General features: G+C 62.6%; 100 protein-coding genes and 3 pseudogenes (1 of these 103 running past the window's edge). 53 read left to right on the forward strand and 50 right to left on the reverse strand.

What is annotated here, in order from left to right:
• A pseudogene (locus S4A8_RS06890) lies at positions 1-785 on the reverse strand (IS3 family transposase); the annotation flags it as partial.
• A gap of 68 nt (positions 786-853) precedes the next feature.
• Positions 854-1,393, reverse strand: a pseudogene (locus S4A8_RS06895) (acyl-CoA dehydrogenase family protein); the annotation flags it as partial.
• Positions 1,394-1,576: 183 nt separating this feature from the next.
• Here S4A8_RS06895 and S4A8_RS06900 point away from each other — a divergent pair.
• Entirely contained in the window at positions 1,577-2,242 is a 666-nt protein-coding gene (locus S4A8_RS06900; protein WP_353219584.1) for a transposase, read from the forward strand.
• A 33-nt stretch (positions 2,243-2,275) separates the two neighbouring features.
• Here the strand turns inward: S4A8_RS06900 and S4A8_RS06905 are convergent, their stop codons facing one another.
• Entirely contained in the window at positions 2,276-2,815 is a 540-nt protein-coding gene (locus S4A8_RS06905) for a hypothetical protein (protein WP_353219585.1), read from the reverse strand.
• 428 nt (positions 2,816-3,243) lie between these two features.
• Between S4A8_RS06905 and S4A8_RS06910 the strand changes: the two genes are divergently transcribed.
• Entirely contained in the window at positions 3,244-4,155 is a 912-nt protein-coding gene (locus tag S4A8_RS06910; RefSeq protein ID WP_353219586.1) for a restriction endonuclease, read from the forward strand.
• A 434-nt stretch (positions 4,156-4,589) separates the two neighbouring features.
• Here S4A8_RS06910 and lpdA read toward each other — a convergent pair whose 3' ends face one another.
• The 3 genes from lpdA to aceE all read right to left on the reverse strand — a co-directional run bounded on the left by lpdA (position 4,590) and on the right by aceE (position 11,255).
• The gene (lpdA, locus tag S4A8_RS06915) at positions 4,590-6,482 is read right to left on the reverse strand and encodes a dihydrolipoyl dehydrogenase (protein WP_353219587.1); all 1,893 of its coding nucleotides are present in this window, start codon (positions 6,480-6,482) and stop codon (positions 4,590-4,592) included.
• A gap of 183 nt (positions 6,483-6,665) precedes the next feature.
• The gene (gene aceF, locus S4A8_RS06920; protein ID WP_353219588.1) at positions 6,666-8,483 is read right to left on the reverse strand and encodes a dihydrolipoyllysine-residue acetyltransferase; all 1,818 of its coding nucleotides are present in this window, start codon (positions 8,481-8,483) and stop codon (positions 6,666-6,668) included.
• A gap of 81 nt (positions 8,484-8,564) precedes the next feature.
• Positions 8,565-11,255 carry a pyruvate dehydrogenase (acetyl-transferring), homodimeric type gene (gene aceE, locus S4A8_RS06925; RefSeq protein ID WP_353219589.1) on the reverse strand — a complete coding sequence of 897 codons (2,691 nt, stop codon included), beginning with the start codon at positions 11,253-11,255 and terminating at the stop codon, positions 8,565-8,567.
• A gap of 141 nt (positions 11,256-11,396) precedes the next feature.
• On the opposite strand from aceE, the gene S4A8_RS06930 reads away from it, so the two are divergent.
• Both S4A8_RS06930 and S4A8_RS06935 read left to right on the forward strand, forming a co-directional pair.
• A complete protein-coding gene (locus S4A8_RS06930) occupies positions 11,397-12,404 on the forward strand; it encodes an amidoligase family protein (RefSeq protein WP_353180294.1) in 1,008 nt (335 codons plus the stop codon).
• A gap of 8 nt (positions 12,405-12,412) precedes the next feature.
• A complete protein-coding gene (locus tag S4A8_RS06935) occupies positions 12,413-13,084 on the forward strand; it encodes a gamma-glutamyl-gamma-aminobutyrate hydrolase family protein (RefSeq protein ID WP_353219590.1) in 672 nt (223 codons plus the stop codon).
• Between the two features lie 115 nt (positions 13,085-13,199).
• Here S4A8_RS06935 and S4A8_RS06940 read toward each other — a convergent pair whose 3' ends face one another.
• Positions 13,200-13,406 (reverse strand): CsbD family protein, encoded by a 207-nt coding sequence (locus tag S4A8_RS06940; protein WP_353180291.1) that lies wholly within the window; start codon positions 13,404-13,406, stop codon positions 13,200-13,202.
• A 75-nt stretch (positions 13,407-13,481) separates the two neighbouring features.
• Positions 13,482-14,342, reverse strand: coding sequence for a formate/nitrite transporter family protein (locus tag S4A8_RS06945; RefSeq protein ID WP_353180289.1), 861 nt, complete (start codon positions 14,340-14,342; stop codon positions 13,482-13,484).
• Between the two features lie 108 nt (positions 14,343-14,450).
• Between S4A8_RS06945 and S4A8_RS06950 the strand changes: the two genes are divergently transcribed.
• On the forward strand, positions 14,451-15,239 hold the full coding sequence (locus S4A8_RS06950) for a glutaminyl-peptide cyclotransferase (protein WP_353219591.1): 789 nt from the start codon (positions 14,451-14,453) through the stop codon (positions 15,237-15,239).
• A 6-nt stretch (positions 15,240-15,245) separates the two neighbouring features.
• Here the strand turns inward: S4A8_RS06950 and S4A8_RS06955 are convergent, their stop codons facing one another.
• The 6 genes from S4A8_RS06955 to rpmH form a co-directional block, all read right to left on the reverse strand.
• Complete coding sequence (locus tag S4A8_RS06955) at positions 15,246-15,647, reverse strand: ectoine synthase (RefSeq protein ID WP_353180286.1); 402 nt, start codon at positions 15,645-15,647, stop codon at positions 15,246-15,248.
• Between the two features lie 88 nt (positions 15,648-15,735).
• Complete coding sequence (locus tag S4A8_RS06960) at positions 15,736-17,319, reverse strand: FMN-binding glutamate synthase family protein (RefSeq protein ID WP_502950721.1); 1,584 nt, start codon at positions 17,317-17,319, stop codon at positions 15,736-15,738.
• Between the two features lie 70 nt (positions 17,320-17,389).
• Positions 17,390-18,748 (reverse strand): tRNA uridine-5-carboxymethylaminomethyl(34) synthesis GTPase MnmE, encoded by a 1,359-nt coding sequence (gene mnmE, locus S4A8_RS06965; RefSeq protein ID WP_353219593.1) that lies wholly within the window; start codon positions 18,746-18,748, stop codon positions 17,390-17,392.
• 10 nt (positions 18,749-18,758) lie between these two features.
• Entirely contained in the window at positions 18,759-20,507 is a 1,749-nt protein-coding gene (gene yidC, locus S4A8_RS06970) for a membrane protein insertase YidC (protein ID WP_353219594.1), read from the reverse strand.
• A gap of 62 nt (positions 20,508-20,569) precedes the next feature.
• Positions 20,570-20,917 carry a ribonuclease P protein component gene (rnpA, locus tag S4A8_RS06975; RefSeq protein ID WP_353180279.1) on the reverse strand — a complete coding sequence of 116 codons (348 nt, stop codon included), beginning with the start codon at positions 20,915-20,917 and terminating at the stop codon, positions 20,570-20,572.
• Positions 20,918-20,927: 10 nt separating this feature from the next.
• The gene (rpmH, locus tag S4A8_RS06980) at positions 20,928-21,062 is read right to left on the reverse strand and encodes a 50S ribosomal protein L34 (protein WP_006914433.1); all 135 of its coding nucleotides are present in this window, start codon (positions 21,060-21,062) and stop codon (positions 20,928-20,930) included.
• A gap of 177 nt (positions 21,063-21,239) precedes the next feature.
• On the opposite strand from rpmH, the gene dnaA reads away from it, so the two are divergent.
• From dnaA to gyrB, 4 genes are all read left to right on the forward strand, one after another.
• Positions 21,240-22,553, forward strand: a complete 1,314-nt coding sequence (dnaA, locus tag S4A8_RS06985; protein WP_353180313.1) for a chromosomal replication initiator protein DnaA — start codon at positions 21,240-21,242, stop codon at positions 22,551-22,553.
• 251 nt (positions 22,554-22,804) lie between these two features.
• Positions 22,805-23,905 (forward strand): DNA polymerase III subunit beta, encoded by a 1,101-nt coding sequence (dnaN, locus tag S4A8_RS06990; protein ID WP_353219595.1) that lies wholly within the window; start codon positions 22,805-22,807, stop codon positions 23,903-23,905.
• 15 nt (positions 23,906-23,920) lie between these two features.
• Positions 23,921-24,994: a DNA replication/repair protein RecF gene (recF, locus tag S4A8_RS06995; RefSeq protein WP_353219596.1), complete on the forward strand. Its 1,074-nt coding sequence runs from the start codon at positions 23,921-23,923 to the stop codon at positions 24,992-24,994.
• A 65-nt stretch (positions 24,995-25,059) separates the two neighbouring features.
• A complete protein-coding gene (gyrB, locus tag S4A8_RS07000; RefSeq protein WP_353180274.1) occupies positions 25,060-27,480 on the forward strand; it encodes a DNA topoisomerase (ATP-hydrolyzing) subunit B in 2,421 nt (806 codons plus the stop codon).
• A 51-nt stretch (positions 27,481-27,531) separates the two neighbouring features.
• Here the strand turns inward: gyrB and gmhB are convergent, their stop codons facing one another.
• From gmhB to glyQ, 3 genes are read right to left on the reverse strand one after another with little or no spacing between them, the layout of a single operon-like run.
• The gene (gene gmhB, locus S4A8_RS07005; protein ID WP_353219597.1) at positions 27,532-28,092 is read right to left on the reverse strand and encodes a D-glycero-beta-D-manno-heptose 1,7-bisphosphate 7-phosphatase; all 561 of its coding nucleotides are present in this window, start codon (positions 28,090-28,092) and stop codon (positions 27,532-27,534) included.
• A gap of 35 nt (positions 28,093-28,127) precedes the next feature.
• On the reverse strand, positions 28,128-30,206 hold the full coding sequence (glyS, locus tag S4A8_RS07010) for a glycine--tRNA ligase subunit beta (RefSeq protein ID WP_353219598.1): 2,079 nt from the start codon (positions 30,204-30,206) through the stop codon (positions 28,128-28,130).
• Positions 30,203-31,099, reverse strand: a complete 897-nt coding sequence (glyQ, locus tag S4A8_RS07015; protein ID WP_353180269.1) for a glycine--tRNA ligase subunit alpha — start codon at positions 31,097-31,099, stop codon at positions 30,203-30,205. Before glyQ ends, glyS begins: the two co-directional genes overlap by 4 nt.
• A gap of 259 nt (positions 31,100-31,358) precedes the next feature.
• On the opposite strand from glyQ, the gene glnA reads away from it, so the two are divergent.
• The 8 genes from glnA to S4A8_RS07055 all read left to right on the forward strand — a co-directional run bounded on the left by glnA (position 31,359) and on the right by S4A8_RS07055 (position 45,545).
• Entirely contained in the window at positions 31,359-32,768 is a 1,410-nt protein-coding gene (gene glnA, locus S4A8_RS07020; RefSeq protein WP_353180267.1) for a glutamate--ammonia ligase, read from the forward strand.
• 129 nt (positions 32,769-32,897) lie between these two features.
• A complete protein-coding gene (locus S4A8_RS07025) occupies positions 32,898-33,575 on the forward strand; it encodes a DUF4124 domain-containing protein (RefSeq protein WP_353219599.1) in 678 nt (225 codons plus the stop codon).
• Positions 33,576-33,958: 383 nt separating this feature from the next.
• Positions 33,959-35,035 (forward strand): nitrogen regulation protein NR(II), encoded by a 1,077-nt coding sequence (gene glnL, locus S4A8_RS07030; protein WP_353180265.1) that lies wholly within the window; start codon positions 33,959-33,961, stop codon positions 35,033-35,035.
• 75 nt (positions 35,036-35,110) lie between these two features.
• Positions 35,111-36,640, forward strand: a complete 1,530-nt coding sequence (gene ntrC / locus S4A8_RS07035; RefSeq protein ID WP_353219600.1) for a nitrogen regulation protein NR(I) — start codon at positions 35,111-35,113, stop codon at positions 36,638-36,640.
• A 237-nt stretch (positions 36,641-36,877) separates the two neighbouring features.
• Positions 36,878-37,642, forward strand: a complete 765-nt coding sequence (locus S4A8_RS07040) for an NRDE family protein (RefSeq protein ID WP_353219601.1) — start codon at positions 36,878-36,880, stop codon at positions 37,640-37,642.
• A 13-nt stretch (positions 37,643-37,655) separates the two neighbouring features.
• Entirely contained in the window at positions 37,656-39,623 is a 1,968-nt protein-coding gene (locus S4A8_RS07045) for a S9 family peptidase (RefSeq protein WP_353219602.1), read from the forward strand.
• Positions 39,624-39,831: 208 nt separating this feature from the next.
• Positions 39,832-41,655, forward strand: a complete 1,824-nt coding sequence (locus S4A8_RS07050; RefSeq protein WP_353219603.1) for an autotransporter assembly complex protein TamA — start codon at positions 39,832-39,834, stop codon at positions 41,653-41,655.
• Positions 41,652-45,545, forward strand: a complete 3,894-nt coding sequence (locus tag S4A8_RS07055) for a translocation/assembly module TamB domain-containing protein (RefSeq protein WP_353219604.1) — start codon at positions 41,652-41,654, stop codon at positions 45,543-45,545. The genes S4A8_RS07050 and S4A8_RS07055 overlap by 4 nt, the downstream gene beginning before the upstream one ends.
• 563 nt (positions 45,546-46,108) lie before the next feature.
• On the opposite strand, the gene S4A8_RS07060 is transcribed toward S4A8_RS07055, so the two are convergent.
• The gene (locus tag S4A8_RS07060) at positions 46,109-46,681 is read right to left on the reverse strand and encodes a DedA family protein (protein WP_353219605.1); all 573 of its coding nucleotides are present in this window, start codon (positions 46,679-46,681) and stop codon (positions 46,109-46,111) included.
• Positions 46,678-47,340, reverse strand: a complete 663-nt coding sequence (locus tag S4A8_RS07065) for an alpha/beta hydrolase (protein WP_353219606.1) — start codon at positions 47,338-47,340, stop codon at positions 46,678-46,680. Before S4A8_RS07065 ends, S4A8_RS07060 begins: the two co-directional genes overlap by 4 nt.
• A gap of 168 nt (positions 47,341-47,508) precedes the next feature.
• Between S4A8_RS07065 and S4A8_RS07070 the strand changes: the two genes are divergently transcribed.
• The 5 genes and pseudogenes from S4A8_RS07070 (at position 47,509) to polA (ending at position 54,840) form a co-directional block, all read left to right on the forward strand.
• On the forward strand, positions 47,509-48,618 hold the full coding sequence (locus tag S4A8_RS07070; protein ID WP_353180252.1) for an S-(hydroxymethyl)glutathione dehydrogenase/class III alcohol dehydrogenase: 1,110 nt from the start codon (positions 47,509-47,511) through the stop codon (positions 48,616-48,618).
• 98 nt (positions 48,619-48,716) lie between these two features.
• On the forward strand, positions 48,717-49,571 hold the full coding sequence (gene fghA / locus S4A8_RS07075) for an S-formylglutathione hydrolase (protein ID WP_353180311.1): 855 nt from the start codon (positions 48,717-48,719) through the stop codon (positions 49,569-49,571).
• Between the two features lie 137 nt (positions 49,572-49,708).
• Positions 49,709-49,816, forward strand: a pseudogene (lptM, locus tag S4A8_RS07080) (LPS translocon maturation chaperone LptM); the annotation flags it as partial.
• A 96-nt stretch (positions 49,817-49,912) separates the two neighbouring features.
• Complete coding sequence (gene lysA, locus S4A8_RS07085) at positions 49,913-51,175, forward strand: diaminopimelate decarboxylase (RefSeq protein WP_353219607.1); 1,263 nt, start codon at positions 49,913-49,915, stop codon at positions 51,173-51,175.
• A 932-nt stretch (positions 51,176-52,107) separates the two neighbouring features.
• Positions 52,108-54,840, forward strand: a complete 2,733-nt coding sequence (gene polA, locus S4A8_RS07090) for a DNA polymerase I (protein ID WP_353219608.1) — start codon at positions 52,108-52,110, stop codon at positions 54,838-54,840.
• A 787-nt stretch (positions 54,841-55,627) separates the two neighbouring features.
• Here the strand turns inward: polA and S4A8_RS07095 are convergent.
• Both S4A8_RS07095 and yihA read right to left on the reverse strand, forming a co-directional pair.
• Entirely contained in the window at positions 55,628-55,828 is a 201-nt protein-coding gene (locus tag S4A8_RS07095) for a hypothetical protein (RefSeq protein WP_353180246.1), read from the reverse strand.
• Between the two features lie 235 nt (positions 55,829-56,063).
• On the reverse strand, positions 56,064-56,678 hold the full coding sequence (gene yihA / locus S4A8_RS07100; protein ID WP_353219609.1) for a ribosome biogenesis GTP-binding protein YihA/YsxC: 615 nt from the start codon (positions 56,676-56,678) through the stop codon (positions 56,064-56,066).
• 174 nt (positions 56,679-56,852) lie between these two features.
• Here yihA and S4A8_RS07105 point away from each other — a divergent pair, with 174 nt between their 5' ends.
• Entirely contained in the window at positions 56,853-57,767 is a 915-nt protein-coding gene (locus S4A8_RS07105; protein WP_353219610.1) for a c-type cytochrome, read from the forward strand.
• A gap of 42 nt (positions 57,768-57,809) precedes the next feature.
• Complete coding sequence (locus tag S4A8_RS07110) at positions 57,810-58,454, forward strand: thiol:disulfide interchange protein DsbA/DsbL (RefSeq protein ID WP_353219611.1); 645 nt, start codon at positions 57,810-57,812, stop codon at positions 58,452-58,454.
• Positions 58,455-59,027: 573 nt separating this feature from the next.
• Here S4A8_RS07110 and S4A8_RS07115 read toward each other — a convergent pair.
• A complete protein-coding gene (locus S4A8_RS07115; RefSeq protein WP_353219612.1) occupies positions 59,028-60,245 on the reverse strand; it encodes a L,D-transpeptidase family protein in 1,218 nt (405 codons plus the stop codon).
• 5 nt (positions 60,246-60,250) lie between these two features.
• Entirely contained in the window at positions 60,251-61,195 is a 945-nt protein-coding gene (locus tag S4A8_RS07120) for a L,D-transpeptidase Cds6 family protein (RefSeq protein ID WP_353219613.1), read from the reverse strand.
• A 217-nt stretch (positions 61,196-61,412) separates the two neighbouring features.
• On the opposite strand from S4A8_RS07120, the gene S4A8_RS07125 reads away from it, so the two are divergent.
• Genes S4A8_RS07125 through mtnA form a run of 4 tightly spaced genes read left to right on the forward strand, consistent with a single transcriptional unit; the run spans position 61,413 to position 65,693 of the window.
• Positions 61,413-62,897: a mannose-1-phosphate guanylyltransferase/mannose-6-phosphate isomerase gene (locus tag S4A8_RS07125; protein WP_353219614.1), complete on the forward strand. Its 1,485-nt coding sequence runs from the start codon at positions 61,413-61,415 to the stop codon at positions 62,895-62,897.
• 4 nt (positions 62,898-62,901) lie between these two features.
• Positions 62,902-64,257, forward strand: coding sequence for a phosphohexomutase domain-containing protein (locus tag S4A8_RS07130; protein ID WP_353219615.1), 1,356 nt, complete (start codon positions 62,902-62,904; stop codon positions 64,255-64,257).
• Between the two features lie 60 nt (positions 64,258-64,317).
• Entirely contained in the window at positions 64,318-64,653 is a 336-nt protein-coding gene (locus tag S4A8_RS07135; protein ID WP_353219616.1) for an NIPSNAP family protein, read from the forward strand.
• Entirely contained in the window at positions 64,650-65,693 is a 1,044-nt protein-coding gene (mtnA, locus tag S4A8_RS07140) for an S-methyl-5-thioribose-1-phosphate isomerase (protein WP_353219617.1), read from the forward strand. Before S4A8_RS07135 ends, mtnA begins: the two co-directional genes overlap by 4 nt.
• A gap of 33 nt (positions 65,694-65,726) precedes the next feature.
• Here mtnA and S4A8_RS07145 read toward each other — a convergent pair whose 3' ends face one another.
• The 9 genes from S4A8_RS07145 to S4A8_RS07185 all read right to left on the reverse strand — a co-directional run bounded on the left by S4A8_RS07145 (position 65,727) and on the right by S4A8_RS07185 (position 72,337).
• The gene (locus S4A8_RS07145; protein WP_353219618.1) at positions 65,727-66,116 is read right to left on the reverse strand and encodes a carboxymuconolactone decarboxylase family protein; all 390 of its coding nucleotides are present in this window, start codon (positions 66,114-66,116) and stop codon (positions 65,727-65,729) included.
• A 70-nt stretch (positions 66,117-66,186) separates the two neighbouring features.
• Positions 66,187-66,543: a MerR family transcriptional regulator gene (locus tag S4A8_RS07150; RefSeq protein ID WP_353219619.1), complete on the reverse strand. Its 357-nt coding sequence runs from the start codon at positions 66,541-66,543 to the stop codon at positions 66,187-66,189.
• 24 nt (positions 66,544-66,567) lie between these two features.
• Positions 66,568-67,131: a 1,2-dihydroxy-3-keto-5-methylthiopentene dioxygenase gene (locus tag S4A8_RS07155; RefSeq protein WP_353180225.1), complete on the reverse strand. Its 564-nt coding sequence runs from the start codon at positions 67,129-67,131 to the stop codon at positions 66,568-66,570.
• A gap of 54 nt (positions 67,132-67,185) precedes the next feature.
• Positions 67,186-67,932: an acireductone synthase gene (gene mtnC, locus S4A8_RS07160; protein WP_353180223.1), complete on the reverse strand. Its 747-nt coding sequence runs from the start codon at positions 67,930-67,932 to the stop codon at positions 67,186-67,188.
• Positions 67,929-68,552, reverse strand: a complete 624-nt coding sequence (locus tag S4A8_RS07165) for a methylthioribulose 1-phosphate dehydratase (protein ID WP_353219620.1) — start codon at positions 68,550-68,552, stop codon at positions 67,929-67,931. The genes mtnC and S4A8_RS07165 overlap by 4 nt, the downstream gene beginning before the upstream one ends.
• A gap of 613 nt (positions 68,553-69,165) precedes the next feature.
• Positions 69,166-69,783 carry a glutathione S-transferase family protein gene (locus tag S4A8_RS07170; RefSeq protein ID WP_353180220.1) on the reverse strand — a complete coding sequence of 206 codons (618 nt, stop codon included), beginning with the start codon at positions 69,781-69,783 and terminating at the stop codon, positions 69,166-69,168.
• 41 nt (positions 69,784-69,824) lie between these two features.
• Positions 69,825-70,889, reverse strand: a complete 1,065-nt coding sequence (locus tag S4A8_RS07175) for a phosphotransferase family protein (RefSeq protein WP_353219621.1) — start codon at positions 70,887-70,889, stop codon at positions 69,825-69,827.
• A 10-nt stretch (positions 70,890-70,899) separates the two neighbouring features.
• A complete protein-coding gene (locus tag S4A8_RS07180; protein ID WP_353219622.1) occupies positions 70,900-71,619 on the reverse strand; it encodes a TetR/AcrR family transcriptional regulator in 720 nt (239 codons plus the stop codon).
• Positions 71,620-71,635: 16 nt separating this feature from the next.
• Positions 71,636-72,337, reverse strand: coding sequence for a histidine phosphatase family protein (locus tag S4A8_RS07185; protein ID WP_353219623.1), 702 nt, complete (start codon positions 72,335-72,337; stop codon positions 71,636-71,638).
• 328 nt (positions 72,338-72,665) lie between these two features.
• Here S4A8_RS07185 and S4A8_RS07190 point away from each other — a divergent pair, with 328 nt between their 5' ends.
• Both S4A8_RS07190 and S4A8_RS07195 read left to right on the forward strand, forming a co-directional pair.
• A complete protein-coding gene (locus tag S4A8_RS07190) occupies positions 72,666-73,487 on the forward strand; it encodes an SDR family oxidoreductase (RefSeq protein ID WP_353219624.1) in 822 nt (273 codons plus the stop codon).
• An 87-nt stretch (positions 73,488-73,574) separates the two neighbouring features.
• Positions 73,575-74,636, forward strand: coding sequence for a saccharopine dehydrogenase family protein (locus tag S4A8_RS07195; protein ID WP_353219625.1), 1,062 nt, complete (start codon positions 73,575-73,577; stop codon positions 74,634-74,636).
• Here the strand turns inward: S4A8_RS07195 and S4A8_RS07200 are convergent.
• Positions 74,628-75,443, reverse strand: coding sequence for a M90 family metallopeptidase (locus tag S4A8_RS07200; RefSeq protein ID WP_353219626.1), 816 nt, complete (start codon positions 75,441-75,443; stop codon positions 74,628-74,630). The two genes, S4A8_RS07195 and S4A8_RS07200, sit on opposite strands and share 9 nt — an antisense overlap.
• Positions 75,444-75,512: 69 nt before the next feature.
• Here S4A8_RS07200 and S4A8_RS07205 point away from each other — a divergent pair, with 69 nt between their 5' ends.
• Positions 75,513-76,112 carry a hypothetical protein gene (locus S4A8_RS07205; protein ID WP_353219627.1) on the forward strand — a complete coding sequence of 200 codons (600 nt, stop codon included), beginning with the start codon at positions 75,513-75,515 and terminating at the stop codon, positions 76,110-76,112.
• A gap of 5 nt (positions 76,113-76,117) precedes the next feature.
• Here the strand turns inward: S4A8_RS07205 and S4A8_RS07210 are convergent, their stop codons facing one another.
• Positions 76,118-77,008, reverse strand: a complete 891-nt coding sequence (locus S4A8_RS07210) for a 5'-nucleotidase (protein ID WP_353219628.1) — start codon at positions 77,006-77,008, stop codon at positions 76,118-76,120.
• Positions 77,009-77,384: 376 nt separating this feature from the next.
• Between S4A8_RS07210 and S4A8_RS07215 the strand changes: the two genes are divergently transcribed.
• From S4A8_RS07215 to S4A8_RS07245, 7 genes are all read left to right on the forward strand, one after another.
• Positions 77,385-78,788 (forward strand): DcaP family trimeric outer membrane transporter, encoded by a 1,404-nt coding sequence (locus tag S4A8_RS07215; RefSeq protein WP_353219629.1) that lies wholly within the window; start codon positions 77,385-77,387, stop codon positions 78,786-78,788.
• A 130-nt stretch (positions 78,789-78,918) separates the two neighbouring features.
• Complete coding sequence (locus S4A8_RS07220) at positions 78,919-80,721, forward strand: tetratricopeptide repeat-containing sulfotransferase family protein (RefSeq protein ID WP_353219630.1); 1,803 nt, start codon at positions 78,919-78,921, stop codon at positions 80,719-80,721.
• 347 nt (positions 80,722-81,068) lie between these two features.
• The gene (locus S4A8_RS07225; RefSeq protein WP_353219631.1) at positions 81,069-82,076 is read left to right on the forward strand and encodes a ligase-associated DNA damage response exonuclease; all 1,008 of its coding nucleotides are present in this window, start codon (positions 81,069-81,071) and stop codon (positions 82,074-82,076) included.
• A gap of 291 nt (positions 82,077-82,367) precedes the next feature.
• Positions 82,368-83,858: a patatin-like phospholipase family protein gene (locus S4A8_RS07230; RefSeq protein WP_353219632.1), complete on the forward strand. Its 1,491-nt coding sequence runs from the start codon at positions 82,368-82,370 to the stop codon at positions 83,856-83,858.
• Positions 83,855-84,904, forward strand: a complete 1,050-nt coding sequence (locus tag S4A8_RS07235; protein WP_353219633.1) for an ion transporter — start codon at positions 83,855-83,857, stop codon at positions 84,902-84,904. Before S4A8_RS07230 ends, S4A8_RS07235 begins: the two co-directional genes overlap by 4 nt.
• Before the next feature lie 31 nt (positions 84,905-84,935).
• A complete protein-coding gene (locus S4A8_RS07240) occupies positions 84,936-85,949 on the forward strand; it encodes a DUF302 domain-containing protein (protein ID WP_353219634.1) in 1,014 nt (337 codons plus the stop codon).
• A gap of 209 nt (positions 85,950-86,158) precedes the next feature.
• Positions 86,159-86,596: an acetyltransferase gene (locus S4A8_RS07245; RefSeq protein ID WP_353219635.1), complete on the forward strand. Its 438-nt coding sequence runs from the start codon at positions 86,159-86,161 to the stop codon at positions 86,594-86,596.
• A gap of 770 nt (positions 86,597-87,366) precedes the next feature.
• Here the strand turns inward: S4A8_RS07245 and S4A8_RS07250 are convergent.
• The 3 genes from S4A8_RS07250 to S4A8_RS07260 all read right to left on the reverse strand — a co-directional run bounded on the left by S4A8_RS07250 (position 87,367) and on the right by S4A8_RS07260 (position 90,899).
• Entirely contained in the window at positions 87,367-88,335 is a 969-nt protein-coding gene (locus S4A8_RS07250) for a D-Ala-D-Ala carboxypeptidase family metallohydrolase (protein ID WP_353219636.1), read from the reverse strand.
• A complete protein-coding gene (locus tag S4A8_RS07255; RefSeq protein ID WP_353219637.1) occupies positions 88,332-90,158 on the reverse strand; it encodes a L,D-transpeptidase family protein in 1,827 nt (608 codons plus the stop codon). The genes S4A8_RS07250 and S4A8_RS07255 overlap by 4 nt, the downstream gene beginning before the upstream one ends.
• A 150-nt stretch (positions 90,159-90,308) precedes the next feature.
• Positions 90,309-90,899, reverse strand: coding sequence for an LON peptidase substrate-binding domain-containing protein (locus tag S4A8_RS07260; protein WP_353219638.1), 591 nt, complete (start codon positions 90,897-90,899; stop codon positions 90,309-90,311).
• 131 nt (positions 90,900-91,030) lie between these two features.
• On the opposite strand from S4A8_RS07260, the gene S4A8_RS07265 reads away from it, so the two are divergent.
• From S4A8_RS07265 to S4A8_RS07295, 7 genes are all read left to right on the forward strand, one after another.
• On the forward strand, positions 91,031-91,489 hold the full coding sequence (locus tag S4A8_RS07265) for a PaaI family thioesterase (protein ID WP_353219639.1): 459 nt from the start codon (positions 91,031-91,033) through the stop codon (positions 91,487-91,489).
• Positions 91,486-91,935 carry a PaaI family thioesterase gene (locus tag S4A8_RS07270; protein WP_353219640.1) on the forward strand — a complete coding sequence of 150 codons (450 nt, stop codon included), beginning with the start codon at positions 91,486-91,488 and terminating at the stop codon, positions 91,933-91,935. Before S4A8_RS07265 ends, S4A8_RS07270 begins: the two co-directional genes overlap by 4 nt.
• A 131-nt stretch (positions 91,936-92,066) precedes the next feature.
• Positions 92,067-92,957, forward strand: a complete 891-nt coding sequence (gene tesB, locus S4A8_RS07275) for an acyl-CoA thioesterase II (protein WP_353219641.1) — start codon at positions 92,067-92,069, stop codon at positions 92,955-92,957.
• 151 nt (positions 92,958-93,108) lie between these two features.
• Positions 93,109-94,095, forward strand: a complete 987-nt coding sequence (gene glpQ, locus S4A8_RS07280; RefSeq protein ID WP_353219837.1) for a glycerophosphodiester phosphodiesterase — start codon at positions 93,109-93,111, stop codon at positions 94,093-94,095.
• A gap of 97 nt (positions 94,096-94,192) precedes the next feature.
• A complete protein-coding gene (locus S4A8_RS07285) occupies positions 94,193-95,356 on the forward strand; it encodes a YbfB/YjiJ family MFS transporter (protein ID WP_353219642.1) in 1,164 nt (387 codons plus the stop codon).
• Entirely contained in the window at positions 95,353-96,570 is a 1,218-nt protein-coding gene (locus tag S4A8_RS07290) for a YbfB/YjiJ family MFS transporter (RefSeq protein WP_353219643.1), read from the forward strand. Before S4A8_RS07285 ends, S4A8_RS07290 begins: the two co-directional genes overlap by 4 nt.
• A 20-nt stretch (positions 96,571-96,590) precedes the next feature.
• Entirely contained in the window at positions 96,591-97,226 is a 636-nt protein-coding gene (locus S4A8_RS07295) for a LysE family translocator (protein WP_353219838.1), read from the forward strand.
• Between the two features lie 5 nt (positions 97,227-97,231).
• Here S4A8_RS07295 and S4A8_RS07300 read toward each other — a convergent pair whose 3' ends face one another.
• The 6 genes from S4A8_RS07300 to S4A8_RS07325 form a co-directional block, all read right to left on the reverse strand.
• Positions 97,232-97,561: a hypothetical protein gene (locus tag S4A8_RS07300; protein WP_353219644.1), complete on the reverse strand. Its 330-nt coding sequence runs from the start codon at positions 97,559-97,561 to the stop codon at positions 97,232-97,234.
• On the reverse strand, positions 97,558-97,881 hold the full coding sequence (locus tag S4A8_RS07305) for a hypothetical protein (protein WP_353219645.1): 324 nt from the start codon (positions 97,879-97,881) through the stop codon (positions 97,558-97,560). Before S4A8_RS07305 ends, S4A8_RS07300 begins: the two co-directional genes overlap by 4 nt.
• A complete protein-coding gene (locus S4A8_RS07310) occupies positions 97,878-99,254 on the reverse strand; it encodes a WS/DGAT/MGAT family O-acyltransferase (protein WP_353219646.1) in 1,377 nt (458 codons plus the stop codon). Before S4A8_RS07310 ends, S4A8_RS07305 begins: the two co-directional genes overlap by 4 nt.
• Positions 99,255-99,362: 108 nt before the next feature.
• Positions 99,363-99,740: a DUF2237 family protein gene (locus S4A8_RS07315; protein ID WP_353219647.1), complete on the reverse strand. Its 378-nt coding sequence runs from the start codon at positions 99,738-99,740 to the stop codon at positions 99,363-99,365.
• On the reverse strand, positions 99,737-100,147 hold the full coding sequence (locus S4A8_RS07320) for a DUF4174 domain-containing protein (protein ID WP_353219648.1): 411 nt from the start codon (positions 100,145-100,147) through the stop codon (positions 99,737-99,739). The genes S4A8_RS07315 and S4A8_RS07320 overlap by 4 nt, the downstream gene beginning before the upstream one ends.
• On the reverse strand, positions 100,140-100,946 hold the full coding sequence (locus tag S4A8_RS07325; RefSeq protein ID WP_353219649.1) for a phytanoyl-CoA dioxygenase family protein: 807 nt from the start codon (positions 100,944-100,946) through the stop codon (positions 100,140-100,142). Before S4A8_RS07325 ends, S4A8_RS07320 begins: the two co-directional genes overlap by 8 nt.
• A 50-nt stretch (positions 100,947-100,996) precedes the next feature.
• Between S4A8_RS07325 and S4A8_RS07330 the strand changes: the two genes are divergently transcribed.
• Entirely contained in the window at positions 100,997-101,449 is a 453-nt protein-coding gene (locus S4A8_RS07330) for a DUF4442 domain-containing protein (protein WP_353219650.1), read from the forward strand.
• 64 nt (positions 101,450-101,513) lie between these two features.
• Positions 101,514-102,050 (forward strand): peptide-methionine (R)-S-oxide reductase MsrB, encoded by a 537-nt coding sequence (msrB, locus tag S4A8_RS07335; RefSeq protein ID WP_353219651.1) that lies wholly within the window; start codon positions 101,514-101,516, stop codon positions 102,048-102,050.
• Between the two features lie 173 nt (positions 102,051-102,223).
• Here msrB and S4A8_RS07340 read toward each other — a convergent pair whose 3' ends face one another.
• Complete coding sequence (locus S4A8_RS07340; protein WP_353219652.1) at positions 102,224-102,703, reverse strand: DUF2147 domain-containing protein; 480 nt, start codon at positions 102,701-102,703, stop codon at positions 102,224-102,226.
• Positions 102,704-102,854: 151 nt separating this feature from the next.
• On the opposite strand from S4A8_RS07340, the gene S4A8_RS07345 reads away from it, so the two are divergent.
• Positions 102,855-103,607, forward strand: coding sequence for an NYN domain-containing protein (locus S4A8_RS07345; protein WP_353180805.1), 753 nt, complete (start codon positions 102,855-102,857; stop codon positions 103,605-103,607).
• Between the two features lie 67 nt (positions 103,608-103,674).
• On the opposite strand, the gene S4A8_RS07350 is transcribed toward S4A8_RS07345, so the two are convergent.
• Positions 103,675-104,535 carry a superoxide dismutase family protein gene (locus S4A8_RS07350; protein ID WP_353219653.1) on the reverse strand — a complete coding sequence of 287 codons (861 nt, stop codon included), beginning with the start codon at positions 104,533-104,535 and terminating at the stop codon, positions 103,675-103,677.
• Positions 104,536-104,593: 58 nt separating this feature from the next.
• Positions 104,594-105,004, reverse strand: a complete 411-nt coding sequence (locus S4A8_RS07355) for a DUF3015 family protein (RefSeq protein WP_353180807.1) — start codon at positions 105,002-105,004, stop codon at positions 104,594-104,596.
• A 137-nt stretch (positions 105,005-105,141) separates the two neighbouring features.
• Here S4A8_RS07355 and S4A8_RS07360 point away from each other — a divergent pair, with 137 nt between their 5' ends.
• Positions 105,142-106,041, forward strand: coding sequence for a haloalkane dehalogenase (locus tag S4A8_RS07360; protein WP_353219654.1), 900 nt, complete (start codon positions 105,142-105,144; stop codon positions 106,039-106,041).
• Between the two features lie 12 nt (positions 106,042-106,053).
• Here S4A8_RS07360 and S4A8_RS07365 read toward each other — a convergent pair whose 3' ends face one another.
• Positions 106,054-106,785, reverse strand: a complete 732-nt coding sequence (locus tag S4A8_RS07365) for a ParA family protein (protein WP_353180809.1) — start codon at positions 106,783-106,785, stop codon at positions 106,054-106,056.
• Positions 106,786-106,888: 103 nt separating this feature from the next.
• Between S4A8_RS07365 and S4A8_RS07370 the strand changes: the two genes are divergently transcribed.
• Both S4A8_RS07370 and S4A8_RS07375 read left to right on the forward strand, forming a co-directional pair.
• Complete coding sequence (locus S4A8_RS07370) at positions 106,889-107,386, forward strand: metallophosphoesterase family protein (protein ID WP_353219655.1); 498 nt, start codon at positions 106,889-106,891, stop codon at positions 107,384-107,386.
• Positions 107,387-107,415: 29 nt separating this feature from the next.
• Positions 107,416-108,231, forward strand: coding sequence for a crotonase/enoyl-CoA hydratase family protein (locus tag S4A8_RS07375; protein ID WP_353219656.1), 816 nt, complete (start codon positions 107,416-107,418; stop codon positions 108,229-108,231).
• A 273-nt stretch (positions 108,232-108,504) separates the two neighbouring features.
• On the opposite strand, the gene S4A8_RS07380 is transcribed toward S4A8_RS07375, so the two are convergent.
• The 3 genes from S4A8_RS07380 to S4A8_RS07390 all read right to left on the reverse strand — a co-directional run bounded on the left by S4A8_RS07380 (position 108,505) and on the right by S4A8_RS07390 (position 112,940).
• Positions 108,505-109,137 (reverse strand): PEGA domain-containing protein, encoded by a 633-nt coding sequence (locus tag S4A8_RS07380; RefSeq protein ID WP_353219657.1) that lies wholly within the window; start codon positions 109,135-109,137, stop codon positions 108,505-108,507.
• Between the two features lie 199 nt (positions 109,138-109,336).
• A complete protein-coding gene (locus S4A8_RS07385) occupies positions 109,337-111,553 on the reverse strand; it encodes a S9 family peptidase (protein WP_353219658.1) in 2,217 nt (738 codons plus the stop codon).
• A gap of 55 nt (positions 111,554-111,608) precedes the next feature.
• Positions 111,609-112,940 carry a DUF2254 domain-containing protein gene (locus S4A8_RS07390; RefSeq protein ID WP_353219659.1) on the reverse strand — a complete coding sequence of 444 codons (1,332 nt, stop codon included), beginning with the start codon at positions 112,938-112,940 and terminating at the stop codon, positions 111,609-111,611.
• 64 nt (positions 112,941-113,004) lie between these two features.
• On the opposite strand from S4A8_RS07390, the gene S4A8_RS07395 reads away from it, so the two are divergent.
• Complete coding sequence (locus S4A8_RS07395) at positions 113,005-113,532, forward strand: O-acetyl-ADP-ribose deacetylase (protein WP_353219660.1); 528 nt, start codon at positions 113,005-113,007, stop codon at positions 113,530-113,532.
• Between the two features lie 163 nt (positions 113,533-113,695).
• Positions 113,696-115,343, forward strand: partial view of a PhoX family protein gene (locus tag S4A8_RS07400; protein WP_353219661.1) — the 5' portion only. It continues 581 nt past the right edge of the window; the window shows 1,648 of its 2,229 coding nt (coding positions 1-1,648); the start codon lies at positions 113,696-113,698; its stop codon lies off the right edge, out of view.

Below are 115,343 nucleotides of genomic sequence, written 5' to 3' on the forward strand. Positions count from 1 at the left end.
CGTCGGAAGACCGCGGGTGAGTGACAGTTCATCGAGTACACGGGCGACTTGCGTGCCGCTCATTGATCGACCGGGCACGAGTGCCACGCACTCGTGCGTGGCGTCGTCGACGATGCCCAAGCATTTGATGGCGCGACCGTCAGCTACACGGTCGAATACAAAATCCATCGACCAGACTTCGTTCGCTCGAGCGGGACGTATCAATGGCTGCCGGTCGGATATCGGCACCTTCTTTCGTCGTCTTCGTCGAACCTGCAGGCCTTGCTCGGCATAGAGTCGTTCGACGCGCTTGTGGTTCACGGCCCAGCCGGCCTGGCGAAGCTTGAGATAGATCATCGGCGCGCCATAGCGTCGATAACGCTGTGCCAGACGTAGAATCTCAGCCCGCAAGCGTTCGTTCTGATCCGGTGTCGGCTGATACCGGAATGCGCTAGCACTCATCGCCACCACGGCCAGCGAACGTCGTTCGCTCAAGCCGCGCTGACCCATGAACCGCACCAGCTCGCGCTTGGCTGCTGCGGTTACCATTTTTTTCGCAAGGCCTCGCGCGTGACTTCGTTTTCGAGCATCGACTCGGCTAATAGCCGCTTCAAGCGACTGTTCTCGGCCTCCAGCGCTTTCAGTCGCTTGGCATCCGAGACGTCCATGCCGCCGAACTTATTCCGCCAGGTGTAATAGCTCGCCTCGGAAAAGCCGTGCCGGCGGCCCAGCTCTTTAACGGGCGTACCGGCCTCGGCCTCCTTCAGAAAACCGATGATCTGCTCTTCGGTATAGCGCTTCTTCATGTCCAAGCTCCAGGCTTTGGGTGATTGGACTCCAGATCGACGTGCTACTCAATAGCGGGGGATGGTCGCTCGAGCACGCCTTCCAGAACGGTCAGATCCGCGACCCGGCTGCCGGTGGAAAAGCTCTTGCGACCGTTGAACACGAGCGTATAGCCCGTGTCCGTCACCTTGAGATCGTTATCACGCGGGTTCACCGCGCCGCCGAAGAACAGCTGCCCGGCCGCATAGCGGCGTTCGATGGCGTCGATCTGCTCAGGCGTGCCCACCAGACGGGCCGCCCAGGCCCAGAGATAGTGATACCCCAGCAGCTGCCCGATCGAGCCATCGCCCCGGGCCACCTCGCGAATCACCCGATAGGCGGTCGCCCAACGCTGGCCCCCGCCACCCAGGGCTTTCGGCGCCAGCAACGTCACCAGCCCGGCGTTCTTGAGCAGTTCCACCTCGGCATGCGGGCTGCGATTGGCGCGATCGCGCACCACCGCATCCTCGGCCAGCAGATCGCCCACGCTACGGGCCCGCTCGATCCAGCCTTGCGGCGTATCCGGCCAGGCATCCGGTTGCCAACCGAAGGCATCAACCCCTTCCTGCTTGATAGACACTGCACTCATCGCTGCTCTCCATCGAAAGACGTATCGGCGCGGCCCCATGCCGTCGCCACAGGCCGACAGTCTCTGCAACGAAGGGAGAGCCTCGCCAATCACAAATCCGCAAAAGCAAATCGCGCAGCATTTATTCGTTTATTCGGGGACAGTATACTTAACTGACATACCCAATCCCGCTAGAGCACCCGCATGGCCCGCCTCGCCCGTGTCGTCTTACCCGGCACACCGCACCACGTCACCCAGCGCGGCAACCGCCGCCAGACCGTGTTCTTTAATGACGATGACTACCGCTACTACCTGTCGCTGATCAACGAGTTCGCCGCGAAAGCGGATACCGCCGTGATCGCCTACTGCCTCATGCCCAACCACGTGCACTTCATCCTCACGCCCAGCCACTCGGACGGCCTACGTGCGGCCCTCGGCGAAGCCCATCGGCGCTATACGCGCTACATCAACTTCCGCGAAAACTGGCGCGGCCACCTCTGGCAGGAACGGTTTCATTCCTACCCCATGGACGATGCCCACCTCTGGGCCGCCGTACGCTACGTGGAACGCAATCCCGTAGCGGCCGACATGGTCGCCGATGCCACCGAATGGCCGTGGTCGAGCGCTAAAGCACACGTTTCGAACCGGGCCGACCCGCTGATCAAACTATCAAGCCGACCGAAGCTGGCCGACGACTGGCACGACTACCTGGCTGCGGGCGTGCCGGCCGATGAAGCCGAACAGGTCGAGCAACATCTACGCACCGGCCGCCCGCTGGGCAATGAGGTGTTCATTGACCGGGCCGAGAAGCGACTTGGGCGAACGCTCCACCGCCAACCGCCGGGGCCGAAGCCGAGCAAACAAGGCTGAGCTACGTATGCTGTCCGCGTATAGCGTCGCCGCTCAATCCCGGCGATCGCCAGGCTGATAACAAACCTGGTCCGGCGAGAGACCGCGTTCCTGAGTGGCGTCCAGAAACGCACGTGCAGCCGCCTTCTGCTTGATGATTGACCCCGTCATCAAGCCCAACCCCTCGTTCGCCGGCACCTCGTTGTAATCAGCCACCGCGGCGTTAATCGGGATCAGCGGCAACACCCAGAGCAGACCGTAAAACTTGTGAATTCGCGCCGCGTACTCGTATCTGGCGATCTCGTCACCCTGATGGTAGAAACGCGCCTCGGCGGTCACAGGTGTCAGCCAATAGGTCGGTACCAGCCCGAACGTCCAGCCGGAAACGCTTGCGGCCAGGTTGTCCTCCGACGACCCGTTTCGCACCGCGGTGTCGAGCGCGAAATAGTATGGCCTGGGGTCGTCATCAGCCTTGCAGACCGGCACCGAGACGCCTGTCTGATCAACCCGTGCGAGCTCCCCGCCGACAATGCCGGCGCAGCCCGTCAACGCCTGGACAACAAGCAGCGTGGCCACGCGTGCCCGTGCGTTCATCGCATCCCCTCGCAAAAGGCAAAGAACACTACACCGGCTAAAGAGTGCGAGCCACTCGGGCAGGGGCGATCCGTCAGGATCTCAGAGATACGTATACTGTCCCCGTATATGCTCTGTCCCCGTATATGCTCTGTCCCCGTATATGCTCTGTCCCCGTATATGCTGTCCCCGTATATAGCCGGATATGGCGACTTACCCAAAAGCCTTGCGATGTCGCACCTTTTCAGGGGTGTTGCGTTTGCAATCTGAATCCACCATCCCCGACCGATGTGAAAGTCGTTGGCAGTGAAAAATTGAAGCCGATTGATCCTCTCCACAGGACGATACTTGCACTGAAGCTTCGCGCTGTCCCTCTTGATAGGGTGACTGTGGATAACTCGATTTTGCGGTTAACCTTGACCCATCAGCTTCCTACGGGGTGAAAGATTGTGTCGAACAAGTTGAGCTTTGCTGCAAAAGAGGCGATTGTCGAACTCACAGGTGCCTGCTTTTGGTACTGGAACGCTTATTACAGCTTTCTAGACAGTTGCGGGGTATCTAAGCAACTGCAGCGGCGCCACTCGGGCGAAGGATTTAGCAAATACCAAAGTATGCGGGGCATTCTCGGTGATCTAGAAACGAGCAATCGATTCGATATAATCAACGAGATCGCTTCTAACTTTTATAAAATGCGTACCGCGGTGAACAAAGATGCGCTCGATACGGCGAAAGCCGAACGACTGCTATCGGAGTTTCGCGAACTACTAGGAAGTGACCCCATCGACCTAGAGATCGAACGCCGAGGGCGAGAGGCAGCGAAAGCCGCACATCAAGGTCGGATCGCTACAGCTGGATTGAAGCGCTCTAAGCTGGATGAGCTAAATCGCTCCTTTATGGCGTTACTAACGAACGCAAATGTGACGCCGCAGCAGCGCGGATTCGAGTTCGAACGCATATTTTTTGACCTGCTAGAACTATCCGAAATCGAGTGCAGGCGTCCTTTTCGAAATATATCCAACGAACAGATAGATGGGCATTTTCGATACGAAAAGTTCGATTACTTGGTTGAGGTGAAATGGACTTCAGAGCTAACGAAACAGCCAGACTTATCGATTTTCGACGGAAAAATACGCGGAAAGGTTCAAAGCACGCGCGGATTCTTCTTATCACAATCCGGTTTTGATGATTCCGCCATAGTAAAGTTCTCAGGCGATAGTCCTCGTATAGTATTAATGAGTGGCGAGGACATCGCACTGATTTTAGGTGGACAAATCCTGATCGAAGATGCAATGAAGGCAAAGATAGATGCTATCGTTCGCCACGGCACAATATTTTTTCCGCTCCGAACTATGGCTACATAACGTCGCGTTCCCTCCGGTCATTCGTGGCAGGTTATTGGGCTCATTCAACCCGTTCTGCCGGTGGGTTCTGTAAAGCGTGCGCGATGCGCTCGATGCCGGCGTTGATTATCTACTCATCGCCTACGGCTACGATCAATACTACGAAGCGATCGATTGAGCGTCCGGTTAGCTCAGGTCGAGTAGCGGTTACTTACGCTGGTAGATCGGCCAATCGGCATTGGTCGCGTCCGTCAGGCGAATAGTCGTAGAGATAAGTATTCTGTCACCTGATCACCGAACTCATTGCACGTCTAAAATGGATTGGCTCATATCGAACCTTCGGGCACGGCGAGACTTATATTAGCGCGACCGGCTGTACGAAAAGCGAAGACCGACAGGCATAAAAAGGCCGGCACAGTAGCCGGCCTTTTCAAATGGTTCCACGAGGAACAACGCTACTTCTTCTTCGGAATATACAAATCCGTCAGCGTCCCGGCTTCGGCCTCGGCAGCCATGCCAACCGTTTCCGCGAGGGTCGGGTGCGGATGGATTGTCAGGCCGATGTCGTCTGCGTTCGCGCCCATCTCGATGGCCAAGCAGGTTTCGGCGATGAGGTCGCCGGCGCCCGAACCCACCGCACCGGCACCGATGATGCGGCCGTCCGAGCCGAACAGCAGCTTGGTGTTGCCGTCGGTGGCGTCCAGGCCGATGGCGCGGCCGTTGGCGGCCCAGGGGAAGGCGCCCTTGGTGTATTCGATGCCTTCTTTCTTGGCCTGGGTCTCGGTCACACCCGTCCAGGCGACTTCCGGGTCGGTATAGACGACGGAGGGGATGACCTTGGCATCGAAGGCGGATTTTTCGCCGGCGCAGCATTCAGCGGCCACCTTGCCCTGGTGGGTGGCACGGTGGGCGAGCTGGGGTTCGCCGGAGACGTCGCCGATGGCGAAGATGTTGTCTACGTTGGTGCGGCATTGCTTGTCGATGGCGATGAAGCCGCGGTCGTCGACCTTCACGCCGGCGGCATCCGCCCCAATCTTGGCGCCGTTGGGCTTGCGGCCGATGGCGACCAGCACGCGGTCGTAGTCCTTGGACTTGGGTGCGTCGTCGCCTTCGAAGCTCGCTGTGAGCTTGTCGCCGGCTTCGAGGCCCGTGACCTTGGTGGACACCCAGATATTGCCGCAGCGCTTTTTCATGCGCTTGGTGAGCGGCTTGATGAGGTCCTTGTCGGCGCCGGGAATGAGACTGTCGGTCATTTCGACCACGTCAACATCGGTGCCGTGGGCGGCATAGACGTTGGCGATTTCGCAGCCGATGATGCCGCCGCCGACGACCAGCAGCGAGCCGGGGATTTCGTCGGGAGAGAGGGCTTCTTCCGAGGTCCAGATGCGCTCGTCCTCGGGCCAGCCGGGCAGCATGACCGGCTCGGAGCCGACGGCGATGATGGCGTTGTTGAAGGTGATCTGGTCGGTATCGTCGTTGCCCTCGATCTTGAGGGTATGGGCATCGGCGAAGGTGCCGGTGCCGTTAACGATATTCACCTTGCGCTTGGAGGCCATGGACTTGAGGCCGCCGGTGAGCTGGTCGATGACGGACTGCTTGTAGTCGAGCAGCTTGGCGAGGTCGATCTCGGGCTTGCCGAAGGTCACGCCATGGTTGGCCATGTTGGCGGCGTCTTCGATGACCTTGGCCGAGTGCAGCAGCGCCTTGGAGGGGATACAGCCGACGTTGAGGCACACACCGCCCAGCACGCTATGGCGTTCGACCAAGGTGACGCTCAGGCCCATATCCGCCGCGCGGAAGGCGGCCGTGTAGCCGCCGGGGCCGGAGCCGAGCACCAGCACGTCGCAATCGTAGTCGTGATCGCCGCTGGCGGGCTTTTTGGCCTTGTCTTTCGACTGCTTGGCGTCGGACGACTGTTTCTTGTCGGCCGATTTGTCCTTGGACGCGGACTGCTTATCGGATTTTGAAGACGATTTCTTGTCGTCGGACTTGTCGGATTTCTCCGCCTTGGCGTCCTCGTCCTTGTCGTCGTCGCTTTCGGATTCGTCGTTGCTGTCATCCGCCTCAGCGTCTTCCGAATCGTCTTCGCCTTCATCGTCGCCGCTGTCTTCGTCGGCGGCTTCGATGAGCGCGATCACATCGCCTTCGGAGACGGTATCGCCTTCCGAGACTTTCAGTTCGGTGATCTTGCCGGCGACCGTGGACGGCACTTCGAGGGTGGCCTTGTCGGATTCCAGCGTAATGAGCGGCTGTTCTTCCTCGACCGTGTCGCCCTCGGCGACGAGCACTTCGATGATCTCGACCGAGTCGAAATCGCCGATGTCCGGAACCTTGATTTCCTGCGCCATGGTTTAACTACCTTGACCGGCCCGCAGGCCGGATTGTGCGTTCAATAAGCGGGCGATCGAAGCGACAAAGCCACAGACCACCCGGCGCGAGTCATGACGCGGCAAGACAAGGCGCAGCGACCGCCGTGTAGCAACGCTACACAAGGAAGCTGCAACGCCGTATTGCCGCGTCATGGCCGCGGCCTAGAGCAACAACGTCCTCAAGTCCGACAACTTCTCGCTGATGAAGCCGGTAATCCGTGCCGCCTTGGCGCCGTCGATCACGCGGTGATCGTAGGAGAACGACAGCGGCAGGATCAGGCGCGGCTCGAATTCCGAACCGTTCCAGACCGGCTGCCAGCTGTGCTTGGACACGCCCAGAATGCCGACTTCCGGCGAGTTCACGATGGGCGTGAAGGCCGTACCGCCGACGCCGCCGAGACTGGAGATCGAGAAACAGGCGCCTTTCATGTCCTCGCCCTTGATCTTGCCTTCGCGAGCACGCCCGGAGACGTCGTCCAGGTCGCGGGCGATATCGTAGATGCCTTTCTTGTCGACGTCCTTGATCACCGGCATGAGCAGGCCGTTGGGTGTATCCACCGCGACGGCGATGTTCACGTACTTCTTGTGCACCAGCGACTCGCCGTCGGCCGTGAGCGAGCTGTTGAGGTCCGGGAAGGCCTTGAGGGCGGCCGCCGATGCCTTGAGCAGGAAGGCCAGCGGCGTGAGCTTGACGCCCTCGGCCTTGGCTTTTTCCTTGTTCGCCTGGCGGAATTCTTCCAGATCGGTGATATCGGCGTTGTCGAACTGGGTGACATGCGGAATGAGCAGCCAGTTCTTGTGGACGGCCTTGGCCGAGATCTTGCGGATACGCTCGAGCTCGACCGTTTCGACTTCGCCGAACTGGCTGAAGTCGATATCCGGCTGGGCGGGCACGCCGCCGCCACCGCCGCCCGGGGCCGCGGCTGACGCGCCGCTCTGGCTCTGCGACAGGGCCTGCTTCACATAGGACTGGACGTCCTCGAAGGTGATCCGGCCCTTGCGGCCCGAGCCTTCCACGCGGCCGAGATCGGCGCCGAGTTCACGCGCATATTTGCGCACGCTGGGCGAGGCATGAGCCTTGCCGAAGCGTTCTTCGTCGACCTTGTCCAGCTTGGAGGAATCGCCGCTGTCCTTGGGCATCTGCTTGTTCGATGCCGGCTCTTTCTTCGACGACTTGTCTTCGGCCTTTTTCTTGTCTGCCTTGTCGTCTTTTTTCTTCTCGGACTTGCTGTCCTTCTTCGCGCGGTCGTCGTCGCCGGATTGCTTGCTTGACGCCTTGTCCTGCTTGGACGACTTCTTCTTGTCGCCCCCGCCGGACTTGCCGCCTGCGCCTTGCAGCAGGGCGATCACGTCGCCTTCGGAGACGGTATCGCCTTCCGAGACCTTCATTTCGGTGATCTTGCCGGCCGCGGACGAGGGCACTTCCAGCGTGGCCTTGTCGGATTCCAGCGTAATGAGCGGCTGTTCCTCCTCGACCTCATCGCCCTCGGAGACCAGCACTTCGATGACTTCGACCGAGTCGAAATCGCCGATATCGGGGACTTTTACCTCGATGGTTTGACCGCCGGCGTCTTCCTCGTCGGCATCGTCTTCTTCACCGTCGTCCTCGTCGGCGTCTTCGCTGTCGTCGTCATCCGCCTCCGAGTCGTCCTCTTCGGCATCGGCATCGGCTTCGTCGTCGCTCTCGCCTTCGTCGGAGGCGTCGTCCTCGCCCTCGTCATCCGAGTCGTCGTCGCCTTCTTCAGCGGCTTCCACGAGCGCGATCACGTCGCCTTCGGAGACGGTATCGCCTTCCGAAACCTTCATTTCGGTGATCTTGCCGGCAATGGTGGAAGGCACCTCGAGGGTCGCCTTGTCGGATTCGAGAGTGATGATCGGCTCTTCCTGCTCGATCGTGTCGCCCTTGGATACCAGTACCTCGATGACTTCGACCGAGTCGAAGTCGCCGATATCCGGGACCTTGATTTCCTGCGCCGCCATAAAGCGTTTCCTTGGCTGCTGGCGCAGCGGCTTGCCGCTGCGCCGTGTCTATCGTTGCTGCCTACCCGGCCGTGAAACCGATCAGTGCGTGATCGGCTCCGGCTTGTCGGGGTCGATGCCGTACTTGCGGATGGCTTCGCCAACGACCTTGCGCTCGATCTTGCCTTCGTCGGCCAGGGCCTTGAGGGCACAGACGGTGATCCAGCGCCGGTCCACCTCGAAGAACTCGCGCAGCGCTTCGCGCGTATCCGAGCGGCCATACCCGTCGGTGCCGAGCGTGTGATACGCCACCGGCAGATAGGGGCGGATCATTTCCGGCAGGCCGCGGACATAGTCGGTGGCGGCGATGGCCGGGCCCTTGGCATCGGCAAACTTCTTCGCCACGAAGCTCTGCTTCGGCTCTTCCTCCGGATGCAGCATGTTCCAGCGCTCCACGGAGGCGCCGTCACGCTTGAGCTGGGTGAAGCTCGGCGCACTCCAGACCGTGGTGCCCACCTCGAACTCGTTTTCGAGCATTTCGGCGGCGGCAATCACTTCGTTGAGGATGGTGCCGGAACCGAGCAGATTGACCTGCAGCTCCTTGTCGGCGCCCGACTGCGAGAACTGGTACATGCCGGCAATGATGTCGTCTTCCACGCCTTCCGGCATCGCCGGATGCGCGTAGTTTTCGTTCATCATCGTGAGGTAGTAGTAGACGTCGCGCTGTTCTTCGAACATCTCTACCAGCCCGCGATGCATGATCACGGCCATCTCGTAGGAGAAGGTCGGATCATAGGCACGGCAGTTGGGCACGCAGTCGAACAGCACATGCGAATGGCCGTCCTGATGCTGCAGGCCTTCGCCGTTGATGGTGGTACGCCCGGCGGTGCCGCCCAGCAGGAACCCGCGGGCACGCATGTCGCCAGCCGCCCAGCAGAAGTCGCCCACGCGCTGGAAGCCGAACATCGAATAGAAGGCATAGAACGGAATCATCGTCTTGCCGTGATTCGAGTAGGCCGTGGCCGCCGCGATGAAAGACGACATGGCGCCGGCTTCGGTAATGCCTTCCTCGAGGATCTGACCCTTGACCGATTCCTTGTAGAAGGCGAGCTGGTCCGAATCCTCGGGCACGAACAGCTGGCCCACCGGCGAGTAGATACCCAGGCTGCGGAACATGCCTTCCATGCCGAAGGTGCGCGCCTCGTCCGGAATGATCGGGACGATGCGGTCCTTGATGTTCTTGTCGCGCGTGAGGATCTGCAGGATGCGCGTGAACACCATGGTGGTGGCCATTTCGCGATCGCCGGAGCCTTGCAGCAGCTTATCGAAGGCTTCGAGCTTGGGAATCTCGAGCGCATCGCCTTGCTTGCGTCGCTGCGGCAGATAACCGCCGAGTTCCTTGCGACGCGCCTGGAGATACTTCATCTCCTCGGAGTCTTCGTCCGGCTTGTAGAAGGGCGCATCGGCGATCTTGTCGTCGTCGACCGGAATTTCGAAGCGATCGCGGAATTCCTTGAGCGCGTCCTCGCCCATCTTCTTCTGCTGATGGGTGATGTTCTGGCCTTCGCCGGCCTCGCCCATGCCATAACCCTTGACCGTCTTGGCCAGGATCACGGTCGGGCGCCCGTTCTTCTGGTTCACCGCTGCGTGATAGGCGGCAAACACCTTGTGCGGGTCGTGGCCGCCGCGGTTGAGGCGGCGGATGTCCTCGTCGGACATGGAGGCGACCATTTCCTTGAGCTCCGGATACTTGCCGAAGAAGTTCTCGCGGGTGTAGTCGCCGCCATTGGCCTTGAAGGCCTGGTATTCACCGTCGACGGTTTCGTTCATCAGCTCGATGAGCTTGCCGTCGTGATCCTGGGCGAGCAGACCGTCCCAGAGCGCGCCCCAGATGACCTTGATCACGTTCCAGCCGGCGCCGCGGAAGGCGCCTTCGAGTTCGTTGATGATCTTGGAGTCGCCGCGTACCGGGCCGTCCAGGCGCTGCAGGTTGCAGTTGACCACGAAAATCAGGTTATCCAGGCCTTCGCGGGCGGCGATATCGATGGCGCCCATGGATTCGGGCTCGTCCATTTCGCCGTCGCCGCAGAAGCACCACACGTGGCGGCCTTCGTTGTCCTGTACGCCGCGGTTCTGCATGTAGCGCATGAAGCGCGCCTGGTAGATCGCGTTGATCGGGCCGATACCCATCGACACGGTCGCGAACTGCCAGTAATCCGGCATCAACCAGGCATGCGGATAGCTCGACAGGCCCTTGCCGGTGGATTCGGCACGGAAGTTGTAGAGCTGGTCTTCGTTGATGCGCCCTTCGAGATAGGAACGCGCATAGATGCCCGGCGCGGAATGGCCCTGGATATAGACCAGATCGCCGCCGTGATCTTCACTGGGCGCATGCCAGAAGTGGTTGAAGCCCACTTCATAGAGCGTGGCCGCCGAGGCATAGCTGGCGATATGCCCGCCCACGCCTTCGTGGTGGCGATTGGCCTGTACGACCATGGCCATCGCGTTCCAGCGGATGATCGAACGAATCCGCCACTCGATGGCGGGATCACCCGGCGAGCGCTCTTCCAGATGCGGCGGAATGGTATTGATATAGGCCGTATTCGGCGAATACGGAATATACGCGCCCGATCGGCGCGAACGCTCGATGAGCATTTCCAGCAGGTAGTGAGCCCGTTCGGGCCCTTCGATCTCGATGACGGCATCGAGCGCGTCACGCCACTCGGCGGATTCTTGCGGATCGACGTCTTCGACGTCGTCGGCGTGCTCGGGGTGCGGGCTCGCCTGGGCCATAAGGCGCTCCTTGAAACAGGTCGGTTGAATACTGTCTGCAAGCGATACTACGCCCGCATTTCGAGGCTAGACAACTGGCCGCGGCCACGCGTGAGTGGCATGCTTGGCCCCTATCTCGATTATGTTGCGTTGCACTATACAATGACCACTACCGACGCCGCTGCGGCCAAGGCCCCGTTGCGCCTGCCATCACGCCGCCATACGGTATCGAACGGTGAGCGTCGTGTCGGCGTGGAACTTGAATTTACCGGGCTTTCGATCGAGCGCATCGGCGAAATCGTGCGGCATGCGCTGGGCGGCGAAATCCGCCCGCATAGCGCGTATGAATATACCGTTGCGAACACGCCGCTGGGCGATTTCGCTATCGAACTCGACTATGCCTTTCTCAAGGAACGTGGCCGGCGCGAAAGCCAGCCCGGACTGCTCGACGAGATCGAGCGCGTTTCCGAAGATGTGCTGGGCGCGGTGGCCAAACGCGTGGTGCCTTTCGAAATCGTCGGCCCGCCCATTCCCATTAGCGAACTGCATGCAGTAAACCCGCTCATCGCGGCCCTGCGTGAAGCAGGCGCGCGCGGCACCAGCCAATCGGCGATCTACGCCTTCGGGCTGCATTTGAACCCGGAACTGCCGGATCTGGAAACCGACACGTTGCTGGGCTACATCCGCGCGTTCGCGGTCGCCTTCGACTGGCTCAAGCGGGTCAGCGAAATCGATATCAGCCGACGCGTATTTCCGTATATCCAGCCGTATACCAAGGCGTATGTCCGAAAGGTATGCGACCCGGCGTATGCGCCCACGCGCGATCAGCTCATCGATGACTATCTGGCCGAAAACGCCAGCCGCAATCGCGCCCTGGACATGCTGCCCGTATTCGCCCATCTCGACGAGGCGCGCGTACGCGCGGCCGTATCCGATGGCCTGATCAAGGCCCGGCCGACGCTGCACTACCGGCTACCCAACTGCGAAATCGAGCAACCCGGCTGGGATCTGCACCCGGCCTGGAATCACTGGCTGGTGATCGAGGAGCTCGCGGCCGAGCCCGAGCGGCTCAACGAAATCTGTCGTGACTACTGCGAAGCGCTCGACCGGCCCTTCGGCGACTGGTTCGGCCGCTGGAGCCATGTGTTCGAACAATACCTGCAGCGCTGAACGCCGGCATGGCGCGCGTTCGTCCGATCATCGCCGTCACCGGCAAGGCCAGCCGCTGGGCGCCTGGGTGGTGGGCTGCATGGATTGCCATCGCCCTGGCCGGCGGGCGGGCGGTGCGGGCGACGCCGCATCATGCCATGCCGGTGCCTATCGACGGCCTGCTGATCGGCGGCGGTGACGATATCGCCACCGACCTCTACGGCGCGAGCGCGGCCTACGACAATACGGCCGACCGTGCCCGCGACGCCTTCGAACTGACCGCGATCAAGCAAGCGCTGGCGCAAAACAAGCCCATACTCGGCATCTGCCGTGGCGCCCAGCTGATCAATGTGGCCGCGGGCGGCACGCTGTATAGCGATATTAGTGCGTTGCGGCGCTCGACATCGAATCGCGTGAATATCTTTGCGTGCAAGCCGGTTGCCATCAAACGCAGGAGTCGGCTGGCCACGATTTTTGGCCGGCCACGGCTGCGTGTGAACAGCCTGCACCATCAAGCGGTACTGACCCTGGGCGAGGGCATCGGCGCCACCGCACGCGATGCTGACGGCTTCGTGCAGGCAATCGAGGCAAGAACGCAGGGCTTTGTCATCGGCGTGCAGTGGCACCCGGAATATCTGTGCTACCAGAGCTCGCAGCGTCGGCTTTTTCGTGCCCTGGTTGCTGCCTGTCGGGGCAACTGATCGGGCCCGGCAGACGACGCGGCTATCACGTGACGTTCAACTGCGCTTTGGTTCACTCGGTCGCGCGATAAAAAAAAGCCGCCCGAGCGGGCGGCTTTTTCCTCATGCCATGACGCTAGAGATATTTGTGCTCGAATTCCTTGAGCATCTCTTCGGCCTTTTCCTTGGTTTCGCCGTACTTTTCCTGGATCTTGCCCAGCATGTTCTGGCGTTTACCCTTGGTTTCTTCGACCTCGTCGTCGGTCAGACGCCCGAAATGCTCGCGAGCCTTGCCCTTGACGCGATCCCAGCGGCCTTCCCATTTGTCGTCGGATTCTGCCATGACAGATTTTCCGTTTGAGTGGTGATCTGACTATACCGTATTGGAAAAACTTTGCCAGCCAACGCTGATAGCGTTTCAGTCGCCGCGATCGACATCGCTGTCATCGCGGTCGGAATCGCTATAAGCGACCTGGGCATAGTTGACCGCCGCCACCATGGCCACGCCGCCCAGTACGTTGCCGAGAATGGTGGGCACGAAGAAAACGCTGAAGAACTCCATCACCCCGTGCCCGCCGGTAAACACCCCGTAAAGGGCCGCGACCGAGCCGGCGATGATGTGCGGGAAATGGGCCAGGCCGATGACATAGGTCACAAGAATGATCACCGCCACGCGCGCGGTTTCGGCAAACGGCATCAGCCAGAGCATGAGCGCGACCAGCCACCCGGCGAAGATGGCGCGTACGAACATGGTGGCAAAACCGTTTTCGTACTCCTTGGCGGCGATCGATGCCAGGGCCCCGTTGATCTTGGGGTCGAGCACATCGAAGTGCGACATCATGAAGGCGAATATCGCGGTACCGACGATATTGGCGATCAATACCACGATCCAGAGATTGAACGTACGCAAGACGGTAGAAATACGCCGTACGCGCAAGACCTCGAGTACCGGCGTCAACGTATTCTCGGTAAACAGCTGCTGGCGCCCGAGGATGACGAACAGAAAACCGATGGAATAGCCGAAACTGGCGATGATCGGCCGCCAGGCGGATTCCGGCGTGTAGCTGTAAAGCAGCGCCTGGGCGATGAAGGAAAACCCCATGGACAGCCCGGCAGCCAGGCCAGAGAAAGCCAAGCCCGGCAACGGCCGGGTGAGTTCGGATTCGGCCTCGCGGCGGATCGCTTCATAGACCACCGCCGCGCTCGGCGCTTCGCGTCGGCGCGCATCCCGTTTCTGGCTGGAATCGAGATCATGTTCTGTATGTTGCTGTTCGGCCATACTTGGCGTGTTCCGTAGCGGTGATGATCGATGATGATATGCGCTAGCCTGCAACGACGCAGTCGAGACGGTTTCGCACGATTGAATTGTGCGCCATATCATCGAGGGTTGCGCCGCTTTTTTTCGCTTGTGGCCGCGGCATTACTGCTGCTGGGCTCCTGCGCCTGTGCCGAGCAGCCCACACCCCTTGCACAGATCACCGGCGAGCTGCCGCACGACGATTCTGCCTTTACCCAGGGCCTGCTCTACTACGACGGCGCACTGTTCGAGACCACCGGCAAGCGCGGCCATTCGCGTCTGCGGCGGGTGGATCCGACCAGCGGTGAAATCACCCGACAGATACAGCTGCCGCAGCGCTATTTCGGGGAAGGGCTGGCCCGTGTCGGCAATCGGCTGTTCTGGCTGACCTGGCAGGCACAGCAGGCGTTCGTATTCGATATCGACACGTTCGAGCGCGTGGGCAAACGCACCTACGAAGGCGAAGGCTGGGGGCTGACCTACGACGGCGCCCATCTGATCATGAGCGACGGCAGCGCCAGCCTGCGTGTGCTCGACCCGGCCGATTTTTCCGTGGTCCGCCGTATCGCCGTACACGACGGCGATCACGCCATCGACAAGCTCAACGAGCTGGAATATATCGACGGCGAGATATGGGCCAATATCTGGTATTCGGACCGTATCGCGCGTATCGACCCGCAAACGGGGGCCGTGCGGGCCTGGCTTGATGCCCGCAATCTACGCACGGCCCTTGGCGACCGGGGCGCGAACGCGAACGTGCTCAACGGCATTGCCTGGGACGGCGAGCACAGGCGAATCTATCTCACCGGAAAGTACTGGCCGACGCTGTTCAGCGTGGCCGCACCGGCCGAACTCGCGCCGACCGCGAGCCCGCGATAGGGCCGCTTAGCGCTGCAGCACGCTGCCGTCGTCATCCAGCAACGCATAGCTGCCCTGTTCGTCGTGGTCTTCCGGGCCGACCAGCGACGGCGAAAAACAGCACAGCACGGTCATGCCTTTTTCGCTGGAGAGAATATGCTGCTGGTGCTTGTCCAGCGCATAGAGCACGCCTGGCTTGAGGTCCCATTTGCCGCCTTCGGTGAGATCCTCGATCTGGCCTTCGCCTTCGATACAGATCACCGTTTCCTTGTGGTTCTTGTACCACATATGCAGCGCGCAACCCGGCTTCACATAGGTTTCGTGAAACGAATGCCCCATGCCGTCGGCGCGCAGCGTATAGCGGCGGCTGATGAATTTGTCTTCGTCGACGGCGTTGTTCTTGGCGTCTTCGTGATCTCTTACGATCATGGGCTTGCTCCTGTGTCTCGATACCAATGCGTGACTCGGCGCGCACGGTAACGATGTCGAGCCTTGCGCGAATCCGGCCGATTACGGACTAAAAGGCCTGCGCACTGGCCCGCGCCCAGGCGCCGGCATAGGCTTCGGGCAGGTCGCCATTGAGGAACGCGCCGCTTTTGACCACCGGATGCACCTCGGCAAAGGTGCACGCCGGCCCATGCTCGGGGCGATGAAAGATCAGCCCGCGCCCGAGTTGTTCCGGCGAATCGCAGCCCATAGCGCCCGTGATATCGAGAAACGAGCGAATGGTGGCGTCGTGGAAGTTACGCACCGCCAGCGACTTGCCCAGTACGTCGATCGCCGCCGAGCGGCGCGGGTTCTGGGTCGCCACACCCGTGGGGCAGGTATCGGTATGACAGCGACGCGCCTGGATACACCCCACCGAAAACATGAATGGCCGCGCGGCATTGCACATATCCGCACCGAGCGCGATCTTGACCACCATATCGAAACCCATCACCACCTTGCCGCTGGCAATCACACGGATTTCGTCGCGCAGGCCAATTCCGCGCAGGCAGTTGTCGACAAACGGCAACGCCTCGTTGATATAGGTGCCCAGCGAATCCTGAAACTCGGTGGGCGCGGCCCCGGTACCGCCCTCGGCGCCATCAACGGTGATGAAATCCGGATAGATGCCGGTTTCGATCATCGCCTTGCAGATGCCCATGAATTCGTCCTGGCGCCCCAGACACAGCTTGAAGCCGACCGGTTTGCCATGGGTGAGCTGGCGTAACCGGTCGACGAACGCGAGCAGGCCCCGCGGCGTATCGAATTCCGGGTGTGACGCCGGCGAGGCACAGTCCTCGCCGACCTCGATCTCGCGTACCCGGGCAATCTCTTCGGTGACCTTCGAGCCCGGCAACAGGCCGCCATGACCGGGCTTGGCGCCCTGCGAGATCTTGATTTCGATCATCTTGACCTGATCGGTATTGGCTTTTTTCGCGAATTCGTCGGCATCGAAACGGCCTTCTTTCGTGCGGCAGCCGAAATAGGCCGAGGCGATTTCCCAGATCAGATCACCGCCGTGTTCACGGTGATAGTCGCTGATCGCGCCCTCGCCGGTGTCCTGGGCGAAATTGCCGAGCTTCGCGCCGCGATTCATCGCGGCCACGGCATTGCCCGACAGCGAGCCGAAGCTCATGGCCGAAATATTCAGGCGCGAGGAATCGTAGGGTTGGCGGCACTGCGAGCCGCCGATGATCAGGCGGGCATGGCGCACGTCGACGTCCTTGGGCGCCATCGAATGCTGGGCGAAATTGAAGCCGGCATCCTCGAAGTCACGCATGGTGCCGAACGGGGCGGTATCCGGCGCGCCGGCGCTGCGCTTGTAGACGATTTCGCGCTGTTCGCGATTGAACGGCCGGCCGCTGGTTTCAGACTCGAAGAAGTACTGGCGCAACTCCGGACGCATGAATTCGAGCATGTAGCGCAAATGGCCGATGACCGGAAAGTTGCGCAATACGTTGTGGCGCGAACGCAGATCCAGTGCACCCACGACCACCAGCGCTGCCAGCACGAGCCAGGCCCATAACCCAGGTGGCCACCACAGCGCGAGCACGATGCCCAGCACAGCGGTCAACACAACGAAGCCAAAATAAATGAGTCTCGGGTAACCGAACATCCACACACCTGATTGCCACCGTGCATGCAGCATGCATCGCCGATCGCGGCGACTCAATAAGCACGGTTACCTACTTGCCGATACAGAAGCTCGAAAAGATCGCACCGAGCAGGTCGTCGCTGGTGAACGTGCCGGTAATTTCGCCCAGAGCGTGCTGTGCGAGGCGCAGTTCCTCGGCCAGCAGTTCTCCTGCCGCATCGACCACAAGCCGTTCGTGGCCGGTTTCCAGGGCCTTGGCAGCGCGTGCCAGCGCATCCAGATGTCGACGCCGTGCAACGAAGGCAGGGGGCGTGTCGGCATTTAGTCCGGCGGCCTGTTTCAGATGGGCAGCCAGCGCATCGAAGCCGGCGCCGGTGGTTGCGCACACGCCGATCCAGTCGCCGTCGAACCCGGCTCTGAGGCCGGCTTCGCCGCCGCTGAGGTCGATCTTGTTCGCGATGACCGTCACCGGGCAGCGCGCATCGATCTCGGTCAGCACCGCCTGCTCGTCGCGCCCCAGGCCGTGGCGGTCGTCGATGACCAGCAGCACCCGATCGGCATGCTGGATTTCGGCCTTCGCGCGGCGTACGCCCTCGGCCTCGATCGGGTCATCGGTTTCGCGCAGGCCGGCCGTATCCACGAGTGTGAGCGGCAGACCATCGATAGAAAGTTGTTCGTGCAGGACATCGCGGGTGGTGCCGGCGATATCGGTCACGATCGCCGTATCCCGGCGCGCGAGCCGATTGAGCAGGCTGGATTTGCCGACGTTGGGCGAGCCGAGGATGACCAGACGCAGGCCTTCGCGCAGGCTCGCGCCCTGAACCGCCTGGCTACGCAAATCTGCCAGTCGCTGCCGGATGGCTGTCAGATGACGTTCGATCTCGCCGTCGCCGAGAAAGTCGACATCATCCTCGTCGGGGAAATCGATCGCGCCTTCGGTATACACACGCAGCGCGATGAGCGCTTCGACCAGCGTATCGATCTCGCGCGAGAACACGCCCTCGAGGGAGCGCATGGCCGCACGCGCGGCCGCGCTGCTGCCGGCCTCGATGGTATCGGCGATGGCTTCGGCCTGATCGAGGCTGAGCTTGTCGTTGAGAAAGGCCCGCCGCGAGAACTCGCCCGGCTCGGCCAGACGTACGCCCAGCTCAAGCAGGCGCGCGAGCAGCATATCGACCAGCACGGGACTGCCGTGGCCTTGCAGCTCGAGCACATGCTCGCCTGTAAACGAGGCCGGGGAAGCAAAATAGAGCGCTACACCGCGGTCGATGGCCAGGCCATCGGCATCGACAAAGGCGCAAACCCGCGCCTGTCGCGGGCGGGGCAGGCCGCCGATCAACGCCTCGGCCACGGCGGGTACGCGCGGCCCGGAAATACGCACCACGGCCACGCCCGCACGGCCCGCACCACTGGCCAGCGCGGCGATGGTGTCGCCGGGCACGCCGGTCACAGGTTATCGATTAGCTGTTGGCGGCCTTGTGGCCCAGGCCTTCGGCGTCGAGCTTGCGGTAGATGTACCACTGCTGGCCGATCGACAGCATGTTGTTGGTACACCAGTACAGCACCAGGCCCGCCGGGAAGAAGGCAAAGAACACGGCCAGGCCCACCGGCATGATCTGCATGATGCGCTGCTGCATCGGGTCCATGGTCACGTTCGCAGTCAGCTTTTGCTGCAGGAACATGGTCAGCCCGAAGATCACCGGCAGGATGTAGTAGGGGTCCGGCGCCGACAGGTCCTGAATCCACAGCATGAACGGCGCATGCCGCAGCTCCACGGATTCACGCAGCACCCAGTACAGCGAGATGAATACCGGCATCTGCACGAGCATCGGCCAGCAGCCGGCCAGCGGATTGAAGCCCTCTTTCTTGTAGAGCTCCATCATCTTGGCCTGCAGCTTCTGGCGGTCGTCGCCGTATTGCTCCTTGAGCTGCTGCATGCGCGGCGCGAACTTGCGCATGCGCGCCATGGCCCGGTACTGGGTTTCCGAAAGCTTGTAGAAGCACAGCTTGATCAAGAACGTCAGCAGGATGATCGCCACGCCCCAGTTGCCCACCAGAGCATGCAGGTGCTCGAGCACCCAGAAGATCGGCTTGGCGAGCACGGTCAGCCAGCCGTAGTCGACGGTCAGACCCAGGCCAGGGGCCACGGCGTCGAGCTGATCCTGGAGTTTCGGACCGATGAACAGGGTGGTTTCCAGCGTGGTCTGCGTGCCTGCGGCAATCGACTGCTGGGCGCCGATGAAGCCGGTCGCAAAACCGCCAGCAGCATTGGGCACGTCCTTGGGCTGGCCGAAGAAACGCACCTTGGCATCCTGCGGCGGAATGGCCGCACCGATGAAATAATGCTGGATCATGGCGACCCAGCCACCCTGCTGGGTCAGCTCGAGCGGGTTCTCGGCCAGGTCATCGTGGTTTTCGGTTTCGTAGCGATAGCTGTCGCCGCCATCCTTGCGGTCGTACCAACCGATACCGAAAAACGCCTGGGCGAAGGGTACGTCGCCGGTAATTTCGTAGGGGGCACGCCAGAACCGTACGTACTGGGACAGCTTCCAGTCGTCGCCGGCGTTGTTGACCACGTCGTGGCGCAAGCCAATGCGGTAGCTGTCGCGATGGAAGGTATAAACCTTGGTGACTTCGTGGCCGGCGTCGTTGGTCCAGGTCAGCGGCACCTCGATCGTATCCTGACCGTCGGCGAGCTTGTATTCCTTGCGCTCGGCGCGATACCGCGAGCGATGATCGGGCGCCTTGGCCCCGGCCGCCACGAGCCCGCTCTGGGCGATGAAGAAATTGGGCGCGCTATCGTTGATCAGGCGCAGGTTGGTATCCGGCTTTTCCGAAGATACCGGCACGCCACGCAGTTCCACCTTGCGTAGATCGCCGCCCCGGGTATCGATGATCACATCGAGCTTGTCGGTGACCACATGGACCTGGTCGCCCTGACTGACCACCGGTGCATTATCGGCGCCGCGCTGCTCGGCACTGGCCTGGCGGGCGCCCTGCTCGGGGCCGCCATCGTTTTCGGCCGTGGGCGCGGAATCCAGCGACGGCACGTCGTCATCCCCGGCCGCGTAATCCTGCTGGGCGCTGGTCTGATTACTTGCCGACGTGGCGTCGGCCTCGGTGGGCGCGTAGTCGTTCTGCCAGGCCTGATACAGGAAAAAGCAGATGACGGCGACAGCGCAGAGCAGTCCGAAGCGAATATTTTCCATGCGCGGTTAATGTCCTTCGGTTAACGGCTGCCACTCGACGGGCGGGCAAGCGATGCGCGCGATCATACGCGCTCGAGCTGGGGCCACAACGCGGCGAGTTGGTCGAACAGCACGGCGTTGCTCATGGTCGCGGTACGGCTACGCGCCAGCACCACGATATCGACCGTCGCCAGCCGATCACGATGCAAACGAAACGACTCGCGCAATACACGTTTGACCCGGTTACGGTCGACAGCGCGCGCAATGCGGCGCTTGGCCAGGGCCAGTCCGAGGCGGGCCTGATCGGCTGAACCTTCGGCGGCGATGACGACGAATCCCGGACTGACGAACTTGCGCCCATGTGCGAACACGGCGCGAAATTCTGCCGATTGCCTCAGGCGCGCAGTCGCGGGGAACGCTGCCTGCGGCACGGCTTTTTCCTTACGGCGTCAGGCGCTTGCGGCCCTTGGCACGACGGGCGGACAACACGGCACGACCGTTCTTGGTGGCCATGCGCGCACGAAAGCCGTGGGTGCGCTTGCGGTGCAGATTACTGGGCTGATAGGTACGTTTCATGACGATCTCGTTCTGGCGCCACACAGGGCGCACTTCACGCTAAAGAGCGCGGATTCTAGTCGCCTGCGCCCCCCTCTTGCAAGCATGAAAAATGCTGTGGATAACTTGTGGCCCGTACGCTAGGGTAAGGCGCCAGCGCTGGCTGATGCCACGCTTTTTTCGCTACGGAGTAACGCAATCTTGGCTGACACGCTCTGGCAACGTTGTCTGACGCACATCGAGGCGCGGCTGCCCGAAAAGGACATCAACCTCTGGCTGCGCCCCCTCGAAGCGGATTTTACCGATGAGGGTCTGGACCTGATGGCACCCAACGAGGTGGTGCGCGACCAGGTCGAACGCGAACTGCGTACCCCCATCGCCAATGCGCTCAACGATCTGGGCGCGGTGCCCAAACGCATACGCGTACTCGTGGGTGGGGGCCAGAAACCCCGCGCCACGACTAGCGAAGCCCCGGCGCCGGCACCCACCTCACGACACAATCTCGATAGCCGCTACACCTTCGAAAGCTTCGTTCAGGGCAAATCGAACCAGATCGCGCGCGCCGCCGCCGAGCAGGCCGCCAATCCGGACAACATGGCCTACAACCCGTTGCTTATCTACGGCGGTGTCGGCCTAGGCAAGACCCATTTGATGCAGAGCGTGGGTAATCGGCTACTCGACACCAACCCGCGCGCCAAGGTGGCCTATGTGCGTTCGGAACATTTCGTCAACGAAATGATCACCGCCATTCGCCATAACCGGATGGACCGGTTCAAGGCCCACTATCGCTCGCTGGATGCGCTGCTGATCGACGATATCCAGTTCTTCGCGAACAAGGATCGCTCCCAGGAGGAGTTCTTTCATACCTTCAACTCCCTGCTGGAATCCAATCAACGGATCGTAATCACCTGCGATCGGTTTCCCAAGGAAGTCGAAGGCCTGGAGGATCGGCTCAAGTCGCGTTTCTCGTGGGGGCTGTCGGTTGCGGTCGAACCGCCGGAACTGGAAACACGCGTGGCCATCCTGTTATCGAAGGCCGACTACCACGGCATCACCCTGCCGCAGGAGGTCGCTTTTTTCATCGCCAAGCGGGTGCGTTCGAACGTACGCGATCTCGAAGGCGCACTGCACCGACTCAAAGCCTCCGCCCAGATTACCGGCACGCCTATCACGGTCGACTTCGCCAAGCAGGCGCTCTACGACATGCTGGCGGTCTACGATCGTCTGGTCACGCTGGAGAACATTCAGCGCACGGTCGCCGAATATTACAAGATGCGACTGGCCGACCTGCTGGGCAAAAAACGCACACGCTCGGTCGCCCGTCCGCGCCAGATCGCCATGGCGCTTGCCAAGGAACTGACCAATCACAGCCTGCCGGAAATCGGCCAGGGCTTCGGTGGACGCGACCATACGACCGTTCTGCACGCCTGTCGCAAGGTCAAGGAACTACGCGAAACCGACGCCCGCATGGAAGAAGACTATGCGAACTTGAGCCGGATACTCACAACCTAACTGTGGATAAGCTGGGGGCGACATTATGGCAACGCGAAAACGCCTCGTCGGAGCAAAAACATGACACATGTTATCCACATGCCAGTCACAGCATGCCAGCACGCTTCGCAACAAGGTTGTCATTGTCTCAAGCAATTGATTTAAAAGAAATAAAAGACTTTCTTAACAGATTTTGACCACCGTAGTTACTACTACGACTAACTTTTTTAAGCCTTAGAAGACAACAAGGCTGACTGCTTCGGGAGACCGCCATGCAATTCACTGTGCAGCGCAAGGATTTGCTCACTGCCCTTCAGACCGTTATCGGCGTTGTCGAACGCCGTCAGACCATGCCGATCCTGTCGAACGTTCTGATCAAGGCAGAAAACGACCGCATCGTGATTACTGCAACGGATCTCGAGCTCGAACTGATCACCGACACACCCGCGGTCATCAGCCAACCCGGGGCGGCAGCTATTCCTGCACGCAAGTTACTCGATATTTGTCGTGGTCTGCCAGACGACGCTGAAATAACGCTTGAGCACGATGGTCAGCAAACCCGTGTTCACTCCGGACGCTCACGTTTCACGCTATCGACCATGGCAGCCCAGGATTGGCCCTATCTGGATGAAGTCGAAACCGGTCAGCAGATCGCAATTCCAGAACGCGTACTCAAGGGTCTGCTCGATCGCACCCACTTCGCCATGGCGCATCAGGACGTACGCTATTACCTGAACGGTTTGTTACTGGCACTGCGCAACGATCGCGCACGTTGCGTGGCTACCGATGGCCATCGACTCGCGTTGAGCGATACAGCACTCGATATCGAAATCGACGAACCAATCCAGGCGATCGTTCCTCGAAAGGCGATTACCGAACTGGTTCGATTGCTGGATACCAGCGAGGCGGAAATCACATTGCAACTGTCGACCAAGCATTTGCGTCTGCAATTGCCGGGCCTCGTATTCACGACCAAGCTTATTGACGGCCGCTTCCCGGATTATGAGCGGGTGATTCCCGATCAGGCAGACAAGCAAATGCATGCCGATCGCGACACCATCCGGCAGGCACTCTCGCGTACCGCCATTCTTTCGAACGAAAAATTCGGCGGTGTACGACTGGGTTTACAACAACATAGTCTTCGGTTGCAGGCCCAGAACGTTGAACGTGAAGAAGCCGAAGACGAAATACAGGTCACCTACGACAACGACCCGATCGAAATCGGGTTCAATGTCAATTACCTGCTCGAGGCACTCGGTGCCATGGACAGCGGTGAATTCACGCTGTCCTTATCCGGGCCTGATAGCAGCGGCCTACTACAGAGCGTAAACGACCCGGCTACACGGTATGTCGTGATGCCGATGCGGCTGTAGGCCGATCGGCACGGAATGCATCTAACGCGTTTACGCTTGCATGATTTTCGTTGTTTCGAGGCTGCGGAAATACAGCCTGAGCCAACAATCAACGTCATTACCGGTGACAACGCCTCGGGCAAAACAACCTTGCTCGAGGCGATCTATTTTCTAGGTCGCGGACAATCCTTTCGGCAATCCGGACCCCGCCCGGCGATTCGAGCGGGCGCGGATGCGTTCACTGTCACCGGGGAAATCGCTGTACCTGATGGGCGCGCCCACCGTCTGGGCGTTAGCCGCGACAAGCGAGGTATTCGCTATCGCAAGGACGGCGAAGCCGATACGAGCCGTATCGATTTAATCAACACGCTCCCATTACAGATGGTCGACCCGAACGTCCATCGGCTGCTCGAACAGGGCCCACGTTATCGCCGCCATTTTCTGGACTGGGGTGTGTTTCACGTGGAACACGCGTTTTTTCCAGCATGGCGTCGTTTCCGGCGCGCACTGAAACAACGCAACCGCGCCCTCAAAGCAAGGCTCCCGAAGCCGGATATCATCGTCTGGGATGCGGAGCTGGTACGCGCGGCGGAAATCGTGGACGCCTCGCGCCGGGCTTATATCGACCACCTGTACGAAAACCTGCCAAGCCGCACGGCGCGTTTACTCGGCAACGAACCAGTCATATTGGATTACGACTGCGGCTGGCGTGGTGATCACGGCTATGGCGCGGCCTTGGCAGCTGGCCTCGACCAGGATCTACGGGCAGGGTTTACCCAACAGGGACCACATCGCGCGGATTTGCGCGTCTCTATTGCAAGCGCGTTCGCCCGGGATTGGGTTTCCCGCGGGCAACAGAAGATACTGACCACAGCAATGCTGCTTACGCAGGCGCAGCTGCTTTATGTTCGGCGCCATGTGCGGCCGGTATTGTTGATCGATGATATGGCCGCCGAATTGGGCAGGCGTTATCGTGAGGTGCTCGCCGAAGAAATCGCCGCCCTCGGCGGCCAGTGTTTTCTGACTTTTCTCGAGCCTGGCCTCGTACCCGAGGCCGTACGCGGCGGCGCCATGTTCCACGTGGAACATGGGGTAGTCACCCGCAGCTGATCGCGCCGGACATGCTAGAATCCGCAGGTTGACTCGCACCTCTACAGCCTACGACGCGGTGACTCATGGCGGAATCTAACGGCGATTACAATTCCAGCAGTATCAAGGTACTCAAGGGCCTTGAGGCAGTTCGTAAACGCCCTGGCATGTATATCGGTGATACCGACGACGGTACCGGTTTGCATCATATGGTCTTCGAGGTCGTAGACAATGCGATCGACGAAGCCTTGGCCGGTTATTGCAACGAAATTCAGGTCATCATCCATCGCGACCAGAGCATTACCGTCACCGATGATGGTCGCGGGATTCCGGTCGATATGCACGAGGGCGAGGGCAAGCCCGCGGCAGAAGTGATCATGACCGTGCTGCATGCCGGCGGGAAGTTCGATGCCAATTCGTACAAGGTATCGGGCGGCCTGCATGGCGTGGGTGTATCCGTGGTCAACGCCCTTTCCGATCGTCTCGAACTGGATATTCATCGCGATGGTCAGCGTTATCGCCAGACGTACTCCATGGGCGAGCCATTGGACGAGTTGACCGCAACGGAGAAAACCAACCGTACCGGCACCTCTATCCATTTCCATCCCAGTGCCGATGTATTCGCCAATATCGCGTACAGCTACGACATTCTTGCCAAGCGGCTCCGTGAGCTGTCGTTTCTGAACTCCGGCGTGCGTATTCGGCTGCGGGAAGAGGCCAGCGAGCGCGATGTCGTGTTCGAGTATGAAGGCGGTATTCGTGCCTTCGTCGAGAACTTGAACGAGAACAAGACACAGTTGCACGAAACCGTGTGCTATTTCACGGCCGAACGCGACGATATCGTCGTCGAGGTCGCCATGCAGTGGAACGACTCCTATCAGGAGAGCGTGTTCTGCTATACCAACAATATCCCGCAGCGTGATGGCGGTACCCATCTGGCGGGTTTTCGTGGCGCGCTTACGCGCACGCTCAATGGCTATATCGAATCCGAAGGCCTGGCCAAGAAGGAAAAGGTCGCGCCGGCGGGGGACGACGCGCGCGAAGGCCTCACGGCGGTTGTCTCGGTCAAGGTTCCGGACCCGAAATTCTCTTCCCAGACCAAGGAAAAGCTGGTCTCTTCCGAAGTGCGGGCCGTGGTCGAATCGACGGTCAATGAGCATCTGAGCGATTTTCTTCTTGAAAATCCGAAGGATGCCAAGGTCATCGCCAGCAAGGTGATCGAAGCCGCGCGCGCCCGCGATGCGGCACGCCGTGCGCGCGACATGACCCGTCGCAAGGGCGCGCTGGATGTGGCCGGTCTGCCCGGCAAACTCGCCGACTGCCAGGAAAAGGATCCCTCGCGTTCCGAACTGTTCCTGGTGGAGGGCGACTCGGCCGGTGGCTCGGCCAAACAAGGGCGCGATCGCCACAATCAGGCCATTCTGCCGCTCAAGGGCAAGATTCTGAACGTCGAGAAAGCACGCTTCGACAAGATGCTGTCGTCGGTCGAGGTCGGTACCTTGATCACCGCGTTGGGCTGCGGTATTGGTCGCGACGAGTTCGATCCGGCCAAGCTGCGTTATCACCGCATCATCATCATGACCGACGCCGACGTGGACGGCTCGCATATCCGAACGCTGCTGTTGACGTTCTTCTATCGACAGATGTTCGAGTTGATCGAAGCGGGTTATGTCTATATCGCGCAGCCGCCGTTGTACAAGGTGAAAAGCGGCAAGCAGGAGTACTACGTCAAGGACGATAAGGAACTGGGCAACTATCTGCTGCGTTTGGCGCTGAGCAAGGCCGAGTTACGGGTCGAGGCCGACACGCCGCCGGTTTCCGACGATGCGCTGGCGAGCCTGGCGCATCGCTATATGGGCATGCTCGAGGATATCGACCGGCTGACCCGTCGCTTCGATCCGGCCACCCTCAAGGAAATGACCTATCTTCCCCCGGTCACCCCGGAAACCTTCTCCGATGCGAGTTATATGCAGGATTGGGCGGCCCAGCTACAGAGCCGGCTGGATGCGCGCAACGAAGCGCGTCATCGCTACGAAGTCCAGATCAAGCCCGCCGACGAACAACGCCCGTTGCACCTGCAGGTGACTCGTTATAGCCACGGCATTCCGCATACCTTTGTCTGGCACGAGGATTTCTTCACCGGTGAGGAATACCAGCGCATGGCGAAACTCGGTAACGAGTTGCTCGCGCTGATGGGCGACGGCGCACAGGTCAGCCGTGGCGAGCGTTCCGAGGCGGTCGAGACCTTCGAACAGGCGTATGAGTGGTTGTTGGCCGAGGCCAAGCGCGGTCAGCACGTTCAGCGCTACAAGGGCCTGGGCGAGATGAACCCGGACCAGCTTTGGGAAACCACGATGGATCCGAATACGCGGCGCCTGATGCAGGTCAAGATCGACGACGCGGTTGGTGCCGATCAGATATTTACCACGCTCATGGGCGATCACGTCGAACCACGGCGCGAATTCATCGAGCGCAATGCGCTGATGGTGTCCAATCTGGATATCTAGCCTTGGACAAGGCCGGGCCTCTCGGCCGTGGGCGAAGAAAAAGGCGGCTTGCTAGCCGCCTTTTTTATGTCGGCGGGCAGGGTCCTGGGCAATGATGGACTCGGCCGCGCTTGCCAGATCGTCGTAGACGGCCACTGTTTCCAGTGCGGGATCCGTCGGGTCGACCGGCTTGCCGGTCCGTACCAACATCGGTGTCGCACCCGCGGCACGTGCGGCCTCGATATCGGACGCGCTGTCGCCCACGAAGGGCGTGTCGGTCAGCGAGCGGCCAAAGCGCTTGCCGATATCGTCGAGCAGGCCGGTCGCCGGCTTGCGGCAGTGGCAGTTGTCGTCGGGTCCGTGGGGACAGAAGAAGATGCCGTCCAGATGGGTGCCGATATCGGCCAGCATTCGGGTCATCTTGTCGTGGATGGCAAACAGCGTGTCGTAATCGAACAGGCCTCGGGCCAACCCGGACTGGTTGCTTGCCACCACGACCCGAAAACCCGCGTTCTTGAGCTTGAGGATAGCCTCAAGGCTGCCAGGGATCGGGCGCCACTCGGCCGGCGACTTGATGTAATCGTCGCTGTCCTCGTTGATGACGCCGTCGCGATCGAGAATGATGAGTTTCATGCTGCCCAGCCGGACCGTGTGTCGGGTCTTTCAGTCTAATCGCTGTGTTCGAGCGATAGGCAGGAAATATCTGCGACCTGCCGGCAGAGCCGATCCAGCGCGCCCAGCAATGCAAGCCGGTTACGGCGTAGCGTCTCGTCCTCGGCCATGACCATGACCTGGTCGAAAAAGCCGTCCAGCGGCCGAGCCAGCGCGGATAGCGCACGCAACGCCCCGGCCGGATCGTTCGCGGCCATCGACTCGGCGACCGCTTCGCGTTGTGTGCGGTAGGCTTCGGCGAGCTCGCGTTCGGCCGACTCCTGGAGGGTGTTGCTGTCGAAGCGACGGTCGTCGGCTTCATCGGCGTTGCGGCGCAGAATGTTACGAATACGCTTGTGCGCGCCGCATACGATCTGCGCGTCGGCATCGCGGCCGAAGTCATCAACCGCGCGGATACGCCGATCAAAATCCACCAGATCGGTCAGCCCGAGGTCGGCCACAGCGTCGAAGCGATCGCCGGCGATGCCTTGATCGGCATAGTAGCCGCGCAAACGTTCCATGTGGAACATCCACAAGGCATCGAGCGTATCGGGGTCGGCATCGACCGGCTGGCTGGCCAGCGCCGCCCCCAGTTCTGCGCGCAGATCGAGAACGAGGCCGGCCTCGATGACCGTACGCAGCACGCCAAGGGCGGCACGACGCAGGCCGAATGGGTCCTTGTCGCCACTCGGGCGCCGACCGATGGCGAAAATGCCGCTAAGCGTGTCGAGTCGGTCGGCCAGGGCGAGTGCGCGCCCAGCAGGCGTCGCGGCGATATCTGCGCCGGCACGCGCGGGCGCATACTGTTCGGCAATCGCATCCGCCACGGCAGCGGGCTCGCCGTCTTCGCGGGCGTAGTAATAGCCCATCAGGCCCTGCAGATCGGGGAACTCGCCCACCATCTCAGTGAGCAGATCCGTCTTGGCCAGAACCGCTGCACGTTCGATGATGTCGGATTTCGCGCCCGTGGGTTCGACCAGACGCTTGCCGAGTGCTGCAATACGCGCGCTCTTGTCGGCCAGCGAACCCAGCGACTGCTGAAAGGTCACACGGGCCAGCCCGTCGACATGATGCGCCAGGCCCTGGCCACGGTCCTGATCCCAGAAGAACAGTGCATCGGACAGGCGCGGTCGGACCACGCGTTCGTTACCCGCGATTACCTGGGCCACATCGCGGCTTTCGATATTCGCGACGGTAATAAAACCGGCCAGCAGTTCGTGCGCGTCGTTCTCGATCGGGAAATAGCGTTGGTGTTCCTGCAACGTCGAAATCAAGACCTCGCGCGGCAGCACCAGAAAGCGCTCGTCGAAGCGACCGGCAATACCCACCGGCCATTCCACCAGCGCGGTCACTTCTTCGACCAGTGCATCGTCGATCAACGCGTGCCCGCCAAAGTCGGCCGCGACCTGTTCGACCTGTTCGACGATGCGCTGCTTGCGCGCATCCGGGTCGACTACGACCTGAGCGGTATATAGGGCCTGGGCATAGTCGTCGGCCTGGGTCAGCTCGACCGGCCCCGGGTGGTGAAAACGATGGCCGTACGTCTGACGACCGGCACCGTGCCCGAAAACCTGCAGCGGCAGAATATCTGCGCCGTGCAGCGCCGTGACCCAGTGCACAGGGCGTACGAATGCGGCCTCGCTGTTGCCCCAGCGCATGAGCTTGGGAATGGGCAGGCGTTTGAGCGCCTGGTCGACCGCAGGCTGCACGAGCGTCGCGATCGGCTGGCCCGGTTCGGTGGCTCGGTAGACCAGTCGCTCGCCCTTGTCGCTATCCTGGGTTTCCAGCGCGTCCACCGTGGTGCCTAGCGAGCGGGCAAAACCCTCGGCTGCCTTGGTCGGCTTACCGGCGTCGTCGTAGGCGATGGCCAGCGTTGGTCCCGCCTTTTCGACTGCACTGGGTTCGGTGGCTGCGGCGACATCGGCAATCGCGACCGCCAGGCGTCGCGGCGTGGCAAAACGCGTGCTCGCGCCAAGCGCGAGTCCGGCTTGCGACAGGGCATCGGTGACACCCTGCGCAAACGCATCGGCGAGGCTGCGCATCGCCTTGGGCGGCAGTTCTTCGACGCCGATTTCGATGAGTAGCGTAGCGGTCATGCAGCCTCGTCGTCGTTCTTGAGCAGCGGAAAACCAAGCGCCTCGCGCGCGGCGTAATAGGCCTGGGCACAGGCGCGGGCAAGCGTGCGTACACGCAGGATGTAACCCTGGCGCTCGGTCACCGATATGGCGTGACGTGCGTCCAGCAGGTTGAAGGTGTGCGAGCACTCGAGCATGCGTTCGTAGGCCGGCAGGGCCAGTTCGGCAGCGACCAGGCGCTGGCACTCGGCCTCAAGGGCATCGAAATGCGTGAACAGCGCGGCGACATCGGCCTGTTCGAAGTTGTAGCGCGACTGTTCGACTTCGTTCTGGTGAAACACATCGCCGTAATAGAGCGTGCCGGCTGCCGAGTCCGACCAGACCAGATCGTAGACGCTCTCCACGTTCTGGATATACATGGCGATACGCTCCAGCCCGTAGGTGATCTCGCCCGATACCGGCCGACAATCCAGACCGCCGGCCTGCTGGAAATAGGTGAACTGGGTGATCTCCATGCCGTTGAGCCAGATTTCCCAGCCCAGCCCCCAGGCGCCAAGTGTCGGCGACTCCCAGTTGTCTTCCACGAAGCGTACGTCGTGAATCGACATATCCAGGCCGAGCGCTTCCAGCGACTGCAGATAGAGCGACTGGATATTGTCCGGTGACGGCTTGAGCAGTACCTGAAACTGATAGTAATGCTGCAGGCGGTTCGGGTTGTCGCCGTAGCGGCCGTCGGTCGGCCGGCGCGAGGGCTGTACGTAGGCCGCGCGCCACGGCTCCGGGCCGATCGCGCGTAAAAACGTCGCCGGATGGAAGGTGCCGGCACCGACGGGCATATCCAAGGGCTGCACGATGGCACACCCCTGCTCGGCCCAGAACTGCTGCAGCCTAAAGATGAGCTGTTGGAAATCCATGCAAACTGTCCTGTGTTCGAGCGCGGAGTATAACGAAACAGGCCAGCCACCGGGTCTTGCGCGCCACCGCCCAATCAAAGTGCATAGATCTTCAATTGCACTATTTAGGTGCGGTATGCGTCCTGTTTTAGTGCGATGAGCGCCGCAGTGACCCGAAAACAGGCAAAGATGACGTGGCACGGATTCTGCCTTTATAGTGGCTATCCTCGTTGCTCTGCACCAGACAGTTCAACCGGGTTCTACATACAAGGAGTCATCAATGGCGAGTAGCGAAGCGCTCAAGCTGATCAAGGAAACCGAGGCGAAGTTCGTTGACTTCCGCTTCTGCGATACGCGCGGTAAGGAACAGCACGTCACCATGCCGGCGCATGTGGTCGACGAAGAGTTCATGGAAGAAGGCAAGATGTTCGACGGCTCGTCAATCGACGGCTGGAAGGGCATCAACGAGTCCGACATGGTGCTCATGCCTGATGACAGCACCGCCGTGCTGGATCCGTTCTTCGAAGAACCCACGGTCATCATCCGCTGCGACGTACTCGAACCCAACACCATGATGGGTTACGAGCGCGATCCGCGTACCGTCGCCAAGCGTGCCGAGGCCTATCTGGCTTCGACCGGTATCGCGGATACCGCCTACTTTGGCCCGGAAGCCGAATTCTTCGTGTTCGATTCGGTCACCTGGCAGAACGAAATGAAGGGCGCCGGTTTCGCCATCGACTCCGAAGAAGGCTACTGGAACAGCGCCAAGCAGTATCCGGAAGGCAACATGGGTCATCGCCCCGGCATCAAGGGCGGTTATTTCCCGGTTCCCCCGGTGGACAGTCATCAGGACATGCGCTCGGCCATGTGTCTGGCCATGGAAGAAATGGGCCTGACCGTGGAAGTGCATCACCACGAAGTGGGCACCGCCGGTCAGGGCGAGATCGGCATGCTGTTCAATACGCTGGTCAAGAAAGCCGACGAAACGCTGATCTACAAGTACTGCGTGCACAACGTGGCCCACAGCTTCGGCCGCACGGCGACGTTCATGCCCAAGCCGCTGGTCGGCGATAACGGTTCCGGCATGCATGTGCATCAGTCGCTGTCCAAGGACGGCAAGAACATCTTCTCGGGTGAAGAATACGGCGGCCTGTCCGAGGAAGCGCTGTACTACATCGGCGGCATCATCAAGCACGCCAAGGCGATCAACGCCTTTGCCAATGCCTCGACCAACAGCTACAAGCGTCTGGTCAAAGGCTTTGAAGCGCCGGTACTGCTGGCTTATTCGGCCCGTAACCGTTCGGCTTCGATCCGTATTCCGTGGGTATCCAGCCCGAAGGCACGTCGTATCGAAGTGCGTTTCCCGGATCCGACCGCCAACCCCTATCTCGCCTTCGCGGTGATGATGATGGCCGGTCTCGACGGCATCCAGAACAAGATCCATCCGGGCGAAGCCATGGACAAGGATCTCTACGACCTGCCGCCGGAAGAGGAAAAAGCGATCCCGACCGTCGCCCAGTCGCTGGAAGAAGCGCTGCAGGCGCTTTCCGACGACCGCGACTTCCTCAAGAAGGGCGACGTGTTCACCGACGACCTGATCGACGGTTATATCGAACTCAAGATGGAAGAAGTGCTGCGCATGAAGATGAGCACGCATCCGGCCGAGTTCGACATGTACTACTCCTGCTAAGGCAGGACCCCCGCTTCAGGGGAGGCCGGGGCTTGCGTGCATAGCCGCGCGACGCCTCTGGCCGGCAGGGCGCGTCCGTTTATCGGATGCGCCCTTTTTTATGGCCGCGCTTCGCGCTAGATTGAACCCATGAAAATCTTTCTTACGCCGTTATTGTTTCTGTTTGCCGCCGTGGGTAGTGCACAGGCCGATGTCTATACCTGGGTGGATGCTCAGGGCGTGCGCCATTACAGCGACAGTGCGGCAGGACCCGGGGCCAAGCGTGCCAACCTGCCCGGCTTGCAGTCAGTCGATGGTAATCCCGATGCGCTCCAGCAGCTTCAGGCCGCCTCGGATCGAGCACGCGCGAAGAAACAGACCGCAGGCTCGCGCATGCCCGAGCTGATCAGCCCCGAGCCGGAACAGACCTTTCGCGATGCGCGCGGTATCGTGCCGGTGTCGGTAAGCATCAACGGCACCGGTGAGCTGCGCGATGGCGAGCAGATCACCTACTATCTTGATGGCAGCCCGATCCCGCAGTCGCCCAGCGATGCGACCCAGCTCGAGCTCGGCAACGTCCCGCGTGGCATGCATACGCTCAGCGCCGCCTTGCTCTATCAGGGCACCGAAATCCGGCGTACCGAGCCGGTGACCTTCTACATGAAACCGCCCTCGGCGATTTCACCGGTCAACAATAATCAGAACACGGATGGCGATGCCGGCGAGCCCTCCGGCACCACAACGGCCGCGCCATCGGCCGGCAATGTCGGCGGCGCGCCCGGCACGCCCAAGCTCAATGCCACCCCGAGCGCCCCGCCACCGAGCTGAAGTGGCCCGCACGGGCGAGTATGGGGGCAAGCGCCTCTCGATTAGGTACAAAGTTCAGCATGACGCGTGCGCATCAGAGTCCCTGTGCTTCGCACCGTCTGTCTTTCGCGTTATTCGCGTGTTTTGACGTTCATGTGTGCCCAAGCTGCCTGCTTGAGAAGAGCCAACTGAGTTTCATATATACGCAAGCACGGCCTTGCCGAACGTACGGCTGAAAGCGGCATCGCCGCACGAGTGAAGACCGTGCATGGCCCGTCGATCGGCGGCGATAAAAGTCACGACCCGTTTTACCGCGTTGTGCACTATGCTGGTGCATAGACGTCGCCGGGCCTGTGCGTGTACGCGCGCCCGGCACTGGCCCGAGTCTTGCTTTTAGCTGCCTCATGAGTTCACGCGACAGTATCGGCGTTCGCCCCGACACCATTCTCGACAACCTCAAAACCGCGGTGGTGTGTCTGGATTCGCGCCTGCGGGTGACGTATCTGAATACGGCCAGCGAAATGCTGTTTGGTGTGTCGGCACGTCATTGCGGCAGCGAGCCGTTCGATCGGGCGCTGCCCTATCTGGCCGACCATCGTGAAAAACTCGAATCGGCCCTGATGGAAGGCGCGGCGTTCACCGAGCGCGAACTGTATCTGCGCGCCGGCGGCGGCGATCCGCTGACCGTCGACTGCACGGTGACCCCGTTTACCGACCGCAACGGCGCGGCGGCCCTGCTGCTGGAGTTTCTCTCGCTCGATCGTCAGTTGCGTATTTCGCGCGACGATCAGATGCGGGTTCAGAATCTGGCCAACCGCGAAATGATTCGCGGCCTCGCCCACGAGATCAAGAACCCGCTCGGCGGTTTGCGCGGGGCAGCCCAGCTGCTCGAGCGCGAAATCGACGACGAGGAGCTCAAGGAATTCACCACGGTCATCATCCGTGAAGCCGATCGGCTGCAGAACCTCGTCGATGGTCTGCTCGGCCCGCGGCGACCACCCAACAAGCAGCCGCTCAATATCCACGAGCCGCTCGAGCATGTGCGGGCATTGATCAATTCCGATCTGCCGCCGGATATTACCCTCAAGCGCGATTTCGACCCCAGCATTCCCGAAATCAAGGCCGATCGCGAGCAGCTCATTCAGACGTTTTTCAATCTGGTCGGCAATGCGGTCACCGCGCTCGAAGGCAGCGGCGACATCGTACTGCGTACACGCACCCAGCGTCTGTTCACCATCGGCGGCACCCAGCATCGGCTGGTCGTGCGCGTGGATGTCATCGACAACGGCCCGGGTATTGCCCGCGAGCTATTGCCGCGCATTTTTCATCCGATGGTCAGTTCGCGTGCCGAAGGTACCGGCATGGGGTTGCCGATCGCGCAATATCTCATTCATCTGCATCACGGGCTCATCGAATGCGAAAGCCGCCCGGGTCAGACCGTATTCAGCGTAATCCTGCCCCTGGAGGCCAGTGATGACTAGGCGAGTTTTCCTGTCCATGCGACCGCCTGCCGTGTATACGGCAGCGCCCATTACGGCCACCACGGCGAGCCTGCGATGAGTATTGCCAACACCGGCACACTGACGGCCTGGATCGTCGACGACGATGAATCCATTCGCTGGGTGCTCGAACGCGCCCTCAAGAGTGCCGATATCGATGTACGCAGTTTTCCCGGCGGCGCGGAACTGCTCGATGCCATCGAGGAAAACACCCCCGACGTATTGCTCACCGATATCCGTATGCCGGGTATTTCCGGCCTGGATCTGCTCGATCGTGTCCGCGCGATCAAGCCCGATCTGCCGATCATCATCATGACCGCGCATTCCGATCTGGACAGCGCGGTATCGGCCTATCGCGGCGGTGCGTTCGAATACCTGCCCAAGCCGTTCGATCTGGATGAAGCCGTCGAGCTGGTCACGCGCGCGGCGCGCCTGGCCCGTGAAGACGAACCCGAAAGCGAAGCCGCCAAACCGCAGGCCTCGATCATCATTGGCGAAGCGCCGGCGATGCAGGAGGTGTTTCGTGCGATCGGGCGCCTGTCGGCATCGAATATCACGGTGCTGATCACCGGCGAATCGGGGACCGGCAAGGAACTGGTCGCCCATGCCCTGCACGAGCACAGCCCGCGCGCGAGTCGGCCGTTCATCGCCGTGAATACGGCCGCGATCCCGAAGGATCTGATGGAGTCCGAGTTCTTCGGCCACGAGAAAGGCGCGTTCACCGGCGCGGCCGCGCAGCGGCGCGGGCGTTTCGAACAGGCCCACGGCGGTACGCTGTTTCTCGACGAAATCGGCGATATGCCGGCCGATCTGCAAACGCGCTTGTTGCGCGTACTCCAGGACGGCCAGTTCTATCGTGTGGGTGGGCACACGCCGGTGTCGGTGGATGTGCGCATTATCGCCGCCACCAACCAGGAACTGGAAAAAGAGGTCCGTAAGGGCCGTTTCCGTGAGGATCTGTTTCACCGGCTCAATGTCATCCGTCTGCGTGTGCCGCCGCTGCGCGAACGCCGTGAGGATATTCCGCTATTGCTGGAATTCTTTCTCGGCCGTGCCGCGCGCGAACTCAATATGGAGCTCAAGACCCTGAGCAAGCAGGCCAGCCAGTTTTTGAGCGCGCTCGACTGGGCCGGCAATGTGCGCCAGCTGGAAAACCTGTGTCGCTGGCTCACGGTAATGGCGCCGGGGCGTGAAGTGGTACTCGAGGACCTGCCCCAGGAATTGCGCGACGGCAGCGCCATGCCGGCCGCCAACGCAGCCACGCCGATGGTGAGCCCCGCGACGGCCGCCGAGCCCGAGCCGGCCATGCCATCGACGGATACCCCACCGGCCGCGGCCAGCGTCGAGGCCCTAGCGACGGCCACCGGCTGGGACGATCAGCTTGCCCAGTGGGCCGAAGCCCGTCTGGCCGAGGGCGCCGACCATCTGCTCGATGAAGCCATCCCCAGCCTCGAACGGGTGATGATTCGTGCAGCATTGGCGCGCACCGATGGTCATCGCCAGGAAGCCGCACGGCTGCTCGGCTGGGGGCGCAATACCCTCACCCGCAAGATCAAGGAGCTGGGCATGGAGTCCGAAACGGCCTGATCGCGGGCGCTGACCGCGCGACCGCGCTGGCGGCGCGCGGGTTTCACGTGAATCGTGGCGGGTACTGCGATCGATCTCCGGTCCGTAGCACTTTGCGGCTCAGCCATCACTGTTAAGCTCGACGACCGCCAAACACCCTGCGCTCAAGGTCATGTCGAAGCTTAAAACCATGCAGGAACGCCCGCCGCTCGGCTATCGCGCGTCTACCTGTCGGCGCGCCGCATCGGAATGTATGCGATGTGTCTGATCGCCTTTGCCTGGCAAGCCCATGCCGAATTCGATCTGATCGTGGCCGCTAACCGCGATGAATTTCATGCCCGGCCAACCGAGCCCGCGCACTGGTGGCAGCAACCGGTCGACGTATTCGGCGGGCGCGACCTGCAGGCCGGTGGGGCCTGGTGCGCGGCCGATCGCCAGGGACGGTTTGCCGCGGTGACCAATGTGCGCGAGCCGACGCGTGAAGGCCCGGCCCGCTCGCGTGGTTTGCTGGTACGCGATTATTTCGCCGCTCGGCGCGATGCGGGCGAATGGGCGGCGCACGTGCATGAAACCGGCGCCGAATACGGGCCGTTCAATCTGCTGGTTGGCGATCGCGAACAGCTTTGGTTCGTCTCCAACCGCGGGCCGGTGCGCAAGTTGTCACTACGCCCCGGCGTGCATGCCATCTCCAACGGCAGCTGGGGCGATCACTGGCCCAAGACCGAAGCCGCGCAAGCCCGGCTGCGTACGCGTATCGAAGCCGGCGATCTTCAGGCCGAGTCGTTGTTCACCCTGCTGGCCGATACCGATACGGCGCCGCGTGATGCCCTGCCGGATACCGGCATCGACACGGAGCGTGAACATTTTCTCTCCCCGCTTTTCATTCGCAGCGGACACTACGGCACGCGTGCATCGACCGTGATCAAACGCGGCTACGACGGCGCGGTGGCTTTCCACGAACGCGGTTTCGATGCCGATGCGCAGCCGACGCATACGATCGACGAACACTGGCGCAGCTTTTGAGAATCTTGTAGTCATGACCCAATCACAACCATCCGGTGAACGCGACATACGACCCTACGGCAGCTGGCCATCGGCGATTACCGCCGATAATGTCGCCGCCGCCGGGCGCAAGCTCAGCGATGTCTGTATCGATCGCGCCCGTGCAACGCCCGGGCCCTACTGGATTGAAAGCCGCCCGGAAGAAGCCGGGCGCAATACGATCATGGCGCTGGAGGCCCAGGGCGCGGCCGTCTCGCTGCTCGACGCGCCGCTGAGCGCGCGTAGCGCGGTACACGAATACGGCGGCGCGGCGTTTACCGTGCATGACGGCACACTCTGGTTCGTCAACGCGGCCGATCAGGTCATTTATCGTCGCGCTGTCGATGGCACGATCACGCCGGTCAGTGCGCCGGATGACGCCGCGCGTTTTGCCGATCTGCAGTACGATCCGCACCATGCCCGGCTGTTCGTGGTGGCCGAAACACCGCGCGCCGATGCCGAGCCGAAAGCCACCATCGAAACCATCGCCGCCGACGGCACCCGCCAGGTCGTTGCCGAAGGCCACGATTTCTATGCCAGCCCGCGGCTGGCCCCGGATGGCAAGCGACTGGTCTGGCTTGCCTGGAATCATCCCGATATGCCCTGGGATGCCAGCGAACTCTGGCAGGCCGACATCGCGGCCGATGGCTGTCTCGGCTCTCCCCACCGTCTGTGGGCGCCGGCCGATGCGTCGTTGTTCGGCCCACGGTTCGATCGCCGCGGGCGGCTGCATATCGTCTGCGACGAAAACGAATGGTGGAATATCTATCGTGAACGTCGCGATACGACCGGCTTCGAAGCACTGACCCACGAACGCGCCGAATTCGGTGTGCCGCAATGGGTGTTCGGCCAGAGTACCTATGCCTTTACCGACGATGGCCGGCTAATTGCGCTCGCCAGCGCGGCGGGCGTCTGGCGTATCGGCGAAGTCGATCGAGACAGTGGTGAGTTCAGGCCCTGGCCGCTGGCCTGGGATTTCTACGAACAGATCCAGGCGCTGGGTGATGACATCGTGGTGGTGGCCGCCAATGCCCGGACGCCCAAGCAGCTCGTGGCTATCGATCGCGAGGCCGCTGCGCGGGTTGTGCGTGCGACCGACGGCCTGCCTGCCGATGCGGCGCTTGCCATGCCGGAGCCGGTGAGCTGGCCCACTGCCGATGGCGATAACGCGCACGGGCTCTACTATGCGCCCACCAGCCATAGCTGCCGGGCGCCCGCGAACGAGCGCCCGCCGCTGATTCTCAAATGCCACGGCGGGCCGACCGGGGCGACCAGCACGGCACTGGATGCCCGTATTCAGTACTGGACCTCGCGCGGCTATGCGGTGCTCGATGTGAACTATCGCGGCAGTACCGGCTACGGGCGCAGCTATCGCCAGAAACTCACCGGGGCCTGGGGCGTGGCCGATGTCGCCGACTGCGGATACGGCGCCCGGTATCTGGCCGAACGCGGGCTGGTCGACGGCCAGCGTGTACTCATATCCGGCAGCAGCGCAGGGGGTTATACCGTGCTGTGCGTACTCACGTTCACCGATATCGCGGCCGCCGGCGCGAGCTATTACGGCATCGGCGATCTGCGCCGGTTAATGGCCTCGACGCACAAGTTCGAGTCGCGCTATCTGCACCGGCTCATCGGCGCCGACGATGCGCTGCTCACCCAGCGCTCGCCGCTGGCCCATGCCGAGCAGCTGCGTTGTCCGGTGCTGTTCCTGCAGGGGCTCAAGGACAAGGTGGTGCCGCCCGACCAGGCCGAAACCATGGCTGCGGCATTGCGCGATCGTGGGGTGCCGGTGGCCTATGTCGTGTTTGCCGAAGAGCGCCACGGTTTTCGCGATGCGGCCAACATCCGCACCGCGATCGAATCCGAGCGGGCGTTTTATACGCGCGTACTCGGTATCGCCGGCGTTGGCGACTGTATGCAGCTGGCGATCGACAATTTCGAAGCCGCGCCCCCGGCCGATTAACAGCCCGGCATCGCGAGTTGCGTCAGCGACGTACTAGGACGAACGCATGGGCCGTGATGTTGTTGGCGTGGCCCGTCAGGCGTTTGCGGTAACCTAGTTGGCAAGGGCTACAGGGTTCGGCAGGGCAAGCGTGGGCAATGGCCCTGCTGGGACAAGCGAATTTTCGGGTGGGTATTCGAGTATCGTGATCGGGCGCTATCGCAGAGTCTTGAAACGGCGGCATCTGCCGCTGGTGTTGGTGATCGCGCTCGCCGGTGTGCTCGTACGCCCGGCCGCGGCCGACACGGTCAATATCCGTATCGACGGCATCGACGACCCCTTGCTTGCCAACGTACGCAATTCGTTGTCGGTGGCCGCCGAGCACGAAGCGCCCTGGTCGGCCGGCAAGATTCGCCGCCTGTATCGGCTGGCGCCCAACGAGATCAAGAGCGCGCTTGCGCCGTACGGGTATTACAACCCGAGCATCAAGCAGACGCTCAAGGAGCCGGCGGACGACAGCGATACCTGGCAGGTGCGTTTTCGTATCGACCACGGGCCGCAGACAACCGTAACCGCGCTCAATCTTGCCGTACGCGGGCCGGGTGACGAACTGCCTGAAATCCGCGAAGCGTTGCGCGCGACCAACCTGGCCACGGGCAAGCGCCTGATCCATTCGCAGTACACCGCGACCAAGAATGCGCTGTATACCGCGGCCTATGATGCGGGTTATCTCGATGCGCGTTTCAGCCAGTCGGCGATTCGGGTACGCCCGGACGACAATACCGCCGCGATCGATCTGGTACTCGATACCGGCGAGCGCTACTACTTTGGCGATGTGACCTTCGACCAGGACGTGCTCAACGACAACTTCGTGCAACGTTTTGTGCCGTTCAAGGCGGGCGAGCCGTTCAATGCCGATCGGTTGGTGGATTTGCAGCTGATCCTCTCGGATACCGATTATTTCAACAAGATCGCGATCCAGGCCCAGCGCGGCGAGGCCGAACGCCAGGCCCCCATCGAAGACTGGCTGTTCGATATTCTCTACCCGCCGGACGACCCGTTGATCAGTATTGGCCGCCTGGAAGTACCGGTTATGGTCAACGCCGAGGCCAGCAAACCCCAGAGCTACGAAATCTCCGGTGGTTACGGGACCGATACCGGCCCGCGGGTGGGTTTCGGCGTGAAGTTCCGGCACCTGAACAAGCGCGGGCATCAGTTTCGTAGCGACCTGCGCCTGTCGGCGGTGCAGCAGGCGCTGCAAGCCTCCTACGATATTCCCATCGCCAATGTCGCCAGCGACAAGCTCAGCTTTACCGCCAATGTCTCCAACGAGGATTTCGGCGATATCACCTCGATCAACTACGGTATCGGCGCGGTACGCGATACCGCCTGGTCGCTCGGGCGCAAGCGGGCCTATATCAATCTCGAGCGCGAAACCTACGATCTGGGCGACGACGTGGGCGACCGGACCGCCACGCTGCTGTATCCGGGCTATACCATTACGTTGCAGAAAGCCGATGACCTGCTCAGTACGCGCAAGGGTGTGAGTGCATCGCTGGATGTACATGGCGGCAGCGAATCGCTGGCCTCGAGTGTGGATTTTTTCCAGGCCAAGGTGAGCGGCAATGCGGTACTGCCGCTGACCGCGAAATCACGGCTGTTGCTGCGTAGCCAGTTCGGTGCGATCGAAGTCGACGATTTCGAGGAACTGCCGCCCTCGCAGCGGTTTTTCACCGGCGGCGATCGGACCGTGCGTGGCTACGGCTATCAGCAGATCAGCCCGGAAAACGCCGATGGCGACAATATCGGCGGGCGCTATCTGGTGGTGGGCAGCATCGAAGCCGATTACAAGGTCTACAAGGACTACGGCATCGCGGCCTTCTTCGACGCCGGTGACGTGGCCAATACCACGAGCTTCGATCTCAAGCGCGGCGTGGGCATCGGCTTTCGCTGGGCTTCGCCGGTCGGCCAGATTCGGCTCGATCTGGCGCATCCGCTGGACGATCCGGACAGCGATTTTCGTATCCACTTCAGTCTTGGCCCCGATCTGTGAGCGAACGCGACGACGCCCCCAACGCCCAGCCTGAGCACAACCAGGCACCGACGGCGCCAGACAAACCGGCCCCCAAAAAACGTTCGCGCGCCTGGCGTATCGTCAAATGGACGCTGTTCGTATTGTTGGTGGTGGTACTCGTGCTGGTGGGTCTGATCGCCTGGGTCGCGACCACGCGCAGCGGTCTGGACTTCGCCTGGGGCCAGATCGGCCCGCGCCTGCCCGAGGGTATTGAAGTCGCCAGCGTCGAAGGCCGGTTGATCGGCCCGCTGGAAGTACGAGGGGTGAACGTCGAAACCGAGACCATGAAGCTCTCGGTCGATGCCGTCGATCTCGACTGGGTGGCCAGCGAACTGTTCTCGGCCACTGTGCATGTACGCAATCTGGGCGTGCGCGGCGTGGATTACGAAGTCACGAAAGTGGTGGACACGCCCGAGCCCGAACAGCCATCCGAGCCTTTCAGCCTGCCGGATGCGATCGATCTGCCGGTGACGGTGCAAATCGATAACGTTGCCCTCGACAATATTTCGGCGATCACCGCCCCCGAGGCCGAGGCGTTCGTGGTCGATACTGCGCGCCTGAAAAACGCGCGTCTCGACGATGAATACTGGCGTATCGAATCGTTGACCGGCCACGGGCCGATGTTCGATGTCGATGCCCAGGCCCAGCTTGACCCGCGTGGCGGTTATGCCACCAATCTATCGCTCAATGCAGACCTGCGCCTGCCCGATCTGGCTCCGATTAGCGCCGATGCCGAGATCGAGGGCGATCTGGCCGATCTCGGCCTGCGTGCACGCGTAGCCGCGCCCTATAACCTTGCCGTCGATGGCCAGGTCACCGATGCGCTGGACAAGCCCGCCGTCGATGCGACGCTCAAGCTCGACAATACGCGCCTGCAGGCGATCCGCGCGGATCTGCCCGCGGCCGGCTTCACGGCGACGATCGGCGCCAAGGGGCCGATCGATGCGCTGGCGGTCGCTATCGATGTCGATGCGGATAGCGCCGAGTATGGGCGCGCGGCGCTGGCGGGCGCGTTGCGCTATACCGGCGATACGGTCGTTGTCGAACGACTGAACCTGTCCAGCCCGGACATGCCCGGCACGCTCGACGCCAAGGGCCAGGTGGCGTTGGCCCAAGGCAATGCCATGGATCTATCGGTCGACTGGGCCGATCTGCAATGGCCACTGTCCGGCACGCCGGCCTACCGTTCGCAAAATGGCACGGTGCGCCTGACCGGCCAGATCAGCGACTATCAACTGGCCACGAATCTCGCCTGGCAGGTGGTGGGCCAGACCGCCGGCAAGCTCAGCCTCGACGGCCACGGCAGTATGCAGGCCTTCGAGCTGGCCAAGCTCGCTATTACCGGCGGGCCCGGCGATATCAAGGGCAATGCCGCGATTCGCTGGGCGCCGGCGCTGGATGTAACGGCGCATCTGGACGGCGAACATATCAATCCGGGCGCGGTTGTCGCCGACGTACCGGGCGATTTCAATCTCGTGGCCGATATCCGCGCCAAACAGGACGGCGAGCGGGTCATCGCGAATATCGATACCCTCACCGCCCGCGGCAGGCTACGTGGCCAACCGCTACGTCTGGATGCCAAGGCCGAGTATCTGGGCGATCACGTCTTGGTGGATCGTTTCGATCTGGTCTCCGGGGCGACCGACGCCAAGATCAGTGGCCGCTTCGGCTGGACGCCCGATGCTGCGCTCGACGGGCGCTGGACGATCGATTCCAGCGACCTGTCCACGGCCTGGCCGACGCTGGCCGGCCGCTTGAAAAGCCGCGGCACGGTCAAGGGTCGGGTGGCTGCGCCCGATGTCGATGCCACGCTCACTGCGCGCAATATCGCCTTCGACGACAATCGCGTTGCCCGTGCCGATCTGAATGCGAAGGTCGACTGGTCGGGCAACAGCCGTTCCAATGTGGTGCTCGATATCGCCGGTGTGAAGGCTGCCGGCCAGACGATCGATAGCGTGGCGCTGCGCATGAACGGCACGCCCAAAGCGCATTCGATCAGCGCGAACGTGGATTCCGAAATCGCCACCGCCGACATCGGCCTCGACGGCGCGCTCGACAAGAACCACATGGACTGGCGTTATTCGCTCAAGCAGCTCAAGGCCGCCTACGGTGAACTCGCGCCCTGGACGTTGACCACCACCGCACGTGGTTCGGTTTCGGCGCGCCGCCAGTCGATCGACAATGCCTGTCTGACCTCGGGTGAGGCGCGCGTATGTCTGCGCGGTCAACACGACGACAAGGCCAGTGTCGCGCATGTCGAACTATCGGATTTTGCCTACGACTATGCGCGCATCTATTTCCCCGAGGGCCTGGATATCGACGGCACGGTATCCGGCACCATCGATGCGCGATTGCCGACCGGCGGTGATCCGGATGTGGATGCGCGTCTGAATACCAGTGCCGGCAGCGTGTCCATGACCCAGGCCGACGAAAGCGTGGTGCGGATCGTGGATATGCAGCCGGGCACGATTACCCTGCGCATGCAGCGTTCGGCCCTGGACGGGGCCATCGATCTGCCGCTCGGGCGCACCGGCGCGATCAAGGCCGATGTTGCGGTCGCCCCGGGCGCGGCGCCACTGACCGAGCGTGCGCTCAGCGGTTCGCTGAACCTGGATATTCAACGTCTGGCGGTGATCGAGAAACTCTCGCCGGAAGTCGACGAGTTCGACGGCACGATCGCCGGCCAGCTCGATCTGGGCGGCACGATCGCGCGCCCGACCGTGCGCGGTGATATTGCCTTGAATGCGTCACGGTTGGTGCTGGTCACACCCGGGTTGGTGCTCACCGATGTGCGTCTGGCGGCGACCGGGCGCGGCGATGCCATCGATATCGATGCGAGCGCGAAATCCGGAGGCGGTACGCTATCCGCCAATGGTGCGATCGCCCTCAACGACGACGGCCAGGATGTGGATCTGGCGATTCGCGGCGAGCGTTTTCAGGTCGTCAATATTCCCGATGCCACGGCCTATGTCAGCCCTGATCTGCAGGTGGCGGTTACCCCCACACGGGTCGACGTGCGCGGACGTGTGAATGTGCCCCAGGCCGCCATCACGCCGCGCGATCTACCGGCGTCGGGGGTGACCACGGTGTCCGGCGATCAGGTGATCGTGAGCGACGACGATTCCACCCCGGCTGCCGAGGCGATCAGCCGGGCCATTCATGCCGATGTGCAGGTCGTGCTGGGCGACAAGGTCCGTATCGAAGGTTTCGGGTTGAAGGCCAAGCTCACCGGCGATCTGCGCGTGGTTCAGCAGCCCGGCGATGTCACCACCGGTACCGGCGAGATCCAGATCGTCGATGGCGCCTATCGGGCGTATGGCCAGAACCTCGATATCCAGGAAGGCCGGATTCTGTTTGCCGGCGGGCCGGTCAGCGAGCCGGGCCTGGATATCCGTGCGGCACGTTACCCGGCCGAAGACATCACGGTCGGCGTGCAGGTGCGCGGCAATATCGACAAACCACGGCTGACGCTGTTTTCCGAACCCGCCATGAGCCAGTCCGAACAATTGTCGTGGCTGCTGCTCGGCCGGCCGCTCAACGGGGCGAACAGCCAGCAGTCCAGCCTGGTCGCACGCGCGGCACTGGCGCTGGGTAACAACCGCGCCAATCAGACGCTGGAAAACGTGGGCGATCGACTGGGCCTGGACGAAATCGGTATCGGCGCCGGTGCCGGCGAGTCCAGCGACAATGCCGCCTTTACCGTTGGCAAGTATCTGTCGCCCAAGCTGTATGTCAGCTACGGCATCGGTCTGTTCAACCCGGTATCGACCCTGTCGCTACGCTACACACTGAACTCGCACTGGCGCCTGGAAACCCAGTCCAGCAGTGTGGCCACCGGCGGCGATCTGATCTATTCGATCGATCGGTAGGTGAGCGATATATTCAAAAACCGCGGGCAATATCAGCTGTATTCCGTGCGCAGATCGACGCAGATTCACGCAGATGAAAAACCTGCGTGTGCGACCGGCGGTAGCCACAGCAGGCGCCGGTCGAATCCGGCAATCGGGGTCGTCAGACCGTGTCTTGATCTGCACCGATCTGCAGAGAAACCACCGCTCATTGCCTGCCTGGCGATTTGAAGCCGTGTGCGGAGGCGTGATCGGTGGATACCGCCTCGAGGAACGTACCCGACACCTTCAAAAACGCGCGCGTAGCAGTTCACACGGCGCGCCAAATGTCTTGAAGCGTTATCCGCAAATCCACGCGGGCAGAAACCTAGCGCAGAGCCGCTGACCCGTGCCGACGCTGTGAGCGCAGGCGAACCCGGATCCTTCAGGAAGGCCCGTATTGATCTGCGCGGATCTGCGTCGATCTGCGGACAAAATACGAGCGTTGTTCCAACGCGGAGCGCAACGGTGCTCGGCTTGAAATCACGTGATCTGCGGACGCTGCCTTCAGAGTGCCGCACAAATCGCGTGGTCGATCGGCTCTGTCAGCGTTGGGCGGTCAGGCTGCGGCGCATCCAGTAGATGGCAATACCCAGCCCGGCCGCCACGAGCACGGCGGCGACCAGAATCTGTTCTGCGTCGTGAATATGGGCCAGGGCATGTTCGAGCGCGCCGGCCAGATGCACACCGATGAACGTAACGGTGCCCACCCACAGCACGGTGCCGATGCTGGCCAGCACGAAGAAGCGTAACGGCGAAACACCCAGCGAGCCGAGCAGGAACGGGGTGACGTAGCGCAGCCCGTAGAGAAAGCGAAAACCGATCATTACCGGCGCGCCGTAGCGCTCGAGCAGGCGTTCGATACGGGCGATCTTGGGCTGCCAGCCAGGGCGTCGCTCCAGGGCCGGGCGGCCCATGCGCCGGCCGATATGAAAGCACAGATTATCGCCAATGATGGTGGCGATCGCGGCCGCGATCATGACGCTTTCCAGCGAAAACCAGCCGCGGTGTGCGCCGAACACGCCGAGAAGAATTGCGGTTTCGCCTTCGAACAGGCAGCCGATGGCGACCGCGAACGCGCCGAAATCGGCGATCAGCCCCTGTAGCGTTTCGATCATCGCAGCAAACGCTCGCCCAACCAGCGGCCGATGGTCGCGATCTCGGGCATGCACACCTGATGCTGCATGGGGTATTCCTTCCAGGCCACGTCGTAACCCGCATCGAGCAGATGATCACGGCTGGTCTGGCCGAGCTGTACCGGCACCACGGGATCCTGACTGCCGTGGGCCATCAGGATCGGCGTTTGTCGGTTCGCTTGGCTGGCCTCGTCTGCTAGCGTTTCGGCCAGCGGCAGATAGGTCGACAGGCCCATGATGCCGGCCAGGCGATCGGCGTGGCGCACGCCGGTATGCAGCGCGATCGCACCGCCCTGGGAAAAGCCTGCGATCACGATCGACTCGGCCGCGATGCCGCGTTCGGCTTCGCGCGCGATCAATTGTTCGATTTCGCTGGCGCTGTCGCGAATGCCTTCGGCGTCCTGCTTGTCTGCGATCGCCATGCCCTTGATGTCGTACCAGGCGCGCATGGCCATGCCGTTGTTGATGGTCACCGGCCGCGTCTTCGCATTGGGAAACACGAACCGAATACCGTGGTCCGCGCCCAGGCCGAGCTCGTCGACGATGGGTACGAAGTCATTGCCGTCGGCGCCGAGCCCGTGCAGCCAGATCACGCTGGCGCGGGCGCTGGTTTTGGGTTCGATCTCGATACAGTCGAGCATGCTTGATCGCGAAGATGAGCAAACGAGAAGGCGAAGTCTGGCCAGCCACGGCCGTGGGCGCAAGCAATTCTTCGCTTGCGTACGCGCTGGAGCAATGCGCTAGACTCCCAGATCTGTGTTTTATACAAGGATGAGTCCGACGGATTCATCTCATAGCGAGGAGATGCCATGAAAAGTCGTGCCGCCGTGGCCTGGGAAGCAGGCAAGCCGCTGACACTCGAGGAAATTGAAGTCGCGCCGCCGAAAGCCGGCGAAGTACTGGTGCGGATCGTGGCGACCGGGGTCTGCCATACCGACGCATTCACCCTCTCGGGCGCCGACCCGGAAGGGTTCTTTCCGCGCATTCTCGGCCATGAAGGCGGGGGTGTGGTCGAGGAAGTCGGCGAAGGCGTGACCAGCGTATCGCCGGGCGATCACGTGATCCCGCTGTATACCGCCGAATGCGGCGAGTGCAAGTTCTGTAAATCCGGCAAAACCAATCTTTGTGGCGCGGTCCGCGAAACCCAGGGCCAGGGCCTGATGCCGGATGGCACCACCCGCTTTTCCAAGGACGGCACCGAGCTCTATCACTATATGGGCACGTCGACGTTCTCCGAATATACGGTTGTGCCGGAAGTGTCGCTGGCCAAGGTCAACAAGGAAGCGCCGCTGGACAAGGTCTGTCTGCTCGGCTGTGGCGTGACCACTGGTATCGGTGCGGTATTCAATACCGCCAAGGTGGAAGAAGGGTCGACCGTGGCCGTATTCGGTCTTGGTGCGATCGGGCTGTCGGTGATTCAGGGCGCGCGGATGGCCAATGCCAGCCGTATCATCGCCATCGATATCAACCCGTCGAAGTTCGATTTCGCCAAGCAGCTGGGCGCGACCGAGTGCGTGAACCCGAAGGACTATGACGATCCGATCCAGCAGGTGATCATCGAACTCACCGATGGCGGCGTGGATTATTCCTTCGAGTGCATCGGTAACGTCAACATCATGCGCGCAGCGCTGGAATGTGCCCACAAGGGCTGGGGCGAATCCACCATCATTGGCGTCGCCGGCGCGGGCGAAGAGATTTCTACCCGTCCGTTCCAGCTGGTGACCGGCCGTGTGTGGCGCGGGTCCGCCTTCGGTGGCGTGAAGGGCCGCACCCAGCTGCCGGATTACGTCAACCGCTACATGAACGGCGAGATCAATATCGACGACTTCGTCACCCATGATCTGCCGTTCGAAAAGATCAACGAAGCATTCGACCTGTTGCATGAAGGCAAGGCCATTCGTTCGGTGCTGCACTTCTAGATTCGGTGCATGAAACGGCGTCGCCGTGGTGTCGCACATGACATCACGGCGATGTCGTGCACACTGGAACGACTGACTCGATTTGCGCGGAGCCCATGATGGAAAAGATTGACGAACACCGATCGTTCGGCGGCGTACAACGTCGCTATACCCACGCCTCGAAGGTCTGCAATTGCGATATGACCTTTGCGCTGTATCTGCCGCCGCTGGCCGATACCCGTCGCGTGCCGGTGGTCTACTGGCTGTCGGGGCTGACCTGTACCGATGAAAACTTCGTCACCAAGGCCGGCGCCCAGCGCGTGGCCGCAGAGCTGGGCATTGCCATCGTGGCACCCGACACCAGCCCCCGTGGCGAGGATGTGCCCGACGAGGACAGCTACGACATGGGCAAGGGCGCCGGCTTCTATGTGAATGCCACCGAGCAGCCCTGGGCACGGCACTATCAGATGTACGACTACGTGGTCAGCGAGCTGCCCGGTCTGCTTGCCGACGAGTTCGGCACCACGCTGGATCTGTCGCGCGAGGCAATCTGCGGCCATTCCATGGGCGGCCACGGCGCGTTGGTGATCGGGTTGCGCAATATCGATCGATTCGCTGCCATCTCGGCGTTCTCGCCGATCTGTGCGCCCAGTGAGGTGCCCTGGGGCCACAAGGCGTTTTCGAAATATATCGGCGACGACAAGCAGGACTGGCATGCCTACGATGCCACCTACCTGCTGGCCAATGCCGACAACCCCGAAGCGCTGCCGCCGATTCGTATCGAGCAGGGGCTGGCGGACAATTTCCTCGAAGAACAGCTGCACCCGCATCGTATCGAGCAGGCAGCGGACGAGGTGGGTGCCGATGTCACGGTGCATCGCCGCGAAGGCTACGACCACAGCTATTTCTTCATCGCCAGCTTCATCGAAGATCATCTACGGTTCCTGGCCGAGCATATGGGCGCGTCAAACTAGTAAAGCGCAGGGTCTATTCCCCCGGTCATGGGGGCGTGGCGGCGGTGTCGTACGAAAGGCTGGTAGTGCTGGCCGGGCTCGTATGAAACGTCAACAGGCCCTAGACTAGGCGCTCAGTTCACGGTGGCGAGCGGATGATGAAGGCGCTTTCGACTGCATTGGTGGGGCTATTCGTAACGCTCGCGCTGGCGGGTTGTGGCCAGACCGGGCCGTTGTATCTGCCGGGCGATGCGCCCGAGTCGCAGACCGACGGGCCCTTCGGTATGGACGACGACACCGCGACCGACGACGAGGCCGCGTCTGACCAGACGCCCGGTGCCACCGACAACACCGCCGATTAGATGGATCATTTCGAATATCGCGACGGCGTGCTGCACGCCGAGGGTGTAGCGCTGCCCGACATCGCTGCACGCTTTGGTACCCCCTGCTATGTCTATAGCGCGGCGACGATTGCGCGCCACTACCGCGTGTTCGATGAAGCGCTGGCCGGTATCGACCACGAGATCTGTTTTGCGGTCAAGGCCAACGGCAATATCGGCGTGCTCGGCCTGCTGGCCGATCTGGGCAGCGGTTTCGATATCGTCTCGGTGGGCGAGCTCGAACGGGTCATCACCGCCGGCGGCGACCCGGCCAAGGTGGTGTTTTCCGGTGTGGGCAAGCGCACGGACGAAATCGAGCGTGCCCTGGAGGTGGGTATTGCCTGCTTCAATGTGGAATCCGAAGTCGAGCTCGCGCGTATCGACGCCATCGCGCAACGTCTGGGAACCACCGCGCCGATTTCGCTGCGCGTTAACCCGGATGTGGATGCCCAGACCCATCCTTATATCGCCACGGGCCTGAAAGAAAACAAGTTCGGCGTGGATATCGCCCGGGCCGAGGCGCTGTATGCACAGGCCGCCGACATGCCGGGCCTGACGATTCGCGGCGTGGACTGTCATATCGGCTCCCAGCTGACCCAGCTGGCGCCGTTTCGCGATGCCGTAACGCGCGTACTGGCGCTCATCGACCGGTTGGCCGAGCGCGGTATCGTGATCGATCATCTGGATGTGGGCGGCGGCCTGGGCATTCGGTATCACGACGAAACCCCGCCCTCGCCGGCTGCGTATGCGGAAAACATCCGCGATCTGGTCGAAGGGCGCGATCTCAAACTCGTGTTCGAGCCGGGCCGCGTGCTGGTCGGCAACGCCGGCGTACTGCTCACCCGGGTGGAACTGCTCAAGCCCGGTCAGGCCACGGACGAAAAGCACTTTGCCATCGTCGATGCGGCGATGAACGATCTGCTCAGACCGGCGCTCTATGGCGGCTGGCACGAAATCGTGGCCGTCGAGCCGCGCCGCGATATGCCCGCCCAGCGTTGGGAAATCGTCGGGCCGATTTGCGAGACCGGCGATTTCCTCGGCCACGACCGCGAACTGGCCCTGGCCGCGGACGATCTGTTGGCGGTCCGCAGCGCCGGTGCCTATGGTTTTACCATGGCATCGAGCTACAACGCCCGCCCGCGCGTGGCCGAAATAATGGTCGACGGCGATACGCCCCACGAAGTCCGTGCCCGCGAAACCGTCGCCGACCTCATGCGCGGCGAAAAACGCCTGCCGTTTGCCTGATATTCAGGCGTATCTTCGCCTGCGTGAAAGGCGGTTATCCGCAGATTACGCCGATTGCGCAGATTAAAAGGCGCCGAAAAGGCATACGTCGACATGGTGGCACGAGCAGGTATTTTGTCCGCAGATCGGCACAGATCAACGCAGATCTGAACAGGGGCTGGCGCCGGGTGTGCATGGTGTCTGCGTGCCTGGCCGAGCACTGACGGCGCTGTGCGCTTTTCATCTGCGTGAATCTGCGGACTACTCTTCGAGGAACGTGGCACCCGTCCGGAATGGATACCTCGACTTCAAATGCTCGGCAGCGTGTTCCTTGAAATCGGTTATCCGCAGATGACGCCGATTACGCAGATTCGAAGGCACTGAAAACGGGCGTGGCGGTATTAGCGCTTGCTTGATCGGCAGATCGGCGCAGACAAGGGCAAACGATTGATCGGTGCGCTATCCGCGCTACAGTGGTGCCTGCGCTGCGCGACCGATCTTTTGATCTGTGTGAATCTGCGTCGATCTGCGGATACTTCTTCGATAAACACAGCGCCCGGCGTAAACCGATACGTCGACTTCAAATGCCTTGGTTCCTTGAAAACGGATTACGCAGGTTAAAAGACACTGAAGACGGCCGCGGCGGCGTTAGCGCGTATTTGTCCGCAGATCGACACAGATCAACGCAGACAAGAACACAATGTTGGGTGGCTTGGGTAACGCATAAGCTGAGCTGCCCGCCTTTGATCTGCGTGAATCTGCGTCGATCTGCGGTTACGTCTTCGAAGAACGCGGCGCGATGCGCGTTGTGATCATGTTCCAAGTGCCGGCTTTGGGTACACCGAGCCGGATGGGTCTTAATCCATTGCCATCTGCGTTAATCTGCGGATCGATTCTTGTTTGTGGCCGCCACGCGATTCATGCGTGGGGCCGCTCGTTTGCCGGTTAATGCCATGTCCGATTCTGCCAGTGCTTCTGCCACGAAAGACCCCGCCATGCCGCGCGGGCCGTTGATTCTCATCGACGGGTCCTCGTGGTTGTATCGCGCGTATCACGTGCTGCCACCGCTGACCAATGCGGCCGGCGAGCCCACCGGTGCCATCTATGGCATGACCAACATGTTGCGCAAGTTCCTGCGCGAGTACGACGCCGATCGTATCGTGGTGGTCTTCGATCCGCGCGGGCCGACGTTCCGCAACGAGCTGTTTGCCGACTACAAGGCCAACCGGCCACCGGTGCCGGAAGAATTGTCGGCCCAGTTTGCGGGTATTCGTGATGTGGTCGTTGCACTCGGCCTGCCGCTGTTGCAGGTCGACGGTGTCGAAGCCGACGATGTGATCGGCACGCTGGCGACCCGTGATGCCGGCGAGGTGTTGATCGTGACCGGCGACAAGGATATGGCGCAGCTGGTCAACGAGCGCGTGAATCTGCTCGATACCATGCAGGACAAGCGCACCGACGTGGCCCGCGTACACGAGAAATTCGGCGTTGGACCGGAGCTGATCACCGATTATCTGGCCCTGGTGGGGGATAGTTCCGACAATATTCCGGGCGTGGCCAAGGTCGGGCCCAAGACCGCGGCGAAATGGCTGTTGCAATACGACGGCCTCGACGGGGTGATCGCCCACGCCGACGAGATCGGCGGCAAGGTGGCCGACAATCTGCGTGCCGCGCTCGACGATCTGCCGCTGTACAAGGATCTGGCCACGATCCGTTGTGATCTCGATCTGGGCGCGGTCGGCGAAGCGCTTACGCGTCGCGAAGCCGACATCCAGGCGCTGTCCGATCTGTATCGTGGCTACGAATTCCACAAGTTTCTCGACGAGCTGGATGCGCCGGCGGAAGCCACGCGGGCCGATGTGCCGGCTGCACCCCAACATACGCAGTATCACGAAGTACTCGACGAAGACGCGCTCGAGGCGATGATGGCCAAACTCGAGGCTGCGGCGCTCATCTGCGTGGACACCGAAACCGATGCGCTGTCCGCGATGCAATCCAATCTGGTCGGCTTGTCGTTCGCGGTCGAGCCGGGCGAGGCCTGGTATGTGCCGGTGGGCCACGACTATATGGGCGCCCCGAAACAACTGCCCATGAAAACCGTCATCGAGCGTGTACGCGGCGTGCTGGAAAACCCGGCCGTTGCCAAGCTCGGTCAGCACATCAAATACGACATCAATGTGCTGCGCCGCCACGGTATCGATGTGCACGGGGCCGATCACGACACCATGCTCGAATCCTATGTGCTCAACAGCACGGCCACCCGCCACGATATGGATTCGCTGGCCCAGAAGTATCTCGAACGCAGCACCACCAAGTTCGAAGAGGTGGCCGGCAAGGGCGCCAAGCAGATCACCTTCAATCAGGTATCGCTGGAACAGGCCACGCCCTATGCCGCCGAAGACGCCGATATCACCCTGCAGCTGCATCATCGGCTGTATGGCGAGCTGGCCGAAAGCCCGCGCCTGAAAGCCCTGTATGAAGACATCGAAATGCCGCTCATGCCGGTGCTCGCACGGGTCGAGGCCAACGGCGTGCTGGTCGATCGCGACCTGCTCGGGCGGGTGAGCCAGCAAATGGCCGAGCGCATGGCCGAGATCCAGACCCAGGCATTCGAGGCCGCGGGCGGCGAGTTCAATCTCGGCTCCCCGGCCCAGCTCAAGGATATTCTCTTCGATCGGCTGGCCCTGCCGGTCATTCGCAAAACACCCAAGGGTGCGCCGTCGACGGCCGAAGACGTGCTGCGCGAATTGGCCGATCAGCACGAGCTGCCGGCGTTGATCGTGTCCTGGCGCGAACTCTCCAAGCTGCGTTCGACCTATGCGGAAAAGCTGCCCACCCAGATCAACCCGCAGACCGGTCGCATCCATACCTCCTATCACCAGGCAGTGGCCGCGACCGGCCGCCTGTCGTCTTCCGATCCCAACCTGCAGAATATTCCGATTCGCACCGAGTCCGGCCGGCGTATTCGCGAAGCGTTCATCGCGCCGCAAGGCCAGCAGATTCTCGCGGTGGACTATTCGCAGATCGAGCTGCGGATCATGGCGCATCTATCCGGCGATCGCGGCCTGCTCGATGCCTTCAACGAAGCGCGCGATATTCATGCCGCCACGGCCTCGGAAGTCTTCGACACGCCGTTGGGCGACGTGACGACCAATCAGCGGCGCGCGGCCAAGGCGATCAACTTCGGGCTGATGTACGGCATGTCGGCGTTCGGGCTGGCCAAGCAGCTGGAAACCTCGCGCGAAGAAGCCGGTGCCTATATCGATCGCTTTTTCGAACGGTTTGCCGGGGTCCGTCGCTACATGGACGAAACCCGCAAGCTCGCCAAGGCCGAAGGCTACGTGGAAACGTTGTACGGACGCCGGCTGTATCTGCCGGAAATCAATTCGCGCAATGGCGCGCGTCGTCAGGGCGCCGAGCGCGCCGCCATCAACGCGCCGCTACAAGGCACGGCGGCCGATCTGATCAAGAAAGCCATGATCGATGTCGATGCCTGGCTGCGCGATACCGGCGAGCCGGCGCGCATGATCATGCAAGTGCATGACGAGCTGGTATTCGAAGTCCCCGAGGCCGAGGCCGAACGTCTGGGCCAGGCGATCAGCCAGCGTATGGGCGCGGTAGCAAAACTCGATGTGCCGCTACTCGCAGAAGCTGGCATCGCGGCGAATTGGCAGCAGGCGCATTGATACCGGGCACGAAGACAATTTTTTTCGAATAGCGGGAACTCGGCGCGCAACGCCCGGTCTGACCTACCATGAGCGTTACGACGCTCGACCGCTTTTCTCCCTGAGCGGTAACCGAAGTCCGGTTTTCCCCCCAAGAACCGGACTGCTTGCCCCGACGGCGTTCCCCCGCGCCGTCGGGGTTTTTTCTTTGTGCTCGACTCGGCTTCGGACGCATCCGTGCCGGGTCGATAATAGCCGTTAAAACAGGCGTTTGGCGGAACGTAAAAAAATAATTGCCCAGTTCGGGAACCTGGCGCTACCGCCGTTGGTCTGACCTGTTACAAGCGCGATGCTTGACCGCTTTTCTCCCTGAGCGGTAACCGAATCCGGTTTCCCCCCAAGAACCGGTCTCTTGCCCCGATTGGCTCTCCCCCAGCCATCGGGGTTTTTTTTGGCCTCGAGTTAGCGTGTTTTCGTGGCCCGTTCTCCCCAGAACCGGCCACGAAAACAGTCCGCAAAATTTTTTTCGAAATTTCTGGAACAAACCGATTCGATGCCGGTCTGACCTTATGCAAGCGCAATGCTTGCCCGCTTTTCTCCCTGAGCGGTAACTTCGATCCGGTTTCCCCCAAGGCCGGATCGGGCGCCCCGGCGGTATTCCCCCTGCCGCCGGGGCTTTTTTTATTCCCTGAGCAATCAATTCGTTGTCGTGCAGACTTTATGCCATAGAAAAACCGGCGCGTCGATTAAAACGGCCGGTTTTCCGATGAGCGGTCGATGACCGCGTAGCGCACGCTGTCGCGATCGGTCAGTTTGGATGCGCGGACATGCGGCGGTTGAGGTCTTCGCGCACGCTCAACAGGATGAGTTCATGAAACAGCGACTTGATCGCGGGAGAGCGTTCGCCGCCGCAATCCCAGGATAGCTGCACGTCGCCGGAATCGATGTCGATGATCTCTAGCTGCGGGCGGCCCTGCCGGTCCAGCCAGGCCCGTATGTCATATCCCATGTGTCGGCCCTCCTTGTTAACCAGGCACAAGACAGCTGCTGCTCGGACTGTTTTTCACGCCTTAAAGAATCAAGGCCGCCTCCTGCGATCTTTATTCCCGAAGGCTTCGCGACCCATGGCCGCGCCGAGCACATGCTTGTCTACGCGCCTTATCAACCGGGCATGAAGTGATCTTCTACTGCACTGCTGATAAGGACGTCACTCGATCATACATGAGAATAATTCTCATTTACATCTATTCCACCACTTGTTCGTTCACACCGTCGGCAAACGCCGCGATCGCAGCTCGTGCCTCGTCGATGCCCTGGCGCTTGGTGGCCGAGAACAACTGCGCGCTCGCCTCGGGCATCTCGCGCTCGACGCGTCGTAAGGTATTGACCTGCTGATTGCGCGATAGTTTGTCGGCCTTGGTCAGCAGCAGATGAAAACCCAGCCCCTGCTGCATGCCCCAATCGATGAGCTGGCGGTCGAAATCCAGCAGCGGCCGGCGTGAATCCATGATCAGCACGATACCGGCCAGTGGCGCGCGCGTGGCCAGATAGCCTTCGATAAGCGCCTGCCAGGCGGCCTTGACCGCCGGCGGCACGCGGGCGAAGCCGTAGCCGGGTAGGTCGGCAAAGCGCAGCCGATCACTGCTGAAGAAATTGATCGCCTGCGTGCGACCCGGTGTCTTGCTCGTGCGCGCCAGGCCGGTACGCTCGCATAAGGCATTGAGTGCGCTGGACTTACCGGCATTGGAGCGCCCGGCAAATGCGATCTCCGCGCCGTCCGGCTCGGGAAAGGCACGCGCATTGGGCGCGGAGCATATAAAGCGCATGGCTTTGAAATCGGCAGGGGTGATGCTTGTCATGGCGAACGAACCGTCGGGAACACGGGCACAGCGCAACAGGCTGTCGCGTGTGCGAGACTGTGGCGCAGCTGGCGGGTGGTATACAATAAAGACTATATCCAGTGGGCAGCCAAAATCCGGTAGGCACCGGGTAGCGTCATTGTGCTGCCGTTTTGCGTCGGAGACGACTACGACATGACCAAGCGCTTTTTTGTGTTGTTCGGCTTGATGATTTGTGCCGGGGCCGTCGCTGCCGAGCCGTTGGTGGATGGCGACGTAGACGCCGGCAAGACGCGATCGGCCCAGTGCGCGGCCTGCCACGGCCCGCAGGGCAATATGCAGTCCGAGCAGTTTCCCAAGCTCGCGGGCCAGGGCGCGCCCTATATCTACGAGCAGCTCAAGCTGTTCAAGTCGGGCGAGCGCCAGAACGCCATCATGGCCGGCCAGGCCGCCGGTCTGAGCGACGAAGACATGAAGAATCTGGCGGTCTATTTCGCCGCCCAGCAGACGCGCCCCGGTGCGGCCGATGTGTCGGTCGCGCCCGCGGGTGCGGTGCTCTATCACGGTGGCAACGCCGACAAGGGCGTACCGGCCTGCTCCGGCTGTCACGGGCCGAGCGGCCTGGGTAATGCCGCGGCCAAGTTCCCGCGCCTGTCGGGCCAGTCGCCGCAATATATCGCCACCCAGCTCAAGGCCTATCGTAGCGGCGATCGTTCCGGCTATCGCAATGCCACGATCATGAATGGCGTGGCCGAAAACCTCACCGATGCCGATATTCAGGCCCTGGCGTCCTATGTGGCGGGCTTGCGTCCGGCCAGCGGCGAAGCCAAGGGCGAGAACTACGGCGCCCTGATGCAGCATGCGGGTGGGCCCGGTGCCGCAGCAGGCGCAGCCGATCAGAACGGCGCAAGCGATGGCGAAGGCCAGCCGGCGCCGGAAGACGCCGAAGAAAACGCACAACAGTCGCAGGCGGCCGATGCCGCCGCGAAGCAGGAAGCCGACGCTGCCGCCGGCCAGGACAGCAGCACGGATAACGGCGCCGCCGAGAACGGCGAAGCCGATGATCAGACGGATGCCGGGGCCGACCAGCAGACCACCGAGGCGCAGTAGTAGCGAGCGGGCTGCACGACGCGAACGAGGGCGAGCGAAAAAATGAAGACATGGCGCATCGCAACGGGTCTTATGCTGCTGCTGATGGCCGGAATGGCCCAGGCGCAGGGGCTGATGATTTCGCGCTATGTCGAAGGCGAGCACTATCTCAATGCGCGCCAGCCCCTCGAACAGCCCGATGACGGCAAGATTCACGTCACCGAGTTCTTCCTCTACAGCTGCCCGCACTGCTATCACATGGAGCCTGACCTCAATGCCTGGCGCGAGACGCTGGGCGATGATGTCGTGTTCTCACGCGTGCCGGTATTGTTCAGCGCGGGTGGCGAACCCTATGCGCGGCTCTACTACACGGCCGAAGCGCTGGGTGTGCTCGACAAGGTGCACGACAAGATCTTCGCGGCCATTCATGAAGAGGGCCAACGCCTGCTCAGCGAGTCGGCCATGCGCGACTTCATGGTGGCCCAAGGCGTGGACGGTGATCGCTTCAGCGAGGTCTATGAAAGCGACGAGATCACCGCGAAGCTGCGTGAAGCCGCCCAGGCCATGCAGGCGTATCCGGTGACCGCGACGCCGAGTATCACCGTGGCCGGGCGTTACTACGTCACCGGCCGCACCGCCGGCAGCAACGATCGCATGCTCGAGGTTGCCGACTACCTCATCGCCCAGCAGCGCGCTCGCAAACCCTAGGGATACGCTGCATAACCTCTCGCGAGCCGTGTTCGAGTGCTCGAATGCGTTGCGACAAGACGTGCGCGCGCAGCGCCTGCCTGATTGACGGCTCAGGCTCGGCAACGCAGCCCCGCGGCGTCTGTGGGGCCGAACCGCTGAGCGGCCGGTGCTTTGCGTGCGCTTGAACGGCGTCAGCGTTCGCCACCGTGTAACTTGTGATCGGCTTGGGCACGCTACGCGCTCACTTGTCTGTCAATCGCGCGCAAATCACGCCGGCGCGACCGTGACAGGCTGTGCAGAGCTTGCCTGGACAGGCACGCCCCACGCCGGTTCGAACCGGTTTCCAAGCACGGATCACAGTCCCGGACATGCGTTGTTACATGCGTTATAGGTCGGGCGCGGGCTTCGCAGCAGCGTTCGAGACGCCCGTGCTGCACGCATGGGCCGCGCAAGCCATACGTGCGCCCCGGTGTCGATGCGCTGCGGCCAGCGTATCGACAGGCGCGGCTGGACTTATCTCGGATGGGCGCGCTGCGGGGTGCCTGCCGGGGGCGCTGCGAGCGCGTTGGGTGCAGGCCTGAAAAGGCGCGATCAGTCCTGTTCGGTCTCCAGCACGATCTGCCACTTGCCGTCGTCGTTCTGTTGCCAGTACTGCACCTTGCGATCTTCGGCGTGGTAGTTATTGCTGGTGTAGTCCTGGTTGAACATCACCTTCATCATGTTGTCCTCGCCGGGATAGCGCATGATGCTGATATTGCTCAAATCGACTTCGATCTTGGTCTTGGTCGCGTTGATACGCTTCTTTTCGATCGCGAAATCCTTCTTGTCGAGCCCCTTGTCGCTGACGAAGCTGGGCGCGTAATAGGCCAGATAGGATTTCGTATCGATCGCCTGCCAGCTGTGGCGCCAGGATTCGATCGCCGCGAGCATGGCGCTGCGTTGTGCCTCGATCTCGGCCGCCGAGACCCAGTTCAGGCCGCTGGTCATGATCACCGGCGTCTTGCCGATGGTCACGTGCTCGCGAATCGACTGGAAATCGTCGTTGGCGATGACCACGCAGCCTTCACTGGCACGCGGCGTACGCGAATAGGTGGTGCGGGGCACGCCATGCAGCCAGATCCCGTAGCCGGTGCGCCCGCGTAGGCGATCCAGTGCGTTGGGGTAGTTCACCGGCAGGGCGCCCACGCCGTAGAGTTCGGGCAGCTGGTTGTCGTCGATATAGCGGGTGATGTGATAGATACCGATGGGCGTACGCATATCGCCCTCGACCTGCTTGCCCGCGCCGCCCCGGCCGATGGTGGTATAGAAATCCGACACCAGCCGCGGCACGCCCTGTTCGTTTTCGAACAGATACAGGCGGTTGTTGGACAGATCGACCACCACCGCGTTGTCGTATTCCGGGCCCAGCTGCAGGATGACATCCGGCACCTTGCCCTCGGTGGCGGCCGAGACCCGGTGCGCCCAGCGGCTCTTGGCCTCGTCGAGCAGGGCATCGCGCTGATCGCGCATTTTTTCGCTGATGGCCGGGTCGATACTGCGCCCGGTACGCGCCACCATGAGTTCGCCATAGACCAGCTGGGCGAGACGGAAATTCGGGCGCGCCTCGATCAGATCGGTCAGGTCGTTGATCGCGCTGTCGTAATCGCCCTTCTGAGCGAGATTGAGCACTGCCAGCAGCTGTGCCTCAGCGCTGGAATGGACCTTGCCGGCCCCCGGTGCCTGGGTTTCCGTGCCGGCTGCGAACGCCATCGAGCCCATCGCCCAGCAGGCGATCAGCAAAAAGCACTGAATGACGTAGCGCATACCCATGGGAACTAGTTCGTACCGGTGGTTTCGCGCAGGATGCGCCAGCCGGCTGACGTACGGGTGAGAATCAGCTGTTTGTCGACCCGGTCGCTATAACGCGGCGACTCGTATTCCTGGGTGAAATCGACCTGCACGGCGCCATTGGCCAGCCGCGTGATCGAGGGATCCTCGATACGGATATGGATATCTTCGGGCTTGGCCAGGCGGGCCTTACGCAAATCCAGCCATTCGGCGCGGCTCATGCCATCCCCCGGGTCGTAGCCATCGGCATAGAAATCGGTGTACGCATCGAAATCCTGCGCGGACCACGCCAGTGCCCAGGCACGAACGGTCTGGACGATGCTGCGACTGGCCTGGTCGCTGATCGTATTGTTGTTCGAATCCGGCGTGGCGGGTCGTTTCGCCGGCGCCGGCGTCGGCGCTTTCCCCGGCGCGACCGACTCCTGTGCATAATATAGACGATCGAGCATGGTCAACGGTAGTTTGCTGTCGTTGTCCTCGCTGCCGAGTGCCTTGCGATAGGCCAGTTCCGCGAGTGCGGTATACACATCGCCCAGGTTGCGGTGTGCGGTCGCATAGGCCGGCTGGGTCGCCATTGCCTTTTCCAGCCACTTGCGCGCCTTGTCGTACTCGCCCTGATCGGCATAGAGCACGGCCAGGTTGTTGGCCGGCTCCACGCGCAGCGGGTAGTCCGCGGCGAGTTTTTCGTATTCGGCGATCGATTCGTCGACATGCCCCTGGCCGGCCAGCGCACGCGCGTGAAAGAAACGCGCATCGCGATTGCCCGGGTGGGCCTCCAGATAGGTCTGGGACAGACGCGCGGCGGCATCGAACTTGCCGGTATCGATTTCGTGCTGCAGTTCGTCGAGGGTCACCGCCGAGGCTACCGATGACACGAAAAGCAGCGCGCCCAGCAGGGCCGCGAACGGCTTTGTCGCTATGCGTCGTGTCACGGGTGCATCGTCCTGTCCTGCTAGAAAGCGTAAGAGCGCACGCGCGCTTGCGTGTCGAATCGCCCGGTCGTGGTCGCGACCACAAGAAATTATACTAGACGCCGAGCCTGCCCTCGCATCGGGCGCGGATAAGGCATCATTTTTGTTATAAAAGCCGCGATACGATAGACGATATCGCAGTATCTCATTCCTATTACGGCGCACTTGGAGAAACCTGATGCTGGTACCGGTCTTGCTCGCAGGCGGCGTCGGCACACGCTTGTGGCCGTTGTCGCGAGAAAGCCGGCCCAAGCAGTTCCTCGCACTTAACGGTCAGTCCAGCTTACTGGAACAAACGCTTGCGCGTGTGTCGCGCCTGGCCGATGTGGCGCCGGCGCTGTTGATTGGCAATGCCGAACATCGCTTCGTCATGGCCGAACAGCTGCGTACATCGACGATGGCCGGGCAGGTCGTCATCGAGCCCGCGCGCCGCGATACCGCGCCAGCGGTTGCCGCTGCGGCTTTCGAAGCCCTGGCACGCCACGGCGAGGATGCCGAACTGCTGGTGCTGCCCACCGACCACGCCGTGGCCGACGAAACGGCGTTCGAAGCCGCGATCGCCCGGGCGCGGGCACGCGCTGCCGATGGCGGGCTTACCCTGTTTGGCGTGCGTCCGGCGCGCGCCGAGCCGGGCTTTGGCTATATCCAGGCCGGTGAGAACGTCGCCGATGGTGTCCGGCGGGTACGCAGCTTCGTGGAAAAACCGGACAAGGCGCGGGCCGCCGTCTATCTTAGCGACCCGGACTACTACTGGAACAGCGGCATGTTTCTGTTTCGGGCGCGTGATTACCTGGCCTCGCTCAAGCGCCAGGCGCCGGCGATTCATGCCGCGGCGCGTGCTGCACACGCAGGCGCGCATATCGATATCGATTTCCTGCGCCTGGAAGAAACGGCCTTCGAACAAAGCCCGGCGAAATCCATCGATTATGCGGTCATGGAAGGTGCGGACGATGCCGTAATGGTCGAGCTGGATGCCGGCTGGACCGATCTGGGCAGCTGGTCGGCGGTGGCCGAGGCCCAGGGCGCGGACGCCCAGGGCAACAGCGTACAGGGCGATGTGGTGCTTGAGGATAGCCAGGGCTGTATCGTGCGCAGCGAAGATCGCTTGGTCACCACTATCGGTTTGCGCGATACCATCGTCATCGAAACCGCCGATGCCGTGCTGGTGGCCCATCGCGACAGCGAACAACAGATCCGTCAGCTGGTCACGCGACTGGTCGCAAGTGGTCGCGACGAGGCGAAGGCCTATCGCAAGGCCTATCGGCCCTGGGGCAGCTACGAACAGATCGCCGTGGGCGAGCGTTTTCAGGTCAAGCATATTCGTGTGACGCCGGGCGGTCGGCTGTCGTTGCAAAAGCATCACCACCGGGCAGAACACTGGGTGGTGGTCCATGGCACCGCCAAGGTCACCTGCGACGGGCGTGAAAGCCTGCTCACCGAGAACGAATCCACCTTCATTCCGCTCGGGGCGGTGCACCGGCTGGAAAACCCCGGCAAGGTCGATCTCGATCTGATCGAGGTGCAATCCGGCAGCTATCTCGGTGAAGACGATATCGTGCGCCTGGACGATGTCTACGGCCGTAGCGACAACGAACCCGCCGCTGACAACCCGCAGCCGATGGCGGGCGCCGCCGGCGCAAGTTCGGATTCAACCAAGGAGTAACCCGATGGGCCAGTATTACCCGTTCTTCAAGGCCTACGACGTACGCGCGAAGGTGCCGGACGAACTCGACGCCGATCTGGCGCGGCGTATCGGCCGTGCCTTCGTGGCCCAACTGGGCGCGGGAACGGTGGTGGTTGGCCGCGATATGCGGCTGTCCAGCGAAGAACTCGCCGATGCGCTCATCGATGGGCTGACCACCGGCGGGGCCGACGTGTTGGATATCGGCCTGTGCGGCACCGAGGAAGTCTATTACGGCACGTTTTCGCAGGACGCGGACGGCGGCATTATGGTTACCGCCAGCCATAACCCGAAGGATTACAACGGCTTGAAGTTCGTGCGCGAACAGGCCAAGCCGATCTCCAGCGATACCGGCCTGTTCGATATCGAAAAGCTGGCCTACGACAACGACTTCCCCGAGCCCGCGCGGCGCGGCGAGCGCAAGCCACTGGATCAGCGCGACGAGTATGTGCGCTTTCTACTCGATCAGATCAAACCCGAGCAGATGAAACCGCTCAAGATCGTGGCCAACCCCGGAAACGGCTGTGCCGGGCTGGTTGCGGCGGCTCTGGAAGGGCATCTGCCGTTCGATATCGTGCGCGTGCATTTCGAACCCGATGGCCATCTGCCCAACGGGATTCCCAATCCGCTACTACCCGAAAACCGGGATGCCACCGCTGCCGCCGTACGCGAGAACAACGCCGACTTCGGCGTGGCCTGGGACGGCGATTTCGACCGCTGTTTCTTTTTCGACGAGCGCGGCGAATTCATCGAGGGCTATTACATCGTCGGCCTGATCGCCCAAACGCTGCTCAAGATGAACCCGGGCGAGGCCATCGTGCACGACCCGCGCCTGACCTGGAACACGCTCGCCCAGGTCGAGGAAAACGGCGGCCGGCCGGTGCAGTCCAAATCTGGGCATTCGTTCATGAAACAGACCATGCGCGAGGTCGACGCGATCTATGGCGGCGAGATGAGCGCGCATCATTATTTCCGCGATTTTTCCTATGCCGACAACGGCCATCTGCCCTGGCTGCTGCTCGCACAGCTGATTTCGGAAACCGGCAAACCGTTATCGACCCTGGTCGAAGAACGCATCGCGGCGTTCCCGGCCTCGGGCGAAATCAACCGCGAAATCGGCGATCCCGATGCAGCCCTGGCCGACCTGGAAACACATTACGGCGCGACCGCCAAGGCCGTGGAGCATGTCGACGGGCTATCGATGGACTTTGGCGACTGGCGCTTCAACCTGCGCAAATCCAATACCGAACCCGTGGTGCGGCTCAACGTCGAAGCGCGCGGCGATATTCAGCTCATGCGCGACAAGACCGACGAATTGCTGGCGCGTCTCGCGCAACACTGACCGGGCGGCGTTCAGGCGTGTATTCGACGTGTTCGCGCGTTCAATAACAGGAGGATCGTCGTGATCACCTGCTATCTGCGCTACGAGATCGATCCGACCAAGATCGGCGAATTCGAACACTATGCGCGTTTGTGGATCCCCCTGGTCGAGCGCTTCGGCGGCAGGCATCACGGCTATTTTCTGCCGCACGAAGGCGCCAGTGATATTGCGGTGGCCCTGTTCAGCTTCGACAGCCTCGCCGCGTACGAACGCTATCGAGAACGCGCGGCGGCGGATGCCGAGTGCCAGGCCGCCTTCGCCTATGCCGAGCGTACCCGTTGCATCCGTCGCTATGAACGCAGCTTCATGCGGCCGGTGTTCGACGCGCCCGCGCCAAAGGAATCGTTTGTCGTATGAAAGATCGTGAGTGTCTTGCCCTGCGCGTACGCGACGGGCGGCTGAGTCTGCTGGATCAGTCGCGTCTGCCACATCGCCAGGATTGGTTCGCGGTGGACGATGTGGATACGCTCATCGCGGCGATCCATGCCCTGCAAACCCGCGGTGCGCCGATGATCGCGATTGCCGCTGCGTTCATCGTGGCGGTACGCGTCGAAGCCGGCGACGACCACGCCGTGGTGGGTCGGGCGATCGCCCGGCTGCGCGAGGCGCGCCCGACGGCGGTAAATCTCATGCATGCGATGGACGCCCTGGCCCGCGCGCTGGAAGCGGACGACTGGCGCGCGGCGGTCGTCGAAACGGCCGAAGCGTTGTTCGACGACGATCGCGCGCTCTGCGATGCCATGGCCGAACACGGCGCGGCGCTGATTTCGCCCGGCGAACGGATTCTCACCCACTGCAACACCGGGGGTCTGGCCACGGCCGGCATCGGAACCGCGCTCGGCGTGATCCGCCGTGCCCACGAACAGAACAAGCATATTTCCGTGTGGGTGGATGAAACCCGTCCGTTATTGCAGGGCGGTCGGCTCACGGCCTGGGAGCTGGCCACGCTGGGCATCGATTACCGACTGATTACCGACAGCATGGCGGCCAGTTTCATGGCCGCCGGCGAAGTCGACCGGGTGCTTGTCGGCGCGGATCGTATCGCCGCCAATGGCGATTTTGCCAACAAGATCGGCACCTATTCGCTGGCCGTGCTCGCGCAGTATCACGACATCCCCTTTGGCGTGGTCGCACCGCGTACGAGCGTGGACGCCGGCTGTGCCAGCGGAACCGATATTCCCATCGAACAGCGCGACGCTGCCGAAGTGCGCGGCGTGACCGGCGCCGCAGGCGAACTGGCCTGGGCGCCGGCCGATGCCACCGTGGCCAATCCGGCCTTCGATGTCACCCCTGCGGCGTTGATCGATCACTGGATACTGGATAGCGGTGTATTCGATCGGCTCGAGGTCGAGGCCGGCGTATTCCAGTTCGGCGGGGTGGCGGTGATCAACGCTTAGAGCGCTCCGACTGGCCAGCCGCGGCGACCCGGCCTAGTTATTGCCGATCAGCCCGCGCTCGGTGAACACGTCCCGTGCTGCCGCCATGCCGTTGAGTGCCGCCGGAAAGCCGGCGTAGACCGCCATCTGGATGATGACTTCCACGATCTGGTCGGGGTGCACGCCCACATTCAGCGCGCCATGAATATGGACCTTGAGCTGGGGCGCGCAGTGGCCGAGCGCGGTCAGCGCGGCGACCGTGGCTATTTCACGGCTTTGCAGATCCAGGCCCGGGCGTTGATAGATATCGCCAAACGGAAATTCGATGGTGTAACGCGCCAGATCGGGGGCGATCTCACGCAGGCTGTCGATGACGGCTTCGCCGGCCGCGCCATCGATTTGCATAAGTTTGGCCAGACCGGCTTCATAACGTGTGGTTGCCATGCGCTGCTCCTGAAGGAAAACGGGAGCTAGCAAGCTACGGCTTGGAGTGCACTCCAAGTCAAGCGTTTGCTCAGGCGGGATCGTGTTGTGCGTAATACGCGATCTTGGCGCGAATACCGGCAAGATGGTCACGATCCCGCGCGAGTTTGTCTTCCAGATGCTGGGCATGGCGTTCCAGCATGCGACGGCGCTCAGCGAAGGTGGCCGCGCCCTCGGCACGAAGCTGGGCATAGCGGCGGATATCGGCCAGCGGCATGGCCGTGGCCTTCAGTCGTAGCACGAAGGCAATCCAGTCCAGATCGCGGTCGTCGAACACGCGATGCCCGCTGGCATCGCGTGTAATCCGGCGCAGTACGCCCACTTTTTCGTAGTAGCGCAGCGTATCGGCCGACACGCCCGTGCGCGCCGCGAATTCGCCGATATTCAAAACGCGAACCGTGTATGCGTGCGTTCAGCCCTGGCCCAGCATCTGCTCGCCCGCGGGACGGAAATCCTTGGCGATATCGGTGCCGGTGAAATTGGCCACCCAGCCTTCCTGGTTGTTGAACAGACGAATCACCTTGAAATGCGGTTTGTCGCCCATGTCGAACCAATGCGGCGTGCCGGCGGGTACGCTGATCAGATCATCGGCTTCGCAGAGCGTGGCATAGACGCGATCGCCGATATGCAATGTGAACAGGCCGGCGCCATCGACGAAGAACCGGACTTCGTCTTCGCTGTGCGTGTGCTCGTCGAGAAACTTGGCCCGCATGGCATCTTTCTGCGGATGCTCGGGGTGCAGGCCGATGACGTCCCAGGTCGCATAGCCGAACTGGGCCTGCAACCGCTCGATATCGCTGGCATAGGCCTCGCCAATTTGTTCGGCTGTCGCGTCGGCCGGCAGCGCGTGCTCGGCGGGCCAGCGCTCGAACAATACGCCGACCTTGTCCATTTCGGCGGCGATGCGTTCAGCGTCGTCGGTATCGAGCAACGGGTTGTCGGTATCGTTTTCGTTGTAGACGGTCAGTCGGCTCATGCTTGGCTCCTGTGTGCACTGGCGCGCCGGCCCATCGCGGCACGCGGCCCGGTCTCAGACGAGTTCGATATCCTCGAACGAGGTCACCACCGGGTGTCTTTCGCTCATTCTAGCTTTTTCCTGGGTGTTTTCATCGCGGGCAACCCAGCAGGTCTGCAGGCCGGCGTTGGCCGCGGCATCCAGCTCTTCACCCACGTCGGACAGAAACAGCAAAGAGGCCGGCAGCTCGCCGAGTTCGGCCGCGATCGTCTTGTAGCTGCGCATCTTTTTCTTGCCACCGATACGGGTATCGAAATAGCCCGAAAACAGATCGCTCAGATCGCCGTGATCGCTGTAGGTGAACAGCAGCTTCTGGGCCGCGACGGAACCGGAGGAATAGACATACAGCGCGCGCCGGTCATCGGCCCAGGCCTGCAGCGTGGCCACCGCGTCGTCGTAGACATGGCCGGTGAAATCGCCGTCCGTGTAGCCTTTTTCCCAGACCAGGCCCTGCAAGGTCTTGAGCGGGGTGGCCTTGCGGTCCTCGTCCATCCATTTTTCGAGAATGGTGATCACGCGATCGAGGTCGGCGTCCGGTTCCTCGGCTTCGGTGCGCACGTCTTCGATCAGGGCCGCGACCGTGGGCTCCTGGGCATGGGCGCGTACGAACGGCGGCAAATACTCGCGTGCGTAGGGGAACAGCACCTCGTGCACGAAGGCGATATCGGAGGTCGTACCTTCGATATCGGTAATCACGGCACGCACGTCCGGCGTGGGTTCTTCCAGGCGCAGGCGATCGTGATCGCCCATGAATTCGCTCATTGCATGTTCTCCAGTTGCCGGCGCTGCAGTTCGCAGGCCAGCAGAAATTCCCAGCCTTCCAGATGACGCCGTGCTGTCACAAGGTCGGCGCCCCAGGCATAGATACCGTGGCCGCGTACCAGGAAACCGAACGCGGGCGCGGCTTCGTCGAAGCGTGCTTCCAGCGCGGCGGCGAGCGTGTCCATATCCTGGCTGTTGTCGAGCACGGGCAGTTCGATGCGCGCATCGTGGGTGGGGTTGCCGGTGATGCTCTTTTGCATTTCGTAGCCTTCGAAGACCAGCCGCTTCGGCTTGTCGATACGCGAAAGCAGCGTATTGGCGACCGAATGCACATGCAGGACCGCGCCGATCGCCGGATCGCGCCAGTACAGCGCCAGATGCAGTCCGGTTTCGGCCGACGGTTTGCCCTCGGCAAGCAGTTCCCCATGAGTCGTCATGGGCAGTAGATCGGCGGGCGTGAGCGCGGTCTTGTCCACGCCCGAGGCCGTAATCAGTACGCGCTCGCCATCCAGCCGGCGCGAGAAATTGCCGCCGGTGGCGGGGCAATAGCCGCGCGACGCAAACCAGCGCACGGTTTCGCACAGCGCCTGCGCGGCAGCGGTGGTAGCGGCATCTTCCATTCGTTGAGGCTATTGCGGTGTGTTCAGTGGCGCATGCTAGCGCTGTGGCTGCGGCCTCGCCAATGCCGGGCCGTACCGATTAACTCCGTGCTCGCGCTTTCTCGCGTTCTGAGCTAATGGAAGCGATGAATTAGATCTGGGGTTTTGCTCTGTCGTGCAAGTGCGTTTCATCGGCATTAAGCCGACAAGGAGACAGCAGTGCGAAACCTGAGGTTGGACAAACTCGGGAGTGCCGCAAGTCTGATAGCTCGGGCTCCCGGGTTCAGAACCAATGCTGGGGCAAATTTGAGCCCGGGGTTTCGCGCTGCTGCGCGAGTGACTTTCATTTGCTTGTCCAAATGAAAGTAACCAAAGCAAAGGACACCCTGTCTTGCGCCGATGCTGCGCATCGGTTCCCTCCCATCGCAGCCGGCAAGCGGGACGGCCGGAAACTCGCTGCGCTCAAACATCCGGCCGTCCCTAGGCAATTAACAAGGCCGCTTGCCGGCTGCGCTGCTCGGCGCTGCGCCCAAGGGACCGAATACAGACAAGCTCGCTATCGCTCGGTCAAGGTCTCGGCTTTTGTAGGTCGGCTTAGCGAAGCGTAAGCCGATAAGAACGTGGCCAACCCGTTTCAGGCTTTTGCACTCTCGCGCGCCGATACCGCATCGTGCCAGCGCTTGAGGTGGGTATGGTCCTCGCCGATGCGCAGCTTGACCACGCGCGCGAAGTCGACGGTGCACAGGGCGGTGATATCGGCCACCGAATAGGAATCGCCGGCGATGTATTCGTTGTTGGCCAGATGCTCGTTGAGAAAGCCGAACATCTTGCCGGCCCGTTCGAGGCTGATCTCGCCGAACTCGCGCGAGCATTTCTCGCGGTCCGAGAAGGCACCGCTGATATTGCGAAATGCCATGGCCACCGGGAACAGGAAGGCCAGTTCCATGCGCCGATTCCACATTTCCACGATCGCCTTGTCTTCGGCGCTGGTGCCCATCAACGGCGGTTCGGGATAAATCTCCTCGAAATAACGGCTGATCGCCATCGACTCGGCGATACAGGTGCCGTTGTCGAGCTCGAGCGTCGGCACGCCGCCCAGCGGGTTCTTGCGCTTGTATTCGTCGGTCAGGTTTTCCGCGGCCATGAGATCGAGATTGATGATCTCGATGTCGTTGAAATCGATGCCTTTTTCGGCCATGAAAACGCGTACGCGGCGCGGGTTGGGGGCACGGTCGCTCTGGTAAAGCTTCATATCGATACTCGCGGTGGGTTCGTCGTTATACGGGCGTGGGCTCAGGCCGAGCGGATCACGCGCTCGCATTGATCATGCAATACGTTCACGGCATGGCCAAAGCTGGCGAAGCGTTTGTCGCGGGTCTTGCCTTCGACATAGCGCTTGTAGATCTGTTGCAGGATCACGGCCAGCCGGAACAGGCCGAAGACCTGGTAGAAGGGCCAGTCGTCGATCGTGTGCCCGGTCTTTTCACGATAGCGGGCCAGCATTTCGTCGCGGGTGAGCATGCCCGGCAGATGGGTCGGGCCCATGCGGATCGCGCGCATCGGCTGGGGATCGTCGGCCTGCACCCAGTAGGCCATCGAACAGGCGAAATCCATCACCGGGTCGCCGAGCGTGGCCATTTCCCAGTCGAGCACGCCGATAATGTCGTTGAGCTTTTCATCGAAGACGACGTTATCGAGCTTGTAGTCGTTATGGATGATCGCGCGCCGGGTCACATCGGGTATACGCGCTTCAAGCCATTGCATGAGGGCTTCGCAGTCGGGCACGTCATCGGTGCGGGCATTGCGATAGCGCTTGTTCCAGCCGGTGATCTGGCGCTCGATATAGCCTTCGGGTTTGCCGAAATCGGCCATGCCGGCGGCATCGATATCGGTGGTATGCAACGCCGCCTGTACGTCGAGCAGCTGTTCGCAAAGACGCCCGGCCTCGGCCTCGGACAGGTCCACGCCCTCGGGCAGGTCCCGGCGTACGATCACGCCGCGCAGGCGTTGCATCACATAGAATTCGGCGCCGATCACAGACTCGTCGGTACAGTGCACGATCGGCTCGGGGGCGTAGTCGTACACGCCATGCAGGCGCGATAGCACGCCGTACTCGCGGCCCATGTCATGGGCGGATTTCACCTGACTGCCGAAGGGCGGACGGCGCAGCACGTATTCCTTCTCGTCGACCGCGAGCAGATAGGTGAGATTGGACGCCCCGCCCGGGAACTGGCGAATGGTCATGTCGCCCTGTTCGGGCACGAGTACCGGCGCGTGTGTGCGACACCACTTGGTCAGCGCGGCGGCGTCGATGCCTTCGCCCTCGCGAATATCGCGGGCCTGATCGATGGCAGTCATGGAACTCTCCTCAACCGTGGGTCGTCGTTTTCGTTTTGTCGCTTGCCTGGAGCAGGGCTTCGGCGGCCGCGGTCACGATATCGGCATAGGCGCTCACGTCGAGGCCGCGTTCGCCGTGCTTGTGGCGTTTGAGATACCAGTCCTGGAGCATGGCCTTGAGCAGCCCGGCGGCGATATCGGCATCCATCCCGCCGTAGCGGCCTTCGGCCTGGCCCTGACGGATGATGTCGGCGAATATCTGTTCGGAGTTACGCTCGGCCGCCACGGCCTGGCGGCGTTCATCGGCGGCCAGGTGGTGGGCTTCCATGTACAAAAAGAAGAACCATTCGCGCAGCGCTTCGGTAGTCAGCAGATGGGCTTCGATGGCGCTTGCCAGACGCGCGTGGCTGTCGTGGATATCTTCCAGCACATGGGCCATGACCCGGCGCAGCGTGCGCGATACCCAGGCCTGGATCAGGCGCGCGAGTTCATCCTTGCTGCCGATATAGGCATAGAGCCCGCCCAGCGAGAGCCCGCTTTCGCGCGCGAGTTCGCGCAGCGTCATCGCGGCAAAACCCTTGCGATTGGCCAGCCTCAGGGTGGCCTCGATGATGCGGGTGAGATTGTCGGTCGCGGCCTGGGCGCTGCGCACCGCGATCGCGCCTTCGCGCGCTGCCACGATCTCGGCGCACAGACTACGGCTGTCCAGATGATGGTGCGCGGTAAATGTTTCGAGACTGGGCCGTTGCATGCGCTATCGCCCCGCGTTAGCGGAAGGTCACCAGGGCGTCGTCGCCAGCATTTCGCAGGGCGGTGATATCGTTGAAGGCCAGCATGCGCCAGCCCTCGCGGGTCGAGCGCAGTTCCGCGAGTGCGGCGTTGTAAACGCTCCAGTTGATTTCGATGGCCTTGTCGTCCGGCGCGCCGGTGGCGGTCGCGATCGCGATCGCGATTGGCCCGCCCGAGCTGCATACGCCGATACGGGCGTCTTTCGGGTAGTCGCTGCGCAGTTTTTCCAATGCGGTCTGCACGCGGGCCTTGAAATCGGGCCACGCTTCGCAGCGATCGTGGTCGTGCGGCGTGCCGGCCAGCCAATGGCGGGTGACCTGCTCGAAGACTTTCTGGAACAGGCGCCGATCACGCTTCAACTGGTCGCGCGCCTCGGCCAGGTCCGGATTGTCTTCCAAAACCCGCGGTGTATAGGCCGCGAAGATGGCATCGGCGTCGTACTCGTTGAAGGCCGGTTCGGTCACCACGGTCGGCGGGGTGTCGAAGCCCGCGCTCACGAGTTCGGCGGTGTGTTGCTGGCGTTGCATATCGCCGGCAATCAGCACGTCGAAGTGCTGGCCCGCTGCGGCCAGGTGCCGGCCCACGAGCCGGGCCTGACGTTCGCCGGTTTCGGACAGGCAGTCGTAATTGGCCGCGCCGAAACTGGCCTGGCCATGACGGATGAGTACGAGCTGGGTCATGACGCGACTATAGGCAGGCCTTATTTGAACGGTCAATGCAAAACGGACGTTCGTTTTATCGCGCACGGCGCTGAACGCGCGCGCTCGGACACGGCTTTCGCGGCGGGATTTTTGGGTTGGGCACTAAAACAGCCGATCGCAAGCCGCTGTTTGCGCCCCCCGAAAAAAGCGTTGGCGCCTGCCCATGGCTATTGCGCAACGACCTCGCGGTGGTGGGGTGCAGCGAGCGTGGGTTGGCATATGCGCTGTATCGACCCGAAAAATCATCTATTTTTATGCCGGGTTAACAACACGCCTATTCGACGCACCACCGCATACAAGGCCCGCCATGAACAACAAGATTTCCGATTCGAGTACGCCTGTGCGTATTGCCATCACCGGTGCGGGCAGCGGCCTGGGCCGCGAGCTGGCGCTGCGCTATGCCCGTGAGGGCGCGCGTGTGGCGGTCACCGATATCCAGACCGGGCGCGCACGGCGGGTGGCCGGCGAGGTGAATGCCACGGGCGGTGAGGCGATGGCCCAGACCCTGGATACGCGCAAGCCGCAGGACTTCGATGCCCTGCTCGAACGCATCGCCACGGAATGGGGCGGGCTCGACATATTCGTGAACAACGCAGGGGTTTCCAATGCCGGCGGTGTGGTCGACACACCGCTCGAAGACTGGGACTGGATGCTCGATATCAATCTCATGGGCGTGGTACGCGGCGCGCGCAGCGCCTTGCCGATGCTGCGCGAAAGCCGTGGCCATCTGGTGAATATCGCCTCCTTCGCGGCGATCGCCAACGCGCCGGGCATGGCGGCCTATAATGTCGCCAAGTCCGGCGTGTTATCGCTGTCGGAATCGATCCGCGGCGAGGAGTACGACAATGGCGTGGGCGTGACCGTTGCTTGTCCGGCGTTCTTTGCGACCAATCTGCTGGACTCGTTTCGGGGTACCAACGAGCGCCAGCGCGCCATGGTGGAAAAACTCATGCGGCGTGCCCGGGTGAGTGCCGAGGACGTGGCCGACGATATCTACGCCGCAGTGCGCGACAAGCGCTTCCTGGTGATTTCGCACCGCGATTCGCGTTGGCAGTACCGTTTCAAGCGTGTCTCGCCGGAAGGTTTCTTCATGGCGGTGCGCAAGGCGACGCGCTCCTTTACCCGCTAGGGCCTGTGGCGGCGTCCAACGCGGCGCTCGTATGTAACCTCGACAGGCCCTAAAATCGCGCCCTTCGAGGCAGCCGAGAAACCGACGATGACCCAACCCACGTTCATGATCTATGGCGCCTATGGCTATACCGGCGAACTCATCGCCCGCCAGGCTGTAGCGCAGGGTCTGGCCCCCGTACTCGCCGGCCGTCGTGCCGAGGCACTAGCGCCGCTGGCCGAGGAGCTGGGGCTGGATTATCGCGATTTCGGCATGCACGAAGCCGCCGATATCGCCCCGCATCTGGATGGTATCGACGTATTGCTGCATTGCGCCGGGCCCTTTTCGGCGACCGCGCCTCAGGCCATGGCCGCCTGTATTCGCGAAAGCGTGCACTATCTCGATATTACGGGCGAAATCAGTATCTTCGAGCACTCCTTCAGCCGCCATGATCATGCGGCCAAGGCCGGCGTGGTGTTGTGTTGTGGCGTGGGCTTCGATGTGGTGCCCACCGACTGTATTGCCGCCTATCTGGCCGAGGCGATGCCGGATGCCGTAGAACTCGCGCTGGGCTTCGATTCGCGCTCGGGGTTTTCGCCGGGCACGGCCAAGACCTCGGTGGAAGGCCTGGCCGACGGCGGCAAAATTCGCCGCAACGGGCGCATCACCACCGTGCCGCTGGCGGCCAGCGTGCGCGAGATCGATTTCGGCAACGGCCCGAAACAGGCGATGACCATCCCCTGGGGCGATATCTCGACCGCCTGGCATACCACCGGCATCGACGATATCGAGGTTTATATGCCGATGTCGCCCAAGCGCATCAAGCAGGTCCAGCGGCTGAACTGGGTGCGCCCGCTGCTGGGGCTGTCGCCGGTCCAGGCGGTTCTGAAAAAACGGGCCGCGAAAATCGCCGGCCCCGATGAATCGCGCCGCCAGCACGCGACCACCCATGTCTGGGGCGAAGTGGTCAACGCCCGCGGCGAGCACCGGGTTGCACGCGTGCATGTCGCCAACGGCTATGACGTCACCGTGCATGCCAGCCTCGCGATCGTGCAGCAGCTGCTCGCCGGTGCGCCGGCGGGTGGCAGCTACACCCCGTCACGTCTGGCGGGCAAGGAACTGGTCGAGCGTTTGCCGGGCAGCTCGAAAGTCGAGATCAGCTCAGAATAGGTCGCCGAATTCGGGCCGCTGGCGGGCCGTATCGATATCGAAATAAGCCGCCATCAGGCGATACAGCTCGTCGTGGGCCCCGGCGAGTTCGGCGCCGCGCTGAAAAAAGGCTTCGACGGTCACGGCAAAGAATTCCGCCGGATTTTCGGCACCGTAGATATCGATCACCGGCGAGCCGCGCTCGCGCAGCGTCTCGAACGCCGCGCCGAATACATGGCGCCAGCCATCGGCATCGTCGGTTGGCGGTGCGCCTTCGTATGCGGGCGCGGCGAAATCCAGCAGATGGGCGAATTCGTGCAGCACCACATTGTGCGCTGCCCCGGCCAGTGCGGCTTCCACATCGGCCCAGGACAGTACCACGCGACTGGCATGCCAGGCCTCGCCCGAGGCCAGCATGGGCACGTCGTCGACCAGGCCCTGCTCGTCGGGCATGGACTGCGGAATATAAAAGGCATCGGGATAGATCAGCACTTCGCTGGGCAGCGCGAACGTGGCGGGTGTTGCGCCCAGGCATAACAGGCTGGCCTGGCCGGCGATCGCCAGGCGCATGTCGGGGGTGATGTCGAGGCCCTGACAGCCCACAAAACGCACATCGGCCACAAGCCGTGCCGCCAGTCTCGGCAGGCGTTCGCGCTGGCGCGTATCGAGCAGGCCGCGCCACGGCAACAGGGCCCATAAGCGGGCGCGTTCGGCCGCGTTGAGCTTGGCCGGACCACGCACGAGCAGGCGCAGGCGCGGATAAGCGATAATACCCGCTGCCGCGACGAGGCTGGCGCCAATGACCGTGAGCGCGGCGATTGTATTCATGAACTACCGCTGTGTGCGCATTGCACCCGTATTGCGCGCGGTCGCTGCAACAAGGATGGAAAGCCCCCGGTGAGCTGGTCCCAAATCGCGCTAAGCATATTTTCGACCGTGACCTCGTTCATTATCTGGTCGTTTCTGGTCTATATTTTCTATGTGCTGCGCAATCGCAGTCTGGAGCACAAGCTCAAGCAGCTGATTCAGCCCGAACGCAGCGTGCCCGATGAAGACCGTGTGCATATCGTCTGTGCGAACGCCACCGCCGTGCGAGTGACGGTACGCGACGTACGCCTGATTACCGACGACGATGTGCATGTGAGTCTGGCCTATATTGGCGATACCGGCGACGTGGTCCGCCCGCGCAAGCCCAATGACATTATCGCCCGACGGCGCAATCCGGTGACTACGCGCCACGAAAAAGCCGGCCTGATCGAGCGCAACTTCGTGGAGCTGCCGGCCCAGAGCGCGGGCATGTGGGCCTTGACCGCGCGGCAGGTGGAAAACCCGCGCTGGCATTTCGTGGAATGCCTGCTGGTGATCGACTATCCCACCCTGCTCAACACCCGCAAGCTCATGGTCGTCTATGCCAAGCAGGCGATCGTCGACAGCATCAACGACGACTTCAATCGCTATATCGTCAACGCGCGCCGCCGCCACCAGCAGCAAGGCTGAAAACGCTATTCGTTGGCCACGCCGTGGGGGACATGGCCCGCGGCCACGCGTTGCGAGGCGCTGCCGATATGGGTGGCCTGATCGTCGAAGAAGATGTCCGCACCGAAGGCCTCCAGAAATTCGGCCTTGGTCATGCCGCCGAGGAACAACGCCTCGTCGATACGGATATGCCAGGCGCGCAGGGTGCGAATGACACGCTCATGCGCGGGTGCGCTACGTGAGGTCACTAGCGCGGTGCGGATCGGGCAACGGGCCGGGTCGAACTCGGCCTGGATCCCGGTAAGCGCTTCCAGAAACGCCTTGAAGGGCCCGCCGGGCAATGGCTCACCGGCCGCGCTGACTTCGCTGGCCGCAAAGGCTTCCAGGCCCTGCTCCTTGAAAATGCGCTCGGCGACGTCCGAAAACAGCACCGCATCGCCGTCGAAAGCGATCTTGAGTTCGCCTTCTTCGTGGGCCAGCGAATGGCCGGGCACAATGGTCGCCGCCGCGCAGCCGGCCTTGAGTGCGGCGCGTACATCGTCCGGGTCGGCCGAAAGAAACAGATCGGCGCCAAAGGCACTGACATAGCGATACGGCGAACTGCCGCTGGTAAACGCCGCACGCGTGATCGGCAGTTTGTGATGGGCGATGGAATTGAACACGCGCAGGCCGGTATCGGCACTGTTGCGCGATAGCAGAATCACCTCCACGCGCTCGTTGTCGGCTTCGTTGAGCGCGAGCAGCTTGCGCACCAGGCCGAAGGCCACGCCCGGTTCGAGTACGTCTTCTTCATGTTCGATCTGATAGTCGCAATAAGCCTCGCGCCCATCGGTTTCGAATACGCGGTGGCTTTCCTCGAGGTCGAACAGCGCCCGCGAGGAGATGCCGATGACCAATTTGTCGGATCTGGAACTCATACGCCCAGTCTAGCGCCATTGCGCGCGCTGTGAGCGCGCAAACGCTGTTCGCCGAGAGTGCATGCAAGCCTTTGAGACTAAAGTTCAAGCCGGATTTCGCATCTCGAAACAACGGTACGCCGGTTTACAGCCGAATCCGGTGGTAGGCAGCGAAACCTTGGTTTTATCGAAAATAAAAAGGAAATATGAATTTTCGATCAGCCCGCTCGGCTATGGCCGGCATGCTGTTTGCTTACTTGGCGGGTCTGGGCCGCGACCGCATCGGTTCGGCTTGTACTTGGCAATGCCCTGCCTATGTGGGGTAACGTAGCCGCCAAGCCGGATCGTGGTGGGACACGGTCAGGGGGATCCAGCTTTTATCTCAGGGAGAAAAGGGGTGAGCACGAGTACGTTCAAATCGGACAAGGTTCGCGCGTCTGTGCGCGGCGTCATTGGCACGGCGGTCGCGGTACCGTTGTTGTTTTCGGCCGTTCCGGCCATGGCTCAGAGCCAGCAGGAACAGATGCAGCAACTGCGCGATCAGATTCAGCAGATGCAGCAGCGCTTCGACGAGTTGCAGGCGCAGCAGGATCAGCTGAAGCAGGCACAGGATTCGCCGCGCTCGGACAAGCAGCTCGTCTCCAAGTCGGAAGACGGCGAAGGCTTCATGGTTGGCGACACCAACGTGAAGATCAACGGTTACCTCAAGTTCGACGCTATCTACGATTTCGAAGACGACCACGGCACCTCGCTCGGTCCGTCAGACGCGATCGGCACGTACAACGCCAAAGGCACCGACCATCCCGGTGATGCGGACCTTGGCGCCACCGTCAAGCAGACGCGCCTGAAGATTGCCACCACGACGCCCACCGATTTCGGTGACGTCGGCGGCTATATCGAAATGGATTTCTACGGCAGCCCGTACGACGACAGCTTCGACGGCGGCCCGTCTCCGCGTGTACGTCGTGCCTATCTGACCCTCGGCAACTGGCTGATCGGTCGTGACTGGTCCACCTTCTCGGACTTCAACTACGGCACCACGCTCAACTTCTACGGCCCGCAGGCGCAGCTGTTCGAGCGTCAGGCGCAGGTGCGCTACACCATGGACGCCGGTGAAAACACCAGTGTCGATTTCTCACTTGAGAATCCGGGTGGCGGCACGGTCCTGGCCGGTGATGACACTGACCCGGATTTCCGTGGCCTCGAGGATGGCACGGGCACGGAAAATACCCTGCCGGACATGGTGGTTCGTCTTCAGAGCTCGAGCGGTCCGTTCAGCGTGCAAGCGGCCGCCATCGGCCGTTATCTCAAGGCCGACGTGAACGACGTCACCGGCGGCGATGGTTCCGACGAGGATTCCGTGGTTGGTTACGGCCTGAACCTCGGTGGTTCGCTGTCGCTGTCGAGCGGCACCACGTTCATGCTTTCCAGCGTGTACGGCAAGGGCATTGGTAAGTACGTCTATGCACCGGCCGGCGGTGCCGACGCCTACGTGACCAACGACGGCGACCTGGAAGCGCTCGAGCGCTACGGCTTCATCGCCACGCTTTCGCAGGAGCTCACCTCGACGCTCACCACGAATCTGATCTACGGCAAGGCCTACTCCGAGAATCCCGACGATTTCGTCGGCAGCACGGATGACCTGCACGACAGCTCGTCGTCGGCCCATGTGAACCTGCTCTACACGCCGGTCGATCCGCTGACCTTCGGTATCGAGTACAACCGCGTGGACTACGAGACCCAGGGCGGCGTCGACGCCGATGCCCAGAACGTACAGTTCTCCACGATCTACAACTTCTAGAACGTGGCTGTATGACATGGCCCGGCGTACGCGCCGGGCACTTCGAAGCCCCGGTTCGCCGGGGCTTTTTTGTGGGCGCGGTTCGGCATGTCCCGGCGCGCCGAGCCGAGCGACAGGTTAGGATGCGCGCATGAGTCGTCGTTCTGTATCCCGCCCTCGAAACGCACAAAACGCGCCGTCCGCGGCACTGGCCGAGGGCATCGCGCTGCATCGTGCCGGGCGCTTCGACGAAGCCGACGCCTGTTACCGGCGTATCAAGCGGCGCGACTCCGACTATGCCGAAGCGCTGCGTATGCGTGCGCTGCTCGCCCACCAGCGCGGCGACGGCGAGACGGCGGTCAAGCTGCTGCGCCGCGCGGTCGACCAGCAGCCGGCCAATGCTGTCTATCACCATAGCCTGGCTGGCTTGCTGCGTGCGCGCGCCGATCTGGCGGGCGCGATCGCAGCCTACCGGCGGGCCTGGGCGCTGCAGCCCGAGCGCGTCCAGAATGGCCTCGATCTGGCCGATGTCCTCGCCACGGCGGGCCACAGCGAGGCCGCACTGGCGGTTTATGACGAATTGCGCGAAGCCGCCCCATCGCTGCTGGCACCCTATTTACACAGCGCGGGCCTGCTATTCGAACGGGGGGCCCCCGACGACGCCGCCACGTGCCTGCACCAGGCCGAAGCAGCGCTCGGCGCGGATATCGCCACCCGCTGCGACCTTGCCGCGGCGTGGGCAGGCATTGGCGCCTACGAACGGGCGGCTGCGGGCTACGAGGCCGTGCTGGCCGAGGCGCCGGATACTGCCCGTGCCGAGGCGGGGCTGGGCAGCGCCTATCAGAGTCTGGGTCAGTTCGAGGCCTCGACACGGCATTTCGAACGGGCACTCGATCTGGATGACCGTCTGGGCTGGGTCTATGCCGCCTTGATGACCAACCGCCGCTACGAGTTGTCCGACACACGCCGCGCGGCAATGCAGCGCGCGATGGCCGATCCGAAGCTCGACGACATCGCACGTAGCCATATGCATTTTGCGCTCGGCCAGTATTTCGATGCCCAGCAGCTGCCCGAGCAGGCCTTTGGCCATTTCGAGGCCGGCAACCGCCTGCATGCGCGCCGTTACCCGTTTGACCGGCGCGTGTTCGACAAGCGTATCGAGCGTATCTTGGCCTGCTGTACGCAGGATTTCTTCGACGCGCGTGAGAACATGGGCGATGCCAGCGAGCGCCCGCTGCTGATCGTGGGTATGCCGCGCTCGGGCACGAGTCTGGTCGAGCAGATCATTGCCAGCCATCCGCAGGCCTACGGCGCGGGCGAACTCAGCGATATCGCGCGTTTGGCCCGCGAACTGCCGGCGGTGACCGGGTCCGATAAGCGCTATCCGGAATGTCTCGAGCGGCTATCGTCAGCCGATGCCGCGACGCTGGCCGCGCGCTATCTGGGCGGGCTCGAAGCCCGTGCCCCGGATGCCGCGCGGGTGACCGACAAGATGCCGTTCAATATGCTCTGGCTGGGGCTTGTCGCGTTGATTCTGCCCAATGCCCGAGTGATCTATTGTCGCCGCGAGGCCATGGACAATGCCCTGTCCTGTTATTTTCAGCTTTTCAGCCGCGGGCTGCGCTTCGCCTACGATCTGGGCGATGTCGGCCATGTTTATCGCCAGCACGAACGCTTGACGGCGCACTGGCAGACGCATCTGCCGCTGTCCATGCTCACGGTCGATTATGAAGCCCTGGTAAGCGATCCCGAGCGCGAATCGCGGCGGCTGATCGAATTCACCGGCCTCGACTGGGACGCACGCTGCCTGGATTTTCATCGCCATGCCCGCGACGTACGTACCGCCAGTGTCTGGCAGGTACGCCAGCCCGTGTATCAATCCTCGCTGGCGCGCTGGAAGGCCTACGAGCCCTGGCTGGGGCCGCTGCGCGAAAGTCTGGCCAACGGGGCGTAAACGCCGACGTCGTTGCGGTTGTGCCGTTCGCCTAATCAAGCGGCGTTTTGCAACGGTCCGCGAATGCACGCGAATGCACGCGAATGCAGGCCAGGAAACGCGAATGGAAGCCGATGTGTGCGGGTGTCGTCTGGATCGCGCCTGGCGCCAGGGGCTTTCTGTATGATGGATCAGGTACCCATGTCAGCATGGGGCGTGAAGCGCTGATCACCGACGCTTCAAGCGATCTGGCTTCCCCGCATTGGCGTTTGTTCGCGTTCATCGACGGACAAAATGTTTGCCGAAGCGAAGCGGGCGGGCGCTCATCCATGCGCAAGACCGTGCCACGCGACGACCCGGAGACGGCCATGGCCGCTGTGATCGAACTCACCGACAAGGGCCTCTACTGCGCGGCCGGCGATTTTCATATCGACCCGTGGCGTCCGGTCGAGCGTGCCTTGATCACCCACGCCCATGCCGACCATGCCCGTAGCGGGCACGGCCACTACTGGGCCACCACGCAAAGCGCGCCGATCCTCTACAAGCGGCTGGGCAGCGCGATCGCGCTCACCGGTGTCGCGTATGGCCAGGAACTGACATTCGGTACGGCGCGGGTCTCGTTTCATCCGGCCGGGCATGTGCTTGGCTCGGCACAGATCCGGGTCGAGGTCGATGGCGAGGTCTGGGTCGCATCCGGCGACTACAAGCGCGATGCGGATCCGACCTGTGCCGATTTCGAAGTCGTGCCCTGCGACACGTTCATCACCGAGGCCACCTTTGCATTGCCGGTCTATCGCTGGGCGGATACCGCGGACGTGGCGGCCGATATCCATGCCTGGTGGCAGGCCAATGCTGCGGCCGGCAAGACCAGCGTGCTGTTTTCCTATTCCCTGGGCAAGGCGCAGCGGCTACTGGCGGAGTTGGCGCGCCTGACCGATGAAACGGTCTATCTGCACGGCGCGCTGGTACCGCTGACCCAGATCTATCGCGATGCCGGCATCGCCATGCTGCCTACCGAACCGGTCAGCGCCCAGGACCGAAAAGCCGATTTTGCCGGCGCGCTGGTCATGGCGCCGCCCTCGGCAGCCGGTTCGCGCTGGATGCGGCGTTTCAAGCAACACGAAACCGGCTTCGCCTCCGGCTGGATGCGGATTCGCGGCAACCGCCGCCGGCGTGGCTACGATCGCGGCTTCGTGCTCTCCGATCATGTCGACTGGCCGGGCCTGATTCGGACCATCGAACAGACCGGCGCCCGCCGCGTGCTGGCCACACATGGGCGTACCGACGTACTGGTGGCCTATCTGCGTGAGCGGGGCCTCGATGCGGCACCCCTGGTCACCGAATATGCCGACAGCCTCGAAACTGACGAGGGTTGAGTTGCGCGCATGGTCTGCCGATATGTCCTGTGGGTACGTTATGCTGGTCAGATTGTCAGGCAGGATCGAAAAGGCGAGACGCATGTCGCATATCACGGCCGCCGCGAGGCAGCGCGCCGCGCCGCAACCCGGCGTGGCTGCGCTCGCTGGATTCGATAACGCGCTGGCTTGCGCCTCGGGCGGCGTGGGCGCACTACATAATCCAGGCATCGCCGGCCATGTTTGCGCCGCTGCATTGGCGAAGGCCCGGCGCGGTCTTGTCGGCACCTCGCAGGCCGGGCCGGACCGCGGATGAGTGCTTCGGTCGGCGCCGATGTCTCGAGTCCGGTCGGGCAGAACGCCGCGGCCGATCGTGACGAGCGCGAACGCCTGCAGCTCCAGCGCATGGAACGTTCGCTCGTGCGCGCCTGGCTGGCCGCGCCCTCGAGCGTGTCGCAGACCGACTATGAATGCCTGCGCTATGCCCTGGGGATGGCGCGTTTGCATGTGTTTCGTATTCCCGGCACGCGGCGCGATATCGAGGTCGATGCCGCGCGCATCATGCCGCTGCGCGCCTGGCTGCTCGAACATCTCTACGATCGCCTGCGCGGCTCGGCCACGGCCGAACAGAAATTGCTGTATTGCCATGAAGCCGTGCCCGAGGCACGACGACGCTGTATCGAGTTGCGTCGGGAACTGCTGGCCACCCATGCCGACGACTTCGACGCGGCAGCGCTCGATCGCGAGGCGGGCAAGCGCTCGCTGGTCATCGTGGCAGGTGGGGGCGGTGGTGCTGGCTATGTCTATGCCGGCGCGTTCGCCCGCCTCATGGAAGACGGGCTGATTCCCGACTATATGGTCGGTAACTCGATTGGCGCGATTCTGGGGCTGTTTCGGGCCCAGCGTCGGCATGCCGATGTGGGCGACTATCTGGATTTCGCTCGCAAGCTCAAGAACGGCGATATCTTCACTGCCGCCCGCCGGCGCAGTGAATTCTGTCTGCCGGGGCTGTTGCATCTGCACCTGCGTGCCTTGCATCAGCGCATGTCCACCGGCGATCTGCGCCGGCCGCTGCGGCTGGATGAAATGGAGATCCCGCTGGATCTCGTGGTCGCCGGCATCCGTCGCCGACCCTACGAACGTCTGCCATCGGATGTCCGTTCGCCCAACGAGGGCGCCGAGCGCTGGTTGCCGATGTGGATGCGCGTGGCCGCGCGTTTCGCCCGGCTACTCCAGTTTTTCAGTGCCGACGTGGTGGAACCCATCGTGCTCGGGCGCGATACCGACACCCGCCAGGTGCACGCCGTGGACGCCGCCGGGTTTTCCGCGGCCGTGCCCAGCATTCTGCAATACGAACCGGGCCCCGGCGCCGGTGTGACCCGCGAGATCTTCGCCGAGCTCATGGCCACCCGCGAACTGGCTGCGATCGTCGACGGGGGCGTGGCCGACAATGTGCCGGCGCGCGCTGCCTGGCGCGGCGTGGCGGCCGGACGCGCAGCCACCCGCAATGCCTATTATCTGGCCTTCGACTGTTTCTTTCCGCGCGTGGACGCCAAGAATCTGTGGCTGTGGCCGATCACCCAGACCGTACAGATGCAGATGCGGGTCAACCGGGTCTATGCCGATACCATGGTGCGCTTCGATCGCACCCTGTCGCCGTTGAATATCGTACCCAGTCCCGACGCACTCGATCTGTCGGTCGGCTGGGGTTATCAGGAAATGGACGCCCGTATGCCCGAGGTGCGTGAAATGCTGCGCGCGGTGAGCCTGTTCTCCGACGCAGCCCAGGCGCGTGCCTCGTGAGCGAGCGCGATCCGCAGGCACAAGAAGAACACCCGCCGCGGCCATTCGCCGTTGTCACCGGTGATCGTACGCTCAGCGAGCGGCTGTTTCTGCTCTGGGATCTGGCGATCATCGTGCTGGTATCGCTCAATCTCGCGTTGATTCTCTTCGATGCCCTGTTTGCCATCGGCCCGCTGGCCGATGTGTTCGCCTCGGTCGCACCGGGTATGCATGGCTGGTATGAAAGCGCGGTACACGAAAACTTCGTGGCCATCGATCTCGCGTTCGTGGCCATCTTCGTGGCTGATGTGCTGGCCGGCTGGGTGCTGGCCATCGTGCAGCAGCGTTATTACCGCTGGTATTTCTATCCGTTCGCGCGTTGGTATGACGTGCTCGGCTGTATTCCGGTAGCCGGCTTTCGTTTTCTGCGCGTGCTGCGCGTGGTCACGATCCTCATGCGCCTGCAACGCCTGGGCGTAATCGATATCCGCAACTGGGCGGTCTACAAGACCTTCATGGTCTATTACGACATCGTGGTCGAGGAGATTTCCGATCGCGTGGTCATCAAGGTGCTCTCCGGCGCCCAGGAAGAACTGGAAAGCGGCGGTCAGGAGCTGTCGCACCGGGTAGTGCGCGAAGTCATCCAGCCGCGCCAGCAGCGCCTGGTCAATGCCACCAGCACGCATATCGAAAACGCGATCATGGCTGCCTACAAGGCCAATCGCGACGAATTGCAGGCCTATGTGGCCAATGTCGTCAACCGCGGGGTCAACAACAACACCGCACTACGCAATCTCGAGCGTGTGCCCATGCTCGGCAGCTTCGTCACCCATGCGCTGGACGATGCCATTACCGAAACGGTGAACAATATTCTCGACGAGGCCGTCGACGGATTATCATCGGCGGATTTCGACGCGCTGGTTCAGAATGTCACCGACAGCGTGATCACGCGCCTGCTCGCCGACGATATCGGCCAGAATTCCGAGCTGCGCGATGCGGTTATCGAAATCCTGGATCTGGTCAAGGAACAGGTCGCGGTACAGCGCTGGCGCGAGCATTTCGAGTAGGATCGAAGGCCGGTCGTTTGTTCGAGGGTTCATGATGACTTTCATATCGTTTGGCAAAGCCCGTCGCGTTGCGTTCATGTTTGGCCTGCTGCTGCTGGTGGTCGCGGTTTCCGGCTGTGAGTGGAGCGACATGCTCGATGGCGACGACGACAGCGACGAAAACGACAACACCCCGCCGGCCGCCGAAACCAATATTCCGGGCTTGAGTCTGGCGGTCTCCGGGCGCGGCTTCGATGCCACGCGTACGGCTTTGCGCGATGCCATCGCCGATCGCGCCAATCTGAGCGTGCGTACCGAAGTCGATCACCAGGCCAACGCCAATCAGGCCAATCTGAGTATGCGCCCGACCACGGTGTTGTTCATCCGCGATAGCAACCGCGAACGTGCGCTGCTCACCGCCGATGCGCGGGTTGCACTGGATCTGCCCCTGCGTGTGCTCGTTTATCGCGACAGCGACGACGATACCGGCGTGGCTTTCACCAACGCGGCCTATCTGGACGCGCGCTACGATCTCGACGATGTCGAAAACGCGACCCTCGACGGCGTCGACGACGATCTGGAAGCCGTGGTGAGCACCGCCGCCAATGCCGATCTGGATATTCGTGCCAGTGCGGCCGGTATTGCCGAAGGCGAGGGCATCAGGTCCGTGCCCAGCGACGACGATTTCAATACCGTGGTCAATCGCCTGGCCAGTGCGATCGACAGCCGCGACGCGCTCACGCGGGTCGATACGATCGATTTCCAGGACGTCGGTACCGGCATCGGCCCGAGCCGCCTGTTCATCTTCGGCAATCCGCGCGTGGGTACGCCGCTCATGCGTTCGAACCAGACCATTGGCATTGACCTGCCCCAGAAGATGCTGGTCGTGCAGGCCAGCGACGGCGCTGTGCGAATCTATTACAACGATCCGGGCTTTATTGCCGATCGCCACGATATCGACAATCGGGACGACGAAGTCGACACGATCGCCGAATTACTCGCCGATATCGCAGACGAGGCCGCCGCATCATCCGAGCGCGCGAGCCAGGACAGCAACGCCGACTAATAGTCTCAAAATCGCTGTCCCGCACTGGGCGCCCGCGGGTGTGGGGACGTCGTTTGCGCAGAAGAACAGTTCGCCGATTCAGTCCTATTCGCGTGTCTTCGCGTTCATTTGCGGACAATCCGCCTGCTTGAGAAAAGCCGGCCGGGTTCATGCATCTGGGCCTGAACGCTTTGTGATTCGAAAAATCGAGTCTACTAAGAGAACGATTAATGAAGATCGAGAGCGCAGCAAGTGCAGAGCATCAGCAGCTTATCGAGATATGGGAGGCCTCGGTTCGGGCGACGCACGATTTCCTGGCTGAGCGTGACCTCGTTGAACTGAAGCCGCTTATCCTGAATGAGTATTTCAAGGCTGTCAGCCTGAGTGTTGCCAAGCGCGAGGACGGCGAAATCCTGGGGTTCTGCGGTGTGAGCGATGCCAATATCGAGATGCTTTTCGTAGCACCGCAAGCGCGCGGCCAAGGTGTCGGGGCGTTACTTGCCCAGCATGCAATAAGCACTCAAGGCGGCGCGAAAGTAGACGTCAATGAACAAAACGCGCAGGCGCTAGGCTTTTACAAGCATCTGGGCTTTAGGGTGATCGGTCGTTCCCCGCTTGACGGTCAAGGTAAGCCGTATCCGCTTCTTCATATGCAGCTGGCGCGATAAGCATGTGCCCCGATTTTTCATATCAATAAGCTATTTATCCGCAGATTACGCCGATTGATTATTTGGCCGGAATGGGCGATCGGGCTGTATTGACGCCTTGGCTTTGGTGGCAGCAGCCAAATGGAACAGTCCGCAGATCGACGCAGATCACACAGATCCCAGACAAGAAACCGCGGCCGTGTGACGAATATCCCGCGCGCTTACTCATCTGTGTAATCTGCGAAATCTGCGGTTACGGCTTGAAGAACGAAGCCATCGCACGGTCGATTTCCGAAATCCGCAGACATCGTGCTGCGTATGCGGATTGGCTTTAACGGTCGACCTTCGAGAACTGTGTCTTTTTGCCTTATTCGCGTGTCTTCGCGTTCATTTGCGGACAATCCGCTTGCTTGAGATAAGCCAGCTGGGCTCGTAAATAATCAAGTAACTGTTTATCCGCAGATTACGCAGATTACGCCGATTGATTATTTGGCCGGAATGGGCGATCGGGCTGTATTGACGCCTTGGCTTTGGTGGCAGCAGCCAAATGGATCAGTCCGCAGATCGACGCAGATCACACAGATCCAAGACAAGAAACCGCGGCCGTATGGCGCATGTGTTGCCCCCTTACTCATCTGTGTAATCCGCGAAATCTGCGGTTACGCTCGAAGAACGAAGCCATCGTCTTCGCGTTCATTTGCGGACAACCTGCCTGCTTGGGAAAGCCAGCCGGATTTCATCCATCATCAACAAGATTTAACGCAGGGCAGGGGGAAACGCGTTCCTGGGCGCTACCAGCGAACGCGCACGCCGCGTACGTCGATATGTACGAACGGGCCGTGGCGGGAATTGGCCGGATAAACGCTCATGCCGCCGGCAAGCGTGGGATGTTCGGCGACCACGGTTTCCACCAGATCGGCGAGCCAGCGCGCATCGGCGGTATCGATGGTGCCATCGCCGTTTAGATCGTCCATACGCCCGTCGCCGTCGGCGTCCACGAAGATATCGGCCGCGCTGCCGAACAGATGCTGGCTGTAGACGGTGGTATTGCCAATATCGGCGTTATACCAGGGTGTGCGATAGCCGCTCATGACAGTGATCGTATCGAGCTGGAACCCGGCCTCGGCGAGCGCGGCATGGGTGCGCTCGAGCTTTTCCAGCAGGCGCGGGCGGATCAGCAGGTATTTTGGCCAGTGATCCGGTTGTTGGTGGCACAGGAACTGGCCAAGGGTGAAATGCGCGGACAAGGCGACATCCCGATTGGCGTGGGTGACCTGTACCAGTCCGTCGGGCGGCGCGGAACTGGCCCGCCCGCGCAGTCCATGCGGTTCGTAATGGCCGATACGATAGCCGTCGAGCTCGGACTGGCGCGCATTGATCGGCTTTTTAACGAACACGTTCAGTCGTCGCCGGCTCATGTCGTCGCGGTTGTAGAGCGCCAGCGGGTAGAGCCCGGGTTTCGTGGGCGCCTGCCAGCGCCAGCGGTTCGCCGAGACCTGTTCGAGCACGCCCGCGCCCGAGGTCTGCAGAATCATCGTCGCATTGTCGGCCAGATCGCGTACGCCGATCGTGATCCGCTGGCCGGGCATGACGAACGCGGCCTGGATCGAGGAATCCAGGGCTTGGCCGTCGACGCGCAGGGTGAACGTCGCCTGGGGGCGTTCACCCACGTTCAGGCTATCGTCGAGTAGCAGACGCGCCTGGGCGGCGGGCGTGCACAAGGCTGCCAGCAACAGCCAGGCTGCGGCGCGACGGCTCAAATCGAGCCGGCGCCGGCGGCCGGGGCATCGTTGGGTGTCGCGCGCTGAACCTGGCGCATGGCGGCTTCCACGCGCGGGTCGTTGTCGTAGAGGTCGGCTCTGAAATTCACGCCGGCGTCGTCGACGAAGGCAGTCCAGTAAGCCAGATAGACCGGGATGGATTCATCCAGCTGAACGCGTTGGCGCTCGCCCTCGTGCAGGGCCTTGTCGATACGCGCGGCGTCCCAGTCCGGTTGCTCGGCGAGCACGAACTCGGCGAGCTGATCCGGGTATTGCACGCGCACACAACCATGGCTGAAATCACGCTCGGTACGCGTGAACAGCTGCTCGGCCGGACTGTCGTGCAGATAGACCGCATATTCGTTGGGGAACATGAACTTCACCAGGCCCAGCGCATTGCTGCTGCCGCCACGCTGGCGTACGTACAGATCGCCGGCTTCGACCTTGTCGATGTTGGCCGGCGTGTTGGGCAGGACCTCGGCATCCGGGGTGAACTGGGCCACGATCTCGTAGCGCTTTTTATCCAGATAGCCCGAATCCTTGCGGACCTTGGGCACGATTTCATCGGCGGCGATACCCGGCGGTACGTTCCAGTAGGGCCGAAAGACGAGATATTCCATGGCATCGGAAAAAACCGGCGTGGCGCGATCCTTGTAGGACTCGCCCACCACGACACGCATTTCCAGCGCCGGCTGGCCGTCCGAGTAGGCGCGTAGACGGTATTCCGGGATATTGACCATCACATAACGTTCGCCCAGATCGGCGGGCAGCCAGCGCCAGCGCTCCAGGTTGATCTCGATCTGGCGCACGCGCTGTTCGGCGGGCACGTTGAGCGCGGCCAGCGTACCGGGGCCGACCTTGCCATCCACCTTGAGCCCATGGCGGCGCTGGAAATGTTCGACCGCACGCGCAAGCGACGCGTCATAGCGTGGCGAGCGGGTATCGCCCGCGCCCGCTTCGGATTCGTCCATCGTTTCCAACGCAGCGACCCCGTCGTCGATGTTGTCGCCCGTGGCGGCGTCCGGGGTGAGGTCGCCGCTGGCCTGCAGGCGTTTGCGCAGGGTGGGCACACGCGAATCGCGTACGCCGGTTTCCAGCAGCGGCCCATCGGGTACGTCGGGCCAGCCGCCGGCATCGACGATGGCCCGGTAGTCGGCCAGCGCCTTGACCAGGCGCGTATAGCCGTCGTGCGGTGGGCGCAGTTCGGTAAGCGCGGCATCGACATCGCCATCACGGGTCGCGCGTTCGAGCGCGCCCGCGTAGTCGACCGCCGGCAGGTCCTCGTACCAGCGCGGGCGCAGATCGCCTTCCCCGATCCGGCCTTGATGCAGATCGACGGCATAGCGCACGAAGGCCTGACTCAAGCGGATATCGAGTGCCGCCACGGTATCGGCGTCCAGTGCACCCGGTCGGGCATCGGCCCGTTCGATACGCTGTGCCAACGCCTCGTAGCCATAGTCGGCGGTGACCAGGCCCTGGCGATCGGCGCGCGAAAGCGCATCCAGCAGGGTCTTGATCTCGGCACGTGCACGGCCCTGGTCATCGAACCAGGCGGCTTCGTTATTGTGGCTTTTATAGTAGCCGGCCACCGCGCTATCGACGGTATCGTCGGACAGATCGTCAAGCGTGTTCGCGATCGCCCGTGCCTGGGCGATTGCGGGGGTGGCGCGCTCGCGCTGGCGATTTGTATCGTCGCTATTATCGCGGCTTGCGCTGTTCGTCGCTGGCGCGGCAGTCGTTGTGGTCGGTTCCGGGGTGCTGCTGCAGCCGGTGGCGGCGAGCACGAAAAAGCCGGCCAAAAGCCAGCGGTTAAAAGTGATCACGGCATATCGGGTTGTCGTTTTGCTGACCCGATGCTATCGCAGCCACGGCGCGAACACATCCGTCATCGTCGCTAGGCGCGACAGCACGCCGCAGCCGACGGCTGCGAAGTGACTGAAAACCGGCAGTCGGCCCGTGGGCTTGGTGCCGGATCAGGAACGGGCGTTTTCGATTTCGATCATGGGCCGGATGCGGCGCAGGCGCTCCAGCGGATCGTTGGTGGCCAGCAGGTCGTGTTTGGTCGCCGCATCGAAAGGCAGCAGTTCGGTCAGGCGTGCCGACAGCCAGCTCGCCGAGTCGTAGCTGCGGCTGCCGGCCTCGTAGGGCAGGCCGATTTCCTCGATCAGCGCCGCGGCGATCTGCTTGAGCGGCGAGAATTCGATCGGGCAGGCGCTGTCGGCGTCTTCATCGATGAAATCGATCGTGCCCGACCACAGGCCATTCTCGGCCTGGCGCGTGGACAACACCTCGAAGCGTTGCCGGCCCTTGACCGTGATACCGAGCGCGCCGTCGTCGAGGCGGTCGAAATCCACGATGTCCACCAGGGTGCCGACCGCACGCGGACTGCTGAATTCGTGTTTGTTCTCGGCCGGGCGCGCCGCACAGATGCCAAAGCCGGTCGCGGACTCCATGCAGCGCGCGACCATATCCAGATAGCGCGGCTCGAAGATCCGCAGCGGCATGATACCGCCGGGGAACACGACCGTGCTCAGAGGAAACAGCGCGTAATCGGAGTGATCCATGGGCACGGGGCCAAAACGTTCAAAAATGAAGCAGCGCATGCCGCAGGGTTCATCTTACCCGCTCGTGGCCCGTGGCGCCGAAAACGCCGACACATGGACAGTCGGCAGGGCCCCGGCTATCGTTGCGCGGCATGTACGAACAACTCGACAAACGCGATCCGGCCATCCGCGCCGAGATCGCGGCCCGCTTCAATGCCCGGATTCCCTATAACCAGGCGATCGGATTGCGGGTGGCCGATGTCGAAACCAAGCGCGTAGTGACCGCACTCGATTATCGCGAATGTTTTCTTGGCGATCCGGGCGCGGGCCTGTGGCATACCGCGGTAGGTATGGCCGCAGCCGACAGCACCTGCGGACTGGCCGTGTTTCTGGCCCTGCCGGGGCTGGAAACCATCGCCACGCTCGATCTGCGCATGGATTATCTGCGCCCGGCGGTAGCCGGCCAGGGGTTATGGATCGAAGCCGAGTGTTATCACGTGACCCGCTGTGTGGGTTTCGTGCGTGCGACCCTGCATCAGGGCGATCGCGAGCGCGCGGTTTCGTTGTGTACGGCGGCGTTCATGCGCACCGGCAAGCAGATTCAGCCATGAGTGACGTCAGCGATTCGAACCCGACACGGAATAGCGATGATCTCGTGGCCGCGATTCCCTATGCGGCTTATCTGGATATCCGTATCGAGCACGCCGAAGACGGCCAGGCACGCGTCTATCGCATGCCTTATCGCGACGAGCTGATCGGCAGTCAGCGCCTGCCGGCACTGCATGGCGGTACGGTGGCCAGCTTGCTGGAACTGGCCATGCAGTTCGAGGTGTTGATCGCCGAGTCGCAGACGCGGATTCCCTATCCCGTGGATTTCTCGATCGACTACTGGCGCTCGGCAGCGGCGGTGGACTGTTACTGCCAGTGTCGGTTGATTCGCTCGGGCCGGCGGATTGCCCAGGTACAGGCCGAGTGCTGGCAGGATGATCGCGAGCGGCCGATCGCCTTTGCGCGTGCCGATTTTCTGTTGCGTGCCGTCGATGGCGACAGCGAATGAGCCAGCCGGCGTGGCCTGGCCTGCGTTTGAATTAGACTAAGGCGCTATACAGCCATCGCGGCAGGCCTGCCGTATTGAATTACAAAGATGAATCGCTGCCGGTCGGCGGTTCGTGAAGGAGCGTGTGCACGATGTCAGGGGATGGACAACGTCTGGTTCAGGATCTGCTTGATCAACTCGATCTGGAACCGCTGGAGCAGCGGCTGTTTCGCGGTAGTTCGCGCGATATCGGCGGCAAGAGCGTGTTCGGCGGTCAGGTGGCCGGTCAGGCCATGGTCGCGGCCACGCGCACGGTGGACGCGTCGCAGCAGGCCCATTCCATGCACGGCTATTTCCTGCGCCCGGGCGACATGCAGGCGGCGATCGTCTATGAGGTCGATAACATCCGCGATGGCAAAAGCTTTGCCACGCGCCGCGTTCAGGCGATCCAGCACGGCCGGCCGATCTTTTCCATGCTGGCTTCGTTTCATATCGAAGAGTCCGGCTATACCCATCAGATGACCATGCCGGACGTGGTCGGCCCGGAAGAACTGGCCAGCCACGACGAGCTGCGCCGGGCCTGGGTGGATTCGCTCGACCGGGTGCCGGAATCGCTGCGCGAGGCCGTCGGGCGCGAGGTCGCTATCGACATGCGCGCGGTCAAGCCCTGGAACATGCTCGATCCGGACAAGCGCGAGCCCATTCAGCATGTCTGGTTCAAGGCCAAGGCGCCGCTGCCCGACGATCAGTCCGTACATCGTGCGGTTCTGACTTATGCCAGCGATTTCAATCTGTTGGCGACATCGCTGTTTCCGCACGGGGTGTCGTTTTTCACCCCGGGCATGCAGATGGCCAGCATCGACCATGCGATCTGGTTTCATCGGGCGCTTCGGGTCGACGAATGGCTGCTTTATGCCATGGATAGTCCCGGCGCCCAGGATTCCCGCGGGCTGTCGCGCGGGTTGATTTTCAATCGCGACGGTCATCTGGTGGCCTCGGTGGCCCAGGAAGGGCTGATTCGCCAGCGCAAGCCGCGCGAGTAACGGCCTCGCGCGGTTATGAAAATGTCATCGCGGTGAACGACCATGGCAGGGCAGGAATGCGCCTGCGATCCGAAAGAGGCGTGGCATGCGGCGTCACTGGCCTGGGCTCGTTTTTATCGTATCGCTGTCCATGCTGGCGGTGTTGCCGCTGATGGCCAGCGCGCGTGCCGACGCCGCTAGCGGTCCGGACCACAGGAATCCGCCCATGAGCGCAAACGCCAAGATCGTGATCGCCCATCGCGGCGCTTCCGGCTATCTGCCCGAACATACGCTGCCCGCCTATGCCATGGCCTATGCGCTGGGCGCGGACTATATCGAGCCCGATCTGGTAATGACCGCCGATCAGCACCTGATCTGTCTGCACGATATCCATCTGGAATCCACCACCGATGTCGAGCAACAGTTCCCGCAGCGTGCGCGGGCCGATGGCCGCTGGTATGCGGCGGATTTCACCCTCGCCGAAATTCAGCAGCTCAACGTCACCGAACGCACCAAAACGGACGGTACACGTGTGTTCCCCGGGCGTTTCAAGGCCGATGCCCAGGGCTTCAAGGTGCCCACTTTCGTGTCGCTGGTCGAGCTCGTGCAGTCGCTTAATCGCGAAACAGGGCGCGATGTGGGGATCTATCCGGAAACCAAGGCGCCGGTGTTTCACGACGACGAAAACCTGCCCATCGAGCGGGTCCTGCTCGCACGCCTGGCCGAATACGGCTACGCCGGGCGCCATGCGAAGGTATTCATTCAGAGTTTCGGTTTCGACAACCTGCGCGAGATGCGCGAAACCCTGGGTAGCGATCTGCCCATGATCCAGTTGATCAGCCATGCGCCGGCCTACGACGCGCTGGTCACCCCGGCCGGGCTCGACGCCATCGCCCAGTACGCCGACGGTATCGGCCCGGATAAAAAGCGTATCGCCGACACCGACGGCGCGCTGGTCGAACACGCCCACGCCCGCGGACTGCAGGTGCACCCCTATACATTCCGTGCCGACCAGTTGCCGCCCGGTACGCCGCGTCTGGAAGACGAACTGCGCCAGTATTATTTCGACTACGGTGTCGACGGGCTGTTCACCGACTTTACCGATATCGCGGTCGAAATCGTCCATCCCGATTATCGCGCCCGGCTGCACCCGCGGTAGCGTTCACTGAGGCCGGGCTTCGCCCGCCGACCGGGAGTGTCGTGCCAATTCGTGGCACACTCGCCGCGCCTTGTCGCTGTATTGACCATTCATGCCCATGAGTTCTGCCACCCGCCTTGGCCTGGCCGGCGGTGTTTGTACGCTGCTCGGTATCGGTTTGGCGCGTTTTGCCTACACGCCGCTGATCCCGGCGCTGGTCGAAGCGCACTGGTTTTCGTCGCATGCCGCCGCCTACCTGGGCGCGATCAATCTGCTGGGCTATCTCATCGGCGCGGCCACGGCCCATCGGGCGACGTTGATCGTGGGCGTGCGTGCCGTGCTGGCGACCTGTCTTGTGCTCACCGTGGCCAGTCTCTATGCCTGCGCGCTGGACTGGGGCGCAATCTGGTACGGCTTCTGGCGTCTGACCTGTGGCATCACCGGCGCGATGCTGGTGGTGGTCGGCGTCCCGGCGGCGTTGTCGCGCGTTGCAGTCGGTACGCGCGCCTATACCAGCGCGCTGGTATTCACGGGCATCGGGCTGGGTATCATGGCCAGCGGTACGGTCGTGCCGTGGCTGGCCGATGTCGGCGTGGCGCCGACCTGGCTGGCGCTGGGGGGCGTCGCCACCGTACTCGCCGGCTGGGCCTGGTTTGCGGTGTTCGTCAATCTGGCGCCGTTGCCGCGCAGTACGTCCCACGGCCATGCCGATACGCCGCTGCCGGCGGCGCTGGCCTTGTTTCTGGTGATCGCGGCCTATGGCCTGGATGCGGCCGGGTTCGTGCCGCATACGTTGTTCTGGGTGGATTACATTGCCCGCGAGCTGGGCGAAGGGCTGAAAACCGGCAGCGGTTATTGGGTGGTCTTTGGCCTGGGGGCGATGTGCGGGCCGGTGGTCGCCGGGTTCATGGCGTCGCGGCTGCGTTTTCGCCCCGCCCTGGCGCTGGCGCTGACGGTCAAGACGATCGCCGTGCTGTTGCCAGTGCTCTCCACGCATGCGATAGCCTTGGGTTTGTCGTCGTTCTTCGTCGGCATGTTGATTCCCGGCGCGGTCACACTCACCTCGGGGGCGATCGCTGCCCTTGTGCCGCCCCACCGTCAGCAACAACTCTGGGGCTGGGCCACGTTGAGTTTTGCTCTGGCCCAGGCTGCGGGCGCCTACGGGATGTCCTGGGGTTATGAAGTGTTGGGTAGTTATCGGCCCTTGTTCGCGATTGCCGCGGCCGCACTCGCCCTGGCCAGTCTCAGCGCCACGGCCGCCGCGTTGCGCCATCCGCGATGAGCGTCGAACGCGATATGCCGGGCGGGCTCTGGCGGCTGCCGCTGGCCGGCGCGGTGGCGCTGTTGCTGGGCGTGGGTTTTGGTCGCTATGTATTCACGCCCTTGATCACGCCGCTTGTCGAGGCCGGCTGGTTCAGTGCGCAGCAGACCGCCCGCCTGGGTGCGATCAACCTGCTGGGCTATCTCATCGGCGCGGCCGGGGCGAATCGTTACGCACACTGGCTTGGCCCGCGGCGGGCGATCGCCAGCTGCCTGATCGCGCTGGTCGCAAGCCTGGCCGCCTGTGCCTGGCCCTGGGGCATGATCGGTTACGGCTTCTGGCGTCTGCTTGCCGGTATGGCCGCGGCCACGCTCACGATCGTGGTTACGCCGGCGATCATGGCGCGTATGCCCGAAGCGCGCCGCCCGGGCGCCTCGGCCACGATCTTCACCGGTATTGGCGTCGGCACCATGGGCGTGAGTCTGATCGTGCCGTGGCTGGCCAGCTTCGGCGTGGGCGCGACCTGGCTGGCGACTGCTGCCATCGGCGCCGTGCTCGCCGGGGTGAGCTGGTTGGGCGTGTGGCGCTATCTGCCGGGCGAAGCACCGGCCGATACGCCACGGCAGTCGACATCACGCACGCCTGCCACGCCCTGGGCCATCATCGCCCTGGTGATCGTGGCCTATGGTCTGAGTTCGGCCGGCTATGTGCCGCATTCGTTGTACTGGGTGGACTATATTGCGCGTGAACTCGGTCGCGGCCTGGAAACCGGCAATCGCTACTGGCTGGTGCTGGGCGTCGGCGGGGTGATCGGCCCGGCGCTGGCCGGGGCGGCCGCGCGGCGGCTGGGCTTCGACACGGCGCTGGTGCTCGCCTTCGTGCTGATGACGCTGGCCACGGCTTTGCCGCTGGCGTTCGTCGGCGTCGCCGGGCTGGGTATCTCGTCGCTTGTCGTGGGCGCGATGGTGCCGGCCATCATCACGCTCACCGCCGGCACCGTGCATGCGCTTGCGCCGGTGCCGCGCCAGCGCCAGATCTGGGGCTGGGCTACGCTATCCTTTGCCGCGACCCAGGCGGTCGGCGGTTTTGCCATGGCCCGGCTATATGCCGCGGCCGGCACCTATACCGTGCCGATCGCTGCCGGGGCGGCAATTCTGCTCGTGGCGACCGGCTGTTCGCTGGCCGGCGCGATCGGGGCGCACAGGCGCCGGTCTGATCGGGGACAAAAACGATGACCGAATTCGAGATGACCACCCTGTTTTCCTATTCCGTGGCCCACTGGGCGGCGTTCTTTACCGCGGCGCTATTGCTCAATCTCACGCCGGGGCCGGATATGGCCTATGTGCTGGCGCATTCGCTGCGCCGTGGTCGGCGCGCGGGCTTCGTGGCGATGGGCGGTGTCTGGACCGGGGCTTTCGTGCATGTGGTGCTGGCCGCACTGGGCCTGTCGGCCGTGCTGGCCAGCTCGGCTGCAGCATTCGCGCTGGTCAAGTATCTCGGCGCGGCGTATCTGGTCTGGCTGGGCATTCAGGCCTGGCGTGCCAGCGGCGAGGCGATGCCGCAGATGCCCGTCCAGGCGGTGTCGGCACGTGCGACCTTTGGCCGCGGCGTACTGGTGGCCGCGCTCAACCCGAAGGTGGCGATGTTCTTTCTGGCGTTTCTGCCGCAGTTCGTCGTGCCGGGGGCCGGCCCGGTGGCCGCCCAGCTTTTTCTACACGGTTGCCTGATCATCGTCGTGGCCGCATTCGTCGAGCCGCCGATGGTGTGGTTTGCCGCAACCTTTGCCCGGCGCCTGCGTGCCAACGTGCGCGTGCAGCGCTGGCTCGACCGCGCCCTGGGTTCGTTGTTCATCGCGCTCGGGGCACGACTGGCGGCGGTGTCGCGGACCTAGCTGTCCTAGCTCTTGGGCTTGCGGATACGCGGACGAAAGCCGGCGGGCTTGTCGGCCAGCCAGTCGACGAACTGGGCGATATCCGGATGGGCGAGCAGGGCGGCCCGCGAGTTGTAGCGTTCGGCGAGTTCCTTTTCGCCCAGCACCGCGTGGATATGGCTATGACAGGGCCGGCAGATATGCAGGATCGCGCCCAGGCGTTGTTCGCGGTCGAAGCGCTTGCGAATACGCTTGAGCCGATGGGTCCGCCGCGGAATCAGGTGATGGCGGGTGGTGCGCACGCCGGCCCGCCCGCATAGCGCACAACGCGCTGGCGTATCGGGCGTCGCGCTCATGGCCCGGATCGTTGGCGGTAGGTGCGCACCAACCGTACGAGCGTATACAGGATATGCGCCAGCCACAGTATGGCGCCGGCTGGCAGTGTGGCCAGCGTCAGCCAGCCGAATACGCCCGCGGTGGAAAGCGTGTTGCCGATATCCATGCCCCAGAGCGGGCAGGGATGCGGGCCGGCTTCGTTGACCGTACAACCCAGCGCCGCGCCGAGCTGCCCGGCGGCCACGGACACGAGCATCGGCGCGATCGCCAACAGCACGATCGCCAGTTGTACGGCCAGAAAACGGCCGATCGCGCGCCAGCGCGGCCTGGCGCGGCTCACGTCTGGTGATCGCCGAGGCCGGCCTCGAGGTCGTCCAGCGCGTCAGCCAGGTACTGGAGCATATGCTGCATGCTCGGCAGCGAACGACGACAGGCCAGCAGGCCGAACTCGAGCGAGTCGCGATAGCTGGCCAGGCTGATATTGAGCGCCTGACCGTCGAGCACGATCGACACCGGATACATGCCTTCGAGTTTCGCATCGCCGTAGTAGAGCGTTTCACTCGGGCCGGGCACGTTGGAAATCACCACATTGAAGGCCTGACGGCGCGGCGCGATACCGGTGAGCAGATTTACCCCGGCCGGTGCGGCCAGCGCGGCGGTAAAGCCCATGATCTGTTCGCTGGTCATGGTCTTGTAGCGGCATTTCCAGTGTTCGACCGAATGCTGGATGGCAGCCAGGCGTTCCACCGGATCGACCACGTCGGTGGCCAGACTGGCGAAGATCATCGCGACCTTGTTGCCCGTGCCGCTGTCGGCGGTATGCAGGGAGACCGGCAACATCGCCACCAGCGGCTCATCGGGCAGCGCATCCTGGCCGAGCAGGTATTCGCGCAACGCGCTGGCACACATCGCCAGCACGATATCGTTGACCGTGGCATCGTAATGCTTGGCCAGGCTCTTGATACGGCTCAACGAATACGACTGGGCTGCAAACCGGCGCGAGCCGCTGATGCGCCGGTTGAGCATGCACATCGGCGCCTGTTTGAAAGCGGTGAAATCCGGTTCTTCGCGGGCCTGCTGCCAGGCCGAGAACACCTGCTGGCCGACCCGCGGCATGGCCGCAACCTGGCGTGAGGTGGCCGCCGCGGCTTTCCAGGCGCCCTGCCAGGGGGCCGCGCCGCCACGCTGCGATTGATCGCGCTCGCGTTCGGGCAGTTGCCAGGGCACGCGCAGCCCGCCGGGCGTGGGCGCATCGTTGAGCGAGCGGCGCATCACGCGCATCGCACTAATGCCGTCCATGAGCGAGTGATGAAACTTCGTATACACGGCAAACCGGTTATCGGTGACGCCCTCGATGACATAGGTCTCCCACATCGGCCGCGAGCGATCGAGCAGCGCGCCGTGCAGCATGGAGACCAGCGCCAGCAGATCGCGGATCGCCCCCGGCGCGGGCAGGGCCAGATGGCGGACGTGGTATTCCAGATCGAAGCCGTCGTCGTCGACCCAGAACGGCTGGCCGAAGCGGTATTTCAGGCGGCGATCGAAGGGCGGCTGCACATCGGTAAAGCTGCGCGCCTTCTCCACGATCTCGCGAACGTAGTTGGGGCCGGCATCCTCGGGCATGGAGAACAGCTGCAAGCCGCCGACATGCATGGGCTGGTGGCGCCCTTCCAGACGCAGAAAAATCTGATCGACGGGGTTAAGCAACTGCATGGCGTCTCCGGATACGCGGGCGCCTTGCCGAACGACACGCCCAAACTCCCGAGACTAGCGCCTGCACCATGGCTGCGCATAGTCCCCGTCATAGTGCGACGACGAAAATCAGGACAGATCGATGGCGTGGGCTTTGAGTGCGGCCAGATCGACGATCTCAAGTGCCGCTTCGTCGGTCGCGGTCAGTGCCACACGCGGGGCCACCCCGGCCTCGAGCGCCTCGGTCCAGCGCGCGGCACACAAGCACCAGCGATCGCCGGCTTTGAGGCCGGGAAAATCGAATTCGGGCCGCGGCGTGGATAGGTCGTTACCGCGGCTGGCCGAGAATTCGAGAAACGCGTCGGTGAGTACGGCACAAATCACGTGGCGGCCGATATCCGCGCTGCCGGTTCGACAGTAGCCATCGCGATAGAAACCGGTGGTCGGTGCATCACAGCAGCCGGCCAATGGCTCGCCGAGGACGTTGCGTGCGGGTATCGATGTCATTGTTGCTGCTGCATTTCCTGTTGGCGCATGGGCATGCTGTCTATGGCGTCGAAGAAGGCATGAATATCGAGCGACTCGCCCTGGCGTGCCTTCACGCCGCCGTCCTTGCCGACCAGCACGGCTTCGAAGCCGCCGGTCTGGTGCAGGCCAGTGATCGAGGCGCGTTCGATCGGCTGCGACAGGTTGCTGTGCAGCGCGTCGGGGCTGACCACGAACCAGGCGATATCGCGCTCGGCAATGCCGACCGTATTGGACAGTTCGTCGGCTGTTGCCTGGCCGGCGGTATCGGTGGGTGTGAATACCGCGATCACGCGATAATCCCAGCGCAGATCGTCGAGCGTGGCCGCGCCTGCGCTGCCGGCGACGATGAGCGTGGAGAAAAGGCTGGCGAGTAGCAATCTACGCATGGGCAGGAGCTCTTGCGATGATGGGTTGAAGTCGCGCCGACCGCGTATCGGGCATCGGCGCGTTGTCCGATCCGTAGTAAGTGGTCACCATCGAAAGCTTGCGCTCGTCGGTGGTATTGGCGCCGGCGGCATGAAACAGGCCGGCATCGAAGAACAGCACATCGCCGGGGGCGAGTTCGGCATTGATCGCCGACGCGATGAGCGACCGGTTATCAGGCCGGTCTTCGCGCAGGAACTGGGCATCGTCGAGCCGGTCGGCCGCGAAATGCAGGCGCTGGGTGCCCGGCAACAGGCGCATGCAGCCGTTGGCCGGTGTTTCCTCGCCGAGTGCGAGCCAGGCATTGACCAGCCGCGGCGTCTCAAACGCCCAGTAACGCAGGTCGCGATGCCAGGCCGTGGCAGTGGAATAGCGCGGCGACTTGGTCATCACGCAGTTGTGATGATTGCGGCTCAAATAGACCGTATCGCTGGCCAGTAATTGCGCCACGATCGCGGTCAGGCGCGTATCGGTCGCCCAGTCGGCAAACACCGCGTCGCGATCATAGGCCTGGCGCAGGCGGCGCGGGGTATCGCCGCCTTCGGCTGAGCGGCTGGCGGGCGCGCCGGGATAGGCGACATCGGCTTCATATTCGATGGGCGCGATGCGGGCGGCCACGTGTTCCTCGGTCACCCGGCGCAATTCGTTGACGCGTTCGGCGGGGGCCAGAGCGCGCATGATCAGATAGCCCTCGCTTTCGAAAAGCGCACGCTGGGCCGGCGTCAGGGCGGGCTGTAGCGAGGTGTCGATCGTGGTGTTCATGCGCATTGGCTTAAACTTGCGGCCTACCGTGCCATACGCAAGGACGTGCAATGAAGTTGCCCGATATTCGCTCGATTTATGCGCTGCCCGGCGGGCGCCGCCTGATTTCGCGCGGCATCGGCTTCGTCGCGCCCTATTCGGGCAGTATCGGCGCGCGGGTCGTGGCGCTGGCCGATGGCCAGGCGCGCCTGCGCATGCCCGACAAGCGATCCAATCGCAATCATCTCAATAGTATCCATGCCTGTGCACTATCGACGCTGGCCGAAACCACGGCCGGCCTGTCGGTGCTCTACAGCCTGCCCGCGGACATGCGCGGAATTGCCGTGCATCTGGGTGTGAATTATCACGCCAAGGCACGCGGGGCGATCATGGCCAGTGCGCGCTGGTCGGTGCCGGCCTCGGGCGAGCAGGTCGAGCGCGATATCGAAGTGCTCATGCACGACGGCGACGATGTGCTCGTGGCCTCGGCGATCGTGCGTTATCGGTTGGGGCCGCGGGGCTGAACTCATCCACCGGGATGTCTGTGTCGTAGATAGACCCTTAAGTTGTCTAATGCGCGGTGCAATCATGAAAAGACGTGTCGTAGTCGGTGGCCTGGTATTCGGCGCGCTCGGCGCGACCGCACTCGGCCGGGCATTGGCGGATGGCGATTCGCCGAGCGGCGCCGATACGGGCGACGCGCCCGCCGATGTCGAGGTATTCAAAGTGGACAAGACCGAGGCCGAATGGCGTGAACAACTCTCGCCGGAAGCGTTTCGGGTGCTGCGCCAGGAAGCCACCGAGCCATCGGGTTCCAGTGAGCTCAACCAGGTCAAGGCGGCCGGCGAGTTCATCTGTGCCGGCTGCGCGCTGCCGCTGTTCAAAAGCGAATGGAAATTCGAATCCGGCACCGGATGGCCGAGCTTCTACAACTACATCGACGGCCATCTGGGCTTCAAGACCGACTACAAACTGATCATTCCGCGCAAGGAATATCACTGTGCACGCTGTGGCGGCCATCAGGGCCATGTCTTCAACGACGGGCCCAAGCCCACCGGCAAGCGCTACTGCAACAATGGCGTGGCGCTGACATTCGTGCCGGCTGCGGAGGGCGAGAGCGCCTGAGTAACGCTCGCTTGTGATGGGGCGCGGGCGCGTAGTCGGATTCGCGCTTCGTAAGCCAACAAAGCACGTAGCCCGGTTGGTTGATTCGGTGGGGCCGGCGCGCCCGGCCGCTGGCCACAAAAAAGCCCCGGTCGGCGTGACCGGGGCTTTTGTTGCGCGGTTAGCGTGTCTTGCTAGTTCGCCGCCGCGCTCTTGTGCAGCAGGTCCTGGTGCACGTGTTCGGCGTCGGAATCGATACGCTTCCAGGTCTGCGACTTGCCGATCAGGCTGATACCGATATAACCACGGGCCTCGAGCGTGTCCGGGCCGGTCTGGGTGGCTTTGGCCTTGTAGGTCTTGCCGTTGTTCGGATCGTAGATCGTACCGCCTTCGAATTCGCCGTCGCCGGCGTATTTCAGGCCGTCTAGCACGGTCACGCCCAACAGACGGCGCTCGCGCTTGGATTCGTCCGGGTTGTTCTTGTCGTAGCGCGCCTTGCCGCTCTTGGAGCCCACGATCGTACCTTTCCAGGTGCCGTTTTCCTCGTAGAGCTGAACATAGCCGCCGCTGGCGGTTTCCCATACGCCGGCAGCATCTTCGGCCTTCATCTCGGCGGCAAAGGCACTGCTGGTGGCGACCAGCAGAACGCTGGCGAGTAGAGCGTGTTTGAACATCGATTCTGTCTCCTCTTAGATAACTCATGCCTAGCATGCACGAAACAACCGAACCGTGGATGAATTACTGGGCAAGACAGCCCCCGGTTTGCGCCGCTAGACTGCTGCCACATTTCGTTCGCCGGGCCAGGCGAACCCGACAGGAAGACCCATGTCCGGGGAAGCACTCATCGCCGTTTTCATCGATTTCGAGAACCTCGCCCTCGGGGTCAAGGATTTGCCGGGCGGCGAGTTCGATATGGGGCTGATTCACAAGCGGGTGCTGGAAAAAGGCCGGCTCGTGTTCAAGCGTGCCTACTGTGACTGGGGCCAGTATCGCGGCCAGATGAAGTCGTTCCATGCCATGGGCATCGAGATGATCGATATCCCGCAAACGCGTATTTCCGGCAAGAACAGCGCCGATATCCGCATGGTCGTGGATGCGCTGGACCTATGCTATGCCAAGGATCATATCGACACGTTCGTGCTCGTGTCCGGCGATTCCGACTTCTCGCCGCTGGTTTCCAAGCTCAAGGAGAACAACAAGCGCGTGATCGGTTGCGGGGTCAAATCCTCGACATCGGAACTGCTGGTAGCCAATTGCGACGAATTCATCTACTACGATGATCTGGTGCGCAAGTCCGGGCGTGCGCGCAAGCGCAAGGCCGACACCGACCAGAAGCAGGACAAGGGCGCCGAGGCGCGCGACAAGCTCATCGAGATCGTGTCGTCGCTGGAATCCGACTACGACCCGGTCTGGGGCTCGCTGGTCAAACAGACCATCAAGCGGGTCTATCCGAGCTTCAACGAAAGTTACTACGGCTTCAAAAGCTTTACCGATCTGCTCAAGTCGGCCCAGCAGCATGGCCAGATCACGCTCGAATACGATGCCGAGCGCGGCAATTACAAGGTCGCGGTCAGCTAGCCATAAAAAACCCGGCGTCGCTTACGACGCCGGGTGCGGGTTCAGGCCGGTTGGCCCGAATGCCGGTCTACATGGACGATTCGCTGCGATCGTCGTTGCTGTCTTCCATGCTCGAATCCGTTTCGGAGTCGGCGTTCGACATGCTGGAGTCGGAGCTGTCGGCAGTGTTCGTATCCATGCCGGTATTGCCGGCTTCGGCGATACCGATCACGCCACAGGCCTGACGCGAACCGGCAGCGCCGATCGGCGGCTGGCTCGGGTCGTTGGGTTTGGCGTGAATGATCACACCGCGCCCGATCAGCGCCTTGGCGCCGGTCAGCGATGCGCCTGCGAGCATGCCTTCGTCCGAAGCGTTGCCATCGTCGCCGGCATCGAGATCGCCCAGGTCGCCGGTGATGCGGTCGATATCCTTCGGCGGGTTCTTGGAGCTGCCCTTCAGGTTGAAGTGCGTGCCCGCGGAGGTGCCATCAGGCGCCGAGCAATCGCCGTACAGATGGATATGGTAGCCGTGCTTGCCGGGCGCCAGGCCTTCGGCTTCGGTGGTGTAGGCCACGCCACCATCCTCGGGGGTGAAGCGGATCGTGGCGGTGACGTCGTCATTGCCCTCGGTGCCGTGCAGCACGGCGATCGCTGCCTGCGGCATGTCCTCGCTGGCGCTCGTGGAGCTGGTCGCAGCCGGGTCGCTATCGGCGGTGTCGTCGGCTTCGCGCTCGCCGTTCATCATTTCGTCGTCACCCATGGACGACTCGTTCTCGGTCGCGTTGTCGGCGCCCATTTCGTTGCTGTTTTCGCTGGCCGTATTGGTCTCGGCGCTGGTGCCGGTGTCGGCCGCGTTGGCTTGGTTCTGATCGTCGTTGTTGTCGCCGCATGCAGTCAGGCTCATCGCCAGCAGCATGGCAGCGGAAACGGAGATTAGGGATTTCATCATGGACCGTCCTTTCCTTGGGAATATCGGAATCGAGTGCGCGTTGTTCATGAAAACACGTTCAGCCGCGGCGTGCGCGCAGGCGGGCCACGATCGCTTCGGCATCGTACTGCGCAACAAACAATTCACCGTGATTTGCCTGCAGCCACGGACCGAGGGTGGCAGCGCGGGTGTCGAGCAATGCGGCCAGCGCGTCGATATGCTCGCCGCCGCCGAGGGCGGCCTCGCGGCGCAGCGGATCGCGTTGCGAGTCGACAAACGCCACGGTCTGGCGATAACGCGGGGTGTTTGGCTCGGTCACCGAGGCATCGGTCGAGGCCCGGCTACTCGCCAGTACCCCCTTGCTGATCGTGCGCGCGGCATCGGCGGCGACGTTGGTGGTACTGATCGCCGCCGAGCAGCCGCCCAGCAGGGCGACCGATCCCGCCAGGGCCAGCGCCCCGACGGTCGTGCGGCCATACGATCGAAGCATGAGTTGGCCAGCCAAGATTATCCCCTGTTCGTGTAATCGTTATGGCCTCACGCTATCGTTTGCAGGTGGGCGGCACAATAGGGGAATGTAACCAGTTGATGTCGCGCGCCATATAGCGCGGCTCAGGATCAGTGCGGATGCCACGCGAAGTCTTTCGAACGCCCGACGCCCGTTTTGCTCACTTGCCCGGCTTTGCCTATCCGCCGCGCTATATCGAAGTCGACGGGCTGCGCATGCACTATGTCGAGGCTGGCCCGGCCGACGCGCCGCCGGTGGTGTTGCTGCACGGCGAGCCGAGCTGGTCGTATCTGTATCGCCACATGATCGCGCCGCTGGCCGCAGCCGGGTATCGGGTGCTCGCACCGGATCTGATCGGCTGTGGCCGCTCGGACAAACCCGGCGCCATCGCCGATTACAGCTACGCCGAGCATGTCGCCTGGATCGGCGCCTGGTTCGAACAGCTGGCGCTCAAAGGTGTCACCCTGTTCTGTCAGGACTGGGGGTCGTTGATCGGCTTGCGGCTGGTCGGCGAACGGCCCGACACCTTCGCGCGCGTATTTGTGGGCAATGGCTTTTTGCCCACGGGCGACGAAAAAATGCCGATGCCGTTTTCGGCCTGGCGTGCGTTCGCGCGTTACAGCCCGGTGTTTCCGGTAGGCGCGATTCTGCAGGCCGGTAGCCGGCGCTGGCTCTCGCGCGGCGAGCGCGCCGCCTACAACGCGCCGTTTCCCGACAAGCGCTATACCGCCGGCATTCGCGCTTTCCCCGGTCTGGTGCCGATGACACCCGACGATCCGGCCACGCCGGCCAATCGCGCAGCCTGGCAGGCGCTGGCGTGCTTTTCACGACCGTTTCATACCTGCTTCGCCGATGGCGACCCGATCACCCGCGGCGCGGATCGCGCGCTACGCCGGCGTGTGCCCGGCGCGGCCGAGGCAGCCCACACCACGATCGCGCGGGCACGCCATTTCCTGCAGGAAGATCAGGGCGACAAGATCGCTGCCTTCATGCTCGCGCAGATGGGCGCGCTGCGCTGAGCATGTCCGCGTTCAGCTGATTTCGTCGTAAAGCGCGCGGTACTGTTCTGCCGCACGGCTGCGCGGCGCATAGACGCTGATCGGCGCGCGGTGTGCGCCCATCTGCTCGACATGGGTGCTGTAGTCGATGAAGGTTTGCGGCGCCTTTTTCATCGTCTCCGGCGGCGTTTCGATCATCTCGCGGTGCATCTTGCGGCGGCGATCGGCCATGGAGAAAAACGGAATCACCCGCGTCTTGCCCACTTTCTTGTCTTCGACGTGTTCGAGCACTTCGTCGAGCGCACGCAGCGACAGCGGCGTGGGCACGACCGGCACCAGCACGTGATCGGCCGCGCGCAGCACCGAGGTGGCCAACGCGCCGATGCCCGGCGGGCAATCGAGCACGAGCAGCGAATAGCTTTCCGAGAACGGGTCGATCAGGCTCTCGAGCACCTTGCGCGGTTGCTTGGCGGCATGAATCTGGGCATCCCAGTCGCGATAGCCGCGATCGCCGGGCAGAACCGAAAGCCGCGGGTAGGCCGTGGACTTGATATAGCGGCCCAGTGGCTCCTTGCCCGACACCACGCGCTTGGCCGAAATCTCGGGCGATTCGTCGACGCCGAAATACCAGCTCGCCGCCCCCTGCGGATCCAGATCCCACAACAGCACATGCTTGCCGGCCTGGGCCGCTTCGTAGGCGAGGTTGACGGCGGCGGCGGTCTTGCCGACGCCGCCCTTGAGACTGTAGAGCGCGATCGTTTTCATGGCTTGAATTCTAAGCAGAAAACGTCGCGCGCATCTATCGTGCGCCCGTGAAATCTGCAATTGAACGCATTGACCGCCCGGCGCGAGCGGTTAAGCTCGGCCGATGCGTATTGCTCTTATTGCCGATACCCACGGCTATCTCGACCCGCGTATTGCCGATGCCATTCGTGGTGCCGATATCCTTGTCCACGCCGGCGATGTCGGTGCCGGTATCGAAGCCGAGATCGCACCGCTGGCCGCACGTATCGTGATCGTGCAGGGCAATAACGACCCGGCCGATTCCGGCTGGCCGAACAGTGAAGTGCTGGCCCTGCCGGGCGGCGATCTGGCCGTCATGCATGGCCATCAGTGGCCGGCGAAAACGCGGCACCGCAAGCTGCGCGAACAATTTCCCGACGCACGCGCAATCGTGTGTGGTCATAGCCATCGCCGCGTGCAGCAGAGCGACGAAAATCCCTGGCTGCTCAATCCGGGCGCGGCGGGGCGTACACGCGCCTATGGCGGGCCGGGCTGGATGGATCTCTTTGCCGAGGCCGGGCAATGGCGCGTGCGTAGCGAATCGTTGGAGCCGCAGCCCCGACGCCGGCGCAAACCAGGCTGAACGTCAGTCACTACACAAGGAAGACGGGTATGTCGCAACGACTCGTAACGGTCGACAACGACGGCGCGGTTCGTACCATCACGCTCAACCGGCCGGACAAGCGCAATGCGGTCGACCGGCCCACGGCCGATGCGCTGCGTCAGGCGTTTGTCGATTTCGCCAACGATGATGACAGTTCGGTCGCCGTGCTCACCGGCGCGGGTGGCCACTTCTGTGCCGGTGCGGATCTGGCTGCCATGGGCGATGCCGAGCGCCGGAATGCCGTCGACCCGGACGGCGCCGGGCCGGGGCCGATGGGCCCGACGCGCATGCTGCTGGATAAACCCGTGATCGCGGCCGTGCCCGGCTATGCCGTGGCGGGCGGGCTGGAACTCGCGCTCTGGTGCGATATGCGGGTGATCGAGGATTCGACCGTCTTCGGCGTGTTCTGTCGGCGTTGGGGCGTGCCGCTGATCGACGGCGGTACCGTGCGCCTGCCGCGTATCGTCGGTCAGGCGCGCGCGCTCGACATGATCCTCACCGGGCGTGCAGTCGCCGCCGACGAGGCCATGCAGATCGGGCTGGCCAGTCGCCGCGTGGCCGATGGCCAGTCCCTGGCTGCCGCATGCGAGTTGGCCCACACGCTGGCGAATTTTCCGCAAGCATGCCTACGCGCCGATCGGCGCTCGCTGTATGTGCAGTGGGATCATGAACTGGGAGCGGCGTTGCAGCACGAAGGCGCCGGCGGCTACCCGGTGGTGTTTGCCGAAGCGATCACCGGTGCGGCGCGTTTTGCCGATGGCGCCGGCCGGCACGGCCACTTCGAGTCCGCCGATCACGCGCGATCACAAGCACCGGACGACTGAAATCGCGTTGCCAATCCGAGCCAGCGCAAGGGCACCGTCGCGTCTTATCGACGATGTATGAAACGCAGTCGGCCGCGCTCCAGCAAGCAGGTTGTGCGCAAATGAACGTGAAGACACGCGAATAGGGCGAAAGACAGAGCGCTCCAGCGCCGTGTGGTCTGCTGTTCACACAGCATGCCGAATTTTGCACATGATCAAGCGCGTCTTTGATTGATAAAGCGCGTGAACGCCGGCCCGCCTCTGACGGGCCGGCGAGATTACGCCAGAGACGCTTTAGAACCGGGCGGTTACCGCGTTGGCCCCGTCGACCGGGTTCGGGTTGTCGAGCAACGTACGGGCCAGCTGATTGACGTCGTCAGTGCGACTCGCGTCGATTTCCAGCGCCGCGAGCAGGCTCGAAAACGATTCATCGTCGGTGGGTCGCGAGGTGGCCGCTGCCGAACGCAGCTCGCCGTAGGTGACCACGACAAAACGTTCGATCGACTGCTTCTTATCCAGCACGCCGGCGTTGTCGACCGGCGGCAGCGTCACGAAATACTGGTCCGGGCTGTATTCGTAGATCGCCCCCGTTGCGAAGTCGGTGGTCGAGCCGATCAGGCCCAGCCCTCCGATAAGGATGTTGGCAAAAAACCAGGCGTCGGTTTTGGTTTCGAGTGATTTGGATACGGTTCGGTAGCCTTCCATTTCAAAAGAAACCGTCTGACCGCTCTTGTTATCGAGGTGTAAGCTCACCGGCGTCTTACCGATGGCCTGCCCGGCGATCCGTACCGTGGCCCCTTCTGGTTCGGAATCAAAAGACACGTTCTGATCGGTACCGCTCGCGATAGTTGCGCAACCGCTGGAAAAGCCGCCAACCACCACGAGAAGAGCCGCCGTCGCTGCGACTCTGCTTATCCCAGAATTCATACATCTCCCCCAAGCCCTATTGTTTTTGGAGGAGGGATGTTAGCCCGTTCTTGCGAAGGCTAGTGCGATTACCACGGGGTATCGCGAGCGCCTTACGCAATGCAGCTCTCATCGTCGACGCTGATTTGATTATTCGCCCATGTCGAGCGGGCGAGGGCTTGTCGAGCGCGTGCTGCAGATTACAAGCGCTCGCAGTTTGTCAGTAGACTTCATTGGCGCGAATGGGTGTATTCGCATTATTGTCCGGCGCGCTATCGGTGGCGGACTGTGCCATATCGAACGCGTCCAGCACGAAGGCATAGATCAGCGCGGTTTCTTCCAGCGCGGTAAAACGCCCAGGCAGGCCGCCGTGGCCGGCGGCCATATGGGTCTTGAGCAACAGCGGATTGTCGTCCGTTTTGTGCGCCCGCAGTTTGGCCACCCATTTGGCGGGCTCCCAGTAGGTCACGCGCGGGTCGGACACGCCGGCGATCGCCAGTATCGGCGGATAGGCCTGGGCGCTGACATTCTGATAAGGACAATAGCTGCGGATGGTCTCAAACGCGGCCACGTCATCGCGTGGGTTGCCCCATTCCGGCCATTCCGGCGGCGTGAGCGGCAGGGTCTCGTCGAGCATCGTATTGAGCACATCGACGAAGGGCACGTCGGCGATCGCCGCGCCCCAGAGATCGGGCCGCTGGTTGAGCACGGCGCCCACCAGCATGCCGCCGGCGCTGCCGCCATGCGGCACGATACGCCCGGCCGCGCTATAGCCGGTCGCCGCCAGATGTTCGGCGACGGCGATGAAGTCGCTGAATGTATTGGGTTTATGGGCCAGTTTGCCGTTGGCATACCAGCGATAGCCGCATTCCTTGCCGCCGCGGACATGGGCGGTGGCGTGTACGAAGCCACGATCGATGAGCGAAAAACGGCTCGAGGAAAACGCCGCGGGCTCGGAGATGCCGTAGGCGCCGTAACCATGCAGCAGACAGGGCGCGCTGCCGTCGAGCGGCGTATCCACATGATGAATGAGTGTCACCGGCACGTCGGCGCCGTCGGCGGCGCGGGCATGCAGGCGCCGCACGACATAGTTTTCCGGTTGAAAGCCGCTCGGCACGGCGCGGCGCTTGCGTAGCTGGCGCGTACGCGTGGCCATGTCGTAGTCGTAGGTTTCGTCGGGCGTATTGGGCGCGCTGTAGATGAAGCGCAGCGTAGCGGTGTCGTGTTCGTAACCGGGGGCGATGCCCAGGCTGTAGGCTTCGGCATCGAAACGGATGGCGTGATCGAGGCCGCGGGTCTTGTCGGTGATCACGATACGCGGCAGGGCATCGGCGCGTTCCATGCGGACGCGAAAATCGGCGAACTCGATATGATCGAGCAACAATCGTCCGGGTTCGTGTTCGACGACAGTCTGCCAGTGCTCCCGGGCCGGCGTGGCGATGGGCGTACGCACGAGCTTGAAGTCTTCGGCGCCGTCGGCGTTGGTCATCAGCACGAAGTCGTCGCCGTCGTCCTCGACGCTGTATTCCTGGCCCTCGACGCGTTCGGCGATCAGGCGCGGCGTGGCCCAGGGCGTGGCCGAATCGATGAAACGTGTTTCGCTGGTGGCATGATCGTGGGCATTGATCAGGATGAAGCGATCGCTCTGGGTCGTGTCCACCGACACGAAAAAACCGGCATCGGGCTCGGAATACACCAGCTCGGCGTGCTCCGGCGCATCGCCGAGGGCGAGCCGCCAGACCTTGCAGGGCCGGTGGTTGTCGTCGAGCGTGGTGAAAAACAGCGTGGCGCTGTCGGCCGACCACATGAGGTTGCCGGTGGTATTGGGAATCGGCGGCTGGATTTCGCGCTGGGTCTGGATATCGCGTACATGCAGCGTATAGGCCTCCGAGCCGCGCTCATCCAGGGCAAAGGCGAGCAGGCGATGATCACGACTGTGATTGACTTCGCCGAGGCTGAAATAGGCACGGCCGTGGGCTTCGGCATCGCCATCGAGCAGGATCTGTTCGCCGCTGAGCCCGTCCTCCGGCATGGGCGCCTCGGCCGGCCGGGCGTCGTTGTCGGCTCGTGGTGCGCGACAGAAGATCGGGTGCTGGCCGGCTTCGCGAAACCGTACGTAATAGAACCAGTCGCCATCGGGTGTCGGCACGCTGGTATCACGCTCGGCGATGCGCCCGCGCAGCTCTGCGACCAGGGTCTGGCGCAGCGATGACAGCGGTGCCATATACGTATCGGTATAGGTGTTTTCAGCGGCCAGATACGCCGCGATATCGGCATGCAGCAACGACGGATCGTGCATGGCTTCGCGCCAGTTCTCGTCGCGCAGCCAGGCATAGTCGTCAACGAGCATTACGCCGTGGCGCTGCTCGCTGACCGGGCGGCGCGCGGCCACCGGCGGCGTGTTCGCGCGGGATAGGTTGGGCTGGGCGTCGGTCATGCGGCATCAATCAAGGCTGGCCAACCCACTAGCATCGGGCCTAAACGATGCGTTATCAAGATTCGCTGAAATCACGCCCGTCGATCAGGCGCAGGGCGCGGCGATAGGCCTGTTCGACTGCTTGTCGATCGCGGTCGCTGGTCATCGCGGCCAGCGCGGCTTCATGCAGGGCGCTGGCGTGCGTGTGCATGAGCCGGCGCTGGTCGGCGTCGCGCAGGAATTCGCCGGCATCGCCGATACGCGCGAGCATATGAACCGCGGCGTTGCGATCGCTGGCGAAATAGGCGCGCAGCTGGTCGAAAACCGCGTTTGCCAGTGTTTCGAAATCGAAACCTCGGGCCCAGACGCGCAGTGTGTCGTCGCTGTCGAAGCCGTGCCGGCTGGCGATATCGTGGCGTGCCACGCGATGCAGCGCGCAGGCCAGCCAGTCCAGACAGCCCATTGCGGTATAGGGGTCGTTGATGCCCGGCGAAAGCGCGCGGGCGGCGATCTCGACGAGTTCGTTGACCAGGAAGAACACGTCCTGCGACTGGGTGCGCTGGCGGCCCCAGGCATAGGCGCCGACGAGCGCGGCCGCGATATCGTCATCCATTCGCGGTTTGGGCCAGGCCCAGAGCAAGGTCTGGCCGGCGGTGACGAAATCGCCCGGCGTGCGTTCAAGGCGCAGCACCAGATCATGGCTGGCGGCCGTACTCACCAGCGAGCCGAAGACCAGATTCTGGATATAGCCGTCGCCGTTGGCGCGCACGGGTACGGCCTGTACGTCGAAGTCGGCGGGCAGATGGGCCGGTGGTTTCTCGCGCGCGGCCTCGACACGGGCTTCGTAGTCGTCGATGGCGCTGTCGAGATCGCGCGCGACGTTGGCGACCACGTTGGAAACGTGCAGGGATTCGGTGATGTGATGAATGAAATAGATCAGCACCGCGAGGCTGGCCACCGCCATGCCCACCGCAAACACCAGCGCCAGATGTGGTACGAACGCCGCACTGCTTTCGTGGCTGGCCTGCACGACGCGCAGCAATAGCAGGCAATACACGAACGTCGACACGAACGTGCCCAGCGTGATCTGGTTGCCGCGATCGTTCATGAAGTTGGTCAACAGACGCGGGCCGAGCGTGGAGGTTGTATACGACAACGCCGCGATCGTGATCGAAAACGTCACGCCGGCGACGCCGATCATCGAGCCGGCCACGGTGGTCAGCAGCCCGCGCGCGCCCTCGGCCTGAATGCTGTATATCCAGGGCATGTTCGCGACCCAGGCATCGCCGATGCGGGCATCGATTGCTGTGAGTGCGAACGACAGCGCCGCGGCGAAGATCGACATCACCGTCGGGATGAACCAGTAGCTGCCCTTGAGCGTGTTCCAGTACTTGATCAGTTGCGCCATAGACTTGGCTTGCAGCACGTGGCTCGGGATGATGGACGCACCTTACCCGAATCGGAAGATCACCATGCAGCGAGCGATCGAAACGCTGACCATCGAATGCATCAAGGGCGATATCACCGAGCAGCCGGATATCGCCGTAATCGCCAATGCCGCCAACAAGCAGCTCAAGGGCGGTGGCGGCGTGGACGGCGCCATCCATCGCGCGGCCGGGCCGAAGCTGGTCGAAGCCAGCCGCGCACAGGCGCCGATCGAAGCCGGCGAGGCCGTGATCACCCCGGCCTTCGACCTGCCCAACGATCATGTCGTGCACTGCGCAGGGCCGGTCTACAGCAAAAGCCAGCCGGTGGCCGCGCAGCTGGCCAGTTGCTATCGCCTGGCCATGCAGCTGGCCGAAGAGCAGAACGCCGAATCGATCGCCTTTCCGGCGATTTCCGCCGGTATCTATGGCTACCCGCTCGATGAAGCCGCCGAGATCGCCGTGCAGACGGTGGCCGACTGCGCGGTACGCGCGCAAAGCATCAAGCGGGTGCGCTTCGTGCTGTTCTCCGACGATGCGCTGACCGCCTTTCAACGCGCGCTGGAAACGCACTAGCCATGGCGGATACGCCCTGGCGCCGGCGCGGTCATATAAATGTCATGCGCCCGCCTCGGTTCTTTCATGGAGATGTCACAGCAGTCGCCTAGCGTGCCGTGGTCAAGGACGCCCGTCAGCGGCGTCATCCATAACAGGCAGTGACCACCACCGAGGGCCGACCATGAGTGAAGAGATCGAAGACCATCGGCTATTGAACGACAGCGAAAACGAGCCGTTTTCCTCCGTACTGGAACGGCGCGTATCCCGGCGCAGCATCATGCGCGGCGGGCTGAGCGTGGCTGCCGTGAGCATGCTCGCCGGCTTTGGTCTGACCGGCTGCAACGACGACGATGACGACAACGTCTCTACCAGCGACGACGATCGCGCCGCCGCCATGATGCTGGCGTTCGAAGCCATCGCGGGATCGAAGACCGACGCGGTCGTCGTGCCCGGCTCGGGCTCCGCCCAGGCCAACGCATCGCTGGCCGCCGGCGCCGCGGCCGCCACGACCGGCGCCTATACCGCCCAGGTGGTCATGCCGTGGGGCACGCCCATCAACAACAGCGGCACGGCCTGGCGTTCAGATCTGGCATTCACGCCGGAAATTCAGGCCAACAGCGTGGGCATGCACCACGACGGCATGCACAACTTCCCGATTTCCGAAGATACCGCGTCGTCGAATTTCATCATGGCGCTCAACAACGAATACATCGACCAGGGCGCGCTCTGGGCAACGCAGGGCGGACCCAGCGATACGCCCCGGCCGGCCGATGAATCACGCACCGAAATCAATGCCCACGGTGTGACCGTGGTGGAACTGCGTCGTGGCGACAACCGCGTGTGGGATGTGGTGCGCAGCTCGCAGTACAACCGCCGTATCACCAGTGCGACGCCCTGCGACCTGGCGGGCCCGGTCGCGGGTAGCTCGTACGTGGTCACCGCCTACGACAACACCGGCATGAGCACGCGCGGCACCAACAACAACTGCGCGAACGGCTATACGCCCTGGGGCACCTATCTGACCTGCGAAGAAAACTGGCCGGATATCTTCCGCAAGGACAGCGGCCGCGAGGCCGATGACGATCGTCTGGGTATTCGGTCGGGTGACACCCGCTACGACTGGGATACATCGGCCGGCGACGAAACGGAAAGCAACGGCGAATTCGCCCGTTTCAATGCCACGCCTTCCGGCGAAACCGCCGCTGACGATTACCGCAACGAGCCGCGTACCTTCGGCTATATCGTCGAAATCGATCCGTATGATGCGACTTCGCGGCCGGTCAAGCGCACCGCGCTTGGGCGTTTTCGTCACGAAGGCTGCTGGCCGGGCAAGCTCGTTGCCGGCGAACCGGTGGTGTTCTACTCGGGCCACGATTCGCGTAACGAATATATCTACAAGTTCGTCTCCGATGCGAAGTGGGATCCGGCGGATGCGAACACCGCCGGTGCCACCACCGATCGCCTGGCCATCGGCGCCAAGTATATGGACAAGGGCACGCTCTATGCGGCCAAGTTCAATGCCGACGGCTCGGGCGAATGGCTGGAACTCGAACCGGATACGATCGTGCCCTCCTCGGCGGGCAGCGCCTACGCCGGCATGACCCTGGCCAGCGCCCTGGGGCTGGAGGCAGGCGATCGGGCCGGCATCATCATCAACACCGCTGATGCCGCCGATCTGATGGGCGCCACGCCCATGGACCGCCCGGAATGGGGCACGGTCGACCCGGTGTCCGGCGAGGTCTATATGACCCTGACCAATAACTCCCAGCGGACGGCGCAAGGCACCCAGCCGACCTACAGCAACGACGGCAGCAGCGACGACGAACCCG

It is taken from the genome of Salinisphaera sp. S4-8, assembly GCF_040361235.1.
Classification (GTDB): Bacteria; Pseudomonadota; Gammaproteobacteria; order Nevskiales; family Salinisphaeraceae; genus Salinisphaera.

Excerpts from the sequence above, each read along its gene's own strand:
- S4A8_RS06900 (WP_353219584.1), top strand. The coding sequence starts at position 1,577 with ATGGCCCGCCTCGCCCGTGTCGTCTTACCCGGCACACCGCACCACGTC.
- S4A8_RS06905 (WP_353219585.1), bottom strand. The coding sequence starts at position 2,815 with ATGAACGCACGGGCACGCGTGGCCACGCTGCTTGTTGTCCAGGCGTTG.
- lpdA (WP_353219587.1), bottom strand. The coding sequence starts at position 6,482 with ATGGCGCAGGAAATCAAGGTTCCGGACATCGGCGATTTCGACTCGGTC.
- aceF (WP_353219588.1), bottom strand. The coding sequence starts at position 8,483 with ATGGCGGCGCAGGAAATCAAGGTCCCGGATATCGGCGACTTCGACTCG.
- aceE (WP_353219589.1), bottom strand. The coding sequence starts at position 11,255 with ATGGCCCAGGCGAGCCCGCACCCCGAGCACGCCGACGACGTCGAAGAC.
- S4A8_RS06930 (WP_353180294.1), top strand. The coding sequence starts at position 11,397 with ATGACCACTACCGACGCCGCTGCGGCCAAGGCCCCGTTGCGCCTGCCA.
- S4A8_RS06935 (WP_353219590.1), top strand. The coding sequence starts at position 12,413 with ATGGCGCGCGTTCGTCCGATCATCGCCGTCACCGGCAAGGCCAGCCGC.
- S4A8_RS06940 (WP_353180291.1), bottom strand. The coding sequence starts at position 13,406 with ATGGCAGAATCCGACGACAAATGGGAAGGCCGCTGGGATCGCGTCAAG.
- S4A8_RS06945 (WP_353180289.1), bottom strand. The coding sequence starts at position 14,342 with ATGGCCGAACAGCAACATACAGAACATGATCTCGATTCCAGCCAGAAA.
- S4A8_RS06955 (WP_353180286.1), bottom strand. The coding sequence starts at position 15,647 with ATGATCGTAAGAGATCACGAAGACGCCAAGAACAACGCCGTCGACGAA.
- S4A8_RS06960 (WP_502950721.1), bottom strand. The coding sequence starts at position 17,319 with ATGTTCGGTTACCCGAGACTCATTTATTTTGGCTTCGTTGTGTTGACC.
- yidC (WP_353219594.1), bottom strand. The coding sequence starts at position 20,507 with ATGGAAAATATTCGCTTCGGACTGCTCTGCGCTGTCGCCGTCATCTGC.
- rpmH (WP_006914433.1), bottom strand. The coding sequence starts at position 21,062 with ATGAAACGTACCTATCAGCCCAGTAATCTGCACCGCAAGCGCACCCAC.
- dnaN (WP_353219595.1), top strand. The coding sequence starts at position 22,805 with ATGCAATTCACTGTGCAGCGCAAGGATTTGCTCACTGCCCTTCAGACC.
- recF (WP_353219596.1), top strand. The coding sequence starts at position 23,921 with ATGCATCTAACGCGTTTACGCTTGCATGATTTTCGTTGTTTCGAGGCT.
- gyrB (WP_353180274.1), top strand. The coding sequence starts at position 25,060 with ATGGCGGAATCTAACGGCGATTACAATTCCAGCAGTATCAAGGTACTC.
- gmhB (WP_353219597.1), bottom strand. The coding sequence starts at position 28,092 with ATGAAACTCATCATTCTCGATCGCGACGGCGTCATCAACGAGGACAGC.
- glyS (WP_353219598.1), bottom strand. The coding sequence starts at position 30,206 with ATGACCGCTACGCTACTCATCGAAATCGGCGTCGAAGAACTGCCGCCC.
- glyQ (WP_353180269.1), bottom strand. The coding sequence starts at position 31,099 with ATGGATTTCCAACAGCTCATCTTTAGGCTGCAGCAGTTCTGGGCCGAG.
- glnA (WP_353180267.1), top strand. The coding sequence starts at position 31,359 with ATGGCGAGTAGCGAAGCGCTCAAGCTGATCAAGGAAACCGAGGCGAAG.
- S4A8_RS07025 (WP_353219599.1), top strand. The coding sequence starts at position 32,898 with ATGAAAATCTTTCTTACGCCGTTATTGTTTCTGTTTGCCGCCGTGGGT.
- glnL (WP_353180265.1), top strand. The coding sequence starts at position 33,959 with ATGAGTTCACGCGACAGTATCGGCGTTCGCCCCGACACCATTCTCGAC.
- ntrC (WP_353219600.1), top strand. The coding sequence starts at position 35,111 with ATGAGTATTGCCAACACCGGCACACTGACGGCCTGGATCGTCGACGAC.
- S4A8_RS07040 (WP_353219601.1), top strand. The coding sequence starts at position 36,878 with ATGTGTCTGATCGCCTTTGCCTGGCAAGCCCATGCCGAATTCGATCTG.
- S4A8_RS07045 (WP_353219602.1), top strand. The coding sequence starts at position 37,656 with ATGACCCAATCACAACCATCCGGTGAACGCGACATACGACCCTACGGC.
- S4A8_RS07060 (WP_353219605.1), bottom strand. The coding sequence starts at position 46,681 with ATGATCGAAACGCTACAGGGGCTGATCGCCGATTTCGGCGCGTTCGCG.
- S4A8_RS07065 (WP_353219606.1), bottom strand. The coding sequence starts at position 47,340 with ATGCTCGACTGTATCGAGATCGAACCCAAAACCAGCGCCCGCGCCAGC.
- S4A8_RS07070 (WP_353180252.1), top strand. The coding sequence starts at position 47,509 with ATGAAAAGTCGTGCCGCCGTGGCCTGGGAAGCAGGCAAGCCGCTGACA.
- fghA (WP_353180311.1), top strand. The coding sequence starts at position 48,717 with ATGGAAAAGATTGACGAACACCGATCGTTCGGCGGCGTACAACGTCGC.
- lysA (WP_353219607.1), top strand. The coding sequence starts at position 49,913 with ATGGATCATTTCGAATATCGCGACGGCGTGCTGCACGCCGAGGGTGTA.
- polA (WP_353219608.1), top strand. The coding sequence starts at position 52,108 with ATGTCCGATTCTGCCAGTGCTTCTGCCACGAAAGACCCCGCCATGCCG.
- S4A8_RS07095 (WP_353180246.1), bottom strand. The coding sequence starts at position 55,828 with ATGGGATATGACATACGGGCCTGGCTGGACCGGCAGGGCCGCCCGCAG.
- yihA (WP_353219609.1), bottom strand. The coding sequence starts at position 56,678 with ATGACAAGCATCACCCCTGCCGATTTCAAAGCCATGCGCTTTATATGC.
- S4A8_RS07105 (WP_353219610.1), top strand. The coding sequence starts at position 56,853 with ATGACCAAGCGCTTTTTTGTGTTGTTCGGCTTGATGATTTGTGCCGGG.
- S4A8_RS07110 (WP_353219611.1), top strand. The coding sequence starts at position 57,810 with ATGAAGACATGGCGCATCGCAACGGGTCTTATGCTGCTGCTGATGGCC.
- S4A8_RS07115 (WP_353219612.1), bottom strand. The coding sequence starts at position 60,245 with ATGGGTATGCGCTACGTCATTCAGTGCTTTTTGCTGATCGCCTGCTGG.
- S4A8_RS07125 (WP_353219614.1), top strand. The coding sequence starts at position 61,413 with ATGCTGGTACCGGTCTTGCTCGCAGGCGGCGTCGGCACACGCTTGTGG.
- S4A8_RS07130 (WP_353219615.1), top strand. The coding sequence starts at position 62,902 with ATGGGCCAGTATTACCCGTTCTTCAAGGCCTACGACGTACGCGCGAAG.
- mtnA (WP_353219617.1), top strand. The coding sequence starts at position 64,650 with ATGAAAGATCGTGAGTGTCTTGCCCTGCGCGTACGCGACGGGCGGCTG.
- S4A8_RS07145 (WP_353219618.1), bottom strand. The coding sequence starts at position 66,116 with ATGGCAACCACACGTTATGAAGCCGGTCTGGCCAAACTTATGCAAATC.
- S4A8_RS07155 (WP_353180225.1), bottom strand. The coding sequence starts at position 67,131 with ATGAGCCGACTGACCGTCTACAACGAAAACGATACCGACAACCCGTTG.
- mtnC (WP_353180223.1), bottom strand. The coding sequence starts at position 67,932 with ATGAGCGAATTCATGGGCGATCACGATCGCCTGCGCCTGGAAGAACCC.
- S4A8_RS07165 (WP_353219620.1), bottom strand. The coding sequence starts at position 68,552 with ATGGAAGATGCCGCTACCACCGCTGCCGCGCAGGCGCTGTGCGAAACC.
- S4A8_RS07170 (WP_353180220.1), bottom strand. The coding sequence starts at position 69,783 with ATGAAGCTTTACCAGAGCGACCGTGCCCCCAACCCGCGCCGCGTACGC.
- S4A8_RS07175 (WP_353219621.1), bottom strand. The coding sequence starts at position 70,889 with ATGACTGCCATCGATCAGGCCCGCGATATTCGCGAGGGCGAAGGCATC.
- S4A8_RS07180 (WP_353219622.1), bottom strand. The coding sequence starts at position 71,619 with ATGCAACGGCCCAGTCTCGAAACATTTACCGCGCACCATCATCTGGAC.
- S4A8_RS07185 (WP_353219623.1), bottom strand. The coding sequence starts at position 72,337 with ATGACCCAGCTCGTACTCATCCGTCATGGCCAGGCCAGTTTCGGCGCG.
- S4A8_RS07190 (WP_353219624.1), top strand. The coding sequence starts at position 72,666 with ATGAACAACAAGATTTCCGATTCGAGTACGCCTGTGCGTATTGCCATC.
- S4A8_RS07195 (WP_353219625.1), top strand. The coding sequence starts at position 73,575 with ATGACCCAACCCACGTTCATGATCTATGGCGCCTATGGCTATACCGGC.
- S4A8_RS07200 (WP_353219626.1), bottom strand. The coding sequence starts at position 75,443 with ATGAATACAATCGCCGCGCTCACGGTCATTGGCGCCAGCCTCGTCGCG.
- S4A8_RS07210 (WP_353219628.1), bottom strand. The coding sequence starts at position 77,008 with ATGAGTTCCAGATCCGACAAATTGGTCATCGGCATCTCCTCGCGGGCG.
- S4A8_RS07220 (WP_353219630.1), top strand. The coding sequence starts at position 78,919 with ATGAGTCGTCGTTCTGTATCCCGCCCTCGAAACGCACAAAACGCGCCG.
- S4A8_RS07225 (WP_353219631.1), top strand. The coding sequence starts at position 81,069 with ATGGCCGCTGTGATCGAACTCACCGACAAGGGCCTCTACTGCGCGGCC.
- S4A8_RS07230 (WP_353219632.1), top strand. The coding sequence starts at position 82,368 with ATGAGTGCTTCGGTCGGCGCCGATGTCTCGAGTCCGGTCGGGCAGAAC.
- S4A8_RS07240 (WP_353219634.1), top strand. The coding sequence starts at position 84,936 with ATGATGACTTTCATATCGTTTGGCAAAGCCCGTCGCGTTGCGTTCATG.
- S4A8_RS07245 (WP_353219635.1), top strand. The coding sequence starts at position 86,159 with ATGAAGATCGAGAGCGCAGCAAGTGCAGAGCATCAGCAGCTTATCGAG.
- S4A8_RS07260 (WP_353219638.1), bottom strand. The coding sequence starts at position 90,899 with ATGGATCACTCCGATTACGCGCTGTTTCCTCTGAGCACGGTCGTGTTC.
- S4A8_RS07265 (WP_353219639.1), top strand. The coding sequence starts at position 91,031 with ATGTACGAACAACTCGACAAACGCGATCCGGCCATCCGCGCCGAGATC.
- S4A8_RS07270 (WP_353219640.1), top strand. The coding sequence starts at position 91,486 with ATGAGTGACGTCAGCGATTCGAACCCGACACGGAATAGCGATGATCTC.
- tesB (WP_353219641.1), top strand. The coding sequence starts at position 92,067 with ATGTCAGGGGATGGACAACGTCTGGTTCAGGATCTGCTTGATCAACTC.
- glpQ (WP_353219837.1), top strand. The coding sequence starts at position 93,109 with ATGGCCAGCGCGCGTGCCGACGCCGCTAGCGGTCCGGACCACAGGAAT.
- S4A8_RS07285 (WP_353219642.1), top strand. The coding sequence starts at position 94,193 with ATGAGTTCTGCCACCCGCCTTGGCCTGGCCGGCGGTGTTTGTACGCTG.
- S4A8_RS07290 (WP_353219643.1), top strand. The coding sequence starts at position 95,353 with ATGAGCGTCGAACGCGATATGCCGGGCGGGCTCTGGCGGCTGCCGCTG.
- S4A8_RS07300 (WP_353219644.1), bottom strand. The coding sequence starts at position 97,561 with ATGAGCGCGACGCCCGATACGCCAGCGCGTTGTGCGCTATGCGGGCGG.
- S4A8_RS07310 (WP_353219646.1), bottom strand. The coding sequence starts at position 99,254 with ATGCAGTTGCTTAACCCCGTCGATCAGATTTTTCTGCGTCTGGAAGGG.
- S4A8_RS07315 (WP_353219647.1), bottom strand. The coding sequence starts at position 99,740 with ATGACATCGATACCCGCACGCAACGTCCTCGGCGAGCCATTGGCCGGC.
- S4A8_RS07320 (WP_353219648.1), bottom strand. The coding sequence starts at position 100,147 with ATGCGTAGATTGCTACTCGCCAGCCTTTTCTCCACGCTCATCGTCGCC.
- S4A8_RS07325 (WP_353219649.1), bottom strand. The coding sequence starts at position 100,946 with ATGAACACCACGATCGACACCTCGCTACAGCCCGCCCTGACGCCGGCC.
- S4A8_RS07330 (WP_353219650.1), top strand. The coding sequence starts at position 100,997 with ATGAAGTTGCCCGATATTCGCTCGATTTATGCGCTGCCCGGCGGGCGC.
- msrB (WP_353219651.1), top strand. The coding sequence starts at position 101,514 with ATGAAAAGACGTGTCGTAGTCGGTGGCCTGGTATTCGGCGCGCTCGGC.
- S4A8_RS07340 (WP_353219652.1), bottom strand. The coding sequence starts at position 102,703 with ATGTTCAAACACGCTCTACTCGCCAGCGTTCTGCTGGTCGCCACCAGC.
- S4A8_RS07345 (WP_353180805.1), top strand. The coding sequence starts at position 102,855 with ATGTCCGGGGAAGCACTCATCGCCGTTTTCATCGATTTCGAGAACCTC.
- S4A8_RS07350 (WP_353219653.1), bottom strand. The coding sequence starts at position 104,535 with ATGATGAAATCCCTAATCTCCGTTTCCGCTGCCATGCTGCTGGCGATG.
- S4A8_RS07355 (WP_353180807.1), bottom strand. The coding sequence starts at position 105,004 with ATGCTTCGATCGTATGGCCGCACGACCGTCGGGGCGCTGGCCCTGGCG.
- S4A8_RS07360 (WP_353219654.1), top strand. The coding sequence starts at position 105,142 with ATGCCACGCGAAGTCTTTCGAACGCCCGACGCCCGTTTTGCTCACTTG.
- S4A8_RS07365 (WP_353180809.1), bottom strand. The coding sequence starts at position 106,785 with ATGAAAACGATCGCGCTCTACAGTCTCAAGGGCGGCGTCGGCAAGACC.
- S4A8_RS07370 (WP_353219655.1), top strand. The coding sequence starts at position 106,889 with ATGCGTATTGCTCTTATTGCCGATACCCACGGCTATCTCGACCCGCGT.
- S4A8_RS07375 (WP_353219656.1), top strand. The coding sequence starts at position 107,416 with ATGTCGCAACGACTCGTAACGGTCGACAACGACGGCGCGGTTCGTACC.
- S4A8_RS07380 (WP_353219657.1), bottom strand. The coding sequence starts at position 109,137 with ATGAATTCTGGGATAAGCAGAGTCGCAGCGACGGCGGCTCTTCTCGTG.
- S4A8_RS07385 (WP_353219658.1), bottom strand. The coding sequence starts at position 111,553 with ATGACCGACGCCCAGCCCAACCTATCCCGCGCGAACACGCCGCCGGTG.
- S4A8_RS07390 (WP_353219659.1), bottom strand. The coding sequence starts at position 112,940 with ATGGCGCAACTGATCAAGTACTGGAACACGCTCAAGGGCAGCTACTGG.
- S4A8_RS07395 (WP_353219660.1), top strand. The coding sequence starts at position 113,005 with ATGCAGCGAGCGATCGAAACGCTGACCATCGAATGCATCAAGGGCGAT.